The following is a 115,343-nucleotide window of genomic DNA, read 5'->3' on the forward strand; positions in this document are numbered from 1 at the left end:
ACTTGATAAAGTAACACGGTGGGCAGTGGAAAGCGGAACGCCGACGCCCCCCCCCCCCTCCCCGCCGCCCCCCCCCCCGCCCCCGCCCACCCCCCCCCCAGCCGCTTCGGCGCCGGCCCCGCCGCGGCGATGGGCGATGCCCTGGCCGCCGACCGCACGCCGATCGACAGCCTGGTCGGCAGCGACCTGTACCAACTGCTGCTCACCGAGGGCAACAGCAACGCCACCCGCAACGCGCTGCGCACCTACGCGGTCAACAGCGGGCTGTACAACAAGCTGTTCAACGACACCGACCCGGCGCTGACCAACGCGCAGCGCGAGGCGGCAGCCCTGCAGGCGCTGTACGCCGAACCGCTGTCGGCGTTCCTGCTCGGCAACACCGCCGCCGACACCGCGATCGGCACGCTGGCCAGCGCCATCCTCGGCGATGCCTCGCGCAGCGCCGACCTCAGCACCGCCGACATCGCCCGCTTCCGCAACCTCGCCGCCAATCCCACTGCCGCGGCGCTGACGCCGGCCGGCTTCAGCCAGGCGCTGTACACCATGGCCGCCAACGGCAACGGCGCGCGGCGCATGGACCAGGACGCGCGCGGCGTCGGCATGGCGGTGACCTACAAGAACGGCGGCTTCAGCGCTGACCTGGGCAGCACGCCGGTCGGCTTCCCCGAGCGCCGCATCGTCGGCGGCGTCGGCTATCGCGGCCAGGCCGGCGACAACCTCACCTATTCGGGTGAGGTGTTCCGGCGCGCGGTCAGCGACAGCCTGCTGTCCTTCGGCGGCGTCGACGACGGCCGCACCGGGCTCGGCTGGGGTGGCGTGACCAGCAACGGCCTGCGCCTGTCGGCCACCCTCGACAACGGCCTGCTCGGCGGCTACGCCAGCGCCAGCGCCGACCGCCTGGTCGGCCGCAACGTCGCCAGCAACGACCACCGCCAGGTCGACCTCGGTGTATACGTGCACGCACTGGACACCGAGAACCAGTCGCTGACCGCCGGCCTCAACCTGACCGCGATGCAGTACGACAAGAACCTGGGCGGCTACACCTACGGCCAGGGCGGCTATTTCAGCCCGCAGGACTACGTGGACCTGGGCTTCCCGGTGCACTGGAGCGGGCGCACCGCCGGGCGCACGGTCAACTGGAGCGTGGACGCCAGCGTCGGCGTGCAGCATTTCCGCAGCGACGACAGCCCGTACTTTCCGACCAGCGCGCAGATGCAGCAGGCCGCCTACGATGCCGCCTCTCTGGCCGCGCTGCTGGGGCTGACCGACCGCTACGTCGCGCCGGTCTACGCCGGGCAGAGCAAGACCGGCATGTCCTACAACATCGCCGGCGCGGCCGAATGGCAGATCGCCCCGCAACTGTTCCTGGGCGGCCGCCTGCTGCTCAACAACGCCCGTGACTACACCCAGTTCAGCACCAACCTCTACGTGCGCTTCGTGCTCGACCGGCTCGGCGCCGGCCTCGGTCGCCGCCCGCAGGTGCTGGCTTCGCCGTACGTGCCGGAGTAGGGCGCGCGCCGCGCAGAGACCGGCGCAGGCGTCAACTGTCGTACAGCCGCGACAAGCAACGCCGAAACCCGACTGACACCCTCCGTCGTCGGGACTGAAGTCCCTCCCACAAGGATGCCCAGCGCATCCCTGCGGGAGCGACGTCAGGCGGGCGTCACGTGTGCACATCCATCTCGGCGAATGGCCCGCGGCGCTGCGGAACCACGCGTGACGGAACGCGCGATGCATTGGCTGGGTGCACTGTGGGAGGGACTTCAGTCCCGACGCATTGCGCCATCGGCAAGCGCGCCACGTCGCGCGTCGCGGCTGCATGACAGTTCACGCCTGCAGAATTTGGCCGGCGCTTCGCCGCAACACGGGGATTGCACCGCGGCGGGTCCGAGTTGGGGAAGGGGATGCCGCCGCTCCGCTGCACGCGCCGCCGGCACGGCGGATAATCGTGGCCATCCCCGCACAGGAGTCCGCCATGATCCGCGACATCATCCGCATGGGCGACCCGCGTCTGCTGCGCCAGGCGTCGCCGGTCACCGACTTCGACAGCGCGCAACTGCACGCGCTGGTGGCCGACATGTTCGAGACCATGGATGCCGCGCGCGGCGTCGGCCTGGCCGCGCCGCAGATCGCGGTGGACCTGCAGTTGATGGTGTTCGGCTTCGAGCGCAGCGCGCGCTATCCGGACGCGCCGCCGGTGCCGCGCACCGCCCTGGCCAACGTGGAGATCGAGCCGCTGTCCGACGAGCTGGAGGACGGATGGGAAGGCTGCCTGTCCATTCCCGGGCTGCGCGCGGTGATCCCCCGCTACCGGCACATCCGCTACCGCGGCGTGCTGCCCGACGGCACCCCACTGCAACGCGACGCCGAGGGCTTCCACGCGCGCGTGGTGCAGCACGAGCACGACCACCTGATCGGCCGGCTGTATCCCTCGCGCATCCGCGACTTCGACAAGTTCGGCTTCGAGGACGTGCTGTCCTACGACTTGTAGGGCCGGCCTCGACATCGTGCTGTGTGTTTTCGTAGGAGCGGCTTCGGCCGCGTCCGGGCGTTCCCGGTCACGCCCGGTCGCGGCCGAAGCCGCTCCTACGACAGCGCCGATCACAGGCGATGCCCAAAACGCGCACGGCCCGCGCGAGGCGGGCCGTGGCGGGTGCTGCGAGAAACGCGCTGCGGCTTACTTCAGCGCCTTGAAGCGCAGGCGCTTGGGGCCGGCGTCGTCGCCCATGCGGCGCTTCTTGTCTTCCTCGTACTCGCGGTAGTTGCCCTGGAAGAACTCCACGTGCGAGTCGCCCTCGAAGGCGAGGATGTGGGTGGCGATGCGGTCCAGGAACCAGCGATCGTGCGAGATCACGAAGGTGTTGCCCGGGAACTCCAGCAGCGCGTCTTCCAGCGCGCGCAGGGTTTCGATGTCCAGGTCGTTGGACGGTTCGTCGAGCAGCAGCACGTTGCCGCCCTGCAGCAGGGTCTTGGCCATATGCAGGCGGCCGCGCTCGCCGCCGGACAGCGAGCCGACCATCTTCTGCTGGTCCTGGCCCTTGAAGTTGAAGCGGCCGATGTAGGCGCGCGACTGGATCTCCACACCGTTGATGTTGAGGATGTCCAGGCCGCCGGAAATCTCCTGGAACACGTTGTGGTTGCCTTCCAGCTTGTCGCGGCTCTGGTCCACGTACGACAGCTGCACGGTCGGCCCGACCACGATCTCGCCCGAATCCGGCTTCTCCTGCCCGGTGATCATCTTGAACAGGGTCGACTTGCCGGCGCCGTTGGGGCCGATGATGCCGACGATGGCGCCCGGCGGGATGATCATCGACAGGTTGTCGATCAGCAGGCGGTCGCCGAACTTCTTGGAGACGTTCTTGAACTCCATCACCGAGTTGCCCAGGCGCTCGCCCGGCGGGATGAAGATTTCGTTGGTCTCGTTGCGCTTCTGGTAATCGACCGACTGCAGTTCGTCCAGGCGCGCCAGACGTGCCTTGCCCTTGGAACGGCCGCCCTTGGCGTTCTGCCGGGCCCACTCAAGTTCCTTCTGGATGGCCTTCTGCCGCGCCTTCTCCTGGTTCTCTTCCTGCTTCAGGCGCTCGTCCTTCTGCATCAGCCATTCGGTGTAGTTGCCCTTCCACGGAATGCCGCGGCCGCGGTCCAGTTCCAGGATCCACTCGGCGGCGTTGTCGAGGAAGTAGCGATCGTGGGTGACCGCGACCACGGTGCCGGTGTAGCGCGCCAGGAACTGCTCCAGCCATTCCACCGACTCGGCGTCGAGGTGGTTGGTCGGTTCGTCGAGCAGCAGCATGTCCGGCTTCTGCAGCAGCAGCCGGCACAGCGCCACGCGGCGCTTCTCGCCGCCGGACAGGTTGGCGATCTTGGCGTCCCACGGCGGCAGCCGCAGCGCATCGGCGGCCACGTCGAGCTGGTTCTCCAGGGTGTGCGCGTCGCCGGCGGCCAGGATCGCCTCCAGGCGCTCCTGTTCCTTGGCCAGTGCGTCGAAGTCGGCGCCTTCCTCGGCATAGGCGCCGTACACCGCTTCCAGCGCGGCCTGCGCCTGCAGCACTTCGCCCACGCCTTCCTCGACCGACTCGCGCACGGTCTTGTTCGGATCCAGTTCCGGCTCCTGCGCCAGGTAGCCGACCTTGGTGCCGGGCTGCGGACGCGCCTCGCCTTCGAAATCGGTGTCCACGCCGGCCATGATCTTCAGCACGGTGGACTTGCCGGCGCCGTTGAGGCCGAGCAGGCCGATCTTGGCGCCGGGGAAGAAGGACAGCGAGATGTCCTTGATGATCTGGCGCTTGGGCGGCACGGTCTTACTGACCCGGTTCATGGTGTAGATGTATTGCGACATGGCAGCTCCAAAGGCGCAGGGCGCCCGCCGGCCGGCAGCCGGAGGGCGTCGAAAGGGATGACGGATTATAGCCGGACGGCCGCCGGCAATCGTTGCCGTGGTTGCGCCAGCACACGCGCTGGCGGTGCTGCGCAGGCTATTCGGCGATCGGCGGCAGTGCCGCGGTCGATGCCGTCGACGATGCGCCGGCGCGGCGCTGCCGGCGCAGGTAGAACAGCGCGCAGAGCACCAGCAGCAGCATCGCCAGCCACTCGCTGTGCAGCGCCGCCTGCATCGCGGCCAGGCTGCCGCCGCCGTGGGCGTGCGCATAGATCGCGCCCAGTGCCGCCGGCCCCAGGCCCATGGCCGCCTGCAGGATGGTGGAGAGCATGGCGCTGCCGGCGCCGGCATGCTCGGTGGGCACCTGCGACAGGCCGATGCGGTAGAAGCTGGCCACGATCCAGGCCTGGCCGGCGCCGATCAGCGCCGTCGCCGGCGCCAGGTTGCCCGCGCCCGGATGCGGCCACACCGCGTGCAGCGTCCAGCCCAGCGCCAGCAGGCCCAGCATCTGCACCATGCAGCCCAGCAACAGCGTCGGCAGCGGGCCGCAGCGCGTCGCCACGCGGGCGCTGACCAGCGCGGAGGCGAAGTAGGCCGCCCCCAGCACGATGAAGGCATTGCCCGACTGCAGCGGCGACAGACCGGCGCCGGTCTGCAGGGTCAGCGCCAGCACGAACATGAAGCCGCTCCAGCAGGTGAAGAACACCCCGCCCACCAGCAGCGCGAAGCGCACGCTGGGCAGCCGCAGCAGGGCCGGCGGCAGCAGCGGCGTGCGCCCGCGGCGTTCCTGCCACAGTTCGACCCGGGCCAGCGCCGCCAGCAGCGGCAGGCACGCGGCCAGCACCGCCAGGCACGCCGGCGGCCAGTGCAGGGAAGGGCCCAGCGCCAACGGCAGCAGCAGGCAGGCCAGGAACAGCCCCAGCAGCCCGGCGCCGGCCAGGTCGGGCGGCATCCGCCGTGCCGCGCGGGTCTCCGGCACCGCGCGCAGGCACGCCAGCGCCAGCAGGCAGAACGGCAGGTTGATCAGGAACACGCTGCGCCAGCCGGAGCCGCCGATGTTGGCGCTGACCAGCGATCCGCCCAGCACCTGGCCGATGACGAAGGCGATGCCGCCCAGCGAGCCGTACAGCGCCAACGCCCGGGCGTGCGCCTTGCCGTGCAGGCTGACGTGGATGGTGGCGAGGATCTGCGGCACCGCCAGCGCCGCCCCCAGGCCCTGCAGGATGCGGCCGGCCAGCAGCGCTCCCACCGAACCGGCGACGCCGCACAGCAACGAGGCCAGGCCGAACAGCAGCACGCCGGCGCCGAACACGCGGCGCCGGCCGAGGTTGTCGCCGAGCCGGCCGCCCGCCGCCAGGCCCACCGCGAAGGCGACGCCGTAGACGGCCACGATCAGTTCCAGTTGAGTCGCCGACGCATGCAGCGTGTGCGTGATCGAGCCGAGCGCGACGTTGAGGATGGAGAAGTCGATCAGCGGCAGCATCTGCCCGATCAGCAGGATGCCCAGGCCGCGGTGGCTCAGGGTGGGGGCGCTGGCGGACATGGCGGAAGCAGGGGAGGTGGGCGTGGTCATGGCGCGCAGTATGGGCAGTCGATAAACTGGTACAAGGACTCATTTATCCTGGTACTGACAGTGCCTCCCTGACGGTCTCGAGCGCCGTCTCAGGCGGAGCCGGACACCGTGGCGCGGCGTGCGCCGGGTCCTGGCGCCGGATCGTTCGGTGGCGGCACACAACGACGCGGAGAAGACGATGCAACTGGACCTCGCGCATTCCACCCCCACGCCGCAGCGGGTGGCCGCACCGGCCGCACCGACCGCGTCCGGCCCGGCCCTGGCCAGCGAGCGCGCCCGCGCGCTTGGCGCCTTCCTGCGTGCCCGCCGCGAGAGCCTGGATCCGGCGCGGCTGGCGCTGCCGCGCGGCGGCAGGCGCCGCACCCCGGGCCTGCGCCGCGAGGAGGTGGCCTTGCTCGCCGATGTCGGCGTCACCTGGTACACGTGGCTGGAGCAGGGGCGCCCGGTCCGCGCCTCGGCGCGCGTGCTGACCGCCATCGCCCGCGCCCTGCAGTGCTCGGAGGTGGAGACCGCGCACGTGCTGGCGCTGGCGGGGGTGGGCGAGACCGCGGCCCTGGCGCCGCCGCCGTGCGAACGCCTGACCGGCACCGCGCGCATGCTGCTCGATCAGCTCGGGCCGTGGCCGGCGATGCTGCAGACGCCGCGCTTCGACATCCTCGGCGCCAACCCGGCCTTCGAGCGGCTGATGGGCGTGACCCTGGCCGACCTGGCGGACGCCGATCGCAACTGCGTCTATCAGGCCTTCACCAATCCGCGCTGGCGCGACGCGCTGCTCGATCGCCAGGACGTGCTGCAGCACATGGTGGCGATGTTGCGCGCGGCGATGGCCGAGCACCTGGGCGAGCCGGAATGGGAGGCCTTGCTGGCGCGCTACCGTGCCGCCTCGGCGGAGTTCGATGCGCTGTGGCGGCAGCGGCGCGAGGTGCGCGGCGTGGAAAACCAGCTCAAGCGCTTCCGCCATCCGCAGGAAGGCGAACTGCGCCTGCAGCAGGTCAACTGGTGGTCGGCGCCGCGCAACGGCAACCGCCTGGTGGTCTATTTGCCAGCCGATGACACAGCGCAGGCTGCGCTGTTGCGCCTGCACGCGCAGGCCGGAAAAGCCGCTGGATGAACGCTTTCCTAGCCCGATCCGGGAAGCTGAATACGTAACCGATTCCAGCAGGAGACGGTTCAGACGAAAACGGCCTAAATGCAACTGCCACACCCCGTGACGGAGTTGCCATGAACATGAAACGCATTGCCACAATTGCCCTTTCGTCCGCGCTGGCGCTGGGTTTCATGGCGCCACCCGCCTTCGCCTGGGGGCCGGGCGGCCCGGGTCCGGGCTGGGGCCCGCCGGGTCCTCCGGGGCCGCCGCCCCCGCCGCCGGGACCGGGTCCGCGCGACCACGGCTGGTACGACCGCGGCTACCGCGACGCCGATCGCGAGCGCTACTGGCGCGACCGTGAGCGCGACCGTCGCGACGCCCGTCGCGCCTACGACCGCGGCTACCGTGACGGCTATCGCAACGGCCCCGACGTCGTCTATTACCGCCCGGGTCCGCCGCGCTGGGCGCGCGGCCAGCGCTACTACGGCCCGAACTACGTGGTCTACGACTACGACCGTTACCAGGTCCGGCGTCCGCCGTACGGCTACCGCTGGGTGCGCGACGACACCGGCAACCTGCTGCTGGTCGCCATCGCCACCGGCATCATCGCCGACCTGGTGCTCAGCGGCCGCTGAGCCCTGCTGCGGCATCGCCAGACGGCCTCCTTCGGGAGGCCGTCTGCGTTTTGGTTCGCCCTCGGCCGCGCGCGGGGCTTAAACTAGTCGTCTGCCTTCTGTCCATGCCCCCGGAGACCCGATGTTCCCGCGCGACGCCCGCATCGAAACCTACGATCCCGACCTGGCCCGCGCCATCGCCGCCGAAGCCGGCCGCCAGGAAGACCACGTCGAGCTGATCGCCAGCGAGAACTACTGCAGCCCGCTGGTCATGGAAGCGCAAGGCAGCCAGCTGACCAACAAGTACGCCGAAGGCTATCCGGGCAAGCGCTACTACGGCGGTTGCGAATTCGTCGACGTCGCCGAGCAGCTGGCCATCGACCGGGTCAAGCAATTGTTCGGCGCCGACTACGCCAACGTGCAGCCGCACAGCGGCTCGCAGGCCAACCAGGCGGTGTACTTCGCGCTGCTGCAGCCGGGCGACACCATCCTCGGCATGTCGCTGGCGCACGGCGGCCATCTGACCCACGGCGCCAAGGTCAACGCCTCCGGCAAGCTGTTCAACGCCGTGCAGTACGGCGTCAACGACCAGGGCCTGATCGACTACGACGAAGTCGAGCGCCTGGCCGTGGAGCACAAGCCGAAGATGGTGGTGGCGGGCTTCTCCGCCTACTCGCAGGTGATCGACTGGGCGCGCTTCCGCGCCATCGCCGACAAGGTCGGCGCGTACTTCTTCGTGGACATGGCGCACGTAGCCGGCCTGGTCGCCGCCGGTGTCTATCCGACCCCGCTGCCGCACGCGCACGTGGTCACCTCCACCACCCACAAGACCCTGCGCGGCCCGCGTGGCGGCATCATCGTCGCCAGTGCCGCCGGCGCCGGCGACAAGCTCGAAGACCTGTCCAAGAAGCTGCAGTCGATCGTCTTCCCCGGCATCCAGGGCGGACCGCTGATGCACGTGATCGCGGCCAAGGCGGTGGCGTTCAAGGAAGCGCTGGAGCCGGAATTCACCCGCTACCAGCAGCAGGTGGTGAAGAACGCCCAGGCCATGGCCAAGACCCTGATCGCGCGCGGCTACAAGATCGTCTCCGGCGGCACCGAGAACCACCTGATGCTGGTGGACATGATCGGCCGCGACGTCTCCGGCAAGGACGCGGAAGCGGCGCTGGGCAAGGCCCACATCACCGTCAACAAGAACTCGGTGCCCAACGACCCGCGCTCGCCGTTCGTGACCTCGGGCCTGCGCCTGGGCACCCCGGCGATCACCACCCGCGGCTACCAGGAACAGGATTGCGTCGACCTGGCCAACTGGATCGCCGACGTGCTCGACGCCCCGGCCGACGACACCGTGCTGGCGCGCGTGCGCGACGCGGTGACCGCGCAGTGCCGCAAGTATCCGGTGTATGGCTGAAAAACGGGAATGGGGAATGGAGAATCGGGAATGGTTGAAAGTGCTAGCTGGCGCCTTTGGCGTTCCCATTCCCCATTCCCGTTTCCCCACTCCCGGCACCTATATGGCTGAGGCGGGAATGGAGAATCGAGAATCGGGAATGGTCAGACGCGCTACGCTTGCGCTGTTGACGCTCCCATTCCCCATTCCCGTTTCCCCATTCCCGGCGCCCTGAATGCACTGCCCCTTCTGCCAGCACACCGATACCCGGGTGATCGATTCGCGCGTGTCCGAGGACGGCGCGACGATCCGCCGGCGTCGCGAGTGCGAGGCCTGCGGCGAGCGCTTCAGCACGCTGGAGACGATCGAACTCAAGCTGCCGACGGTGATCAAGAGCGACGGCGGGCGCGAGGCGTTCGATGCGCGCAAGCTGCGCACCAGCTTCGACCGCGCGCTGCAGAAGCGGCCGGTGGCCGAGGAACAGATCGAGGCGGCGGTGCGCGCGGTGGTGCACCAGTTGCGCATGTCCGGCGAACGCGAACTGCCCTCGATCCGGGTCGGCGAGTACGTGATGGCCGAGCTGCGCAAGCTCGACCATGTCGGCTACGTGCGCTTCGCCTCGGTGTACCGCAGCTTCCAGGACGTGGCCGATTTCCGCGAGGAGATCGAGAAGCTCGAGCGCGAGTTGCCGGTGGGCAGCGAGCAGTTGCCGCTGCTGGACCTGGTGCGCGCGGCCAAGCCGGGCGACAAGACCGGCAAGCGCTGAGCGCATGCGCATCGTCTGTCTGGCCGAGGCCGCGCAGCACATCCCCGCGTTGGCGCAGGAGCATCTGCAGGCGTTCGGCCCGCTGCTGCCGGAGTGGAACGTGGTGGAGGCCGAGGCCGACCTGCGCAGCCACCGCGACGAACGCCGCATCCCCACCAGCTGGATCGCCCTGGACGGCGAGGACTGGCTGGGGTCGGTGAGCCTGCTGCAGAACGACGACGCGCGCATCCGCCAGTTCTCGCCGTGGCTGGCGACGCTGTACGTGCGGCCGCAGGCACGCGGTGCCGGCGTCGGCGCCGCCCTGGTCGCGCACTGCGTGCAGGCCGTCGCGCGCTTCGGCGTGCAGTGGCTGTACCTGTACTGCGAGCCGGTGCTGGTGCCGTTCTACGAGCGCCTGGGCTGGCAGCGCCATGCCGACCTGCCGCTGGGGCTGCTGCAGATCGTGGTGATGCGCCGCGACGCTAGCGCCGCATCTGCATCTACATGAGCGCCGACGCCGTGCCCGGCTTCTCCGCCGACGACCATCGCTGGATGGCGCAGGCCCTGCGCCTGGCCGAACGCGGCGCCTACACCACACGACCCAACCCGATGGTCGGCTGCGTGATCGTGCGCGACGGTGTCGTGGTGGGCGAGGGATTCCACCAGCGCGCCGGCGGGCCGCACGCCGAGGTGTTCGCGCTGCGCGCCGCCGGCGAACGCGCCCGTGGCGCCACCGCCTACGTGACCCTGGAGCCGTGCGCGCACTACGGCCGCACCCCGCCGTGCGCGCTGGCGCTGATCGAGGCCGGGGTGGCGCGGGTGGTGGCGGCGATGGCCGACCCGTTCCCGCAGGTCAACGGCGGCGGCTTCGCGCTGCTGCGAGAGGCTGGCATCGCGGTGCAGGCAGGCCTGATGGACGCGCAGGCACGCGCGCTCAACCGTGGCTTCCTGTCGCGGGTGGAGCGCGGCCGGCCTTGGTTGCGGATCAAGCTCGGCGCCAGCCTGGACGGGCGCACCGCGCTGGCCAGCGGCGAGTCGAAATGGATCACCGGCGCGGCGGCGCGCCAGGACGTGCAGCACTGGCGCGCCCGCGCCGGCGCCATCCTTACCGGCGCCGGCACCGTGCTGGCCGACGACCCGGCGCTGACCGTGCGCCTGGATGCGGCGACCGAAGTGGAGCCGCCGCTGCGCGTGGTGCTGGACGCGCGACTGCGCAGCCTGGCGCAGGCCAAGGTCCGCGACGGCAGTGCGCCGACCCTGTACCTGCATGCGCCGGACTGCGTGCCGCCGGCGCTGGCTCACGCCGCGTTCGCCGCGGTGCCGCTGCACGACGGCCGCTGCGACCTGCACGCGGCGCTGCGCCTGCTCGGCGAGCGCGGCATCAACGAGGTCCAGGTCGAGGCCGGGGCGACGCTGAGCGGTGCACTGCTGCGCGCCGGCCTGGTCGACGAGGTGCTGGTGTACATGGCGCCGCTCCTATTGGGCGATACCGCGCGTCCGCTGCTGGCCGGGCTCGGCATCGAGACCATGGCGCAGCGCGTACCGCTGCAATTGCAGGACGTGCGCCAGCTCGGCGACGACCTGCGCCTGCTGCTGCGGCCGGCGATCGCCGCCAGCGCGGGGGCGGCCTCGCCCTGAGCGATCGCCGGTGATGCGCGTCGCCGCGCGCAAGGTTGCCGTGCGCACCGCGACGCTTTGTCCCACCGGTGGCGCGCTGTACCGGGCGGCCGCTGCGGCCGCGCCTGCTAGAATGCCCGAGCCGGTTCGCCGGCGACCACAAACGTCTTCAGGGCGGGGTGCGATTCCCCACCGGCGGTAGGTGCGTTCGCGCACGAGCCCGCGAGCGCTTCCCGGCGCAGGCGCGACGCGCCGAATCGGGAAAGTCAGCAGATCCGGTGCGATGCCGGGGCCGACGGTATAGTCCGGATGAAAGAAGACGGCCTTCGCGCAGCCTTGCGGCTGTGCGCGTGCCTGTTTGCCTTGTGGCGTTTTTCGCTCACCCCATTGCGAGAAACGTAGCTATGTTCACCGGAATCATCGAAGGCGTCGGCCATCTCGCCGCACGCCAGCCGCAGGGCGGCGATCTCCGCTTCACCTTCGCCACCGGCAGCCTGCCGTTCGCCGACGTGCGCCTGGGCGAGAGCATCGCGGTCAACGGCGTGTGCCTGACCGTGGTCGCCTTCGACGCGGCGGCGTTCCAGGCCGACGCCTCCACCGAGACCCTGGCGCTGACCACGCTCGGCCGCCTGGCCGAGGGCGCGACACTGAACCTGGAGCGGGCGATGCGCCCCAGCGACCGCCTCGGCGGGCACCTGGTCAGCGGCCATGTCGACGGCCTCGGCGAGGTGCTGTCGATTCACGACGATGCGCGCGCGCAGCGCTGGCGTTTCGCCGCGCCGGCATCGCTGCTGCGCTACATCGCCAAGAAGGGCTCGATCTGCGTGGACGGGGTCAGCCTCACCGTCAATGAAGTCGACGCCGAAGGCTTCGAGGTCGCGCTGATCCCGCACACCGTGGCGCACACCGCGTTCGCGCAGACCGCCGTCGGCGCGGCGGTGAACCTGGAGATCGACCTGGTCGCGCGCTACGTCGAACGCCTGTTGCAGGGCCGCCAGGACTGATCCTGGCCGCGTCCGGCCTTCTGCCTCTCCGCCACGCTGCGCCGCTGCCTGCGGCGCGCGCGGCACCTTCCGTCTTTCCGCGAGTCCCCGCATGTCGCCTTCCGTTACCCCGAGCCTGAATTTCGCCTCCGTTCCCGAGCTGCTGGAAGAACTCCGCGCCGGCCGCATGGTGGTCATCGTCGACGACGAGGACCGCGAGAACGAGGGCGACCTGATCATGGCCGCCGAGCTGGTCAAGCCCTCGGACATCAACTTCATGGTCACCCACGCGCGCGGCCTGGTGTGCCTGTCGCTGACCCGCGAGCGCTGCGCGCAGTTGGGCCTGGCGCCGATGGTCCAGCGCAACACCGCGCAGTTCCATACCAACTTCACCGTCAGCATCGAGGCCGCCGAGGGCGTCACCACCGGCATCTCCGCCTACGACCGCGCCCACACCGTGCGCACCGCGGTCAAGCCGGACGCCAAGCCGCACGACCTCAGCCAGCCCGGCCACATATTCCCGCTGATCGCCCAGCCGGGCGGGGTGCTGACCCGCGCCGGCCACACCGAGGCCGCCAGCGACCTGCCGATGCTGGCGGGGTTGGAGCCGGCCGGCGTGCTGGTGGAAGTGCTCAATCCCGACGGCAGCATGGCGCGGCGTCCGCAACTGGAGGCGTTCGCCCGCACCCACGGCCTGAAGATGGGTTCGATCGCCGACCTGATCGCCTACCGCCTGGCCACCGAGCACACCGTCGAACGCATCGACGAGCGGCCGATCGAGACCGAGTTCGGCGGCTTCACCCTGGTCACCTACCGCGACCGCATCGCCCACGACCTGCACTTCGCCCTGGTTCGCGGCACCCCGGACGCCGACACCCCGACCCTGGTGCGGGTGCAGGTGGAGAACCCGCTGGCCGACCTGCTGCACTGGCGCCGCGACGACTTCGGCGTGGCCGCCAGCGACGCCCTGCGCGCGATCGCCGCCGCCGAGCGCGGGGTGATGGTGGTGCTGTCGGCGCCGCGCGACAGCGAGGCGCTGCTGGCGCGGCTGCGCGCACAGCCGGAGGCGGCGCGCGGCAAGGACGTGGGCCAGTGGCGGCGCAACGGCGCCGGCAGCCAGATCCTGGCCGACCTGGGCCTGGGCAAGCTGCGCGTGCTCGGCACGCCGCGCCGGCAGATCGGCCTGGCCGGGTTCGGGCTGGAGGTGGTGGAGCATGTGGAGGTGGGGCCGGGATTGGGGAATCGGGATTCGGGATTGGGTAAAGCCTGATTCGGGTGCCGGATCGGCGCTGGGCGAGCGACTGTTCTCCCTCGCCCGGGCTGCGGCCTCCCTGCCTGTTAAACTCTCCCACCCCCTCAAGCTGCCACCGCCATGTCCCATTACGAAGGCGACCTCCGCACTCCCGAGTCGGCGCGTTTCGCGATCATCGCCAGCCGCTGGAACGCCCGTATCACCGACGTGCTGGTCGCCGGCGCGCGGCAGAGCCTGGCCGGCAACGGCATCGCCGATGACGCAGTGGACGTGATCCGGGTGCCGGGCGCGTGGGAGTTGCCGCTGGTCGCCGCCCGCCTGGCCGCGGCCGGCAAGCATGCCGCGATCATCGCGCTGGGTTGCGTGATCCGCGGCGACACCCGCCACTACGAACACGTCGCCGACGGCTGCGCCGAGGGCCTGCTGCGGGTGTCGCTGGACTTCCGCATCCCGGTGCTCAACGGCGTGCTCGCCGTGGAGCAGGTCGAGGACGCCGAGGCGCGCGCCGGCGGCAGCCATGGCAACAAGGGCGAGGAAGCGGCGCTGAGCGCGCTGGAGATGGTCAACCTGCTGGAGCTGCTGCCGTGAACAAACCCGCTGGCCACAAGCACCACCCCCGCCGCGACGGCGTGGATCCGGTCCTGCGTTCGCGCGCGCGCCGGCGCGCGCTGCAGGCGATCTACGCCTGGCAGATCTCCGGCGGCAACGCCCAGCACGTGATCGCGCAGTTCGCGCACGAGCAGGCGCACGAGATCGCCGACCTGGTGTACTTCGAGAACCTGGTCGAAGGCGTGCTCAAGCACCGTGCCGAACTGGACGCAGCGCTGGTCGGCTACCTCGACCGCACGGTCGAGGAAGTGGACGCGATCGAACGCGCGGTGCTGCGCCTGGCCGCCTACGAACTGCTGCACCGCATGGACGTGCCGTACCGCGTGGTGATCAACGAAGCCATCGAGACCGCCAAGCGCTTCGGCTCCGAGCACGGCCACACCTACGTCAACGGCGTCCTGGACCGCGCCGCGCTGGAATGGCGCGCGGTGGAGTCGGGGGGCTGAGGGGCTGGGAATGGGGAAAAGGGAATGGGGAATGGCAAAAGCAGATGCCGTTCTCCTTCGAGATCGCCGACGTTCCGGCTTTCGCTCCTGCTTCTAACCATTCCCGACTCCCCATTCCCGATTCCCGGCCCCACATGCCCGAATTCGATCTGATCGAGCGCCTGCGTGCGCGCAGCCGGGCGCGGGACGACCTGCCGCTGGGCATCGGTGACGATGCGGCCTTGCTGCTGCCGCCGCCGGGGGAGTTGCTGGCGATCACCACCGATACGCTCAATGCCGGGGTGCATTTCCCGGCCGAGACCGCGGCCGCCGACATCGGCTGGAAGACGCTGGCGGTGAATCTGTCCGACCTGGCAGCGATGGGCGCGCAGCCACGCTGGTGCACGCTGTCGCTGTCGCTGCCGCAGGTCGACATGGCCTGGGTCGATGCGTTCGCCGAGGGCTTCTTCGCGCTGGCCGATGCGCACGGCATCGGCCTGGCCGGCGGCGACACCACGCGCGGGCCGCTGGCCTTGTCGGTCACGGCAATCGGCAGCGTGCCGGCGACGATGGCGCTGCGCCGCGATGCCGCGCAGCCGGGCGACGAGATCTGGGTGACCGGCCAGCCGGGCGAGGCGGCCGCGGCGCTGGCGCTGTGGCAGGCCGGGCGCCTCGACGTGACCGCGCCCGCGGCCGATCCCGTGCACGAACGCCTGCGCCAGCGCCTGCTGCGGCCGACGCCGCGGGTGCAGGTGGGCCTGCGCCTGCGTGGCCTGGCGCGGGCCTGCGTGGACGTCTCCGACGGCCTGCTGGCCGACCTGGAGCACATCTGCGCGCGCAGCGGCGTCGGCGCCGAACTGGAGCTGGCCGCGCTGCCGGCGGTCGCGGCCCCGGCCGACGCGGACCCTGCGCAGGTGCACGCCTGGCAACTGGGCGGCGGCGACGATTACGAACTGTGCTTCACCGCCGACCCGGCGCAGCGCGCCGCGATCGTGCAGGCGCTGCAAGCGCTCGGGGTCACAGCGACGCCGATCGGGCGCATCGTCGCCGGCAATGGCGTCGCGGTGCGCGATGCCGACGGCCAGCAGTGGCAGCCGCCGCGAAGCGGCTACCAGCACTTTTTGAGCTGAGCCGCGCGGCCTGAGCGCGCCCCGGTCGCCGGCCACGGGGCCATCCTGTGTGGGACGCCCGCCAGCGTCGACCGCCCCCTCCATCGCCCTTCCATACCGTGCCGCACTGCGGCGTGAATATCGCCCGTACCCGGTGGTACGGTCCGCCTGCCCGGCCCCGTGTCGAGCCCTTGTCACCGTTCTGGCAGTACCGTTCCGGCAGCCGGCCATTCCGGTCCGGCGCCGCTTGGGAGGCAGTCCATGCGCATGTCCGTGTCACGTCGCATCGCTCTCGGCGCGATGTTGCTGGTGTTCTCCGCCGCCGCGGCCGCGGCCGGCTTCACCAAGCAGTACCAGAGCATTCCCAGTTTCGACGGCACCAAGCTCGGCGCGCTCGTCCTGGTGCCGCAAGGGCAGGGGCCGGGGCCGTTCCCGCTGGTGGTGATGCCGGCCAGCTGGTCGCTGCCCAACCTGGAATACGTGGGCCGCGCCAGCGAACTGGCCAACGACGGCTACGTGGTGGTCAGCTACACCTCGCGCGGCTTCTGGGATTCGCAGGGGCTGATCGACATCGCCGGGGCACCGACGGTGGAGGACGTCAGCGCAGTGATCGACTGGGCGCTGGCCAACACCCCGGCCGACGCCAAGGCGATCGGCGTCTCGGGCATCTCCTACGGCGCCGGCACCAGCCTGCTCGCCGCCGCGCGCGACCCACGCATCAAGGCGGTGGCCGCGCTCAGCGGCTGGGCCGACCTGCAGGCCTCGCTGTACGCCAACAGCACCGTGAGCCAGCAGGGTGTGGGCCTGCTGGTCGCCGCCGGTGTCGCCACCGGCCGGCCGGGTCCGGACCTGGCGCGGATCACCGCGCACGTGGCGGTGGGCGACTACGACGGCGCGGTGCAGGGCTTCCTGCCCAAGGCGGCCGAACGCGGAGTGATCAACGAGGTGCAGGCGCTCAACCGCAACGGCCCTGCGGTGCTGCTGGCCAATGCGTTCAACGACGGCCTGTTCCCGCCGAACCAGTACATCAACCTCTACAACCGGCTCAGCGTGCCCAAGCACCTGATGTTCAGCCAGGGCGACCACGCCACTGCCGAACTGCCGGGCGCGCTGGGCCTGCCGAACCAGGTGTACACCGAGGCCACCCGCTGGTTCGACCGCTACCTGAAGGGCCGCGACAACGGCGTGGACCGTGAAGCGCCGGTGCAGCTGTCGACCCTCGGCGGCACCTGGCTCAGTTATGCCGACTGGAACAGCGTACAGGCCGGCGCCACCCGCTACGGTCTGACCGGCCCCAGCGGCCTGTTGCTGCCGACCGGGTCGCTGACCAGCGGCAACAGCAGCGGCTGGAACTACCGCATCGCCACCGGCGTGCCGACCCTGGCCGATTCCGGCGTGGTGATGGTCAGTGGTCTGTTGCAGGGCCTCGGCCAGCCGGTAACCACCTCGATCCCGCTGGTCAGCCGCGCCGGTGCCGCAGTGTGGAGCGGCCCGGTGCTGTCCAGCGACAAGCGCCTGGCCGGCGCGCCCTCGCTGCGGCTGACGGTGACCCCGAGCCAGTCCAATGTGTCGCTGTTCGCCTATCTCTACAGCATGGACGGCTCGGGTTCGGCGCAATTGCTGAGCCATGTGCCGTACACCCTGCGCAACGCGACCCCGGGCACACCGGTGACGCTCGACCTGGCGCTGCAGGCGACCGCGGTCGAGATCCCGGCCGGCCGCCGCCTGGTGCTGGTGGTGGACACCACCGATCCGCGCTACACCTCGGCCAGCCGTTTCGGCGGCACCGTGAGCTTCAGCTCGCCAGCGGCGACGCCGTCGTTTTTGAGCGTGCCGTTACATTGAGGTAGTGCGGCGTTTCCCTTCTCCCATCGGGAGAAGGTGCCCCGCAGGGGCGGATGAGGGTACGGGCGCAGCCTCGTGCAGTTGGATCAGCGCAGCGCTTCGCGCGTCGGACCCTCACCCCAACCCCTCTCCCGATGGGAGAGGGGCTTTGGCTTCTCCCTTCTCCCCCCGGGAGAAGATGCCCCGCAGGGGCGGATGAGGGTACGGGCAAAGCCTCGTGCAGTTGGATCAGCGCAGCGCTTCGCTTGCCGGACCCTCACCCCAACCCCTCTCCCGGCGGGAGAGGGGCTTTGGGCTTCTCCCTTCTCCCGTCGGGAGAAGGTGCCCCGCAGGGGCGGATGAGGGTACGGGCGCAGCCTCGTACAGTTGGATCAGCGCAGCGCTTCGCGCGCCGGACCCTCACCCCAACCCCTCTCCCGATGGGAGAGGGGCTTTGGCCTCTCCCTTCTCCCACCGGGAGAAGGGGCCCCGCAGGGGCGGATGAGGGTACGGCACCACGCATTGCCACATAGCGCGCACACCACGCCAGCACAGCACACGAATTTACGCAGCTTTTATTCGAACCGGCGCGCGCTTTGCAACGAAGATATTCGGCGATTCCTATACTTTCCGCGCTGACGACGGGGATGCTTGCGTGGAATCGATGGCTGCAATCTTGAGCGTGTCGCAGGCCGCACCGATCGCCTGCAGGCGCCGCGTGCCGCAGACGCAACGGCGTGCCGGCCGCGTCAGCGTGGCGGCCATGCCATGTGCGCCGCGACGCCAAGATGGCTGCCGCAGCGCGCTGCAGCATCCGCCGCCACACGGCCGCGCGCGTTCACTGCACGCGCGTTGACGACATAGCGCCGCCGCCACCGCGGCGCTGCATTCCAACTCCCTCCCCGCGATGCGCGACCCGGCGTATCGCCTGCGATGGCGCGTGCGCGTGAGGCGGCGCGCCGTCGTTGCCCCCTCCACCCAACGAAGGACGGCTCGTTGCGAGCCGACGTCGCGATGTCCATGAAGCTCCATCCCCTGTTTCTGTCCCTGGCCGTGCTGTGCGCCAGCGATGCCGCCGCCGTGGGCCTGGCTGCGCCCGTGTCGGAGGCGATGCCGGCGTCGGAGCCCGCCCCTGTGCCGCTGGCACGCAGCGCAGATTGTTCCAATGGCTTCTTCTCGCGCCTGGCCTCGGCCTATCGCGAGGATGCGCAGCCGGCCGATCCCGATGCGCCGACGCCGGCGCGCCGGGGGCTGGCGGCGCCGTTCTCCTCGCCGCCGTTTCCTTCGGCCGAATGGCAGCTTGGTGCGGTGGACTACCCGGTCGGGGTGCCCAACGAGAATGCGCAGTATCCGGTGGAGAAGGCGCTGGCCTGCACGCGCGTGGGGCAGTGGATGCAGCGCAACCGCATCGAGCTGTACGGCTGGATCAATCCCTCGCTCAACGCCAGCACGTCCTCGCGCAGCAACTACCCGCTGTCCTACTCCACGCGGCCCAATCGCGGCGAGTTCAACCAGGCGCTGATCCGCCTGCAGCGCGTGCCGGACACGGTGCAGACCGATCATGTCGATTGGGGCTTCCACTTCGACGACCTGTACGGCTACGACTACCACTACACCACGATGAAGGGCGTCACCAGCGACCAGCTGCTGCACCACCCGCAGCCCAACAGCGCGCTCAACGGCAAGATCTACGGCAACGATCCGATGATCGCGCACGTGGACGTGTACCTGCCGTCGGTGGCGCAGGGCATGCTGGTCACGGTCGGCCGCTACCTGTCGTTGCCGGACATCGAGGCGCAGTTCTCGCCGAACAACTACCTGCTGACCCATTCGATCCTGTACACGGTCGATGCCTATACCAACATGGGCATCCTCACCACCACCAAGCTCAACGACCAGTGGACGCTGCAGCTCGGCGTGCACGGCGGCGACGATTCGGCGATCTGGGACGCGACCAGCCGCCTGAGCGCGCAGGCCTGCCTGCGCTGGGTCTCCAAGAGCAACGACGACATGCTGTATCCGTGCGTGGAGTCGTACAACAACGCCGCGCAGACCTACAACAACCTGCAGGAGTTCGTGCTGACCTGGGGCCACCGCTTCTCGCCGAAGGTGCACATGCTCACCGAGGCCTACCACATCTACGTGCGCGACCAGGCGCTGGCCACCGATCCGTCGCAGTCGCATGCGCCGACCGGCCGCCCCGGCTACGCGCTGGGCGAGGCGCCGGATTTCCCGCTGGGCCGCAGCAGCGCCGACGCCATCGTCAACTACGTCAACATCCAGCTTGGCGCGTCGGACATGCTGGCGATCCGCAACGAGTTCGTGAACGACCACGACGGCCAGCGCACCGGTTTCGCCACGCGCTACTCCAGCCACACCATCGGCCTCACCCACTGGGTGTCGCAGGACCTGGAGATCCGCCCGGAGCTGCGCTACGAGCACGCCTACGATTTCCCCGCCTACGACGGCGGGCGCCGCAACCATCAGGCGACGGCGTTGATCGACGCGATCCTGCATTACTGAGGTCGTCGCGCGCTGCCGTGAAGGCGGCGGCGCGGCGCCGGCAGACGTGGCGCACGCGCCTGCGTCGCGCGGTTTTACGCAGAATTTATGCGTGACGCGCGCCTTCGCCACGGAGAGTTTATGGCGACGGCTTCGATAATGCCGGCCTGGGCCAGAAGGCCTGTCCGACCCGGCGTGCGTGGCCATGTTGCGCTTCCCTTCTGCCTCCGTGCGCATGCCGCGTCCGGCGGTGTTCCCACACGATTGCGGCCTGCCCTGCGGCGGGCCGTCCCTTTGTTTCGGAGTTGAGACCATGAGCGGTTGGCTTTCGTTCGTTTGCGGCGTGGCGGTGATCGTCGCGGCCGGTTACCTGCTGTACGTGATCCTGCGCCCCGAAGATTTCTGAGCCGAGTGCCACTTCCATGATCGATACATTGCTTGTCTATGCGCTCGCGCTACTGCTGGGATGGCCGCTGGGCCTGTACCTGGCCAAGGTGATGCGCGGGGCGCCGATGCGCGGCGACGCGCTGTTCGGCTGGATCGAACGCCCGCTGTACCGCCTGCTCGGCACCGACCCGGCGCGCGGCATGCACTGGCGCGCCTATGCCGGCGCGTTCCTGGCCAGCAACCTGGTACTGGGCGTGCTGGTGTTCGTGCTGTTCGTGACCCAGGCCTGGCTGCCGTTCAATCCGGATGCGGTGCCCAACATGCGCTGGGACGTGGCCTTGCACACCATGGTGTCGTTCCTGACCAACACCAATCAGCAGCACTACTCGGGCCAGGCGCAGCTGTCGTACCTGTCGCAGGCGGTGGGCGTGGTCGGCCTGCAGTTCATCACCCCGATGATGGGCCTGGCGCTGGTCGCGGCGACGCTGCGCGGCCTGTTCGGTGGGCGTGGCCAGGATGCGGCGCGCAAGGCGGCCGCGAGTGGCGGCGAGACGGCGCAGGAGGTCGATCTCGGCAACTACTGGGCCGACGTGATCCGTCCCACCCTGCGCTTCCTGCTGCCGCTGTGCCTGCTGTGGACGCTGCTGCTGACCCAGCAGGGCGTGCCTTCGACGCTGGCGGCCGGTCCGGTCGCCACGCCGCTGGACGCCAGCGCCGGCCAGCAGACGCAGAAGATCCCGCTCGGCCCGGTCGCGGCGATGGTGGCGATCAAGCAGCTCGGCACCAACGGCGGCGGCTGGTACGGCCCCAACAGCGCGATGGCGCTGGAAAATCCCACGCCGTTCTCCAACCTGCTGGAGATGTTGGGCATCGTGCTGATCCCGGTGGCAGTGGCGTTCATGGTCGGCCCGTTCACCGGGCGCCGCAAGTTCACCGCGCTGGTGTTCGGCAGCATGCTGGTGATGTCGCTGGCGTCCACCGCGGTGTCGCTGTGGGCCGAAGGCCACGCGCCCGGCAGTGCTGCGCTGATGGAGGGCAAGGAGGTGCGCTTCGGCGTCGATGCCTCGGCGGCCTGGTCGTCGCTGACCACGCAGACCTCCAATGGCTCGGTCAACGCCATGCACGATTCGCTGGCGCCGCTGACCGGTGGCGTGGCGATGGTCAACATGCTGATCAACGCGATCTGGGGCGGCATCGGTTGCGGCCTGCAGCAGTTCCTGGTGTACCTGCTGCTGAGCGTGTTCCTGGCCGGCCTGATGACCGGGCGCACCCCGGAACTGTTCGGACGCAAGATCGAGGCACCGGAAGTGCGCCTGCTGGCGCTGCTGATCCTGTTGCAACCGCTGGTGCTGCTCGGCTTCACCGCGATCACCCTTGCCCTGCCGGCCTCGATCTCGGCGACCTCCAATCCCGGTTTCCACGGCATCAGCCAGGTGTTCTACGAGTACACCTCGGCGTTCGCCAACAACGGCTCCGGTTTCGAGGGGCTGGGCGACGGCATTCCGTGGTGGAACCTGAGCTGCACCGTGGTGCTGCTGCTGGGCCGCTATCCGGCGCTGATCGTGCCGCTGATCGTGGCCGCGCAACTGGCGCGCAAGCGGGTGGCGCCGGAAACCGGCGGCAGCCTGCAGGTGGAAACCCCGACCTTCGCGCTGACCCTGATCGCGGTCATCGCGATCCTGACCGTTCTGCAATTCACGCCGGCTTTGGTGTTGGGACCGATCGCCGATCACCTGACCCTGGCCGCGCACTGAGACGACGACGATGAGCACCCCGCTTCCTTCTACTTCCGTGGCTTCTTCGCCGGCGCGCCGGCCTGGGCTGTTCGATGCCGCGGCGCTGCGCGCGGCCTTGCGCGACAGCGTGCTGAAGCTGTCGCCGCGGCACCTGCTGGGCAGCCCGGTGATGGCCGTGGTGTTCGCCGGCACGCTGCTGTCGGCACTGATCACCGTGTCCGGCCAGGGCCCGGCCGGCTTCGGCTGGGCGGTGACCGCGATCCTGCTGGTCACCGTGCTGTTCGGCAACTTCGCCGAGGCGGTGGCCGAGGCCCGCGGCCGCGGCCAGGCCGCCTCGCTGCGGCGTGCGCGCAAGGACCTGGTGGCGCGCCGGGTCGCCAGTGTGCGGTTGGACGCCGAGACCAGCGTGCCCGCCGCCGAACTGCGCCCGGGCGACCTGGTGGTGGTGTCGGCCGGCGAGCTGATCCCGGCCGATGGCGAGATCGTGCACGGCCTGGCCACGATCAACGAGGCCGCGGTCACCGGCGAATCGGCGCCGGTGCTGCGCGAGGCCGGGACCGACCGCTCCGGCGTCATCGGCGGCACCAAGGTGCTGTCCGACGAGATCCTGGTGAAGGTCACCGCCGAGCCGGGCCACAGCTTCCTGGACCGGATGATCGCGCTGGTGGAAGGCGCCAACCGGCAGAAGACGCCGAACGAGATCGCGCTGACCATGCTGCTGGCGGCGATGACCCTGACCTTCCTGATCGTGGTCGCCTCGCTGCCGGCGATCGCCGGCTTCGTCGGCGTGCACGTGGATCCGCTGCTGCTGATCGCGCTGCTGGTGTGTCTGATCCCGACCACCATCGGCGGGTTGCTGCCGGCGATCGGCATCGCCGGCATGAACCGCGCGCTGTCGGCCAACGTGCTGGCCAAGTCGGGCAAGGCGGTGGAAGTGGCCGGCGACGTCGATGTGCTGCTGCTGGACAAGACCGGCACCATCACCCACGGCGATCGCCAGGCCACCGTGTTCCATGCGCTGAGCGGCGTGGACGTGGCGCAGTTGCGCGAGGCTGCGATGCTGTCGTCGCTGGCCGACCCGACCCCGGAAGGCAAGTCGATCGTGCGCCTGGCGCGCGAGCAGGGCCTGCCGCCGGCCGATCCGGCGGGCGCCGAGTTCGTCGCCTTCACCGCGCAGACCCGCATGTCCGGCGTCGACCTGCCGGCCAACGGCATGCAGCCGCCGCGGTCGATCCGCAAGGGCGCCGCCGATGCGCTGATCCGCCACGTCACCGCGCTGGGCGGGCAGGTGCCGGCGGAACTGAAGAGTCGCGTCGAGCAGGTCGCGCGCAGCGGCGCCACGCCGCTGGTGGTGGCCGAGGGCCGGCACGTACTGGGCGTGGTCGAGCTGTCGGACGTGGTCAAGCACGGCGTGCGCGAGAAGTTCGCGCGGCTGCGCGCGATGGGCGTCAAGACGGTGATGATCACCGGCGACAACCCGCTGACCGCCGCGGCCATCGCCGCCGAGGCCGGCGTCGACGACTACATCGCCGAGGCCACGCCCGAGGACAAGCTGGCGCGCATCCGCCAGGAGCAGGCCGGCGGACGCCTGGTGGCGATGGTCGGCGACGGCACCAACGACGCGCCGGCGCTGGCCCAGGCCGACGTCGGCCTGGCGATGAACTCCGGCACCCAGGCGGCCAAGGAGGCCGGCAACATGGTCGATCTGGATTCGGATCCGGCCAAGCTGCTGGCGGTGGTGGAAGTGGGCAAGCAGCAGCTGATCACCCGCGGCGCGCTGACCACCTTCTCGCTGGCCAACGACGTGTCCAAGTACTTCGCGATCCTGCCGGCGCTGTTCGCCGCCTCGATCCCGCAGATGGCCGCGCTGAACGTGATGCGCCTGTCCAGCCCGACCAACGCGGTGCTCGCCGCGCTGATCTTCAACGCGCTGGTGATCCCGGCGCTGATCCCGCTGGCGCTGCGCGGCGTGCGCTTCACCCCGTCCTCGGCGACCTCGCTGCTGCGCCGGAACATGCTGATCTACGGCGTGGGCGGCGTGCTGCTGCCGTTCGTCGGGATCAAGGCCATCGACCTGCTGCTGGTGGCGCTGGGCTGATCCCAGCGCCGATTCTCACGCTCCTTCGGAATTACCTCCATGACCGTGTCTTCCGTTTCCCTTCGCGAACCGATGCGCTGGCGCGCGGTGCTGGTGCTGCCGCTGCTGGTGCTCGCGTCCGCCGCGCTGTACTCGTTGCTGGCCACCATGCTGGCCGGCGCGCTGTTCCCCGAGCAGGCCAACGGCAGCCTGCGCAGCCACGATGGCCGCGTGGTCGGCTCGGCGCTGGTGGCGCAGCCGTTCGCCGCCGCCGGCTACTTCCTGCCGCGTCCGTCCGGCGCCAAGTACGACCCGATGTCGGCGGCCGGCAGCAACCAGGCGCGCAGCAACCCCGACCTGCGCAAGCGCCTGGATGACACCCGCCAGGCGGTGGCCGCGCGCGAGGGCATCGACCCGGCGCAGGTGCCGGACGATCTGATCACCCAGTCCGGCAGCGGCATGGACCCGGACATCAGCGTGGACGCGGCGCAACTTCAGGTGGCGCGCGTCGCCGCCGCGCGCGGCCTGCCGCCGCAGACCGTCGCCGCCCTGGTCGCCGCGCAGACCCAGCCGCGCCAGTTCGGCGTGCTCGGCGAGCCGCGGGTGAACGTGCTGGCGCTGAATCTGGCCTTGGATGCCGGGAATGGGGAAACGGGAATCGGGAATGGGAGGGAGCAAAAGCGGTAAGGCGCGCCGCGCTGTAGGCTTTGCGATTCCCCATTCCCAATTCCCCATTCCCAGCTCCAAATGCCCGACCCCCGCACCCAACAGGCCGACGCCCTGATCGGCGAACTGCAGCGCGAGCGCGGCGGGCGCCTGACCGTGTTCCTCGGCGCGGCGCCGGGGGTCGGCAAGACCTACGCGATGCTGTCGCGTGCGCGGCAGTTGCAGCAGCAGGGCAGCAACCTGGTGGTCGGCGTGGTCGAGACCCACGGCCGCGCCGAGACCGCGGCGCTGCTGGAGGGTCTCACCGTGCAGCCGCGGCGGCGGCTGGAGTACCGCGGCCGCACCCTGGACGAGATGGACCTGGATGCGCTGCTGGCGCTGCGCCCGCCGCTGGTGCTGGTGGACGAACTGGCCCATCGCAACGCGCCGGGCAGCCGCCACGAGCGGCGCTGGCAGGACGTACAGGAACTGCTCGACGCCGGCATCGACGTCTACAGCACGGTCAACATCCAGCACCTGGAAAGCCTCAACGACGTGGTCCACCGCATCACCGGCGTGCGCGTCAGCGAGACCGTGCCCGATGCGATCTTCGACCGCCTGCGCGACATCGTGCTGGTCGACCTGCCGCCACGCGAGCTGATCGAACGCCTGCAGCAGGGCAAGGTGTATCTGCCCGAGCAGGCCGGGCAGGCGCTGCAGGCCTTCTTCTCGCCGTCGAACCTGGCCGCGCTGCGCGAACTGGCGATGCAGACCGCCGCCGACCGCGTCGACAACGATCTGCGCGACGTGCAGGCCGCGCAGGGCCGCACCAGCGTCGCCCTGCGGCGCACGGTGATGGTGGCGATCGACGGGCGCGGCCAGTCCGACTACCTGGTGCGGGTGGCGCGGCGCCTGGCCGAGCGCCGCGGCGCGCCGTGGACGGTGGTCACCGTGCAGACCCAGGCGCAGCCGGATGCCGACTGGCAACTGGAGATCGACCGCGCCTTCGCGCTGGCGCGCCGGCTGGGCGGCGAGGCCGTGCTGCTGCACGGCGCCAACGTCGCCGATGCCTTGCTCGACCATGCCGCGCGCAGCGGCGTGTCCACCCTGGTGCTGGGCCGCACCCGCGAGCGCCCGCTGGCGCGCATGATCAATCGCACGCTGACCCAGCAGCTGCTGCAACGCGGCGCGCACTACGAACTGGTGATCATCAGTTCGCCGGAAGCGCGCGCGCGGGCGCGGCGGCGCTGGCGCAGCCCCGCGCACTGGCTGTCGCGCGACGACCTGCTGTTCGCCACGGTGGCCTCGGCGCTGGCGGTGGTGGTGGCGTGGATCGCCGAAAGTTGGGTCGGCATCGACGACCTGTCGATGGTGTTCATCGTCGCCGTGGTGATGGTGGCATCGAAGACGCGGATGACCGCGGCGGTGCTGGCGGCGCTGCTGAGCTTCTTCAGCTACAACTTCTTCTTCATCGAACCGCGCTTCACCTTCCAGATCGGCGCGCGCCAGGGCGTGGTCACGGTGCTGCTGTTCCTGGTCGCCGCCCTGGTCGCCGGGCGCCTGGCCTCGCGCCTGCGCATGCAGGTACTGGCGCTGCGCGCGGTCAATGCGCAGACCACCGCACTGCAGCGCCTGGGCCGCGAACTCACCAGTGCCGCCGACCTGGGGCAGGTGCTGGAGGCCGGGCGCCGCGCGCTCGCCGGCACGCTCGACGCCGAGGCCTGGCTGCGCCTGCAGCCGCTGGAGCGCGCGCATGACGGCGCCGACGACTACGCGCCGACGATGGCCGCGGTGGACCGTAGCGCCGCCGACTGGGCGCAGCGCCACGGCCAGGCCACCGGTCGCTTTACCGATACCCTGGCCGGCGCGAGCTGGTGGTTCCTGCCAGTGCGCCACGAGCGCGGCACCATCGGTGTGGTCGGGCTGCGCTTCGGTGCCGGCGTGCAGCGCCCGGGCCTGGAGCAGCAGCGCCTGGCCGAGGCGATGGTGGAGGACATCGGCCAGGCCGCGCTGCGCACGCGCTTGGTCGCCGACCTGGAGAGTGCCCGTGTCAGCGGCGAGACCGAGCGGCTGCGCTCGGCGCTGCTGTCCTCGGTCTCGCACGACCTGCGCTCGCCGCTGGCGGCGATGATCGGCGCGGCCAGCAGCCTGTCCAGCTACGGCAAGGCGATGGATGCGGACGACCGCCGCAGCCTGCTCGAGACGATCCAACTGGAAGGCGAACGCCTGGACCGCTACATCCAGAACCTGCTGGACATGACCCGGCTCGGTCACACCGGGCTGACCTTGAACCGCGACTGGATCGGCGTGGACGAACTGATCGGCTCGGCCGCGCGGCGCCTGCAGCGCTACCAGCCGCAGGTGCGCCTGGACATCGCGCTGGCCGCGGAACTGCCGACGCTGTGGGTGCACCCGGCGCTGGTCGAGCAGGCGATCTTCAATGTGCTGGAGAACGCGGCCAAGTTCTCGCCGGCGGACGCGGCGATCCGCGTCGCCGCGGGCATGGTCGAGGGCCGCCTGCGCATCGACATCAGCGACCGCGGCCCGGGCATTCCCGAGGACGAGCGCGCGCGCATCTTCGACATGTTCTACAGCGTCGAGCGCGGCGACCGCGGCCGCCATGGCACCGGCCTGGGCCTGACCATCTGCCAGGGCATGATCGGCGCGCACGGCGGCAGCGTCGAGGCGCTACCCGGCCCCGATGGCCGCGGCACCACGATCCGCATTACCCTGCCGCTCATCGAACCCGCCGCGCCGCCGTCCCGTCCCGATGCCGACTGAGTCCCACGCCGATCCGATTCCGCCGCCGCGCGTGCTGGTCATCGACGACGAGCCGCAGATCCGCCGTTTCCTCGACATCAGCCTGCGCGCGCAGGGCTACCGCGTGCTGCAGGCCGACACCGGCGCCGCCGGCCTGGCGCAACTGGCCGCGCACGGCGCCGAACTGGTGGTGCTGGACATCGGCCTGCCCGACCAGGACGGGCACAGCGTGCTGCGCGAACTGCGGCAATGGTCGTCGGTGCCGGTGATCATGCTGACCGTGCGCGCTGGCGAGGACGAGAAGGTGCAGGCGCTGGACGCCGGCGCCAACGACTACGTGACCAAGCCGTTCGGCGTGCAGGAACTGATGGCGCGCATCCGCGTGCTGCTGCGCATGCAGCCGGTGGCCGGCGAGGCCGAGCCGGTGTTCGACGATGGCCACCTGCACATCCACCTGGGCCTGCGCGAAGTGCGCCTGGACGGTGAAGCGCTGCCGCTCAGTCGCAAGGAGTACGCGCTGCTCGCCCTGCTGCTGCGACACAGCGGCCGCGTGGTGACGCAGCCGCAACTGCTGCGCGAACTGTGGGGCCCCACCCACCAGGACGACACCCACTACCTGCGCATCCTGGTCGGCAAGCTGCGGCAGAAACTCGGCGACAGCGCCGTGGCTCCGCGATACATCGCCACCGAGCCGGGCGTGGGGCTGCGCTTCATCGGCGTGCAGTGCCATGGCTAACGTAGCGTGCTCCTGCCTGATGTTGCAGGGGCTTTCGTCGGGACTCGGGACTGCAGAATGATGTCCGGAGCCAAATCACCGTCGAGCGATTCGATAACAAAGTGGTGAGTTTTTAAAGGAAAGCCGGCCTTGCCGAAGCGGCGATCCATCCGATTTTGTGGGAGGGACTTCAGTCCCTCCGACAGTGCAATCGCAAATACTCCGCACTCGGGGAAAATCCCGAGTCACCTCAACACCCCGGCAATACCTTCCCCGGATTGAGGATCCCATCCGGATCCAGCGCGCGCTTGATCGCGCGCATCGCGTCAAGGGTCGCGGCATTGAAGGCCTGGTCCATATAGTCGCGCTTGGCCACGCCGATGCCGTGTTCGCCCGAGAGGGTGCCTTCCAGCGACAGCACCAGTGCGAACAGCCGCGGCAGCGCCGCCTGCGCGCGCGCGGTTTCGGCGGCGTCGTCGGGCGCGTACATGATGTTGACGTGCAGGTTGCCGTTGCCGGCATGGCCGAAGGCCACGATCGTCAGGTCGAACTCGGCGGCCAGCGCTTCCACGCCGGCCACCAGCTCAGGGATGCGCGACACCGGCACCACCACGTCTTCGTTGATCTTGCCGGGGCGGATCGTGCGCAACGCCGGCGACAGCGCGCGGCGTGCGGCCCACAGGCGGTCGCGCGCGCTGCCGTCGGCGGCCACGTCCAGCGTCAGCAGGCCCTCGCCCTCGGCCGCCGCACCTAACGCCTGCAGCGTGTAGGGCAGGGTGTCGTGGTCGCCGTCGGCCTCGATCAGCAGCATCGCGCCGGCCTCGGGCACGTCGCTGCCATTGCGGCGCAGCAGCGCGATCGCGCTGCGGTCCATGAACTCGAGCATGGTCGGCGTGCTCGGCTGCGCCATCAGCCGCGACACCGCGGCAGCGGCCGCGGCGGCGTCGCGGTACAGCGCGCGCAGCCCAGCCTGCGCCAGCGGCCGTGGCGACAGCTTCAGCGTCGCTTCCACGATCAGCGCCAGCGTGCCTTCGCTGCCGACCAGCAGGTGGGTCAGGTCGTAGCCGGTGGCGTCCTTGGTGTAGGCGCCGCCACAGCGGATCAGCTCGCCGCTGCCGGTCACCGCGACCAGGCCGAGCACGTTGTCGCGGGTGGCGCCGTACTTCACCGCGCGCGGTCCGCCGGCATTGGTGGACAGGTTGCCGCCGACGCTGCAGATCTCCGCACTGGACGGGTCCGGCGGCCAGAACAGCCCGTGCGGCGCCAGCGCCTGCTGCAGGTCGCCGTTGAGCACGCCGGGTTCGACCACCGCGCAGCGGTCGGCCGGGCGCAGCTGCAGGATGCGGTTCATGCGCGCGAACGACAGCACCACGCCGCCGGCGAACGGTACCGCGGCGCCGGCGGTGCCGGTGCCGGCGCCGCGCGCTACCAGCGGCACGCGGTGCGCGCGGCAGGCGCGCACGATCGCCTGCACCTGCTCATGGGTCTGCGGCAGCGCCACCGCATCGGCCAGCGCCCAGCGCCGCGAATCGTCCTCGCCATAGCTGCGGCGGCTGTCGGCATCGGTGCGCCAGCCCTCGGTGCCGAGCAGGGCGGAAAGGGTGTCGGTGAGCGCGGTGGGCAAGGCGGTGGTCATGGCGAAGGTGGCGACGACGAAGTGGAGGGCGAGGGCGGCTGCAGCAGTTTCCAGGTGAGCACCGCCAGCGCCAGCGGCAGCCACACCCAGCGTAGTTCGGACCACAGCGTGGCCATGCCGCGCGCGCTGAAGAAACCGTTGGCGAACGGCGAGACCCGGATCGGCCGCCATGGCGCGAACCAGCGCTGTTCGCTCGACGGCCACCCCAGGGCCACGCCGAGGCCGCCGGAGGTCATCGCATCGAGCAGCGGATGCGAGGCGGTGCAGACGAACAGCCAGACGGCCGCCTGCAGCGCGCCGGCGCGCAGGGGCCGGTGCAGCAACGCGCCGAGCACGCCCAGTACCGCGGCGAACAACAGCGAGTGGCTGGCGCCGCGATGGCCGAAGGCGTCGGCGTAGGGGATGTGCAGGGCGAAGCCGAGCACGTCGGCGTCGGGCAGCATCGCCGCGACGATGCCGGCGCCGAGCAGGCGCGTGGAGATGCGCCCGCGATCGGCGGCGGCCCACAGCGCCAGCGGCACCGCGGCGTGGGTGAAGACGCTGGGCACCTCAGCAATCCTCGGCGCGGAAGGCGTCGCGCAGCCAGGTCAGCCGCGGCGGATCGCCCTCGGCCTCGACCACGTCGAAGCGGCACGGCCAGTTGGCGTACTGCGGATGCGCGGCCAGGAACAGCTGCGCCGCCAGCAGCAGGCGGCGGCGCTTGCGCAGATCGACCGAGGCCGCGCCGCCGCCGAATGCGGTGCTGCGCCGGTAGCGCACTTCGACGAACACCAGGCTTTGCGCCTGCTGCATCACCAGGTCCAGCTCGCCGCCGCGGAAGGCGACGTTGGCGGCGATCAGGCGCAGGCCGGCGCGCTCCAGTTCGGCGCGCGCCGCCGCTTCCACCGCATTGCCGCGTCGGCGCCGCTCAGTTTCCATCGGGCAGCGGGGTCGGGCGCCCGCCGCTGAAAGTGGACCAGGCCGGGGTGCGCACGATGTTGCCGAAGCCGTCCAGGTGCAGCACGCCGGTGGCGCCGCGCAGGCCGCTGTCCTTGCCGGTCGCCAGCTTCTCCAGATACGCGGTGATCTGCCAGGCGTCGTAGCCGAACGCGAACAGGCGCCCGGCCGGGCCGCGCGCGGTCGGCAGCATGTCGGCCACGCTGGTCGCCGCCGGCAGGCCGCCGACGCCGCGCACGTTCCACAGCTCGCTCGGGTAGACGATGCCGTCCAGCACCAGGTCGTCCTCGGGCTTGCCGGTGCCCAGCACCAGCTGCGAGGTCGCCACCCGGCTCTTGCCGGCGAAACCGGCCAGCGCCAGCTGCGGCGCCAGCGCGCGGGCGGTATTGCCCTTGACCGCCAGCAGCACCGAATCGGCGGCGCCGGCGTTGCGCAGCTGCGCGCCGATGTCGCCCGGGGTGTCGGCGACGCTGACGCTGCCGGCGACCTTGCCGCCGCGCTCGCTGAAGCGGTCGCGGAACGCGGCCACCGCACGGCGGCCGGTGTCGTCGTTGCTGCCGATCACCAGGGTGTTGTGGCGCTCGTGCGCCAGCAGGTACTCGGCGGCGGCGATGCCGTCGTCTTCCGGCGCCAGCGAGAAACCGGCGCTGCCGCCGGGCGGGGCGTGGGTGCCGCGGTTCAACGCCAGCACCGGCACCGGCAACGCGTCGCGCCCGAACAGCGCGGTGACCTCGTCGCGGCCGAGCGGGCCGACCACGAAATCGGCGCCGCCGTCGACCGCCTTCTGATAGGCGGCCAGCGCCCCGGCCGGGGTGCCGGTGGTGTCGATGAAGTCGATCGCAGGACGCCGCCGGGTTTCGCCGTAGTAGCCGGCAAGCAGACCGTCGCGCACCGGCGCGGCCGCGGTGGCCAGGCTGCCGCTCAGCGGCAGCAGCACCGCCAGCTTGGCCGGCGGGCGATAGCCGTCGCGCTCGGCCGGCGGCCGCTTGCTGGTGTCGAAACCCCACTGCTCGCCGCGGTCGAACGGACGCGGCAGCGCCAGGCCGCGGCTCAGCAGCGCGCGGCCGACGAAGTTGTACAGCGGGTCGCCGGCCGGCAGCGCGGCGGCGCGCGCCTGCAGGGTGGCATCGTTGAGCGTGGCCAGCTGGCGCACGATGGCGCGCTGGTTGTCGCTGCGCGCCTGGCCGCTGAGGCCGTTGTCGGCGCGGGCGCGTTCGTCCAGCGCCGCGGTGGCGTCGCCGGTGCCTTCCAGCGCCTGCGCACGGGCCAGATGCCAGCGCGCGCGCAGGTTCTGCGGCACCGCCTGCGGATCGCTGCCCAGCGCCTGCAGCGCCTTGGCCGGCTGGCGGTCGGCCAGGGCCAGCTCGGCCTCGACCAGCGCCACCCGCACCTTGCTCAGTGGCGGCAACTGCCGCGGCTGCACCTGCGCCAGCAGGCTGCGCGCGCGGGCGGTATCGCCGGCCTCGTACCAGGCGAAGGCGGCGTCGCCCAGCAACTGGTTGCGGGCGCTGCCGGTGGCGCTGGCGGCCTGCGCCTCGAGCTGCTGCGCCGCGTCCTTCGGCTTGCCCTGGTCCAGCAGCGCCAGCGCCGCCGATTGGGCCGGCGAGGCGCTCGGCGTCACGCTGGTGGTGGCGCAGCCGGCGACGAGCAGCGCCAGCAGCGACAGGGCGGAAATCCTTGCGAATCGCTTGTTCATTTCTGGTCCATTCGGCTGGGCACGCCAGGCGCGCCGGGGAAAACCGCTACGATTCTACCCTTGACCATGGAAAGCCCGTAGATGAGCGCCCAGCCCGGAACCCTGCACGTCGTCGCCACGCCGATCGGCAACCTCGCCGACCTGACGCCGCGCGCCCAGGAGACCCTGCGCTCGGTGGCGGCGATCTGCGCCGAGGACACCCGCCGCAGCGGCCAGCTGCTGGCCCACTTCGGCATCGAGCGGCCGTTGCTGGCGCTGCACGAACACAACGAAGAGGCGCTGTCGCAGCGCATCGTCGCGCGCCTGCTGGAGGGGCAGTCGCTGGCCCTGGTCAGCGACGCCGGCACCCCGCTGGTCAGCGACCCCGGCTACCGCCTGGTGCGCGCCGCACGCGCGGCCGGGGTCCGGGTCAGCCCGGTGCCCGGCGCCTGCGCGGCGATCGCCGCGCTCAGCGTGGCCGGCCTGCCCAGCGACCGCTTCGCCTTCGAAGGCTTCCTACCGGCCAAGGCCTCGGCGCGCCGTGAGCGCCTGGCGCGGCTCGCCGGCGAGCCGCGCACCCTGGTGTTCTACGAAGCCTCGCACCGCATTGCCGAGTCCCTGGCCGACTGCCGCGCCGCCTTCGGCGATGCCCGCCCGGCAGTCATGGCGCGCGAATTGACCAAATTGTTCGAGACCGTGCTCGACGGCACCCTGGCCGACCTGCACGCGCGGGTCGAGGCCGACGACAACCAGCGCAAGGGCGAGTTCGTGCTGATGGTGCAGGGCGCCGGCGACGACGCCGACGCGCAGCTGGCCGAAGGCCGCCGTGTCTACGCCAAGCTCAGCGAACACCTGCCGCCGTCCACCGCCGCCAAGCTGGCCGCCGAACTGACCGGTGCGTCGCGCAAGGCGTTGTACGGCGGTTGAGGGGGGCGATAACGCCCTGCGGCAATGCGATCGCCGGCCAGTCGTCTATGGCGACTGCGTTCTCAGGCGACTTTCGAATAATCAAACCCTGCCTGTTCGGCCTCCCATCCCAGCATCGCCAAGCCAATGCTCTTGGGGACGGGCTTTTCGCCGCTGCGGTAGTAGGCGAGCATGCGCCGGCTCAAGCCCAATGCTTCGGCGGCTGAATCCAACGTCATGTCGTGGCGATGCATCCAGGCGATGATCTGCTGGTGGGAATAGTCACCGGCTTGCTCGATCGCGAGTGCGCGCAGGTTGTCGCTGGCGAGCGCTAACTCGTCGTTGCCGTCGAAGATGACGCCGCGCTGCCATTCGTCGAGCGAGACCTTATGGAAAACGTGTGGCAGCCGTGCCTTTTTCAGGGAAGGATGCGAGGCCAAGACCTCGCTGAGGTCGACGGTGCAAGTGAAGCCGTCGGCAAAGGTCAGTGCAAGTTCGCGCGCCGCGACAGCCTTCACCTTGGTAATGACGAATTGAGGTTGGTTCATGGATTCAATTCCTGCCATCGGGCGATGAGGGTGGCTTTGTTCGCCGCGGCCCATTCAAGCGCGGCGCTCAATTCGCGTCGGCTCAGGCGGCCGAACAGAACTGCCAGGGTGTCGATGACGATCAGCGCTTCCCGACCATCTCGGGTACGCACATGGAAGTGAGGCGGCAGATGGTCGGCCGCATACATCGTGACAACGCTGTTGGCGAAACGGACGATCGTCGGCATGTGCGGAACATAGTGCAATGATTGCACTTTCGCAACAAGGGTCCTGTTCGTAGCGGGTCGGAGGCCAGGGGGGGGTGGGGGGCGCCCCATGAACGCCTGGCGCTCCGCGCCCTCAGTGAAGGTTTGGAGTTTTCGGCGTTCTGAAAAAAGTGGCGGAGCCGGCCGATAAGCCGGGTTCTGTCGTGGACAGTCATTCTTCTAGGCGCACCGTCACCGGTACGCTCAAGCAACCTACCCGGACCCGACGCGGGCCGCGCCATGAGGTCCCTATTTGGTCTTGCTCCAGGTGGGGTTTGCCGTGCCGGTCCGTTACCGGACTCGCGGTGCGCTCTTACCGCACCATTTCACCCTTACCGGCCTGCTTGCGCAGACGTAGGCGGTATCTTTCTGTTGCACTAGTCCGTCGGCTCGCGCCGCCCAGGCGTTACCTGGCACCTTGCCCTATGGAGCCCGGACTTTCCTCGGCATCCCGCCGCACCGAAATGCGATTGGATGACGCGACTGTCTGGCCGGCTCCGCCGCGGGCATTGTCGCATGTTAAGACGGGACCTGGGATTCGGATTTTCCGCGAGTGCAGGTTTCGATTGCACTGTGGGAGGGACTTCAGTCCCGACGGGCTCTACCGGTAAAGCCCGTCGGGACTGAAGTCCCTCCCACAAAAATCGCCGCTCTAGGTCGCTGGCAGCAAGTTCGCGCCTGACCCCATGCTTCCCGAATCCCGAATCCCGAATCCAGGGTCACGAGTCCCGGTTCTCCAGCCGCGTCTCCCCCAGGATCACCCCGTCCGGGCCGAACCGGCGCTCATGGATCCAGCCGTGCCCGGCGGCGTCCACCGCGACGATGGTGCTGGCGCGGGTGCCGTAGTCGTGGCCGCGGATGAAGGCCGGCGACAGCCGCCGTTCCAGGTCCGGGCCGACCCCGGTGTCGGGTAGGTCGGCCGGGTCGGCCAGGGTCTCGTCGGTCAGCGCCCGCCACAGCGGCGCCAGGTCGTCGTCGCCGGCGGCGATCCAGGCGGTCACGGCCGCGCGCAGGCGCAGGGTCTTGGGCCAGGGCGCGTCCAGTGCGCCGTTGGACATGCCGTGCACGCCGGATTCCAGGGCGCTGCGGCCGGGCGGGTGGTTGCCCACGTAGGCGGCGCCGGCGGCATCGGCCAGCAGCAGGTTGAACGGCGGGTAGGCGTCGGCGCGCGCGGCCAGCGCGTCGGCGAAGGCGGCGGCCGGCTGTTCGCCGGTCAGGTAGTCGGCGATCAGGGCGCCGCGCGAGGCGCCGGACATCGAGGCCAGCGGGTCGCGCACGTTGGTGACCACGGCGCAGCGGCCGGCGGCGTCCAGCCCCACCCAGGTGCCGCCGGAGCGCAGGTCGCGCCCAGCCAGCAGGCGCTGCGCCGGGGCCGGCCAGCGCTGCAGCGGCGCGGTCGGGCGGGCGTGGAATTCGTCGCGGTTGCCGACCAGCAGCAAGCGCCATCGCGGGTGCGCAGCGTGCGCGAGAACGACCAGACACATGCCCGGCAGTGTGCGCGCTTGCGCAACGCGGCGCGAGCCTGGGCGCCATGTCGACGGCCGGTGACGACCGCCTTAACGCCGCGTACACAGGCCTGAATTTCCGTTCAATCTCAAAATTTGAGACGAAACAGTAACTTGTGGATAAGCCTTGAACAAGTCTCTAAAGATCGTTGCAAACCATTGATCCCGCTAGCGATTTACCGCTCGCAAAGTTGTTGACAACCCGTTGCGCGCTGCTAAGGTGGGCACTTGAGGGGAAACCGGGTTTTTTGTGGTTTTTCGTGGTTCAATGACCGCCCAGGCGGATTCGGAAAGGTGCAGGCGTCGTGTTTCAGGGCGAGACCGCAATCACTGTGGACGACAAGGGGCGTATGGCGGTTCCCACCGCGTACCGCGACCTCGTCGCGCGCGTGAGCGGCAATCGGCTGGTGCTGACCTACAACCCGTTCGAGGCCGGCTGCCTGTGGCTGTATGCGGAGAAGGAGTGGGAGCGGGTCCGTGACGACGTCATGGCCAAGCCCAACACCCAGCGCGTGGTGCGGGTCCTGCAGCAAAAGCTGGTGGGTTCGTCGGCCGCGCTGGAGCTGGACGCCAACGCCCGCATCACCATTCCGCCGAGCCATCGCGCCGCGGTGGGCATTGAAAAGCGCGCCGTGCTGTTGGGCATGGGCGACAAGTTCGAACTGTGGAGCGAGCAGGCTCATCGCGCACTGATCCAGCAGACGTTGTCTGACGAGGATCTGGGCGATGGATTGCTCGATCTGAAGTTGTGAGTCGGGGTGTCCGGATGCGCGGACAGGCGCAGGCCGGTCACCTCCCGGTGTCGCAACCATCGGCGGCGCATCTGCCGGTGTTGTTCGCGCAGGTCCTGGACGGGCTGCAGGTGATCGAAAACGGAACCTATCTGGATGGCACGTTCGGGCGTGGCGGACACGCGCGCGGGGTGCTGCACAAACTCGGCCCAGGAGGCCGGCTGCTGGTGATGGACAAGGACCCCGAGGCGATCGCCGAAGCCGAACATGCGTTCGGCGGCGACGCGCGCGTGTCCATCTATCGCGGCAGCTTCGCCGAGCTGGGCCACTGGGACGCTGCCGTTGCCCTGGACGGAGTGCTGTTCGACCTGGGCGTGTCCTCGCCGCAGCTGGACGTGGCCGAACGCGGCTTCTCCTTCGGCAAGGACGGCCCGCTGGACATGCGCATGGACCCGGACGCCGGCGAGAGCGCGGCGCAGTGGCTGGCGCGCGCCGAGGAGCGCGAGATCGCCGACGTGCTGTGGACCTACGGCGAAGAGCGGCAGAGCCGGCGCATCGCCCGCGCCATCGTCGCCCGCCGCGAGAAGCAGCCGCTGACCCGCACCGCCGAACTGGCCGAGCTGATCGCCAGCGTGATGCCGCGCGGCGACAGCAAGACCCACCCGGCCACCCGCAGCTTCCAGGCCATCCGCATCCACATCAACCGCGAACTGGCCGATCTGGAAACCGGCCTGGACGCGGCGCTGGCCCGGCTCAAGCCCGGCGGCCGCCTGGCGGTGATCAGCTTCCACTCGCTGGAAGACCGCATCGTCAAGCAGTTCATGCAGCGCCACGCCAAGGCCCCGCCGAGCAACCGCCGCCTGCCCGAGGCCACGACCTTCGTGCCGACCCTGCGCCTGCACGGCGGCGCGATCAAGGCCGACGCCGACGAACTGGCGGTGAACCCGCGCGCGCGCAGCGCGGTGTTGCGAGTGGCGGAGAAGCTGGGAATCGGGAGTCGGGAATCGGGAATCGGTAAAGGCGAAAGCAAGAGCGCGCTTCCCGGGACGGAAGGTTTCCGTGTGCGGTCGACCGGCTCTTCCCCATTCCCCATTCCCGTTTCCCCATTCCCGCCGGCGCATGGCGCGCTCCACAGGAGCGCGTCATGAGCCGGCTGCTGCTGATCGTGCTGCTCGCCTGCACCATCGCCTCGGCGATCGGGGTGGTGTACATGCGCCATCGCCATCGCCAGTTGTTCGTGGAGCTGTCGCGGCTGGAGCACAACCGCGACGAGCTGAACATCGAGTTCGGCCGGCTGCAGCTGGAGCAGGCGACCTGGGCGGAGAGCAATCGCGTCGACCAGGTCGCGCGCGAGCGGCTGGGGATGAAGTTCCCCGAGACCGGCGACATCGTGGTGGTGCGTCCGTGAACAAGAGCGGCCGCAATCGCCCCCGCAGCAACTTCAACCTGCGCGGCCGCCTGGTGCTGGTCGGCGCGGCGCTGGGCCTGTGCTCGGTGACCCTGATCGGCCGCGCGGCCTACGTGCAGCTGATCAACAGCGACTTCTACCAGCGCCAGGGCGAAGCGCGCTACCTGCGCGAACTGCCGATCGCCACCTCGCGCGGCATGATCACCGACCGCAACGGCGAGCCGTTGGCGGTGTCCACGCCGGTGGAGTCGATCTGGGTCAATCCGCAGGAACTGCTGCGCAGCCCGGACCGCATCCCGCAGCTGGCGCAGGCGCTGGAACTGCCGGTCGACGAACTCACCGCCAAGCTCTCGCAGAAGGCGGACAAGGAGTTCATGTACCTCAAGCGCCGGATCAATCCGGACAAGGCGCATGCGGTGGTCGCGCTGGGCATCCCCGGCGTGTTCTCGCAGCGCGAATTCCGCCGCTTCTACCCGCAGGGCGAAGCGATGGCGCACGTGCTGGGCTTCACCAACATCGACGACCGCGGCCAGGAAGGACTGGAGCTGGCGTTCGATTCCTGGTTGCGCGGCAAGCCGGGCGCCAAGCGGGTGATCCGCGACCGCAAGGGCGCGATCGTCGAGAGCATCGACCTGGTCAAGCCGGCGCAGCCGGGCAAGGACCTGACCCTGAGCATCGACCGCCGCATCCAGTTCCTGGCCTACAAGGAACTGCGCAACGCGCTGGTCGAGAACAAGGCCGCCGGCGGCTCGATCGTGATCATGGACGTGGCCACCGGCGAGATCCTGGCCATGGTCAACCTGCCGACCTACAACCCCAACGCGGTCAACGGGGTCAACCCGGACGTGCGCCGCAACCGCGCGGTCACCGACTTGGTCGAGCCGGGCTCGACGATGAAGCCGCTGACCATCTCCACCGCGCTCAAGGCCGGGGTGGTGACCAAGGACACGCTGATCGACACCAACCCCGGCTACATGTCGGTGGGCCGCTTCACGATCAAGGACGTGCCGCGCAACAACGGCGTGCTGACCGTGACCGGGGTGATCACCCGCAGCTCCAACATCGGCGCGGCCAAGATCGCGGCCAAGCTGCCGGACCAGACCTTCTACGACCAGGTCCACAGCTACGGCTACGGCAGCTCCCCGCACAGCGGCTTCCCCGGCGAATCGGCCGGCGTGTTCCCGTCGCCGGCGCGCTGGAGCGGCTCCTCCAAGACCACCATGTCCTACGGCTACGGCCTGTCGGTGACGCCGCTGCAGATCGCCCGCGCCTACTGCGCGCTGGGCAACGGCGGGCGCCTGGTGACCCCGACTTTCGTCAAGGGCCAGCACGAGGACAGCAAGCAGGTGCTGGACCCGGCGATCTCCAAGGAAGTGGTGGCGATGATGGAGACCGTGGTCACCCAGGGCGGCGCCAAGGGCGCGGCGATCCTGGGCTACCACGTCGCCGGCAAGACCGGCACTGCGCGCAAGGCCGGCCCCGGCGGCTACGAGCGCGGCCACTACAACGCGCTGTTCGCGGGCCTGGTGCCGGCGAGCAACCCGCGCTTCGCCACGGTCATCGTGATCAACGACCCGCAGGGCGCCAAGTACTACGGCGGCCTGGTCTCGGCGCCGGTGTTCCACAACGTGATGGAAGGCGCGCTGCGGCTGATGGACGTGCCGCCGGACGACATCCAGTCGTGGCTGGCCGCGCAGGCCGCCGGCAAGAGCGGCCACGCGCCGCCGCCGGCGCCGGTGGAGCCGGATCCGGCGACCGTGCCCGACGCCGCCGCCGAAGTCGATGCCGCGCTGCCCAGCGCGCGCGCCGTGGCGCCGCCGGCGCCGGCCGCGTTGCCGGCCCCGCTGCAGGAGACCCGCCAGTGACCCGCGCGATGTCGCTGTCGCAACTGCTGCCGGGTGTGGCGCTGGCGCACGACGTGCAGGTGTCCGGGCTGGTCATGGACAGCCGCGCGGTGCGCCCGGGCGATGCCTTCGTGGCGATCGCCGGGTTCGGCGCGCACGGCCTGGGCTTCGTCGAACAGGCGCGCGCCAACGGCGCGGTCGCGGTGCTGTACGACCCGCCGGCCCCGGCCGAGCTGCCGGCGCCGGCCGACGCGATCGCGGTGCCGGGCCTGCGCGCGCGCATGGGCGCGATGGCCGACCAGTTCCACGGCCATCCGTCGCAGACCATGACCATGGTCGGGGTCACCGGCACCAACGGCAAGACCTCCACCGTGCAACTGCTGGCGCAGGCCTGGCACCTGCTGGGCACGCGCAGCGGCAGCATCGGCACGCTCGGCGCCGGCCTGTACGGGCAGGTGCAGCCGACCGGCTTCACCACGCCGCTGGTGCTGCCGCTGCACGCGCTGCTGGCGCAGCTGCGCGACGCCGGCGCGCAGGCGGTGGCGATGGAAGTCAGCTCGCACGCGCTCGACCAGGGCCGCGTGGACGCGGTGCATTTCGACGTGGCGGTGTTCACCAATCTCACCCGCGACCATCTCGACTACCACGGCGACATGGCCAGTTACGGCGCGGCCAAGGCGCGCCTGTTCGCCACGCCGGGGCTGAAGTCGGCGGTGGTCAACCTGGACGATGCGTTCGGCCGCGAACTGCTGGGCACGCTGGATCCGGCGCTGCGCCGCATCGCGGTCAGCTCGCGCGGCCAGGACGGCGCGCAGGTGCGCGCCGAGGCGCTGCGCCTGGACGCGCGCGGCATCGGTTTCACCCTGGCGATCGGCGAGGAGCGGCATCCGCTGCAGTCGCCGTTGCTGGGCCGTTTCAACGTCGACAACCTGCTGGCCGTGGCCGGCGCGCTGCACGCGCTGGACGTGGCGCCGGTGCGCATCGCCGCCATCCTGGCGCAGCTGCAGCCGATCCGCGGGCGCATGAACCGGCTCGGCGGCGATGGTGCGCAGCCGCTGGTGGTGGTCGACTACGCGCATACGCCCGACGCGCTGGAACAGGCGCTGCAGAGCCTGCGCGCGCACGCGCAGGGCCGCATTACCTGCGTGTTCGGCTGCGGCGGCGAGCGCGACACCGGCAAGCGCCCGCAGATGGCGGCGATCGCGCAGCGCCTGGCCGAGCGCGTGGTGGTCACCGACGACAACCCGCGTGGCGAGGACGGCGACCGTATCGTCGCTGACATCCTGGCCGGCTTCGACGGCATGCAGGCGGTGCAGGTGCAGCGCGACCGCGCGCAGGCGATCGCCATGGCGGTCGCCGACGCCGGCGCCGAGGACATCGTGCTGATCGCCGGCAAGGGCCACGAGCCGTACCAGGAGATCGCCGGCGTGCGCCATCCGTTCGACGACACTGAGGTCGCCGCGCAGGCCCTGCGCGCGCATGCGGCGGAGGCGGCCCGATGAAGCGCCTGCCGTTGTCGATGATCGCGCACTGGGCCGGCGTCGAGCTGCACGGCGACGACGTGGCGATCGATGCGATCAGTCACGACACCCGCAGCCTGGCCGCCGGCAGCCTGTACGTGGCGCTGCGCGGCGAGCGTTTCGATGGTCACGCCTTCGTCGCCGACGCCGCAACGCGCGGCGCCAGCGCGCTGCTGGTGGAGCGCGTGCAGCCGCAGATCGAACTGCCGCAGATCGTCGTCGCCGACACCCAGCTGGCGCTGGCGCGGATCGCCGCCGGCATGCAGCGCGGCCGCGCCACCCGCGTGGCCGCGATCACCGGCAGCAACGGCAAGACCAGTGTCAAGGCGCTGCTGCTGGCGATCCTGCAGCATGCCTGCCGCATCGACGGCGGCAGCGTCTACGCCAACCCCGGCAACCGCAACAACGAGATCGGCCTGCCGCTGGCGGTGATCGAGGCGCCGGACGACGCCGACTACGCGATCTACGAGATGGGCGCCGGCAAGCCGGGCGACATCGCCTATCTCACCGACATTGCGCCGCCGCAGGTGTCGCTGGTCAACAACATCGCCGCTGCGCACCTGGAGCGCATGGGCAGCCTGCTCGGCGTGGCGCAGACCAAGGGCGCGATCTACACCGCGCTGCCGGCCGACGGCACCGCGGTGATCAATGCCGACGACGCCTTCGGCCTGTGGTTCGAGCAGCGCCTGGCGAGCGGCGAGGCGCGGCCGCAGGTGCTGCGCTTCGGCCTGCAGCCGGGCGCCGAGGTCGGTGCCGCGCAGGTCCGCATGGCCGCCGACCGCACCCAGTTCGTGCTGACCACCCCGCGCGGCGACGTCGAGGCGACGCTGCCGTTGCCGGGCCGGCACAACCTGCAGAACGCCCTGGCCGCCGCCGCGCTGGCGCTGGCGCTGGACGTGGCGCCGGCGCGTATCGCCGCCGGCCTGGCGCAGGTGCAGCCGGTGCCGGGCCGGCAGATCACCCACACGCTGCCCAACGGCGCGGTGCTGATCGACGACAGCTACAACGCCAACCCCGGCTCGCTGGCTGCGGCGATCGACGCCCTGGCCGCGGCCGGCGGCGAGCGCTGGCTGGTGCTGGGCGACATGCGCGAACTCGGCGCCGGCGCCGAGGCGCTGCATGCCAGCGGCGGGCGCCGCGCGCGCGATGCCGGGCTGACCCGGCTGTACGCGCTCGGCCCGCTCAGCGCCCACGCCGCGCAGGCGTTCGGCGAGAACGGCCGCGTCTTCGACAGCCATGCGGCGCTGATCGAGGCGCTGCAGCGCGATCTGGCTGCGGTGGCCGGGAATCGGGAATCGGGAGCCGGGAATCGGCAAGAGCAGGATCAAGAGCAGGAAGTGAAGCAGATGCATGAGAACACCGGCGCGCCGTCCGATGGCGCGCTCCCACGGGTCCCGGGTCCCGGGTCCCGGGTCCCGGCCACGCTCCTGATCAAGGGCTCGCGCGGTAGCGCCATGGACACCGTGGTGCGTGCGCTGCTGAACCAGGCACAGGAGGCGCCGCATGCTGCTTGAACTCGCCCGCTGGCTGCAGCAGCTCGAAAGCATGTTCGGGCTGTTCGGCTATCTGACCTTCCGCGGCATCCTCGCGGCGCTGACCTCGCTGTTCCTGTCGCTGTGGCTGGGCCCGGCGGTGATCCGCAAGCTGGCGCAGTTCAAGGGCGGCCAGCCGATCCGCCAGGACGGCCCGCAGACCCACTTCTCCAAGGCCGGCACCCCGACCATGGGCGGCTCGCTGATCCTGCTCACCGTGCTGCTGTCGGTGCTCCTGTGGGGCGACCTGCGCAACCGCTACGTGTGGCTGGTGCTGGCGGTGATGCTGGCGTTCGGCGTGATCGGCTGGTACGACGACTGGATCAAGATCGTGCGCCGCGACCCGAACGGGCTGAAGTCGCGCTGGAAGTACCTGCTGCAGTCGATCTTCGGCCTGGCCGCGGGCCTGTTCCTGTACTACACCGCCGACGTGCCGGCGGCGATCACCTTCTACATCCCGATGTTCAAGTCGATCGCGCTGCCGCTGGCCGGGATCAGTTTCGTCGCCATCGCCTATTTCTGGATCGTCGGCTTCTCCAACGCGGTCAACCTGACCGACGGCCTGGACGGCCTGGCGATCATGCCGACGGTGCTGGTGGCCTGCGCGCTGGGCGTGTTCGCCTATGCCTCGGGCAACGCGGTGTTCTCGGCCTACCTGAAGATCCCAACCATTCCCGGCGCCGGCGAGCTGATCATCATCTGCGCGGCGATCGCCGGCGCGGGCCTGGGCTTCCTGTGGTTTAACACCTACCCGGCGATGGTGTTCATGGGCGACATCGGCGCGCTGGCGCTGGGCGCGGTGCTGGGCACCATCGCGGTGATCGTGCGCCAGGAACTGGTGCTGGTGATCATGGGCGGCGTGTTCGTCATCGAGACGCTGTCGGTGATGATCCAGGTCGCCTCGTTCAAGCTCACCGGCAAGCGCGTGTTCCGCATGGCGCCGATCCACCACCACTTCGAGCTGAAGGGCTGGCCGGAGCCGCGGGTGATCGTGCGCTTCTGGATCATTTCGGTGGTGCTGGTGCTGGTCGGCCTGGCCACGTTGAAGGTGCGCTGATGAACGACCCCGCCCGCCAAGCGACCCGCCTGGAGGCCATCGGTGGCCGCTACGACCCGTGGCTGCTCGGCGCCGCGGTGGCGCTGGCGTCGCTGGGCGTGGTCATGGTCGGCTCCAGCTCGATCGAGCTGACCACCAGCCCGTTCTACTACCTGAGCCGTCACCTGCTGTTCCTGGCCGGCGGTGTCGGCCTGGCGATCTGGGCGATGCGCACCGAGCTGAAGAACATCGAGCAGTACAACCAGTTGCTGCTGCTGGCCTGCTTCGGCCTGCTGCTGGTGGTGTTCGTGCCCGGGCTGGGCAGCACCGTCAACGGCGCGCGGCGCTGGATCAACCTGGGCATCTCGCGTTTCCAGACCGTGGAAGCGGTGAAGGTGCTGTACATCGTGTGGCTGTCCAGCTACCTGGTGCGCTTCCGCGACGAGGTCAACGCGACCTGGCCGGCGATGCTCAAGCCGCTGGGCGTGGCGGTGGCGCTGGTCGGCCTGCTGCTGCTGCAGCCGGACTTCGGTTCCTCCACGCTGCTGCTGGCGATCACCGCCGGCATGCTGGTGCTGGGCGGGGTGAATCTGCCGCGCATGTCGATGCCGATCGTGATCGGCCTGCCGGTGTTCGCCTTCATCGCGATCCTCGAGCCGTACCGCCTGCGCCGCATCACCTCCTTCCTCGATCCGTGGGCCGACCAGCTCGGCTCCGGCTACCAGCTGTCCAACGCGCTGATGGCGGTGGGCCGCGGCGAACTGTTCGGGGTCGGCCTGGGCGGTTCGGTGCAGAAGCTCAACTACCTGCCGGAAGCGCACACCGACTTCATTTTCTCGGTCATCGCCGAGGAACTGGGCTTCGTCGGCGTGTGCCTGATCATTTCCCTGTACGCGCTGCTGGTCGGCCGCGCGTTCTGGCTGGGCATGCGCTGCGTGGAAATGAAGCGCCACTTCTCCGGCTACATCGCCTTCGGCATCGGCCTGTGGATCAGCCTGCAGAGCTTCGTCTCGGTCGGCGTGAACCTGGGCATCCTGCCGACCAAGGGCCTGACCCTGCCGCTGATCTCCGCCGGTGGTTCCAGCGTGCTGATGACTTGCGTGGCGATGGGCCTGCTGCTGCGCGTGTCCTACGAACTCAACCGCGCCGAGCGCCAGGTGGCGCTGGTGCGCAGCGACGCGGCGATGCCGGTCAAGCAGACCGTGGACAACGCCGAGGACTTGCGCGCCGCGCGCGAGGCCAGCGCCAGCGCGGTCGCCGCGGCGATCCAGGGCGGCACCCCGGGGCGCGGCACCAGCCGCATGCAGCCGCGCGTGGAACCCACCTTCGGGAGGCTCGGATGAGCGCGGTGCAGGGCGATCGTCCGGTGATGATCCTCGCCGGCGGCACCGGCGGGCACATCTTCCCCGCGCTGGCCGTGGCCAAGGTGCTGCGCGCGCGCGGCGTGCCGGTGGTGTGGCTGGGCGCGGCCGGGCGCATGGAAACGCGGCTGGTGCCGGAACACGGCATCGAGCTGGACACCATCGAGATCGGTGGGCTGCGCGGCAAGGGCGTTCTGGCCCTGTTCGGTGCGCCGGTGCGGGTGATGCGCGCCGTGCGCGCCGCCGGCTTCGTGCTGCGCCGGCGTGCGCCGCGCGCGGTGATCAGCTTCGGCGGCTTCGCGGCCGGCCCCGGCGGCCTGGCCGCGCGCCTGCTCAAGCTGCCGCTGCTGGTGCACGAACAGAACCGCGCGCCGGGCCTGACCAACAAGGTGCTGGCGCGGGTCGCACGGCGCGTGCTGACCGGCTTCCCCGGCAGCTTCGCCACGCGCGAGGAAGCGGTGGGCAACCCGGTGCGCGCCGAGATCGCCGCGCTGGCGCCGCCGGCGCAGCGCCTGACTGCGCGCCACGGCGCGCCGCGGCTGCTGGTGCTGGGCGGCAGCCAGGGCGCGCGCGTGCTCAACCAGGCGTTGCCGCAGGCGCTGGCCGCGCTCGGCACGGCCGTAGAAGTGCGCCATCAGTGCGGCGAAGCGCTGCGCGAGGAAGCCGCGCGCGCCTACGCCGACGCCGGCGTCGCGGCCAGCGTCGAAGCCTTCATCGGCGACATGGCCGCCGCCTACGCCTGGGCCGACCTGGTGGTGTGCCGCGCCGGCGCCTCGACCCTGGCCGAACTGTGCGCGGTCGGCATCGGCAGCGTGCTGGTGCCGTTCGCCGCCGCCGTCGACGACCACCAGACCCGCAACGCCGAATACCTGGTCGAGCGCGGCGCCGCCGTGCTGCTGAAGCAGGACGACGCCCTGGCCGGCCGCCTGCAGCGCGTGCTGCGCGACCTGCTGGCGCAGCCCGCGCAGCGCCTGGCCATGGCCGAGGCCGCGCGCCAGCTGGCCAAGCCGGATGCGGCCGAGCGGATTGCGGACATTGTGTTGGAAGAAGCCGGGAATGGAGAACCGGGAATGGGGAATGGGTACAAGCACAATCAAGGGCAGAATCACGCAGTGACACACGCAGACACGAACACGCGACAGGCACGGATCGCTGCCGCTGCCGCGCTTCTTCCAATTCCCGATTCCCGTTTCCCCATTCCCGCCTCCGCAGGAGGCCAGCAATGATCCGCCGTCTCCACGACACCGGCGATCTGGTCCGCGCGTTCCCGCGCGTGCACTTCGTCGGCATCGGCGGCACCGGCATGAGCGGCATCGCCGAGGTCATGCTGACCCTGGGCTATGAGGTCTCCGGTTCGGACAACGCCGACAATGCGGCGACCCGACGCCTGGTCAAGCTCGGCGCGCGGGTGATGCGCGGGCACTCGGCGGCCAACGTGCTCGGTACCGACTGCGTGGTGGTGTCCAGCGCGATCCGCGAGGACAACCCGGAACTGATGGAGGCGCGCAGCCAGCGCATTCCGATCATGCCGCGCGCGGCGATGCTGGCCGAACTGATGCGCTTCCGCCGCGGCATCGCGGTGGCCGGCACCCACGGCAAGACCACCACCACCAGCCTGGCCGCGGCGGTGCTCAGCGAAGGCGGGCTGGACCCGACCTTCGTGATCGGCGGGCAGCTGCTCGCCGCCGGCGCCAACGCCAAGCTCGGCGGCGGCCAGTGGCTGGTGGCCGAGGCCGACGAGAGCGACGGCAGCTTCCTGCGCCTGAACCCGTTGATCTCGGTCATCACCAACATCGATGCCGATCACCTGGAGAACTACGGCAACGACTTCGCCCGGGTCCAGGCGGCATTCGCCGAGTTCCTGCAGCGCCTGCCGTTCTACGGCCTGGCGGTGCTGTGCATCGACGATCCGGAAGTGGCCGCGCTGGCGGCGAAGACCCCGCGCCATGTGATGAGCTACGGGCTCAGCGAGAACGCCGACGTGCGCGCCGAGGACGTGGTGCAGGATGGTCCACGCATGCGCTTCACCCTGCGCCTGCCGGAAGGCAGCAGCATCCCGGTGACCCTGGCGCTGCCGGGCCGGCACAACGTGCTCAACGCGCTGGCCGCCGCCGCCATCGGCTGGCAGCTGGGCGTGGCGCCGGAGGCGATCGCCAGCGCGCTGCAGAGCTTCGCCGGCATCGGCCGCCGCTTCAACGACCTGGGCGAAGTGACCACCGCCGGCGGCGCGCGCGTGCGCGTGGTCGACGACTACGGTCACCACCCGCGCGAGCTGGCCGCGGTGTTCGCCGCCGCCCGCGGCGGCTGGCCGGACAAGCGCCTGGTGGTCGCGTTCCAGCCGCATCGCTACAGCCGCACCCGCGACCAGTTCGACGCCTTCGCCGCGGTGCTGTCGGAAGTGGACGCGCTGGTGCTCAGCGAGGTCTACCCGGCCGGCGAGGCGCCGATCCCGGGCGCAGACGCGCGCTCGCTGGCGCGCGCGATCCGCGCGCGCGGCCGCAGCGAACCGGTGGTGGTCGGCCAGGTCGGCGAACTCGACAGCGTGCTGCCGGACGTGCTGCAGGACGGCGACCTGCTGCTGATGATGGGCGCGGGCGACATCGGTTACGTGGCCCAGCACATCGCCCAGCACGGCTTCGCCGGCGGAGCCGACGCATGAGCGCGCAGACCCTGCCGCCGCCGCGCGTCACCGACCCGGCCGCGTTCGGCCGCGTCGCCGTGCTGCTCGGCGGCACGTCCAGCGAACGCGAGGTGTCGCTGAACTCCGGCGCCAACGTGCTCGAGGCGCTGCGCAGCCGTGGCGTCGACGCGCAGCCGGTGGACGGCATTCCCGCCTTGCTCGAGCGCATCCGCGCCGGCGAAGTCGATCGCGTGTTCAACATCCTGCACGGCGGCGACGGCGAGAACGGCGTGCTGCAGGGCCTGCTGCGCGCGCTGCAGGTGCCGTTCACCGGCCCCGACGTGCTCGGTAGCGCGCTGACCCTGGACAAGATCCGCACCAAGCAGGTGTGGATCGCCGCCGGCCTGCCGACCCCGGGCTTCGCCCGCATCGACGCCCAGGCCGACCTGGCCGCGGCCGCCGCCGCGCTGGGCTACCCGCTGTTCGTCAAGCCCGCCTGCGAAGGCTCCAGCGTCGGCGTGTTCCGCGTGCTGTCCGAGGCCGACCTGGCGCCGGTGCGCGCCTTCGCCGCCGAGTACCGCGGCGAACTGCTGATGGAGCAGATGGTGCAGGGCGAGGAGTACACCGTCGGCATCCTCGGCGACGTCGCGCTGCCGTCGATCCGCATTGTCCCGGCCGGCGACTGGTACGACTACCACGCAAAGTACATCGCCGAGGACACCCAGTATCTGTGCCCGGGCATGCAGGGCGAGGACGAGACCGAGATCCGCCAGCTCGCGCTGCAGGCCTTCGCCGCGGCCGGCTGCAGCGGCTGGGGCCGCGTGGACGTGATGCGCGACCGCGTGCGCGGCCTGCAACTGATCGAGGTCAACACCGCCCCGGGCATGACCAGCCATTCGCTGGTGCCCAAGGCCGCGGCGCAGCTGGGCGTGGATTTCGCCGGCCTGTGCTGGCGCATCCTGGAGCAGACGCTGTGACGCCGGGAATCGGAAATCGGGAATCGGGAATGGGCAAGAGCGGTGCCGCGTGCGCGGCCGCTTGTGCCTTCCCCATTCCCCATTCCCGATTCCCCATTCCCGCGCACCCGAAGGTGCGCGCATGAACGCCTCCCTGCGCATCCTCGCCTGGCTGCTGGCGCTGGCCCTGGTCGCGCTGCCGATCGTGGCCGTGCTCAACGGCTGGGTCGGGGCCGAGCGCTGGCCGCTGAGCCGGCTGCAGGTGAGCGGCGATTTCAAGCGCGTGTCCGCCGAGCAGTTGCGCCAGGTGGTGCTGCCGTATGCGCGCCGTGGTTTCTTCGCGGTGCGTCTGCAGGATGCGCAGGACGCGATCGAGCGCCTGCCGTGGGTGGAGAGCGCGCGCGTGCGCAAGCGCTGGCCGGACGTGCTGGAAGTGCGCGTCGTCGAACACCGCCCGTTCGCGCGCTGGGGTGCGGACCGCATGCTGTCCGAGCAGGGCCGCATCTTCGCCCTGCCCAACGAACTGCGCGACGTGGCGCTGCCGCATCTGGCCGGCCCGGACGCCAAGGCCGCCGACGTGGTCGCGCTGTACAACACCTCGCGCGCACTGTTCGCGCCGGTGGGTTTGCCGGTGCAGGGCGTGGCCCTGGACGCGCGCGGCAGCTGGTCGCTGGCGCTGGGCAACGGCGTGCAGGTGGTGGTCGGCCGCGACGACGCGCGCGCCCGCCTGGAGCGCTTCGCCCGGGTGCTGCCGCAATTGCTGCAGCCGGGCCAGCCGCCGCTGGCGCGCGCCGATCTGCGCTACACCAACGGATTCACCGTGGCATGGGTACCCGAGAGCAAAGAGCCGAGTAAGGAGCCGGGCAAGGAGAAGAAGCCCGCGGCGCCGGCCCAGCCCGCGCGGCACGCGGCACTGGCCGACCCTCCATCCCATCGCGAGAGCCCGCTCTTCTCCCTTCCCCATTCCCGATTCTCTATTCCCGGCTCCAAGACATGAACCGCAAAGGCGACAAATCCCTCATCGTTGGACTGGACATCGGCACCTCCAAGGTCGTCGCGCTGGTCGGCGAATACTCGCCCGGCAACCCGATCGAGGTGATCGGCATCGGTTCGCACGAATCGCGCGGGCTCAAGCGCGGCGTGGTGGTGGACATCGAATCCACCGTGCAGTCGATCCAGCGCGCGATCGAGGAAGCCGAGCTGATGGCCGGCTGCGAGATCCGCTCGGTGTACGCGTCGATCTCCGGCAATCACGTGCAGTGCAAGAACTCGCCGGGCATCGTGCCGATCCGCGACGGCGAGGTGACCTGGAACGACCTGGACCGCGTGCTGGAAGCGGCCAAGGCGGTGGCGATCCCGGCCGACCAGCGCATCCTCCACGCGATCCCGCGCGAGTACGTGCTGGACGATTCGCAGGAAGGCATCCGCAACCCGGTCGGCATGACCGGCGTGCGCCTGGAAGTGCACGCGCACCTGGTGGTGTGCGCGCAGTCGGCCGCGGCCAACATCAGCAAGTGCGTGCAGCGCTGCGGCCTGCAGGTGGACGATCTGATCCTGTCCTCGCTGGCGTCCTCGGTGGCGGTGCTGACCGCCGACGAGCGCGAGCTGGGCGTGGTGCTGGTGGACATGGGCGCCGGCACCACCGACCTGGCGGTGTTCGTGCAGGGCGCGATCTGCCACACCGCCTCGCTGCCGATCGCCGGCGACCACGTCACCAACGACATCGCGCACATGCTGCGCACGCCGACCCCGGAAGCCGAGCAGATCAAGGTGCGCTACGCCTGCGCGCTGGCGCAGCTGGCCACCGCGGAAGAAAGCATCCAGGTGCCCAGCGTCGGCGACCGCCCGCCGCGGCGCATGCCGCGCCATTCGCTGGCGCAGGCGGTGCAGGGCCGCTACGAGGAAATCTTCGAGATGGTGCAGGCGGAACTGCGCCGCTCCGGCTTCGAGGAACTGGTGCGCGCCGGCATGGTGCTGACCGGCGGCGCCTCGAAGATGGAAGGCGTGGTCGAACTGGCCGAGGAAATGGTGCAGATGCCGGTGCGCGTGGGCATTCCCCAGCACGTCACCGGCCTGGGCGAAGTCGTCGGCAACCCGGTCCACGCCACCGGCGTGGGCCTGCTGCTGATGGGCAGCCAGATCGAACACCCGCGCCGCCCGTCGCTGCCGACCGGCCGCGCCGGCAGCTTGTTCAAGAAATTGAAGAACTGGTATCGCGGCGAGTTTTGAGAGCCGGGAATGGTGAATCGGGAATTGGGAATGGGTAAGAGCAAAAGCAAAGGCAAAGGCAAAGGCAAAGGCAGTGCTGCGGTGAGATCGGTGGAGAGCGGTGAGAGAAGGTAGATAGGCGTGGTTTTTTTGCAATTCCGCTGAGGAAAAGGTCCCGGGCTGGAGACGCGCTGTTGCGAGTCCCCACTCCCGATTCCCCATTCCCAGCTTCCAAACAACAACACTCGCCGAAATGCGGGTGTCGGGACAGCGAACGGAGCGATCCGATTCCCCATTCCCGATTCCCCATTCACGGCTCAAAGAGGAAACGGACATGGCGCATTTCGAACTGATTGAAAAGATGGCACCCAATGCAGTGATCAAGGTGGTCGGCGTGGGCGGCGGCGGCGGCAACGCGGTCGCGCACATGGTCAGCAGCAGCGTGGACGGCGTGGAGTTCATCACCGCCAACACCGACTCGCAGGCGATCAAGAACTGCGGCGCCAAGCTGCAGCTGCAGCTCGGCACCAACGTCACCAAGGGCCTGGGCGCGGGCGCGAACCCGGAAGTCGGCCGCCAGGCCGCGCTGGAAGACCGCGAGCGCATCATGGACGCGCTGCAGGGCGCGGACATGGTGTTCATCACCGCCGGCATGGGCGGCGGCACCGGCACCGGCGCCGCGCCGGTGGTGGCGCAGCTGGCCAAGGAAATGGGCATCCTGACCGTGGCCGTGGTCACCAAGCCGTTCCCGTTCGAAGGCCGCCGCCGCATGCAGGTGGCGCTGAAGGGCATCGAGGAACTGAGCCAGCACTGCGACTCGCTGATCACCATTCCGAATGAAAAGCTGATCACCGTGCTCGGCCGCAACGCCACCATGATCCAGGCGTTCCGCGCCGCCAACGACGTGCTGCAGGGCGCGGTGCAGGGCATCGCCGACCTGATCGTGCGTCCGGGCCTGATCAACGTCGACTTCGCCGACGTGCGCACCGTGATGTCGGAAATGGGCCTGGCGATGATGGGCACCGGCTCGGCCCGCGGCGACGACCGCGCGCAGGCCGCCGCCGAAGCGGCGATCCAGAACCCGCTGCTGGACGACGTCAACCTGGCCGGCGCCAACGGCATCCTGGTCAACATCACCGCCGGCCCGGACTTCACCATGGCCGAGTTTGACGAGATCGGCCGCACCATCGAAGGCTTCTCCTCCGAGGACGCCACCGTGGTGGTCGGCACCGTGCTGGATCCGGACATGCAGGACGAAGTGCGCGTGACCGTGGTCGCCACCGGCCTGAACCGTGCGGTGTCGCGCCAGTCGCAGCGTCCGGAGCAGCGTGCGCCGATCAAGCTGGTGCGCAACGCCACCACCGGCCAGCCGGAGTTCGGCGACTTCGAGCACGGCGGCGACGCCGTGTCCAAGGCGGTCGGCGGTGCGATGGGCCTGGGCCTGCGTCGTCCGAGCGGCGAGTCGATGAGCACCGCGGCGTCCGCCCCGGCGCCGGCCGCGGCCGACCTGCCGAGCGACTACCTGGACATCCCGGCGTTCCTGCGCCGTCAGGCCGACTGAGGTCTGCATCATCGGCCGGCGCGCGCGCCGGCCCGCAACACCGCCGTCCGGGAGCGCCTCCCTGGCCGGCGCGCCGTGTCCCTTGCTGCCGGGTCCCCGCGACCCGGCAGGTTTTTGCGACCGCGACGCCGGAACGGGCCAGCGTTGCACCGATGGGATGCTGTGACCGCTTTGTTAAAATTTAGCTAAACGCGTGATATTCTCGTTGTCTGTTCAGTTCCCGTGCGAACAGACGTTCCCAGACTGTCTGCCATGACCCAGCAACGCACCCTCAAGAACACGATCCGCGCCACCGGCGTGGGCCTGCACAGCGGCGACAAGGTCTACATGACCCTGCGCCCCGCACCGGCCGACCACGGCATCGTGTTCCGACGCGTGGACCTGGATCCGGCGGTGGACGTGCCGGCCGATGCCGAGCTGGTCACCGAGACCACGCTGTGCACCGGCCTGAGCCGCGGCCAGGCCAAGATCCAGACGGTGGAGCACCTGATGTCGGCGATGGCCGGCCTCGGCGTGGACAACGCCATCGTCGAACTGTCCTCGGCCGAACTGCCGATCATGGACGGCTCGGCCGGTCCGTTCGTGTTCCTGCTGCAGTCGGCGGGCATCGTCGAGCAGGACAAGGCCAAGCGCTTCATCCGCATCAAGCGCGAGGTCGAAGTGCGCGACGGCGACAAGATCGCCCGTTTCGTGCCCTACGACGGCGGCTACAAGCTCGGTTTCACCATCCAGTTCGACCACCCGATGATCCCGGCCAAGCAGTCGCGCCAGGAGATCGAGTTCTCGACGATGGCCTACATCAAGGAAATCTCCCGCGCGCGCACCTTCGGCTTCATGCGCGACCTGGAGTACATGCGCGAGCGCAACCTCGGCCTCGGCGGTTCGATGGACAACGCCATCGTGCTCGACGAGTTCCGCGTGCTCAACGACGACGGCCTGCGCTACGCCGACGAGTTCGTGCGCCACAAGATCCTCGATGCGATCGGCGACCTGTACCTCGCCGGCGGTGCCATCCTCGGCGCCTACGAGGGCTACAAGTCCGGTCACGCACTGAACAACAAGCTGGTCCGTGCCCTGCTCGCCGAACAGGCGGCCTGGGAGTGGGTCAGCTTCGAATCCGCCGCGCAGCAGGCGCCGGTGGCTTACGGGGCGGCGGCTTACGCCTGAACCGTTCAACCCGGTGACGGCCGGGTGGGTATCACGGAATCGGCAATCGGCCGTTCCTTCTTCTCCCCTTAACGCCGATTTAACGAATCGGTAACGACCTCGCGCCCGACGCCCGCTAGGATGCGTCGGTCGCGGCGTGCGTGTCTACGTACGTCGACGGCCACGGTCGGAGCCCGTGGTCGCATCGGGCGTCGCGGAGACGACGTCCTGCAGGGAAGCCAGGGCCTCGCGCAACCCCTTGTGCGTGGCCGCAGAAACCGGAGCCGGCGTGCTTCTTGCCTGCTGCATTGGGGAATGCGCGGGTGCAGTCGCAGTCTTGACGGTCACTTTGGTGGCTTTCAGCCCGAGGGAACGGGCCGCAGCAAGGATGTCGGCCTCGGCCAGCCTGACCCGGGCGTGCCAGACCGGAGACTCAACGAGAAAAACGAGCTGTTCGCCGTTCACATTGGCCAACCGGCAACGGGGCGCCAGGTTCGGCGGCAGATGGGGGCGTAACTGCCGGTCCAGCGCGTCGAGCCACAGGGCGCGGCGCAACGGGTCGCCCGCCTTGTCCGCCAGTGCGGCGTCCAGCGCCGGCTGCGGCGTGGCGGTATGGCCTTCGCCGGACTTTCGCTTAGACATGAAAACTCATATGACGTTCAAGAAGATCGTAATCCGTTCCAGTGAAAAGGGGGTCAAGACGTTGCCGTGGCGATTGCGCGAATTCGCCGATCGTCGCCCCCTCGCCGCGCTCGGTGCGGTGCTCGGCCTCGGCATGGTACTCGGCATCGGCGTCAGCGCCGCAGCCGGATGGGGTGGTTCGGCGCAGATGCGCGCCAAGCTCGAGCGGCAGGACCAGGAACTGGCGCAGGTGCGCCGCGACGCGCAGACCCAGGTCAACGCCCTGGCGGCGCGGCTGGGCGAACTGCAGGCGCAGGCGACCCGGCTCAACGCGCTCGGCGATCGCCTGACCCGCATGGGCAAGCTGCAGGACGGCGAGTTCGATTTCGACCAGCCGGTCGGCGTCGGTGGCGGCGACGACGAACCCAGCCACGACATGCCCGCGCAGCATCTCGGCAAGGAACTGGACGGGCTGCAGCAGCAGTTCGCCACCTCCGGCCAGCAGCTGTCGGTGCTGGAATCGCTGCTGTTCGACCACCAGCTGGACCAGAACGCGGTGCCTTCGCGGATGCCGATCCGCAACAGCTACATCACCTCGGCCTTCGGCGGCCGCGCCGATCCGTTCGGCCGCGGCACCGGCAATCACAAGGGCATCGACTTCCACGCCAACGTCGGCGATCCGGTGCTGGCGGTGGCCGACGGCGTGGTCAGCTACGCCGGCGTGCGCGGCGGCTACGGCAACGTGGTCGAGGTCGACCACGGCAATGGCTATGTCACCCGTTACGCGCACAATTCGCGGCTGTCGGTGAAGGTCGGCGACCTGGTGCGGGTCGGCCAGGAAGTGGCCAAGGCCGGCTCCACCGGCCGTTCCACCGGCGCCCACGTGCATTTCGAGGTCTGGAAGGACGGGGTGGTGGTGAACCCGGCCAAGTTCCTCGGCGATGGCGCCATTCCGGTGGGCCGCCGCGGCCGTGGCTGAGCCGCGCGGGGGCTGGCGTGCCGGCGCTTGAATCGCCGGGCGCCGCCCCAAGCTACAATGTGCTTTGCCATCGACAGGGCGCCTCGCGCCCTGTTTCGTTTGCGGTCCGTCGATTCCCTGGGGATCGGGCCGTCGAGGCGTTCCTTTCCAACCGGTTCCTTCAATGATCAACAGTCTGCTTACTCGCGTTTTCGGTAGCCGCAACGAGCGCCAACTGCGCCAGCTCCACCGTATCGTCGCCAAGATCAATGCGCTGGAGCCGGAGATGGAGCAGCTCTCCGACGAGCAGCTGCAGGCCAAGACCCCGGAACTGCGTGGGCGCATCGCCGGCGGCGAGACCCTGGACAAGGTGCTGCCGGAAGCGTTCGCGGTGTGCCGCGAGGCCAGCCGACGCGTGCTGGGCATGCGCCACTACGACGTGCAGTTGATCGGCGGCATGGTCCTGCACCTGGGCAAGATCGCGGAAATGCGCACCGGCGAGGGCAAGACCCTGGTCGCGACGCTGCCGGTGTACCTCAACGCGCTTGAAGACAAGGGCGTGCACGTGGTCACCGTCAACGACTACCTGGCGCGCCGCGACGCCGCGCAGATGGGCAAGCTGTACAACTGGCTGGGCCTGAGCGTGGGCGTGGTGTACCCGGGCATGCCGCACAGCGACAAGCACGCCGCCTACGCCGCCGACATCACCTACGGCACCAACAACGAATTCGGCTTCGACTACCTGCGCGACAACATGGCGCTGTCCAAGGCCGACCGCTTCCAGCGCGGCCTCAACTACGCCATCGTCGACGAGGTCGACTCGATCCTGATCGACGAAGCGCGTACCCCGCTGATCATCTCCGGCCCGGCCGACGAGTCGCCGGAGCTGTACATCCGCGTCAACCGCATCGTGCCGCAGCTGGTCAAGCAGGAGTCGGAAGAGGGCGAGGGCGACTTCTGGGTCGACGAGAAGGGCAAGCAGGTGCACCTGTCCGAAGCGGGCATGGAGCACGCCGAAGAACTGCTGCGCGCCGCCGGCATCCTCACCGACGAGGAAGACCGCCTGTACGGCGCGCAGAACCTGAGCGTGGTCCACCACCTCAACGCGGCGCTGCGCGCACACGCGATCTACCAGCGCGACGTCGATTACATCGTGCGCGACGGCGAGGTGGTGATCGTCGACGAGTTCACCGGCCGCACCCTGCCGGGCCGCCGTTGGTCCGACGGCCTGCACCAGGCGGTGGAGGCGAAGGAAGGCGTGCCGGTGCAGCGCGAGAACCAGACGCTGGCCAGCATCACCTTCCAGAACCTGTTCCGCATGTACAAGAAGCTGTCCGGCATGACCGGTACGGCCGATACCGAAGCCTACGAGTTCCAGAGCATCTACGGCCTGGAAGTGGTGGTGATCCCGACCAACCGCCCGACCATCCGCAAGGACTGGCCGGACCAGGTGTTCCTCAACCGCCAGGGCAAGTTCAACGCGGTGCTGGCCGACATCGAGGACTGCGCCAAGCGCGGCCAGCCGGTGCTGGTCGGCACCACCTCGATCGAGACCTCGGAGATGCTGTCCGAGCACCTGCGCAAGGCGGGCGTGAAGCACGAAGTGCTCAACGCCAAGCAGCACGAGCGCGAAGCGCAGATCGTCGCCAACGCCGGCCAGCCGGGCGCGGTGACCATCGCCACCAACATGGCCGGCCGCGGTACCGACATCGTGCTCGGCGGCTCGCTGGAAGCCGAACTGCACGCGCTGGGCGAGGAGCTTGATGACGCGACGCGCGCGCGTCTGAAGGCGGCCTGGCAGGAGCGCCACGACGCGGTCAAGGCCGCCGGCGGCCTGCACATCATCGGCACCGAGCGCCACGAGTCGCGGCGTATCGACAACCAGCTGCGCGGCCGTTCCGGCCGCCAGGGCGACCCGGGTTCCTCGCGGTTCTACCTGTCGCTGGAAGACAACCTGATGCGCATCTTCGCCTCCGACTGGGTGCAGAAGGCGATGCGCATGATGGGCATGAAGGAAGACGACGTCATCGAGGACAAGCTGGTCAGCCGGCAGATCGAGAAGGCACAGCGCAAGGTCGAGGCGCACAACTTCGACATCCGCAAGAACCTGCTCGACTTCGACGACGTCAACAACGACCAGCGCAAGGTGATCTACGCCCAGCGCGACGAACTGCTGGACGCCGAGTCGGTCAAGGAGAACGTCGACGGCATCCGCGACGACGTGATCTACGACATCGTCTCGCGCTTCGTGCCGCCGAACTCGGTGGACGACCAGTGGGACCTGCCGGGCCTGGAAGCCACGCTGGCCAACGAACTCGGCCTGTCGCTGTCGATCACCGACCTGGTCAAGCGCCACGAGGAACTGGACGCGGACGGTATCGTCGAGAAGGTGCGCGAGGAAGTGGACCGCCATTTCCGCGAGAAGGAATCGGCGATCGGCGGCGAGACCATGCGCGCGCTGGAGAAGCACGTGATGCTGACCGTGCTCGACCAGAGCTGGAAGGAGCATCTGGCGCGCATGGACTACCTGCGCCAGGGCATCCACCTGCGCGGCTACGCGCAGAAGCAGCCCAAGCAGGAATACAAGAAGGAAGCGTTCGAGCTGTTCTCGGAGATGCTGGAGCACGCCAAGCGCGAAGTGGTGACCCTGCTGGCGCGGGTGCGCATCCGCAGCGAGGAGGAAGTGGCCGCGCTCGAAGCGCAGGAGCGCCAGCAGGTGGAGGCGCAGTTGCGCCAGGCCCAGTTCCAGCACCAGGATGCCGGCGGTTACGGCGCCGACGAGGAAGCCGAGCAGGTGCAGCGCGGCGAGGCGGGTGCGCCGACCGTGGCGCAGGTGACCCGCGAAGCGCCGAAGGTCGGTCGCAACGATCCGTGCCCCTGCGGCAGTGGCAAGAAGTACAAGCACTGCCACGGCCAGCTGAGCTGAGCCTGGCGTTGCGCGGAGCGCTGCGCAATCGCGTGGCGGCTCCGCATTCGGCGTCGCACGCTGTGGGTGCCGGGGCGCCAGCCATGACACCCCCACGCCGGCTCGTGCACTCCCTTCGGTGAAGGAGTGAGCGACGGATGCAGGTGTCGGATCGATCACACGTTTGCGAATAGCCCCGCCTTGCGCGGGGCATTCTGTTTTTGGGAAGGGCTTGGAGCGATGCGCTTGCCGACGTGGCGTATCGTGCGTGCGGCGCGTAGGCTGGCCGATGTCGCCATTGCCTCTGTAGGCCTGCCGTGGAGCCTTCGCCCAGCCTGGAACTGAAGGTCTTCGTGCCGGCGCAGGATCTCGCGCTGTCGGCGCGGTTCTATGCCGACGTAGGCTTCGCGCCCGAGCCGCTCGGCGACGGCCTGATCTGCTTCCGCCATGGCGACCGTTGCGCGTTCCTGCTGCAGGATTTCTACCACGCGGGGCTGGCGCGCAACCTCGTGCTGCATCTGTGGGTGGAGGACGCCGATGCCTGGTGGCGGCGGCTGCATGCAGCCGACCTGGCGGGCCGTTACGGCGCGCGCCTGGGCGAGCCCGGGGACCGTCCCTGGGGCATGCGCGACTTCACCCTGCACGACCCCGGTGGCGTGCTGTGGCGGATCGGCCACAGCCTGGGCGCCTGAGCGGGCGGCGGTGGTGGAAGTGCGGCAATCACCGCCATGCGCGCCGCCGCAGCGCGTTGCGCGTCGCGCGCCGGGCAGCGTTGCAGGCGGACCAGCGCCCCCTCACGGCCATTTCCGATGACGCTCTGGCGTTGCTGCGGTAGCGCCTGCCATCAGTGGCGCGCCGCCAAAAAGGCCATCGCCTGGGGACTGCCTGGCTGCGTGGGCGTCGCTGCCCTCCACAGCCGATCGGCGCCAATGTGACCCTGGTTGATTGCGCTGGCGCTGCCGGAAACGGCAAGCTTGGGCCATGTCCGAACCGCTCAGATCCATTCATGTCGTCGCCGGCGTCATCACCGATGCGCGCGGCCGTATCCTGCTGACCCGTCGTACCGAGGGCCGCGACCTCGCCGGGCTGTGGGAATTCCCTGGCGGCAAGCGCGAACCCGGCGAGACCTCGGAGCAGGCGTTGGTGCGCGAGTTGCAGGAGGAACTGGGCATCGAGGCCGTCGTCGGCGAGTGGCTGATGGAAGTGCCGCAACGCTACCCGGACAAGCGGCTGCGCCTGGAAGTGCGCCAGGTGGCGGCGTGGAAGGGCACGCCGCGCGGCCGCGAGGGCCAGGCGCTGACCTGGGTGAGCGCCGACAAGCTGGGTCGCTACGCGATGCCGCCGGCCGACCAGCCGGTGGTGGCGATGCTGCGCCAGCCCGCCTGCTACCTGGTGACGCCGGAGCCGGCCGAGCCGGGTCCCTGGTTGGCGGCGCTGGAGCGCGCGCTGGACGCCGGCGTGCGCCGCGTGCAGTTGCGTGCGCGCAGCCTGCCGGCCGAGCAGTGGGCGCCGCTGGCGCGGACCGCGGCGACGCTGTGCGCGACGCGTGGCGCGCAGGTGCTGCTCAACCGCGACGTGGCGCTGGCACAGGAACTGGGTGTCGGCGTGCACCTGGGCGCGGAGCAGTTGCCGCAGTGGCAGGCGCGCCCGTTGCCGGCCGGGCAGGCCGTGGCGGCGTCCTGTCATACCGTCGAAGAATTGCAGGCGGCGCAGCGCATCGGCTGCGATTTCGCGGTGGTCGGGCCGCTGGCCCCCACCGCCAGCCACCCAGGCGCCGCGCCGCTGGGCTGGGAGGCGTTCGAGCGCCTGCGCGAGCAGGTCGCCCTGCCGATCTATCCGATCGGCGGCCTGGCGTCGACGCACGTCGCCGAGGCGCGCCGCCATGGCGGCCAGGGCATCGCCGCGATCCGCGGGCTGTGGCCGCTGGCGGCCGATGTGGCGTGAGTGGGGCGGCAGCAACCGCTCCCCTGGTCAACTGTCATGCAGCCGCGAAACGCGAAGTGGCGTGCTTCCGATGGCGCAATGCGTCGGGACTGAAGTCCCTCCCACAGTGATCCTCCAACGAGGCCGGTGCCGCTCCTGCTCGAGAGTAGGGTGGTGCGTACGGGATGCCGCTGTTGCGATTCCCCAATCCCCATTCCCGAATCCCGGCTCCTCAGAAGAGGTGGCGTGCTTTCCGATGGCGCAATGCGTCGGGACTGAAGTCCCTCCCACAGTGATCCTCCAACTAGGCCGGTGCGCTCCTGCGCGAGAGTAGGGTGGCGCGTACGGGATGCCGTTGTTGCGATTCCCCAATCCCCATTCCCCATTCCCGGCTCCTCAGAAACTGATCCAGAAGCAGTCGTACTGCCGGCGCAGGTCCAGCACGGTGGAGGCGGGGGTGATGCTGCCGGCGAGGGTCTGCTGCAGACGCAGGCCGGTCGGATGCGGGCGCGATGGTGCCTCGCCACCGTCGGCATCCGCCGCGGCCGACGTGGCCGTTGTCGCGGACGCGGCTGTCGACGACGTACCGGCTGCGGGAGCGGTCGTCCCGCCGGTCTCCGGCAACACCGGCACGATCGCCACCAAGGGGCGGCGCACGATCGCCTCCAGACGGTCGAAGATGCGCTGCGCGCCGTCGTCGGAGACGCCGTTCCACCAGTACAGTGCCGATAGCCGGTTGACGTCGCGGGCGTCCACGGCACTGCGGATCTGCTGGACCAGCACGCTGAGCCGGCGCACGCACTGCGGCGGCGCCAGGCCGCGAGCGGCGCTGCCGACATTGCCGGGCGCCGCCGGTGGCGGTAGCCGGTCGATCGCGCCGACGTCCTCGCAGCGCCGATCGCTGAACACGGTGGTGCCGTCGGGCCCGCTGCACCGGTTCACCCGCTGCGCCATGGCAGGCGGGGCGAACACGCATAGGCACAGGAGCAGCAATATCGGCGGAAGGGCGCGCATCGGCGCAGCGTAGCCGCAGCCGGTGTGACCGCGGAGCGAATGCCTTACGAGCGCTGGGATTCGGGATTGGAGATTGGGGATTCGCCAAAGCGAGGCGGCGCGCCGCTGTTACCAATCTCTAATCCCGAATCCCCAATCCCAGCGTTCGGCCAGCGGCCGCGACACTCAGCCGGCGGCGACGTCGCCGCGCAGACGTGCCAGGACGTTGGTGGTGGGCTTGGCCAGGTTGAGCGTATAGAAATGCAGCCCGGGCGCGCCGCCGTCGACCAGGCGTTGGCACAAGGTGGCGACCACGTCGGCACCGAACTCGCGAATGGCCTCGGCATCGTCGCCGTAGGCCTGCATGCGCTTGCCGATCCAGCGCGGGATTTCCGCGCCGCACTGCTCGGAGAAACGCCGCAGCTGGCTGAAGTTGGAGATCGGCATGATGCCGGGCACGATTGGGATCTGCACGCCGAGCTTGCGGACCGCGTCGACGAAGTGGAAGTAGGCGTCGGCGTTGTAGAAGTATTGGGTGATGGCGGCATCGGCGCCGGCATCGACCTTGGCCTTGAAGTGGCGCAGGTCGCTGAGCGCGTCGTGGGCCTGCGGATGCGTCTCCGGATACGCGCCCACTTCCAGATGGAAGGCGTCGCCGTGCTCGGCGCGGATGAAGGCGATCAGGTCGGCGGCATAGCGCAGGTCGCCGGGGTGGCCCATGCCCGACGGCAGGTCGCCACGCAGCGCGACCAGGCGGCGGCAGCCGATGGCGCGGTACAGCTTGAGCAACTCGCGGATCTCCTCGCGGCTGCCGCCCACGCAGGACAGATGCGGCGCGGCCTCGAAACGGTGGTGCTGCTTGAGGTGACGCACGGTCTCGGAGGTGTAGCTCAGGGTCGAGCCGCCGGCACCGAAGGTGCAGGACACGTACTCCGGCGCGTAGGCCTTCAGCCGCGCGGCGGTGCGGTCGAGCTGCGCGCGCTGTTCGTCGGTCTTGGGCGGATAGAACTCGAAGCTGATGGCGGTCATGGGCGCAACGCAGCGGGCGGTGTGGCGAGTATATCTCTTCATCCGGATGGATGTGCAATAGGTCGCGGCCGCGCGATCGCCGCGGCGCCCGGGGGCGGCGACGCGCTCCCCGCGCGGCGCGCCGGTGGGCGCGCCGCGTCCGCTCTCAGGCTCAGCGCTTCCACATCCGCGCCTGCCGCGGCGGCAGGCTGAAGGTGTAGCTGCCGCTGGAAATACGCACCACGCTGCCGGAACCCAGCGCATCGGTGTAGTCGACGTTCCAGCGCAATACGCTGCCGTTCATCGGTACCGCGGCGGTGACGGTATTGCCGCACTTGTTGATGCCGACGATGCCCAGGTCGCCGCGGCGGAACAGCAGGTAGCAGGCGCCGTGCGCCAGCACCTGCATGTCGCGGCCCTGTGCGGCGTTGTGGAAGCCGACCATGCGCTTGAGGTCGTCGCGCTGGTAGGCGTTGACCCAGCGGTTGTCGCCGCTCTCGTTGTTGTCCGAGTACACCATCGGCACGCCGCCGTCGCGGCCGAGCAGGTAGGCGTAGGCCAGGGTCTCGTCGACCGGGTCCATGATCGCGTAGCGGAAGCCGGCGTTGTTGGGGATGTCGTGGGTGATGGCGAAAGTCACCGCGCGCGCACCGGGCAGCGCCTGGCCGTAGGCGCCCGGATCCACCAGCAGGTCCATGCTGCCGCCGTAGGCGAAGGCGTTGCGCACCGAGTTGAACAGCGGGAAGTCGTAGGCGGCGTGCGGGGTGGCCTGCAGGTACGGTGCCAGAAACTGGTCGTAGTCGGAGTTGCCGCTGCCGCCGCCGGTGATCACCTCGCCGAACACCATCACCCCGGAGCGCACCTGCGCATCGAGCACCTTGTTCAAATGGTCGAAGGTCATGTGCTTGGCCGCGTCGATGCGGAAGCCGGTCACGCCCAGCGCCTTCAGCGCCAGCAGGTAGTTGCGCTGCTGCTGCACCACCCAGTCGTTGCCGACCAGATCCGGCAGGCCGGGATCGTTGCCGCCGCCGCAGATGCGGTAGGTGCGCACCTGGTAGGGATCGTTGTAGTTGGTGATGCACTGCGCCGGGCCGAAATCGTTGGCGCTGAGGAAATTCTGCGAGAGGTCGCCGAACAGTCGCAGCGACGCATAGCGCTGCGGATTGGCGGCGTACTGGCCGAGCACCGCGCTGCCAGGGTAGTTCAGGTCCGAGCGCGTGGCCGCTTCGTTGGCCATGTGGTTGAGCACCACGTCGGCATAGGTCTCCACGCCCACCGCCTTCAGCGCCTGCACCATGCTGGCGAAGGCGTCGGTGTCGCCGAGCGGGTTGTCGATCAGGCGCATGTCCTGCGGCTGGTAGCGCGCCCACCAGGCGTCGCCCTGCGAGCGGTAGGCCGGCGCCACCAGCACCTTGCGGTAGCCGGCGGCGGCGATCTGCGCGGCACGCGCTTCCACGGTGGCGTAGGGCCAGTTGAAGGCATGCAGGATGACGTCGGCCTGGGCGCTGGCGGTGGCCAGGAGCAGCAGCAGGCCGACCAGCAGGCTGCGCCAGCGGTGCAGGCGCAGCAGACGATTTGCAGCGGATGGGACGCGCATCGTTCGATCTCCTCGGTGCGTGGGCGCAGGCAGGACGCCTGCAGGACAGGGACATGACGTCGCCGCGGGGCTGGCGTGCGGCCGGAGGATGCTAAGCGCGCATCGCGGCGCAACATGCGGGCGCTACATACGTATTCATGGCGACAGCGTACGAAAGCGGGATCGGCATCCGCTTCCGCTCGGGAGCGCCGTGCGCGCTCCATTCATGGCACATGCCGCATCGCGGCCCATGCGCTTTGCTACAGTCGCCGCCCTCACCTGTCGACGCGGAGCCGCACCATGACCAGCGCAGCCTTCTATCCGATCGGAACCCCCGGCGTGCCTTGGGGCGCGGCCGAGAAGGCGGCCTGGCTGGCGGGTCAGCCGCGCCGGCGCAGCTACCAGGACGAGGTGGTCGCTGTCATCGAAGGCCTGCGCGGGCAGTGGGAGGTGGTCGCGTACGGGGAACTGGCATACGCGCAGGAGCGCTATCCGCTGCTGGCCTTGCGCAGCCGCAACTGGGACGACGCCTTGCCGTGCATGCTGGTTACCGGCGGCGTGCATGGTTACGAGACCAGCGGCGTGCACGGCGCGCTGCAGTTCGCCCAGCAGCATGCCGAGGACTACACCGGCCGCGCCAACCTGCTGGTGGCGCCGTGCGTGAGCCCGTGGGCGTACGAGCGCATCCATCGCTGGAACGCCGATGCGCTGGATCCCAACCGTTCGTTCCGCGCCGACAGCCCGGCGCAGGAATCGGCCGCGCTGCTGCGCCTGGTCGCGCCGCTGCGCGATCGGGTGCGCATGCACATCGACCTGCACGAGACCACCGACAGCGACGAGTCCGAATTCCGGCCGGCGCTGGCCGCGCGCGATGGCATCGCCTACGCGCCGGGCGGCATTCCCGACGGTTTCTACCTGGTCGGCGACAGCGAGAACCCGCAGCCCGCGTTCCAGCAGGCGGTGCTGGCCGCAGTCGCGCAGGTCACCCATATCGCGCCGGCCGACGCCGCCGGCGAACTCATCGGCACGCCGCTGGCGGCGCCGGGGGTCATCAACTACCCGGTGAAGCGGCTGGGTCTGTGTGCAGGCATCACCGACGCGCGCTACACCACGACTACCGAGGTGTATCCGGACAGCGCCAGCGCCACGCCGCAGCAGTGCAACGCCGCGCAGGTGGCGGCGGTACGCGCGGCGATCGACTACGCCTTGGCGCATCCGTAGTCGCCAGGTGGATGCACGATTTGCAGGACACCTGTCACGCAGCTGCGACGAGCGACGCCCGCTGGATACCCAACCTTGCACGGCGTCGGGACTGAAGTCCTTCCCACAGTGCGCCCAGTCGAGGTATCGCAAGTTCCGCTGAGCGCTGTTCCGCATGGCCTTGCGCCACCGGCTGCGACGGCGGCAGCGGTGGGCACCGACCCTGCCGCGCGCTACGCTTGTGGGCCCTCGTTTGCCATGCACCCCATGTCCATCGTCCTCACGCCGTTTGCCCGCACGCGTCTGTTCCCGCGCGATGGCCGCCGCAATGCGATCCAGGACTGCACGCCCGAGCAGTTCGAGCAGCACCTCAACGCGCATACGCCGCTGCAGGTGCTGGACGGCTACGCACCGTTCTGCAAGTTGCACGTGCACCGCAACTGGACCTCGACGCGCTGCCTGACCGTGCCGATCACCGACGCCAACCGGCGCCTGCTGCGTTCGGGCTACGAGGCGCGCAGCCGTGAAGAGCTGCCGGTCCTGGTGCGCTGGTTCGAAGGGGTCGAGCCGCCGGTGGCCGAGTACCTGCTGCCGATCCTCTACAGCCGCGAACAGCTCGCACACGAGGGCGCGCCGATCGAGGCGGACTGGGGCGTGGTCGGTTGCCTGTATACCGCCGAGCCGCAGGAGATCCCGATGGCGCCGATCACCATGCTGCGCAATGCGCTGGGCGTGGAGGAGGGCGGCTCGGGCGTGCCGCTGGATCGCGACGCCTATCGGCGCAGCGTGGCGTTCTGGGAGCACAACGCCAACTGGCGGCCGTAAGCGCGGCCAGGCGCGGTCCGCGCGCAGTGACCTCGCCGGGCACGCATCGCGGTGCATGCGGCGCACGTTACCGCGCGCAGGCGTGATCGCTCCGGACGCGGTCACGCATTCGCGCAGCCGTCTTCACGCATCCCTGCATGTTGCCGCCGCCGGCCCGCCGTGCTGCATCCGTGCACGCGCTTGTGCACTGGCGCATAAGTGCTGAACAGAACTGCGCGCTGCCGCGCGTTCTCGCCGCGACGCCCTGTCCGTTCATCGGCATGACGCGCAACGACTATCAAGTTTGCGGACGGCGGGACGATAGCGAGAGGGTGGGTCGCCATGCAGCGGCGCCAGGACGCAATGTCCGGCAGCGCATCGTGGCCCGGTGGGGAAGGCGCCTCGGGCAGGTCATCGGCAGCGGACACGGCGCACTCGTGCCGCGCGCCGTGGCGGGCTGCCGCGTGGGGGCGTTCCCCGCGACCGTATTCCCTCCCCCCCTTGCCAAGGAAGTCGTCATGTCCACTCCGTCGCCGCAGCGCCGTCGCGGTAGCGTCGCCAAACGCCTGATGCTCGGTACCGGCCTGCTTGCGCTGGCCTGCTTCGGCCTGACCGCCATGATCATCTACTGGCGCAGCAGCGATGCGTTGCTGTCGACCTCGCGCACCAGCATCGAGAACCTGGCGCAAGTGGAGGCGCAGCGGGTGTCGCGCGAAATCGGCGTGGCCTTCGACGCCAGCGACGCGCTGGCCAACAGCTTCCGCGTGCAGCACGCCGCCGGTCTGTCGCGCGCCACCGCCACCGCGGTGCTGCGCAGCCAGCTCGACGCGCATCCGCAGTGGCTGGGCATCAGCACCATGTGGGAGCCGGACGCGTTCGACGGCAACGACAAGGCCTTCGTCGGCACCGAGGGCCATGACGCCACCGGCCGCTACATGACCTGGTGGTCGCGGCAGAACGGCAAGCTGGTGCGCGAGGCGCTGCGCGACTACGAGAAGCCGGGCGACGGCGACTGGTACCTGCTGGCGCGCAACACGCACAAGCCGGTGGTGATCGAGCCCTACTACTATCCGGTGGCCGGCAAGGACACGCTGATGACCACGCTGGCCACGCCGATCCTGGAGAACGGCCGCTTCCTGGGCGTGGTCACCGTCGACTTCACCCTCGATACCCTGCAGCAGCGCATCGCCGCGCTGCGGCCGATGGGCGAGGGCCATGCCAGCCTGCTGTCGCCGTTGGGCATGGTGATGGCCAGCCGCGATCCGCAGCAGGTCGGCAAGACCCGCAGCGATGCCTGGTCCAAGGACATGCTGGCGCGCGTGGCCAAGGGCCAGGTGGTGTTCGACCATCGCCGCACCGACGGCGAGGATGCGTTGAACGTGTTCGTGCCGCTGAAGATCGGCGATGCGCCGCAGACATTCGCGCTTGGCGTCTCGGTGCCGTACGCGCTGGTCATGGCCAAGGCGCGTGCACTGTTGTGGACCATCGTCGCGGTCGGCCTGCTCTCGGCGTTGTTGCTGAGCGGCGCGCTGTACCTGCTGCTGCGCCGGCAGGTGCTCGACCCGCTGGCCGAGGCCGTGCGGGTGTCTTCGGCAGTCGCCGCCGGGCGCCTGGACAGCCAGGTCCGGCATCGCCGCGACGACGAGCTCGGCCAGTTGCTGGATGCGATGGGCAGCATGCAGACGCAGTTGCAGGCGGTGATGCAGGCGCAGGCGGAGATGGCGCAGCGCCACGACGCCGGCGAGATGAGCTACCGGATGGACGCCGAACGTTTCCCCGGCGAGTACGGACGCATGGTCCATGGCACCAACGCGCTGGTGGCCGCGCACGTGGACGTGCAGCGGCGCCTGGTCGAGGTGATGTCGCAGTACGCGATCGGCAACATGCAGGTGGACATGGAGCCGCTGCCGGGCGAGAAGGCCGCGATCACCGAGGCGATGCGCACCACCAAGCGCAGCCTGCAGGCGATCAACCAGGCCATCACCGAACTGGCGCAGGCCGCGGCTTCCGGCGATTTCTCCCGGCGTGGCGACGCCGAGCGCTTCCAGTACGACTTCCGCGGCATGGTGGTCGGGCTGAACCGGCTGATGGAGTTGACCGAAGGCAACCTCTCGGCCTTGTCGGCGCTGTTGCGTGCCGTGGCCCAGGGCGACCTCACCGCGCGCATGCACGGCGAATTCCACGGCGTATTCGCGCAGATGCGCGACGATGCCAATGCCACGGTAGAACAGCTGACCGGCATCGTCGGCCGCATCCAGCAGGCCACCACCGCGATCAACTCCGCCGCCAGCGAGATCGCCGCCGGCAACGACGACCTGTCGCGTCGCACCGAGCAGCAGGCGGCCAATCTGGAAGAAACCGCGGCCTCGATGGAGGAGCTGACCTCGACGGTGAAGCAGAACGCCGAGCATGCGCACCAGGCCAATCGCCTGGCGCAGGACACCGCGGGCGTGGCCTCGCGTGGCGGCGCGGTGGTCGAGCAGGTGGTGGACACCATGTCCGGCATCGCCGAAGCATCGAAGAAGATGGCCGAGATCATCGGCGTGATCGACGGCATCGCCTTCCAGACCAACATCCTGGCGCTCAACGCCGCGGTGGAGGCGGCGCGCGCCGGCGAGCAGGGCCGCGGTTTCGCGGTGGTGGCCAGCGAGGTGCGCGCGCTGGCGCAGCGCTCGGCGACCGCGGCGCACGAGATCAAGGGCCTGATCGACGCCTCGGTCGGCAAGATCGACGATGGCACCGCACTGGTCAACGGCGCTGGCGACACCATGCGCGAGGTCGTGGCCAGCGTGCGCCGGGTCACCGACATCATGAGCGAGATCGCCGCCGCCTCGCAGGAGCAGAGCGCCGGTATCGAACAGGTGAGCAAGACCATCGTGCAGATGGACGAAGCCACCCAACAGAATGCCGCGCTGGTCGAGGAGGCCACGGCGGCGGCGCGGGCGATGGAGGATCAGGCCGAGGAACTGCAGCGCGCGGTGGCGCTGTTCAAGCTCGCGGCACCTTCGTCGGGCGGCCTGGCCGCGGCGGGCCGGGCGCGGCTGGAGCTGGTGTCGTGAGCGCCATGCGCAGCGCAGCGCTGCTGCTGGCGCTGGGCGTCGCCGCACCGGCCTGGGCCGGGACCGCCAGCGCCAATCTGGCGGCGACCTCGAACTACGTCTCGCGCGGATTCGAGCAGAGCTGGGGGCGGCCGGTGCTGCAGGGCGGGCTGGACGTGGCCGCGGACAGCGGCTGGTATGCCGGCACCTGGGCGTCCGGGGTGAGCCCGTACTTCATCGAAGGCGGGCACGTGGAGTGGGACGTGTATGCCGGCTACGCGGCCAGCCATGGCGACTGGGGCTGGCGCGCCGGCGTCTACCACTACGCCTACCCCGGCGCGCACATGAGCGCCAGCGGCACGCGCTACGACTATGGCGAGGCCATCGTCGCCGGGCACTGGCGCACGCTGGAACTGTCCTACGCCAGCACCTGGACGCGCGACTACTTCGGCTACAACAGCGCCACGCTGGGCGTCGGCCAGGGCCGGCACTCGCGCGGCTCCGGTTATCTGGCGCTGGACGCCACGCTGCCGCTGGCGCCGGACTGGCAGGCCAGCGTGCACGCCGGCCACCAGCATGTGCGCAACTTCGCCGACTACGGCTGGACCGACGCGCGCGTGGGCCTGAGCCGCACCTGGCGCGGCACCGAGTTCGGCCTGAGCTACGCACGGGCCTGGAACAGCGCTGGCGTCTATCGCCGCTACACCACCGGCGTGGCGGACGGCGAGGGCCGGGTGCACGTCTCCAATCCGATCGACGGCGCCTGGTCGTTCTCGATCAAGCGCAACTTCTCGCTGTAGGCGGACGCGCGCTCAGTCGTCGGCGGGCGCTGCGAACGCCTCCACGGCGAGCCGGTCCAGGTAGGCGCGCAGGCGTTGCTCGCGTTGCGCCGGGTCGCTGGGCAGCGGGCGCGCTTGCGTGCCGCCGCTGCTGCGCGCATGCACGCGTGGATACGGCTGTGCCGGCACCGGCACGCCCAGGAAGGCGCACAGCGGCTCCCAGCCCGTCTGCGCGTCGGTGTCGAGCACCAGCAGGCGCTGCGCCGGCACGCTGGCGATGACCGCCTGGTTCCAACGGCGGAAATAGTCGGTCATGAAGCCGCGATCGTCGATGCGCGTGGCGAAGTCGCGGCGCAGGAACTGGCTCAGCCGCAGGCCCTCGGCGCCGAACAGGGCCGGCACGCTGCCGTCGCTGGCGAAGATGGTGCTGCGCACCGACTCGAACCAGGCATCGGCATCGCGCACGGTCAGGATCACCTTGGCCTGCGGATAGCGTGCGGCCAGCTCGCGCCAGAAGCAGCAGCCGGGATAGTCGACGGTGGCGGTATAGCCGGCGAACAGCGTGTCCCAGTCCGCCTGCCCGTCGATCGCCGCATTCCACAGCGGCAAGGCCTGGCGCAGGTGCGCGGCCAGTTCCATGGCGTGATAGCAGCGGCCCAGGCCCAGATGTTCCAGCGCCAGCTTCAGCGACAGGGTGCCGGTGCGGCCGAGGCCGGCGCCGATGACGCGCAGGCTCATGCTGCCGCCCCGGCACCCTGTGCCAGCCATTGCGCAGCCTCGCGGCCCAGCTCGGCCTGCGCGCGCGCCTCGTACTCGGCGGCGACGGCCGCCGGCAACAGCGCGCGCCAGCGGCCACTACGGCCCTGGTTGAAGAAGGCCTTGCCGCCCTCGCGCCACAGCCCGGCGCCCTGCGGCACGTAGCGCGCGGCGTGCTGGCGCATGTAGTCGAACCGGCAGTGCGCCAGGATGGTCTCCCAGGCCGCCTCGCGCACCGGGATCTCCAGGAACGCGGCGATGCGCCGCACTTGCCCGGGCAGATCCTGCAGCAGGTCGGCGTAGTGCACCAGCAGCACGTTCGGCTGCGCGCGCTGCTGCCACCAGCTGCGCACGCCTTCCCAGAACGGCCAGAACGGTGCGCCGTCGTGGGCCAGCCAATGCGCCACGTAGGCATCCACCGGCAGGCTCGGCGGCGGCACCACGCGCAGCTTGCCCGGTTCGGCCGCCCCGGCATCCAGCCGCGCCTGCGCATCCTGGCTGACCGCACACTGGTGGTCGTACAGGCTCAGCGCGATGTCGCGACCGTCGCGGCCGATGTACAGGTATTTGGCGCGATCGCTGACCACCAGCGCATCGGCGGGCAGATGCGTCTTGATGAAGCGCCGGTGGGTCTGCGCCTGCAGCAGCGCGAGCTTGCTCGTGCGGTCCGGGTACACACCGTCCAGCCACGGCGAGATCGCCGACACGTCGACGTCCGCCGCGCCCTCGAACAGCAACTGCGCGACGATCTGCTGCAGCCAGGTGGTGCCGGCCTTGGCGTAGCTGGCGATGACGATGTCGCCGTCGCGAAACTCCAGCTCGTTCCACGCGGCGGAATCGAAAAAGCGGTTGGAGTATTCCCGGGTCTTGGCGAAGGCAGTGGAATCAGCCATGCGGGGTTTCCGGTGTGCGGGGGAAGGGCGCCGTCGCGGGCGACTGGCGGGACAGGGTTGTCGTGCGCGGGCGCAAGGCGATGCGGACATCGAGTGGACGCAGCACCAGCGCCGGATACGGTCGCGGCCGCGCATCCGTCGCCAGGTGCAGCGTGCGCTCGCGCAACAGGCCGGCCACGACCACGGTCATCTGCACCAGCGCCAACTGGCTGCCGATGCAACTGCGCGGACCGCCGCCGAACGGAAAGTAGGTGTAGCGCGCCGGTGTCTGCGCCGGGTCCAGCCAGCGCGCCGGCAGGAAGCGGTCCGGCGCGGAGAAGTGACGCGGATCGCGCTGCACCACCCACTGGCTGACGATCAGCTGGGTACCGCGCGGCACCGCGAAGCCGCCCAGCGTGGTGTCGCGTTGCGCGATGCGCGCGGTCATCCATGCCGGCGGATACAGGCGCATGGCCTCCTTCACGCAGGCGCGCGTCAGCGGCAGGCGTTCGACGAGCGCATCGGCGCAGGGCGTGGTGGATGCGCCGTCGATACCGGGCAGGGCATCGGCTTCCTCCGCCACGGCCTGCGCGATCGATGGATGTTGCGCCAGCAGCAACAGCGTCCAGGTCAGGCCGGCCGCCATCGGCTCCAGCGCCGACATCAGCATCGCCGCCGCTTCGTCGCGGCACCAGTCGTCGTCGGCCTGCGGAGCGTCGCGTCGCAGCAGCTCCAGCACCGAGGCGTCTGCGCCATTGGAACGTGGAGACGTCAGGATCTGCGTCAGCGCGGTGTCCAGTGCGCCGCGTGCGGCACGCAGGCGGCGCTTGCCGGCACTCGGCCACCAGGCCGGCGCCGCGGACGGCGTACGCGTCTGCTGCAGGATCGCATCGACCATCGGCAGCATCCGCAGCAGCGCCGGCGCGTGCGCCGCATCGCCGAGCAGGAAGCCGGCGCCCAGTTGCGCGCAGAGCGCAGTCATGCTCAGGCGCAAGTCGTGCACGTTGTCGATGTCGTCGCGCGAGCGCAGCAGAACCTGTGTGGCGGCGGCCGCCTTTGCGGCGTAGTCGCGCACCAGGCTGGCGCGGAACGCGGGCTGCAGCGCCTGGCGCTTGCGCCGCCAGGCCTCGCCCTCGCTGTTCATCACCGATGCCGGAAATGCAGCGCGCCGCGCACGCGGATCCGGATCGGATTTGGCGTAGAGGCTGCCGTCGTCGCCGAGCACCTTGGCGATCGCGGTTGGTGCTGCGAGCAGATAGGTGCGCTCGGCGATCCGCACCACGTCGCCATGCGTGCGTGCGCAGTGTTGCAGGAAGTCGAGGGGATCGGTGGCGAAAGCCTGCCGGTTGCCGAACGCCCAGTGCCCGCGCGGGCCTGGCGGGCGCGGGTGCGGATCGGTCACGTGCAGATCCGCACGAATAGCCGTGTCGGCGGGTCACACCGCGACGCAGGAGGGGACATGGAGCCGATGGCGAACGGGCGTGCGGCCGTGCGAAGCGGAGAGCGCTGGGGAGAGGGGGCGGGTCGCCCCCTCTCGCACGGTCATGCCACGCGACGGTGGCGGGGGAGGTTAGTAGGTGTAGATGTAGCCGAGCTTGCGGCCACCGAGGCTCTGCACCCAACGCGACAGCGAATCAAAAAGGCGTTTCATGGCGATACTCCTGATTGAGCGGGGGATCTGTTGCGATTGTCGCGCCTGCCTCAGCGTGGCAGGCGCGGGAAAAGCATCCTCGCTTGGATGCGGCGGCGCAAGCAAAAGACTGAAGCGCGGCCAACTGCAATGCGCATGTCATCTGCAGTTTTGTGGCGTGTGTCGCACGCTATTGCAGCGCATCGCCGCGCCTGCCATGCAGGGTGCCGTCCTGCATGTGTGGCCACTGCGTCGCCATCGCTGCGTGCTATGGTCGCGCCACTTCGGCAACGAGTGGCTGCGGATGCCCGTGACCCACGAGTACGATCGCCTGGCCGCGATCTACGACCGTTTCTACGATCGCTGGCCTGCCGCCGTCACCCAGCAGTGCGTCGGTGTCCTCGCCGAGCTGGCCGCGGGCCGTGCGGCGCTGGAACTGGGCATCGGCACTGGCCGCATTGGCTTGCCGCTCGCGCACTGCGATGTGCCGGTCACCGGTATCGACAATTCTCCTGCGATGCTCGAGGCCTTGCGTGCCAAGCCCGGCAGCGAACGCCTGCACCTGGTCTGCGCCGATTTCGCCGACATGCCGGTATGCGGGCCGTTCGGCCTGATCTACGCGGTGGCGGCATTCGGGTATCTGCTGACGCAGGCCGAGCAGCTGCGTTGCATGGTCAACGCGGCGCGCTGCCTGGTGCCCGACGGCCGCTTGCTGATCCAGAGCGCGGTACCGGGTGCGGAGGTGTTCGAAAGCGGCGGCAAGGTCAGCCAGGTGCTGGACGTGCCGGATACCGAGGGCGATGGCGCGGCAGTGATGCTGGTGTGCTCGCAGCCCGATCCGCTGCAGCAGCGCATCGACCAGCGCGTGGTGGTACTGGGCGAATCCGGCACGCGCATCTTCAGCGAGCGCCGCCGCTACGTGTGGCCATCGGAGCTGGACCTGATGGCGCAGATCGCCGGCCTGCGCCTGGAGGCGCGCTGGAGCGACTGGGCACGCACGCCGTATCACGGGCGCAGCCGGATCCAGATCTCGGTGTATGCGCCGGCCAATGAGCGCACGGCCTGAGAGATTCGCGCCGTCGCAAGCGCTGGACGACGATTCCCGGTCTGCGGGCGGCGGCGTCGGAAGCAGCTGGACCTTATCGCATTCGGCGCCTGCGGCCATGCCGCTGCCGTACTAGCTATCCCCTTGGTGTATAGGCCAATCGCGCCTGCAGCCGCGCGCATCGTGTCTGGTCTGGTCGACGCCGTGCTACGACCCGGCACGGGCGCTTGGCTTCGCGATCGCCAGTTTGCGGCGGGGAACACTCAGCAGGTCATCCTCGGTTGCGAAGTGCCGCGCTAGCCCGCGCCATGGGAGGCAGTGACAGCAAATCAGGCAAGCAACGCATCGACCAGATCAGCGTGGGCACCGGCCCCGGTTTCATGCATCGCGTGCATAGCCTGCTTCGCGTTGTGCGCGGATCGCTAGGACAAAGACGGTATCCAGCGCCACCACGTATCGGTAGAGGGCGATATATCCCTGAGCGCCTTGGCCAATCACCAGTTCACGCACATCATGGCGCGTCAGCCGGCCGATCAGCGGATTGTCCGTCAGCACGTTCGATGCGCTGACGATCTCGCTCAGACGCTCTTGGATATGCTCGGCTTCGTGTTGTTCCAGATGGCCGATGATGCGCCGTAGGTCCTCGTTGACAGAGGGCAGGAACTCGACGTGCGCCATGCTATTTCGCGAACTTGCGGGCGGCGGGAGGGGGAATGTCCTTGCCCTCAATGCGTTCCATCAGATAGCGACGCATCTCGTCCCAGGGAATGCTCTCGCCGGTTTCGAGGAATTCGCCCCAACGGCGCTCGGCCTCTGCATGGAAGTCGACGCGCCGCTCGGCCAGCTCGGCCTTCTCGGCGATGGCTTCCAGGATGAAGTTGTGCGACGTGGTGCCGGCCGCTTCCGCGGCCTTGGCGACGCGGGCCTTGAGCGCGTCCGGCAGGCGGATGGTGGTGGTGCTCATGGGGAGCTCCAGGCGATTGGTGTGGAATCAATGTAGCACAGGTGTGGTACAGACGGCCTGGCTGGACAGGCGCGTCGGCCGACTGGCCGGAAAAGGCCGCTTGCAGCAGGGACTGCGCAAGGTGACGATGTCTGCGGCTTTCGCTCCGTACGAATTTCCAGCCCCCTGTCTCCACACGCTCGCAGCGCCGGTCGCACAAAAAACGGGCGCCTCGCGGCGCCCGTTCTGGTCTGCCTGGCGATGTCCTGCCGATGACTCAGTAGCGGTAGTGCTCCGGCTTGAACGGGCCGTCGACCGGCACGCCCAGGTAGGCGGCCTGCGCGTCGGTGAGCTTGGTCAGCTTCACGCCGATCTTCTCTAGGTGCAGGCGCGCCACTTCCTCGTCCAGCTTCTTCGGCAGGCGGTACACCTGCTTCTCGTAGCTGTCCTTGTTCTGCCACAGGTCGATCTGCGCCAGGGTCTGGTTGGCGAAGCTGTTGGACATCACGAAGCTGGGGTGGCCGGTGGCGCAGCCCAGGTTGACCAGGCGGCCTTCGGCCAGCAGGAAGATCGCGTTGCCGTTGGGCAGCACGAACTTGTCCACCTGCGGCTTGATGTTGATCTTCTGCACGCCCGGCAGCTTGTACAGCGCCTCGACCTGGATCTCGTTGTCGAAGTGGCCGATGTTGCAGACGATGGCCTGGTCCTTCATCTGCGTCAGGTGCTCGATGCGGATGATGTCCTTGTTGCCGGTGGTGGTGACGTAGATGTCGGCCTGGCCGAGGGTGTCTTCGACGGTGTTGACCTCGAAGCCTTCCATCGCCGCCTGCAGCGCGCAGATCGGGTCGATCTCGGTGACGATGACGCGGGCGCCGTAGGCACGCAGGCTGTGCGCCGAGCCCTTGCCGACGTCGCCGTAGCCGCACACCACCGCGACCTTGCCGGCCAGCATCACGTCCATCGCGCGCTTGAGGCCGTCGGCCAGCGACTCGCGGCAGCCGTACAGGTTGTCGAACTTGCTCTTGGTCACCGAGTCGTTGACGTTGATCGCCGGGATCAGCAGGGTGCCGGCTTCGGCCAGCTGGTACAGGCGGTGCACGCCGGTGGTGGTCTCTTCGGAGACGCCCTTCCAGTCCTTGACCACGCGGGTCCAGTAGCCGGGGCGCTCCACCGCCACGCGCTTGAGCAGGTTCTTGATCACCTGCTCCTCGTGCGAGGAGGACGGCTCGTCGACCCACTTGGCGCCGTTCTCCAGCTCATAGCCCTTGTGGATCAGCAGGGTCACGTCGCCGCCGTCGTCCACCACCAGTTCCGGGCCGGTCTGGGTACCGTCGGGCAGGGTGAAGGTCAGCGCGTCGAGGGTGCAGTCCCAGTATTCCTCCAGGGTCTCGCCCTTCCAGGCGAACACGGGGGTGCCGGTGGCGGCGATCGCCGCGGCGGCGTGGTCCTGGGTGGAGAAGATGTTGCACGAGGCCCAGCGCACGTCTGCGCCGATGTCCTTCAGCGTCTCGATCAGCACCGCGGTCTGGATGGTCATGTGCAGCGAGCCGGTGACGCGCACGCCGGCCAGCGGCTTGGCGGCGGCGTACTGGCGGCGGATCGACATCAGGCCCGGCATCTCGTGCTCGGCGATGTCCAGTTCCTTGCGGCCCCAATCGGCCAGGGAAATGTCGGCGACCTTGTAGTCGCCCTCGGTGGAAAAGCTCTTGAGTGCAGCGTTCATCGATAAAGCTCCGGTCAATGGCGAGAAACTCGCGAAGTCCGGGCGCCGTTGTCGCTCAAGCCTCGCGCCGAGCCTGGCCGGATCTGGAGACGGAGAATCCTGTCTCGATCCGGTCGCAGCGCCCCTCGGCGCAAGGGGTAACCGATTATAGCGGCTGCCGCGTGTGGCGCTTGAACGCGGGTCAGGGCGGGCAATGGCATGCCCAAGCCCAACCATCGACAGGGGGCGGGACGCGCCGGCCCTGCTACCGTCGCTGGTTCGATCGATGCGAAGGAAAGGGGAAGAGATGAACCAGATCACAGTGCGCGGGCGCCGCCGTGTCGCCAGGCCGGTCTGCGGCCTGCTGTGCGCGGCCCTGGCCGCGGCCGGCAGCGCCGCCGCCAACGCGGCCCCGGCACCCGCGGCGGCGGCGGCCGCCGATCCTGCGGACAGCGGCTACCAACTGCCGTCGACGCCACTGCAGGCCATCGTCGATGCGCCGCGGCCGCCGCAGCTGTCGCTGAGCCCGCGGCGCGATCTGGCGGCGATGCTGCAGTTGCCGGCGTTGCCGGGCATCGCGCAGGTCGCGCAGCCGGAACTCAAGCTCGCCGGGCTGCGCATCCATCCGCGCACCCGCTCGCAGAGCCGTTTCGCCTTCGGCGACAAGCTGTGGCTGCTGCGCATCGCCGACGGCAGCGAACTGCAGATCGAGGGCCTGCCGGCGCCGCTGTCGATCGCCGGCATGGCCTGGGCGCCCGACCAGCGGCATCTGGCCTTCAACCGGGTCGACGGGCGCAGCGGCGCCAACGAACTGTGGGTGGTGGACATCGCCGCGCAGCGTGCACGGCGCGTCGCCGAGCGGCTCAACACGGTGTCCGGCGAGGGCTATGCGTGGATGCCGGACAGCCGCCAGTTGCTGGTGTTGCTGCAGCCGCAGGCGCAGGGCGCGGCGCCGCCCGCCGATGCCGTGCCGACCGGGCCGGCGGTGCAGCAGACCGCCGGCGGCGGCGCCACCGCCTTGCGCACCTACCAGGACCTGCTGAAGAACGAGGCCGACGCGCGCCAGTTCGATTATCAATTGCGCGCGCAGCCGGCGCTGGTCGACGTCGACGGGCAGGTGCAGCGCATCGCCAGTCCCGATCTGTACCTGTCGCTGGCACCGTCGCCGGACGGCCGCTACCTGCTGGCGCAGCGCCTGCAGCGGCCGTTCTCCTACCTGGTACCGGCCAGCGGCTTCCCGCGCACCATCGAGGTGCTCGATCGCGCCGGCAAGCCGGTGCACACGGTGGCGCAGCTGCCGCTGGTGGAAGGCCTGCCCACCGGCAACGATGCGGTGCGCACCGGTGTGCGCGACATCGATTGGCGCAGCGACGCGCCGGCCACCCTGGTCTGGGCCGAGGCCCAGGACGGTGGCGATCCGGCGCGCGAGGCGGCGGTGCGCGACGCGGTGCTGCTGCAGGCGGCGCCATTCACCGCGCCGCCGGTGACGCTGGCGTGCCTGCAGTCGCGCTTCGCCGGCATCGCCTGGGGCCGCGGCGACCTGGCGCTGATCGACGAGTTCTGGTGGAAGACGCGCCAGACCAGACAATGGCGCGTGGCCCCGGACAACCCCGCGCAGGCGCCGCAGCTGCTGGTGCAGCGTTCGCAGGAAGATCGCTATGCCGATCCGGGCACGCCGGTGACGGAGCGCGATGCGGCCGGCAATCCGCGCCTGTTGATCGCCGCCGACGGCCACAGCCTGTTCCTGCGCGGCGAAGGCGCCTCCCCGCAGGGCGATCGACCGTTCCTGGATCGCTACGATCTGGACACGCGGAAAAGCACGCGCCTGTTCCAGTCGCAGGCGCCGTACTACGCGGTGCCGCAGGCCTTGCTCGACACCAGTGGCCAGCGCCTGCTGATCACGCGCGAAACACCTCAGAAGCCGCGCAATTTCTACCGGCTCGACGGTGCGAACGCGGAGCCGGTGGCACTGACCCATTTCACCCATCCCACGCCGCAGTTGCGCGACGTGCACAAGGAGCAGATCCGCTACCGGCGCAAGGACGGGGTGGAGCTGACCGCGACCCTGCTGCTGCCGCCTGGCTACGACGCCAAGCGCGACGGCCCGCTGCCGATGCTGATGTGGGCCTACCCGGGCGAGTTCAAATCCGCCGACGCCGCCAGCCAGGTCACCGATTCGCCGTACCGCTTCAACGCGATCGGCTACTGGGGCCCGCAGGCGTTCCTGGCGCTGGGCTATGCGGTGCTCAACGATCCGTCGATGCCGATCGTCGGCGAGGGTGCGCGCGAACCCAACGACACCTACGTCGAGCAACTGGTCGCCGATGCGCAGGCGGCGGTGGACGAGGTGGTGCGGCGCGGCGTCGCCGACCGCAACCGCATCGCCATCGGCGGGCATTCCTACGGCGCCTTCATGACCGCCAACCTGCTCGCGCACACGCGCCTGTTCAAGGCCGGCATCGCCCGCAGCGGCGCCTACAACCGCTCGCTGACCCCGTTCGGCTTCCAGTCCGAGGAGCGCACCTACTGGCAGGCGCAGCCGGTGTACCAGGCGATGTCGCCGTTCAACTACGCCGACCGGATCAAGGATCCGCTGCTGCTGATCCACGGCGCCGAGGACAACAACTCCGGCACCTTCCCGATCCAGAGCGAGCGCATGTACGCGGCGATCAAGGGCAACGGCGGCACCGCGCGGCTGGTGATGCTGCCCAACGAGGCGCATGCCTACCGCGCGCGCGAGTCGGTGCTGCAGATGCTGGCCGAGAGCGAGCGCTGGCTGCGCACCTATCTGGGACCTGCGCCCACGCCGACGTCCATGCCGGCTGCGGCAGGCGCCACGCCGCGCTGAGCCGCGCCTGCGCCACGGCCGCACGTGCGTGCCGCCGTGGCGCAGGGCGCTGCTGTGCAGTGCAAATGGTTCGCTTTGAAACCGTCGTGCGGCCGACGGGAACGCACTCCCTTTTCGGTTAGGCTTGCGGCGCCCCCACTGCCGAGCCATGCGTTTCCCGATGAACGAGTCCCGCAGCAGCATCGTCTTCGCCACCCCCGACCTTCCCCTGCGCGACGACGTGCGCCGCCTCGGCGCCCTGGTGGGCGACCTGCTCGCCGAACAGGTCTCGGCGCAGTTCCTCGACGAGATCGAACGTATCCGCACTACCGCGATCGCGCGCCGCGAGCGCGCCGCGCCGCTGTCCTCGCTGAGCGAGCAACTCGCCGGCCGCGCACCGCGCGATGCCGAAGCGCTGGTGCGCGCCTTCAGCACGTATTTCCAGGTGGTCAACATCGCCGAGCGCGTGCACCGCATCCGTCGCCGCCGCGACTACCAGCGCAGCAGCGCCGACACGCCGCAGCCGGACGGCCTGCTCGACGCCTTGCGCCGCCTCAAGGCGCAGGGCGTCGGCATCGACGAACTGCGCGACTGGCTGCCGCGCATCGACGTGGAGCCGGTGTTCACCGCGCACCCGACCGAGGCGGTGCGGCGCGCGCTGCTGGAGAAGGAACAGTTGATGGTGGCCAGCCTGGTCGACAACCTCGACGGCCTGCGCACCCCGGGCGAGCGCGCCACCGACGCGGCGCGCTTCCGCATGGCGCTGACCGCCTCGTGGCAGACCGCCGATTCCTCGCCGGTACGTCCCACCGTGGAGGACGAGCGCGAGCATGTCGGCTTCTACCTGACCCAGGTGCTGTACCGGGTGATCCCGGTGATGTACGAGACCCTGGAGCACGCCATCGAGCAGACCTACGGGCAGGCGCTGAGCCTGCCGCGGTTGCTGCGCTTCGGCACCTGGGTCGGCGGCGACATGGACGGCAACCCCAACGTCGATGCCGCCACCATCACCGCCACCCTCGACGCGCAGCGGCGTGCGGTGCTGGAGCGCTATCTGAAGGAACTGTGGCAGCTCGCCAGCCTGCTCAGCCAGTCGACCACCCTGGTCGCGGTCAGCGCGCCGCTGCTGGAGCAACTGGAGCGTTACCGGCAACTGCTGCCGGAAGCCGCGGCGCGCTCGCGGCCGCGCCACGGCGACATGCCGTACCGCCTGCTCAACGATCTGATGCGCGCACGCCTGCAGGCGACCCTGGACGATGCGCCCGGCGCCTATGCCGCGCCGGCCGAACTGGAAAGCGATCTGCAGTTGATCCTGGACAGCCTGCAGGCCAACAAGGGCCTGCACGCCGGCTGGTTCGCGGTGCGGCGCCTGCTGTGGCGGGTGCGCAGCTTCGGCTTCCACCTGGCGCGGCTGGACGTGCGCCAGGAGTCCAGCGTGCATGCGCGCGCGGTCGCCGCCGCGCTGGACACGCTGGACTGGGACGCGCGCGCGGTGGAAGCGCGCGCAGGCCTGCTCGGCCCCTACGCCAGTGGCGAACAGGCGCTGCCGGCGGCCGACGACGAAGGCAATGCGCGGCTGGACGCGGTGTTCGCCGCGCTCGCCGATGCGCGCGCGCGGCACGGCGCCGATGCGCTGGGCAGCTACATCATCTCGATGGCGCACGACCGCGCCGACGTGCTGACCGTGCTGGCGCTGGCGCGCCGCGGCGGCCTGGTCGATGCCGACGGCGCGGTGCCGCTGGACATCGTGCCGTTGTTCGAGACCGTGGACGACCTGCGCGGCGGCACCGCGACCCTGCGCGACCTGCTGGCCGACCCGGTCTACCGCCGCCACCTGGCCGCGCGCGACGACGTGCAGATGGTGATGCTCGGCTATTCCGACAGCGGCAAGGACGGCGGCATCGCCGCCTCGCGCTGGGGCCTGCAGCGTGCGCAGGTGGAGCTGCTGCAGGCGGCGGCCGAACTGGGCATCCGCCTGACCTTCTTCCACGGCCGCGGCGGCTCGATCGTGCGCGGCGGCGGCAAGACCACGCGCGCGCTGGAGGCGGCGCCGCGCGGCAGCGTCGACGGGCGCCTGCGCGTGACCGAGCAGGGCGAGGTGATCCACCGCAAGTACGGCATCCGCGCGCTGGCGCTGCGTTCGCTCGAACAGATGACCGGCGCGGTGCTGCTGTCGAGCCTGCGCCCGCGTGCGGCCGATGCGCGCGAGGCCGGCTGGCGGCCGGTGATGGACCTGGTCGCCGAGCACAGCAGCCAGGCGTACCGCGGCTTCGTCGGCGATGCCGAGTTCATGCGCTATTTCCGCCTGGCCACGCCGATCGACGTGATCGAGCGCATGACCCTGGGCTCGCGGCCGTCGCGGCGGCTCGGCCAGGATGCGGCGCTGTCCAACCTGCGGGCGATTCCCTGGGTATTCGCCTGGAGCCAGGCGCGCGCGGTGATCCCGGGCTGGTACGGCGTGGGCAGCGGCCTGCAGGCGGCGGTGGACGCCGGCCACGAGGACGCGCTGCGCGCGATGGCCGCGGACTGGCCGTTCTTCCGCACCTTCCTCGACGACATCGCCATGGTCCTGTCCAAGGGCGACCTCAACATCGCCGAGATGTTCTCGCGCCTGTCCGGGCCGCTGCACGCGCGCTTCTTCCCGCGCATCCGCGACGAACTGGCGCTGACCAAGGGCTGGGTGAAGGCGCTGACCGGGCAGTCGTCGCTGCTGCAGCACGATCCCCGCCTGGCCTTGTCGATCCGCCTGCGCAATCCGTACATCGACCCGATCAGCGTGCTGCAGGTGGACCTGCTGCAGCGCTGGCGCGCCACCGACGGCGAAGACGAGGAATTGCTGCGGGCGCTGGTGGCCTGCGTCAATGGCGTCGCCCAGGGCGTGCAGAACACCGGCTGAGCCCAGTGCTTCCAGGGCGCCGCCGGTGGGTACCGGCGGCGGCCGACCGTGATCCGCTTGCAAGCGGACAAAATTGTCCGATAATGCCGCGCATGGAAATGCGAGCCGATACCGCCCACCGCCGCCGCCTGTTGCTGGACGCCGCCGACGAGGTGTTCTGCGCACACGGCGTGCTGGCGCCGCTGGAGTTGGTGGTGGAGCGCGCCGGCCTAGGCCGCGCCACCCTGTACCGCCATTTCGCCGACCGCACCGAACTGATGGCCGCCCTGCTGGAACGCGGCCTCGACGGCCTGGAGGGCTGCGCGCGCGAGATCGGCACGCGGCCGGACGGACTGTTCCTGCTGATGTACGACGTCGCCGAACACATCGCGATGTCGGCGCCGCTGGCCGACTACTGGCGGTCGATGCCGCGCGAGCATCCGACGATCGCCGCGGCGCATACGCGGGCGATGGCGATCCTGCTGCCGTACCTGCAGCGTGCGATCGCCGCCGGCCTGTGCCGCCCAGACCTGGGCGAGCAGGACCTGGCCCTGGCGATGGACATGCTCGGCGCCTGCCAGCGCGGCAGCGACGAGGCCGAACGCAAGGCGCTGGCGCAGCGTTGTTGCCGCCTGCTGTGCCACGCCCTGGCCACGCCCGCGGCGGCGGCCGAGTTGTGAGCGCCGACGGCGCCGCGCGTCGACGCGCCTGGCCATGGCGGCTGGCGCGCGCACTGGCGATGCTGGCGGTGCTCGGCGCCAGCCTGTGGGGCGCGCTGTTCCTGAGCTATCTGCCGCATACCGGCGCGGTGGTGCGCTACGGCTCGGCGCTGCTGTGGGCCGCCTTGGGCGGCGCGGCGCTGTGGGGCCTGAGGCATCCGCGCGAGTACCGCGTGCTGCCGCTGCTGTTCGCGGTCGGCTGCGCCGGCATGGCGGTGGGCTGGTCGGCGCTGCAGCCGCAGCAGAACCGCGACTGGGCCGACGATGTCGCGCAACTGCTGCAGCCGCAGGTGGACGGGCACGTGGTGACCCTGCACAACGTGCGCAATTTCGCCTGGCGCAGCGACCACGACTACACCCCGCGCTGGGAGACGCGCCGCTACGACCTGGAGCGGCTGGCCTCGGCGGACCTGGCGCTGTCGTACTGGATGGGGCCGGCGATCGCCCACACCCTGGTCTCGTTCGGCTTCGACGACGGCCGTCGCGTGGTGTTCTCGCTGGAGATCCGCAAGGAGCGCGGCGAGGCGTTCTCGGCGCTGGCCGGGTTCTTCCGCAATTTCGAGCAGGTGATGGTCGCCGCCGACGAACGCGACATCCTGGTGGTGCGTAGCAACGTGCGCGGCGAGGACGTCTATCTGTACCGGCTCAACCTGTCGCGTGCGCAACTGCGCCAGCTGTTCCTGGGCTACGTGGCACGGGCGCAGCAACTGCAGCGCACGCCGCGGTTCTACAACACCGCCACCAGCAACTGCACCACCATCGTGTTCGAACTGGCGCGCAAGCTCGATCCGGCGCTGCCGCTCGATGCGCGCCTGCTGCTGTCCGGCTACCTGCCGTCCTACGTCTATGCGCAGCATGGCTTCATGCCCGGCTACAGCCTGGCCACGCTGCGCACGCGCGGCCGCATCGGCGAACGCGCGCGCGCGGCTGGCGTTGGCGACGACTTCTCCACGCGCATCCGCGCCGGCATTCCCGGCGACGATCCCGCCGTCGCGCCATGATCTTGTACTCACGTCTTGCGCGGTGCGCGGGCGCCGCGCTGCTGGCTGTCGGGCTGCTGCTCGGCAGCGGCTGTGCGATGGTCAGCGTGCAGTCGCGCAGCGCTGCCGACTACATCGCCACCCAGCGCGGCGACGTGCTCAGCACCGGCAAACTCAGCGATGCCAGTCTGGAGACGTTGCGCGTGCTCGCGCTCGATCCCAAGACCTGCGAGGCCGACGTTGCGGCCTGCGCCACGCAGCTGCGCGCCCTGCAGGGGCTGGACCAGGAGCGGCGGCTGGCGACCCTGTCGGAGCTGTGGGTGCATGCGGCCAATGTGCGCACGCCGCGGCAGGCGAGGGCGCTGGACGACGCGACGCTGCAGGCCTGGCTGGAGGCGGCGCGCTACGCTTACGCCTACCTGTTCTACACCCAGCGCCCGGCCAGTGCGCGCGCCTTCGAGGACCGGCAGACCCAGGTGCGCGACTACTACAACTACGCCGTGCAGCAGGTGGTCGGCGAGCTGTTCCTGCGCTGGCGCGCCGGCAGCGCCAGCGGCGAGTTGCACGACGACGACACGCTGCGTACGGCCGGCTGGCAGGTGCGTGCGGACATGGGCAGCTTCCGCCTGCCGGGTGGCGTGGCACGGCCGGACGCGATGCTGCCGGCGTCGACGCTGCGCTTCGATGGCCTGCGCAGCACCTACCGCCGCGACGGCTTCGGCGCCGAACTGGTCGCGGAGATCGCGCCGGCCAAGGTCGGCGATCCGACCGCAGCGGCGGCCGCCAAGGCCGCGCCAAACCCGCACGCGCCCGCGTTCAGCGAGATGCCGTATGCGCCGACCACGGTGCTGCTGCGCTTCGACGGCGACAGCCTGGCGCAGGTGGTGGATACCCGCAGCGTGGTGGTCGCGCCCTACGACCCGTACCGCGACGGCGAGGTCGAGGTGCACGGCCAGCGCCTGCCGCTGGCGGCCAACTTCACTGCCGCCTACGGCCTGTGGCTGGCCCGTGCCGGCTTCGCGCGGCAGTCGCTGCGCTCCATGCTCGGCCGCGAGGATGGCATCGACCAGCCGCATCTGTACCTGATGCAGCCGTACGATCCGGACCGACGCATCATCCTGATGCTGCACGGCCTGGCCAGCAGTCCGGAGGCCTGGGTCAACGTCGCCAACGAACTGATGGGCGATGAACAACTGCGCCGCCACTACCAGATCTGGCAGGTCTACTACCCGACCAACATGCCGATCGCCTGGAACCGCGCGCAGATCGAGACGCTGCTGCAGCAGACCCTGCGCCATTTCGATCCGCAGGGGCAGGCGCCGGCCTCGCAGCACATGGTCCTGATCGGCCACAGCATGGGCGGGGTGATCGGGCGCCTGTTGGTCAGCGACTCCGGCGACACGTTGTGGAACGACCTGATCGGCGCGCGCGGCGACCGGCGCCCGCTGGATCCGCAGGCGCTGGCGCAGTTGCAGCCGCTGCTGCGCTTCGCGCCGTTGCCGGAGGTGGACCGCGCCATCTTCATCGCCGCGCCGCAACGCGGCACCACCTTCGCCGAGGGGCGCCTCGGCCGCCTGGCCGGGCGCCTGGTGCGCCTGCCGGTGACGCTGCTCGATCGCTTGAACACCTTGCTGCAGGGGATCGACGGCCCCGACGGCGCGCCGATGCGCGTGCCCAACAGCATCGACAACCTGCGCGACACCGATCCGTTCGTGCGCGCGGCGGCGGACCTGCCGATTTCGTCGGCGGTGCGCTACCACACCATCATCGCCCGCCGCGATCCGGCGGTGCCGCTGGCCGACTCCGACGACGGCTTGGTGCCGTACCGCAGCGCGCATCTGCCGGGCGCGGTCTCCGAACTGGTGATCACCTCCGGCCACAGCGTGCAGGAGACGCCGCAGGCGATCCTGGAGATCCGCCGCATCCTGCACGCGCAATTGCAGGTGGACGCCGCCGCGCCGCGGTGACGCTGCCCGTGACGGGCGGTTGTGCGCGTTCGTCGTCGAGCGCCCGCTGGGTTGCGTTGTCGCCTCATGCGCCCCACGGACTGGGCGAGGCATCGCCTGTTGGAGCGTTGGCCGCCGCGTCGACGGAAGCGGCCAGGATGTCGCGCTGCCATCGGTGGCGCAGCCGCAAGACGGCACGGCGAATGGTTTCAGTTGTGCCGAATTGCGCAGGAAAGGCGCCGAATCGTCGGTCGACGACCTGCGGTGACATCGTTGTCATCAAATTGCAGCCGCGCCTGCCAACAATGCGCGCCGCCGCGAACACGATCTCGGCCTCTCTCCCCTCCATGCCCGGCCTGCGGCCCGTTCCGTTGGCCGCGCCTACGTTCGGATTTTTCATGTCGCACTCGATCCATCTTCAGAAACGCCTGTCACTGGCGATCGCCGCCGCGTTGCTCGGTGTCGCGCCGATGGCCTTGGCCCAGGCGCAGGATGCGCAGGAGACGCAGACCACCGCGTCCGACGCCAGCGCCAAGACCCTGGACAAGATCACCGTCGCCGTCACCCGCTACAACGCCGCGGACATGCAGATGGCCGCGACCAACACGGCCAACGTGCTGTCGGCCGAAGACCTGAAGTACACCGCCGTGCACAACATCGCCGAGGCGCTGGGTCTGCTGCCCGGCGTCAACGTGGTGAACACCGGGCAGTCGTACTTCGGCGGCGTCGACGGCGCCGCGCGCGGCGAGGGCATGTTCGCCTCGGTGCGTGGCCTCAACGCCGAGTACAACGTCAACCTGATCAACGGCGTCAACGTGGCCCAGGGCCTGCCCTACAGCCGCAGCGTGCAGCTGAGCCTGCTGCCGCCGTCGGGCCTGCAGACCATCGTGTTGAACAAGACCTCCACCGCGGCGATGGACGGCGACGCGATCGGCGGCACCATCGACTACCGCACCCCCAGCGGCTTCGACTACAGCGAGGCGATGGGCGGCAGCGTCACCGCCAGCGGGCGTATGGAAAGCCGCGCGCGCGACTACGGCGACAACGGCCTGGGCAAGGGCGCGGCGGGCGAATTCCACGCCAAGTTCGGCGCCGACAACCAGTTCGGCGTGTACACCAGCGCGTACTACGACGAGCGCCACTACGTGAACAGCGAAGTGGCCAACGCCGCCGCCTCGCGTGGCGACTGGGGCAAGAAGTACTTCTCGCGCACCACGGCCAGCGGCCAGCCGGCGCCCGGCTACGATCCGCAGGACCTGCTGATGGCCACCGGCGCCAACATTGGCTATTCCGCCGGCGACACCAAGCGCTACGGCGGCAACGTGTCCTTCGACTGGCACGTCGACCCGAGCCTGCAGCTGTACGCGCGCGCAACCTACGCCTACGCCAAGACCGAGCAGAACACCGGCTACACCCAGCTGGTGCCGGCCAACGTGAGCCTGGCGCAGATCGGCACCACCGGCGTGTACCAGCCGCAGATCAACCGCGTGGCGGTGCGCTACTGGTACGAGACCAACCCGGAAGTGGCGGACCTGGCCACCTTCCAGTTCGGCGCCGACAAGCAACTGGGCAACTGGACGCTGTCGCCGAACCTGTTCTACAGCTACGGCGACAACGATCGCCCGGACCACGTGGAAATCTCCGCGCGCGTGGACCAGTACGCCTCCACCCAGTTCCCGTACGGCGGTGCCAGCACCTTCTCCGGCTACGACGGCGACGGCTTCCCCAAGCCGCTGCTGACCCCGGCGCTGCAGGCCCAGGCCAGCGACATCGGCAGCCTGTATGCGCGTCGCTACGGCCAGTTGACCAAGTCCTACAGCGGCCAGACCAAGGGCGGCGCCAAGTTCGACGTGCGCTACGACTTCGACCAGGGCGCGCTGAGCAACATCCAGTTCGGCGTGAAGTATGTCGACAGCTCCCGCGACTTCACCTCGCGCGACTGGACCAACAGCAAGTTCACCGACGGCACCCTGCTGCGCGACACCGGCCTGGTGGTCGGCCAGTACGACTCGGTGTACCCGGGCAAGTACGCATGGCCGACGGTCAAGCTCAGCAACGGCGGGCTGAAGGCGATGATCGCCCAGCATCTGACCGCGGCCAGCTTCGACACCTGCGGCAGCCTGGCGATCAACAACCAGAACTGCGCGACCATGCGTGGCGACGAGGCGGTGACCTCGGCGTATGCGATGGCCACCTTCCGCAGCGGCGACCTGGAAGTGATCCCGGGCGTGCGCTTCGAGCACACCAGCATCCGCAACACCTTCTGGACCATGCCCGAAGACGCCAACGGCAACGAACTGCCCGGCTTCTTCAGCAGCAACCACACCAGCTACGACGTGCCGCTGCCGAGCGTGTTCCTGAACTACCGCCCGGGCAACGGCAATGCGGTGTACCGCGCCTCGGTGTGGACCAGCTACACCCGGCCGGCGCTGGTGCAGCTCGGCGGCGGCGCCAACTACGACGTCTCCAGCGACGGCACCACGGTCATCACCGAGGGCAATCCGGACCTGAAGCCGATCAAGTCGCTCAACGTCGACCTGTCCGGCGAGTGGGACAACGGCCACGGCGGCCACGCGATGCTGGCCGGCTACTACAAGCGCCTGACCGACTACATCTACGAGAGCGGCTCGGATCCGGCCAACGCCGGCACCAGCACCGGCGCCGGCAATGTGCGCTACGTGCGTCCGCAGAACGGCGGCGACGGCAAGGTGCTCGGCTTCGAGGCCGCGGTGCGGCAGACCCTGCAGGGCATGCCGGCACCGCTGGACGGCTTCGGCATCGGCGCCAACGTCACCCGCCAGACCACCCGCGTCGACCTGGGCATGGACGGCTTCCACGACGAGCGCATCCAGAACGCGCCGGACCTGATGGCCAACGCCGAGCTGTTCTACGAGAAGGGCCCGCTGTCGGTGAACCTGGCCTACCACTACTCCGGCGAGTACGTCTCGGTGTACGACTACTACAACCGCGGCGCGACCTGGGACGACCTGTGGGTCAAGCCGATCACGCGCGTGGACCTGCACGTGGGCTACACCTTCAACGAGCACCTGCGCGCCGACCTGTCGGTGGCCAACCTCACCAACCGCCTGAGCTACTGGGCGCACGTGGGCCACAACAGCACCGCGATCTCCGACATCGTCGATGCCGGCCGCACCGCGCTGCTGAACGTGAAGTACACGTTCTGAAGCGGGCGCTTGCGCACGCGGGACGTCGCCACCCGCCGCACGGCCCTGTGCCGTGCGGCGGGTGGGGCGTTGTCGGCATCGCCGCGATGTTCGTCTGGCTGGCGCTGACGATCCTGCCGGGAATTGCGTGGTCGACAGAGGTGCCGGTGACGGTGCCGATCGACGGCCTGCGCCTGGACCAGGTGCAACTGCTCGGCTCGCATAACAGCTATCGGCCGGTGCCGACCGCGCAGGTGCGCCAGCGCCTGCAGGCGCACGACGCCGCCGAATGGCCGGCACTGGCCTATGGCCATCCTTCGCTGCAGGCCCAGCTCGCGCTGGGGCTGCGGCAACTCGAACTCGACGTGGCCGCCGATCCGCACGGCGGCCTGTATGCCGCACCGTATGCACGCGCGGATGCGGCGACCCGTGCCCGCATGCACGCGCCCGGCGCCAAGGTCCTGCACCAGCCGGGCCTGGACTACGCCAGCCATTGCCTGCGCTTCCGCGACTGCCTGGCGATCATCGCCACCTGGTCGCGCGCGCACCCGCGGCACACGCCGCTGGTGGTGCTGGTCAATGCGGTGGATTTCGATCCGGTGCCGGGCCTGTGGCCGCACCGTTCCGCCTTCGACGCCAAAGACCTGGACGCGCTGGACCGCGACATCGCCGAGGTGGTCGGGCGTGCGCGCCTGATCGTGCCCGACGACGTGCGCGGCGACGCGCCGAGCCTGCGCGAGGCGGTGCTGGCGCATGCCTGGCCGCGGGTGGCGCAGGCGCGCGGCCGCATGCTGTTCGTGCTCGACGGCAATCCGCGGCACGAGGCGCTGTACCGACAGGCGCATCCATCGCTGCGCGGCCGCATGATGTTCGGCTGGTACGCGCCGGACCAGCCGGAAGCGGCGGTGCTGTCGATCGAGGATCCGCTGGCAGAGGCGCCGCGGATCCGCGCGCTGGTGACGCAGGGCTTCCTGGTGCGCACCCGCGCCGATACCGATGGCCGCGAGGCGCGCGCGCACGACCGCCGCCGCGCACGGGCGGCGCTGGAGGCCGGCGCGCAATGGATCAGCACCGATTACTACGCTGGCGCCCCGGATCCGCAGCGGCTGGGCTACTGGCTCGGTATCGCCACGGGCCTGCGCTGCGACCGTGTCACGGCCGCATGCGGCACGAGCGCACCGTGAGACTTTCCATGTTGGGGACGATGATGAAAACAAGAACGCGTTGGATGCTGTGGGTCGTGCTGCTGGTGGCGGCATTGGGCGCGCAGGCGCGGCCGGCGTCGAAGCCCGCGCCCGCGCTGCAGGTGGAGAAGGTCTGGATGCTGTTCCGCCACGGCGTGCGCGCACCCTTGCCGGGCGAGGCCGCGGCCGCCGCGTTGGCGTCGCAGCCCTGGCCGGTATGGGACACGCCGCCGAGCCTGCTCACCGCGCACGGCCGCACCGCGGTGGAGCGCAGCGGCGACTACACCCGGCAATGGCTGCTGCGCGATGGCGTGCTGCCGGCGCAGGGCTGCCCCGCCGACGGCACGGTCAGCATCTACGCCAACACCGACCAGCGCACCATCGTCAGTGCGGAGCTGCTCGCCGACACCCTCGCGCCCGGCTGCCATCTGCAGGCCCGCCACCAGGCCGAGGGCAGCGACGACCCGCTGTTCCGTCCGGTGGAAGCCGGCGCGGTGGAGTTCGATGCCGCCGCCGCGGTGGCCTCGATCCAGCGCCAGACCGGCGGCCCGGGCGCGGTGCTGGCACCGTATGCGCGCGAACTGCGCACCATGCAGGAGATCCTCGGCTGCACGGAGCGCTGCGACTTCGTGCACATGCCCTCGTCGCTGACCCCGGGCGCGAACGGGCGCAGCCTGGCCCTGCACGGCCCGCTGGACCTGACCTCGGGCACGGCCGAGGTGTTCATCTTGCAATACGCAGAAGGCATGCCGCTGGACCAGGTCGGCTGGGGTCGCGCGACGCCGGCGCGCATCGCCGCGGTGTCGCGACTGCACGCCTTGCTGTTCGAGATCTACGCACGGCCGCAGTACATGGCCGCGCGCGCGGGCGCGCCGCTGGCTCACCGCCTGCTGGACACGCTGGGCGCTGACGACGCGCCGCGGCTGAGCGTGCTGGTCGCCAGCGACACCCACATCGCCGCGCTCAGCGGCCTGCTCGACCTGCACTTCCACCTGCCCGGTTTCGGCCGCGACGACGCGCCCCCCGGCGGGGCGCTGGTGGTGGAGCAGGTGCGCGACCCACGCAATGGCCAGCGCTACGTGCGTGTGCGCTACCAGGCGCAGTCGCTGGACCAGTTGCGCGCGCTGACCCCGCTGAGCCTGCGCCATCCGCCGCTGCTGCAGACCCTGCAGATTCCAGGTTGCAGCGACGCCGCGACCGGGCTGTGTCCGCTGCCGAAGTTCCAGGCGCTGCTGCAGGCCGCGCTGCAGCGCCGCGGCTGAGGCGCTCCCGCCGTGACCATCGCTGCTGCCTGGCGGACCAGGGTGAAGCACACATGCCGTGCCGCCTGTACGGCCGCCCTTGAGCGCACGCCGACGATGCGGTAGCGCGCGTGTCTGCCTGCGGGAGTCGACTGTCATGCAGCCGCGGCAAGCGCCGCCGACAGCCGACTGACACCCTCCGTCGTCGGGACTGAAGTCCCTCCCACAAGGAGGCCCAGTCCATCCTGCGGAACGACTTCCGTTGCGACGCGCGTTCCAAGCAACGCCTGTCGCGGCCGAAGCCGCTCCTGCGCGGAAGCGTTCCTGCGGCGTGGCACACCCCTGCCTGCATGGCCGTTGCCAGTGTCCGCCACTGGCCAGTTCCCACCACCCCAAACGCAGAACGGGCCGCAATGCGGCCCGTTCTTTCTTGCAAGCGCGGGCAGGCCGGCTTACTTCAGCTTGGCGTCCGCGCGCAGCGCCTCGGCGCGGTCGGTCTTCTCCCACGAGAACGCGGTGGCCTGGTGCTGGGCACCGGTGCCGTCGGTGTAGGTGAAGGCCTTCGGGGTGCGGCCGAAATGGCCGTACGAGGCGGTCTGCTGGTACATCGGGTGGATCAGGTCGAGCATTTGGATGATGCCGAACGGACGCAGGTCGAAATGCTTGCGGATCAGCTTCTCGATCTTGTCGTCGGCGATCTTGCCGGTGCCGAAGGTGGTGACCGAGATCGAGGTCGGCTCGGCCACGCCGATGGCGTAGGAGACCTGCACTTCGCAGCGGTCGGCCAGGCCGGCGGCGACCACGTTCTTGGCGACGTAGCGCGCAGCGTAGGCGGCCGAACGGTCGACCTTGGACGGATCCTTGCCGGAGAACGCGCCGCCGCCGTGGCGCGCCCAGCCGCCGTAGGTGTCGACGATGATCTTGCGCCCGGTCAGGCCGCAGTCGCCCACCGGCCCGCCGATCACGAACTTGCCGGTCGGGTTGATGTGGAACTTGGTGCCCTTGTGCAGCCACTTGGCCGGCAGCACCGGCTTGAGGATTTCCTCGCGCACGGCCTCGACCAGGTGCTTCTGCTTGATGTCCGGATCGTGCTGGGTGGACAGCACCACTGCGTCGATCGCGGTCGCCACGCCGTCTTCGTAGCGCAGGGTGACCTGGCTCTTGGCGTCCGGGCGCAGCCACGCCAGCGGCGAGTTCTTCTTCTTGCGCACCTTGGCCTGTTGTTCGACCAGGCGGTGCGACAGGTGGATGGCGGCCGGCATGAAGCTGTCGGTCTCGCGGGTGGCGTAGCCGAACATCAGGCCCTGGTCGCCAGCGCCCTGTTCTTCCGGCTTCTTGCGGTCCACGCCCTGGTTGATGTCCGGCGACTGCTTGCCGATCAGGTTGAGCACGCCGCAGGTCTCGCCGTCGAAGCCGACGTCGGAGCTGTTGTAGCCGATGTCCAGGATCACCTTGCGGGTCAGCGCTTCCAGATCGATCCAGGCGCTGGTGGTGATTTCGCCGGCGACGATCGCCACGCCGGTCTTGACCAGCGTTTCGCAGGCCACGCGCGCGCGCTTGTCCTGGGTCAGGATCGCGTCGAGCACCGCATCGGAGATCTGATCGGCGATCTTGTCCGGGTGGCCTTCGGAGACCGACTCGGAGGTGAAGAGATAGCTGGACATCGCGGCTATATCCTTGTATTCGGATGAAAAGATGGAGGCGAATGATACACGGGCGCCGGGCGGCGTGCATGCTGCCCGGGGCGGACGTTGCCCAAGGTTAACCGGTTGGCGCGCCATGGTGCGCCCGTCACCTTGCCGTAGTCAGATTGCAAGATCGGTGTCGCCGCCGCGGCCGAAGCTGTGCGCAGTCAGCAAGGGGGCTTGCCGTGCTCGCACTCGAACGCCGTCTTCAGGACCGCTACCCGCACTGGTTTGCCGGACGCCGCTCGCGGCTGGTCCGGCCATTGCTGCGCGGCCTGCAGAAATGGTCGGGACTGGACGCGCTGGACGCGTTCCTGGAGGCCAACCGCGACCTGCGCGGCTTCGCCCTGGTCCAGGCCGGTCTGGATTTCCTGCAGGCCCGCTACGTGGTCGCACCGACCGCCGCCGAGTGCATCCCGGCGCGCGGGCGCCTGCTGATCGTCGCCAACCATCCTTCCGGGGCGCTGGATGCGCTGGCGCTGCTGGACTGCGTGGGCCAGGTGCGGCGCGACGTGAAGATCGTCGCCAACGATTTCCTGTGGGCGCTGGAAGGCCTGCGCGACCTGCTGCTGCCGGTGCGCATCCTCGGCGGCGCACCGTCGCCGGCCAGCGTGCGGGCGATCGAGCAGGCGCTGGCGCAGGAGCAATGCGTGATCGTGTTCCCGGCCGGCGAGGTCTCGCGGCTGGGCTGGGGCGGCGTCGCCGACGGGCGCTGGCGCCGCGGCTTCCTGCGCTTCGCCCTGCGCACCGCCGCGCCGGTGCTGCCGGTGCGTATCCACGCGCGCAACTCGGCGCTGTTCTATGGCGCCTCGGCGCTGTTCAAGCCGGCCGGGACCGCGCTGCTGGCGCGGGAGATGTTCGCCCGCCGCGAGCGCCGCATCGCGCTCAGCCTGGGCCGCGCCCGCGCGCTGCCGCAGGACCTGCCCGAAGCCGAACTGATGCGGCGCCTGCGCAGCGAGCTGTATGCGCTCGGCCGCAGCGGCGGGCAGACCGCGCCGAACGAAGAAGCGTTGGTCGCCGCCGAGGATCCGGCGCAACTGGCCGTTGAAGTGGCCGGCCTGCGCAGCCTCGGTCATACCCTGGACGGCAAGCAGATCCGCGTCGGCCGGCTGCGCGCCGGCTCGGCGCTACTGCGCGAGATCGGCCGCCTGCGCGAGCTGACCTTCCGCGCGGTGGGCGAGGGCACCGGCCGGCGCCTGGACCTGGACGACTACGACACCTGGTACGAGCACATCGTGCTGTGGGACGGCGCCGCCACCCGCGTGGTCGGCGCGTATCGGGTCGCCCGCGGCGCGCCGGTGCTGGCCGAACGCGGCCTGGCCGGCTTCTACACCGCCGAACTGTTCCGCTACGGCGAGGGCATGCTGCCGCGTATCGCCGCGGGCATGGAACTGGGTCGCAGCTTCGTGGTGCCGGACTACTGGGGCAGCCGCAGCATCGACTACCTGTGGCAGGGCATCGGCGCCTATCTGCAGGACCATCCGCAGGTGCGCTACCTGTTCGGTGCGGTGTCGATCAGTGCCGCGTTGCCGTACGCGGCGCGCGAGCAGATCGTGGCCTACTACGCGCGCTACTACGGCGACGCCAGCGGCGAAGCCGCCTCGGCGCGGCCGTTCCCGTATCCGGAAGCGCCGCCGGCGTTCGACGAACTGGACGCCGACACCGCCTTCAAGGTGCTCAAGGGCAACCTCGACGCGCTGGGCGCGGCGGTGCCGATGCTCTACAAGCAGTACACCGATCTGTGCGAACCCGGCGGTGCGCGCTTCCTCGCCTTCGGCGTGGACCCCGCATTCAACGACGCTGTCGACGGCCTGATCGAGCTGGATCTGCAGCGCATCCGCAGCAAGAAGCGCGCGCGCTACCTCGAACGTCCCCGCAACGAAGCAGAGGTGGTGGCATGAGTCCGCTCAACAGCCTGGCACCGCGCCGCGCGGTGTTCGTCTCCGATGTGCATCTGGGCGCGCCGCATTGCCATGCGCGCGAGTTGGCCGACTTCCTCGGCGGCCTGCATTGCGACCAGCTGTACCTGGTCGGCGACATCGTCGATTTCTGGTGGATGGCGCAGCGCCGCGCGGTGTGGAGCGCGGCGCACCAGCGCGTGGTCGATGCGCTGCACGCGCTGGCCCGCGGCGGCACCGAACTGATCTACGTCCCCGGCAACCACGACCGGCCGATCCGCCGTTTCTGCGGGCTGGCGCTGCCGGCGATGCAGGTGCGCCGGCGCGCGGTGCACGCCACCGCCGACGGGCGCCGCCTGCTGGTGGTGCACGGCGACGACTACGACAGCGTGACCCAGTTCGGCGGCCTGCAGGAGAAGTTCGGCGACTGGCTCTACTACCGCATCCTCACCGGCAATCAGCTGACCAACCGCGTGCGCCGCCGCCTGGGCATGCGCTACTGGTCGCTGGCCGACTACCTGAAGCGGCAGAGCAGCGCCGCCGAGCGCTACATCGAGCGCTTCGTCACTGCCGGCCTGGACGACGCGCGCCGCCGCGGCCTGGACGGGGTGATCTGCGGCCACGTGCACCGCGCCGGCCTGTTCGAACGCGACGGCCTGGTCTACGCCAACGACGGCGACTGGGTGGAAAACCTTACCGCGCTCGCCGAAGAGGCCGACGGCACGCTGCGCCTGCTCTCGCACCGCGGCGACGTGCTGCGCGAACTGCCGCCGCGCCTGCGGCTGGTGCAGGAGAATGTCTGGCCGCGCGCGGCCTGAATCAGCCGATCGTGCCAGGCGGCGCTGCACAGCCTGGCGCGTGACTGGCAGGTCGTGCGTTCGACTGCTGCCGCGCCTGCGCGCGCCGCAGGTGTCCTTGTCGCGAATCGCCCTGGGCGTGGCACCGCCGTCCCTGCAGTGGACGGAAGCGTAGAACCCGGTGTGACCGCTATTCCACGATGACCCGTGTGTGGTGTGCATCACCACCGCGTGCGCTTGCCCGGCTTCCGTGGCATCGGGTCTACTGCGATGCGTCGGCGCGACATGCCCGGGCAGGAATCCACGTTCGCGCCCGGGCCTCACGCTGATCCATGTCGCTGCGGCGCGCGTGCGCCGCATCCCGATCAGTTCTGGAGTTGTGGAGACCGTGAAACCAGGGAAGGCGTTGTGCGGCCGGTCGCGCAGATCCAAGGGGACATGGTTCGGCTTGGGCTGGTCCGCCGTTTCTGGCGATTCCGTCCAGGCGAACGTCACCGCGCCTGGCACGCGGCCGCGGACATGCCTGCGATGGGCGTGCCTGGGCGTCCTGCTTGCGGCGAGCGCGACCGCGATTGCGCAGAACACGATCTATGGCTGCGCGGAGCCCGCGGCGCCGCGTCCGCTTCCCGATCCGCTGCTGTGCGTGCAGCAGGCGGGCGTGTCGACGCCGCACTCGGCGGGCGATGCGCGGGTCGAGGCATTGTTCGCACGTGCCAAGCAGCAACTCGATGGCGGCCGCTTCGACGCCGCCGAACAGGCGCTGGATTGCGCGCAGGCCAACCTCGGCGATGCCGGCGGCGCGCGCTTGCGCTACGAGCTCACCCGCCGCCGCGGCATTCTCGATTTTCGCCGCGAACGCCTGCCGCAGGCGCTGGCGCGCTTCGAGTGCGCGGCCACGCTGTCCCGTTCGCTGCACGATCGCATGGGCGAGGCGCGCGATCTGAACAACGTCGGTGCGGCGCTGCGCCGGCTCGGGGATTTTCGCGGCGCCCTGCGCAACCTGACGCTGAGCCTGGACATCCAGCGCGCGCGCGGCGCGGTCTCTGCGTCCGTGCTGACCAATATCGCCGACGTGTATCGCGAACTGCGCGAGTCCGACACCGCGATGCGTTACTACCGCGATGCGCTTGCCGCCAACCGCGCGCAGGGCGACGCCATCGAGGCCGCGCACGTGCAGGAAACCATGGCCGAGCTGGCGCTCGACAGCGGCGACACGCCGCAGGCGCTGGCCTGGCTGCAGGAGGCGCTTGCCGTGTACCGGGCGCAGGGCCGCCGCGTGTACGAACTGCGTGTGCACGATGGCCTGATCCGCGCGGCATTGGCGCTCGGCGACGTCGCGCAGGCGCAGCGCTGGAGTTCCAGTGCGCTGGCACTCGCCGAGGCATGGGCGCTGCCGCTGCCGTCCGCGTTGCAGTTGCAGCTGGCGCGGACCGCCCGCCTCGAAGGCAACGCGGCCGCCGCCGCGGCCCGCCTGCGCGCGGCGCTGGCGGCGGCCGCTAGCGGCGATCCGGTGCGGGTGCCGTTGCTGGAGGAGTTGGCGCGGCTGCAGGAAAGCAGTGGCGATACGGCGGCGGCCATCGCCACCCTGCGGCGCGCGAACGCGGAGGCCGCGGCGCTGGTCCGTGCGCAGCACGATCGCCAACTGGACTGGCTGCGGATCCGCTTCGACACCGCCGAAAAGCAGCGCACCATCGACGCCCTGCAAAGCGAGAACCGCCTGCGCCAGGTCCAGCTGCGCCAACGCACGTTGCTGCTGTGGCTGGCATTGGTGTCCGGCGTCGCCGCCGCGCTCGGCCTGTGGCTGTGGCTGCAGCGTCGCCGCCAGCGCGAGCGCTTGCTGCAAGCCGCACGGCAGGTCCGCCACGAGGAGCAACTGGCCCGCTATCGGCGAGAGGCGGATGCGCTGGCCGAGGATCGCAGCCTGCTGCAGACCCTGCTCGACAGCCGCGAGGACGCGCTGTGCCTGCTCGATGCCGAAGGCCAGGTCCTGGCCACCAATCGTGCCGGCCGCCTGCTGCTCGGCGGTGCGGACGACGCCGAACCGGTCGGGCAGACGGTGTTCGCCTGCGTTGCCGAAGGCGATCGCCCGGCGTTGCAGGCGGCGCTGGAGCGGATGGAGGACAGCGCCGCGCAACGCCTGGAGATCGTCGCACGGCATGGCACGCCGCTCGCCGTGACCTTCACGCCCTGGCGCGGTGGCGATGGGCTGGTCGTCCTCGGCCTGCAGGAACGCGACCGTGGCGCGGTGGCGGACACCGCGCAGGCCGAGCACACGCCAGCGGAGGCCGCCGCGCCTGCGTTGCGCGATGCCTTCCGGCGCGCGCTGGTCGACCTGATGCTGGCGGTCATCGACACCTGGGAGCGCGCCACCGCGACCGGTCGCCTGGAGTTGGCCGAGCGCAGCCGCATCTGGCGCGTGAACATCGACGACGGCCGCCTGCGTGCGCGGGCGATGGAGCGCTACCTGGCGGTCTCCAAATTGCCTAGCAACCCGCGCTGGCGGGACGTGCTGCGCTCGGCCTATTTCGTGCTCGCGCACTGCGGAGAGCTGTCGGCGGAGGCGCGCGCCGCCCTGCAGTCGAGGATCGACACGGTGCTGGCCTACACCCGCCGGGACGCGCTCGGCTGAGCAAGCCCGGCACTTCTCCTGCCGGCGATCGTCGGCTGCGCTAACCGGCGAGCGCGCCTGCATGGTGCGTCAGCGCCCGCGCTTGGCCGGGCAGACCACGCAGGCGCCCTTCAAGCCTTGCTCCATGCGGTAGGCGCTGTGGTGGTCGTGTGCCAGGAAGGTCGTCGGGCCGAGCACGATGGGCTTGGCCGAGCGCGACGGCGCCACCACCTCGCAATAGGCGGCGATGGTGTTCAGCGTATTGGTGTACGGCTCGTGGCTATCGACCACGCCGCACTTGTCCATCGTCTGCCGCAACTGCTCGCCGTCGAAATCGAATTTCACCACCACCTCCGGTTCCTGGCTCTCCTCCAGGCACCAGTCCGGCGGCAGGGTGTCGTGGGCGTGGGCGGCCAGGGGTATGGCAAGCAGCACCGCGACGAGGGCGGCATGGAAGAGGGAACGGTGGGTGGGCATCGGAACCTCGCAATGCGCAGAAGAAGAGTCCGCAGCCTACGAGCGGGGCTGCGGCCGATGCCAGCGCATCCGCGGGTATAGACCGGGAATAAATCCTCCTAAGGTATTGATTCTCCGATGGTGGCAACGCGCCGCGCTGCCGGCTCGCGCGTCCGCGGCCCGCCGTGCTTGCGCCGTGGCCCCGGCAATTCGACCCGATTCGCTCCCGTGGCGACCCGGGTTTGCCCTCGTGCCGCGGCGGCGGCCTGCCTAGCCTGAAATCGCCGGATCGCACCGAGTGCCGATGCGGCGGTGGCCATATCCCCCGGGGGCGATGCACGCAACCCCAGCCATCTCCAATCCCTTCCATATAGCGAGAGAACGCTCATCATGAAGAAGAAGCTCCTTGTCGCAACCGCCTTGCTGGCGGGCAGTGTGGTCGGCGCCCCTGCGCTGGCGGCGGAAAACCCGGTGGACCAGGCCGGCATCCAGCACAACATGTACCTGGGCTGCCTGATGGACGCCAATGCCTCGCCCGACGAAGCCCTCACCGTCGTGGTCAAGACGTGCGGTTACAACCCCGGCATGCCGCTGGAGCGGTTCATCGCCACGCAACAGCCCATCATCGATGCGGTCGATCCGACCCGGCCGATGACCGACAACCTGGCCGGGTTGCGCCAGCAGCTCAGTGCCTACGAATTCTCGTTCATCGTGCGGATGGACCAGATCATCGAGAACGCCGAGGACATGGATGCGGCGGCGGTGCAGTTCGAGGAACTCGAGAAGGAAGCCATGGCACGGCTCGATCCTGCCTCCAGGAACGGCGCGCTGGTGCTGGGCGGGCTGAGCGTGGCCAAGCATTCCAACCGCTACTGGGCCAAGGTCGCGGCAGAGCATGGCGAGACCACGGCTGGCGACGCCACCGCGAAGAAGAAGGGGCGCTTCTGGCGATGGCTGGCCGTCGTGGGTTCGGACGTGGTGGGTTTCCTGCTCACCGAAAACCCGGTCACCGCGGCCACCACCTCCAGCACCGTCTACGACATCGTGTTCTGACCGGGCTGCAGCCCGCTCCGCTTGAAGACCGCCGCATCGTGCCGTGCGCCGATGCGGCGGTGACCGCCTGCCCATGACCCATGTGGGTCCGGGCCCACTCATCCCCGTTCAATGAAGAGAATGCACATGAAGAAGCACTTTCTCGCAACCGCCGCCCTGCTGGTCGGCAGCGCCGTCGGTCTCCCCGCGCTGGCCGCGGAGAATCCCATGGACCACGCCGGCGCCCAGCACAACATGTACCTCGGTTGCCTGATGGACCTCAATCCCTCGCACGACCAGGCCCTGACGCTGCTGGTCAAGAAGTGCGGCTACGCCCCGGGCATGCCGCTGGAGCAGTTCATCGCCACACAGCAGCCGATCATCGATGGGATCGACCCGACGCGGTCGGTGACCGAAAACCTGACGGGATTTCGCCAGCGGTTCAGTGCCGAGGAATTCGCATTCGTCGTGCGGATCGACCAGATCGTCGAGAACGCCGACGACCTGGAGGCCGCCGCGGCGCAATTCGAGGAGCTGGAGCGGGACGCCCTGGCGAAGCTCGATCCCACCTCCAGGAATGGCGCGTTGATCCTGGGTGGATTGAGCGTGGCCAGGCACTCCACACGCTACTGGTCCAGGCAGGCGGCCGAAAGCGGTCAGTTCGCGGCAGAGGGCGGCACCTCGAAGAGGAAGGGACGATTCTGGAAGTGGCTGGGCGTCATCGCAGCCGACGTGATCAGCTATTTCCAATCGGAGAATCCCGGCACGGCGGCCACGTCCTCCGACGATGCGTACACCCTGTTCTTCGAGGGATTCGGATTCTGATCCAGGCGCTGCCTGGGTAGGGAAGGGCATCCTGATGGGGTGCCTTTCCGCAGAGGGAGCGACGTCAGCTCATCCGCTTTGCTGCGACTCGGTGTGGACATGCCGTTGTCGTCGCAGGAGCGGCTTCAGCCGCGACAGGCGTTAGCTGTGGCGTCTCGCCACAGCTAACGCCTGCAAATGGCCTTCCCTCGTCATCGGAGATGCCCTTGCAGTCGCAGCGGCGCTTTCGCTTGAAGCGCTTGGCAGGATCGGCATCGGGCCGAACTGCTGCCCGTGCCGCGTGTTGTACATCTGCGACAGCAGCAAACGAGCGACCGCCGCGCCACTGCCATGGCCACGCACCCATTCCTGCATCGCTGCTAGCATCGGCCGATGGATTCCCTCACCCAGATCGTGCTCGGCGGCGCCATTGCCGCCGCCATCGCCCCGGCCGCACATCGGCGCGCGGCACTGCTTGCCGGCGCCGCGCTCGGCACCCTGCCGGATCTCGATGCGCTGATCCTGCTGCCGCTGACCCGCGATCCGGTGACGCTGATGACGGTGCATCGCAGCGTCAGCCATTCGCTGTTCGTGCTGCCGTTGCTCGGCTGGCTGATCTGGTGGCTGTTCCGGCGCTTCGGCCATGGACGCGTGGCCGAAGCGCCGCACCGCTGGTTCTGGGCGATACAGCTGGCGCTGATCACCCACCCGCTGCTGGATGCGTTCACCGTCTACGGCACGCAGCTGTGGTGGCCGCTGCGGCCATCGCCGACGATGTGGTCGAGCGTGTTCATCATCGATCCCGCCTACACGCTGTGGCTGCTGCTGGCCTGCGCCATCGCCTGGTTCGCCCGCGCGCGTCGCGTGGCGCAGCAGGCGTTGCTGGTCGGACTGCTGTTGAGCAGTGTCTACCTGGGCTGGTCGCTGCTGGCCAAGCAGCTGGTCGACCGCGAGGCCGACCGCGCGCTGGCGGCGATGGGCCTGGCGCAGGCGCCGCGCTTCTCGGTGCCGATGCCGTTCAACACGCTGCTGTGGCGGGTGGTGGCGATGACCCCGAGCGGCTACGTGATCGGCGAGCGCTCGCTGGTCGCCGATCGCGGGCCGATGCGCTTCCAGGGCTATCCCTCCAACACCCAGGCGCTGGCGCAGGTGCGCGACCTGCCGGCGGTGCAGCGCCTGACGTGGTTCAACCGCGGCTTCATGCGCGCGCAGGTCAAGGACGGCGAACTGGTGCTCAGCGACCTGCGCATGGGCCTGGAACCGGACTACAACTTCAACTTCGCGGTGGCGCGACAGCAGGGCGACGGCTGGGCGGCGATACCGCCGCGGCAGCTGCAGGCGGCGTACCGGGCGCCCGTGGCACGTGGGCAGATTGGTGCAGCGCTGGCGCGGATGTGGCAACGGATCTGGACCGAGCCGGCATCGCCCGCGCCGGTGAGCGCGCAGGTGCCTACCGCGGCGCCGTAAACGCCGCTCAATACACCGTCGCGTGCGCCTGCACGAACGAATAGAAGAACACCGCATCCGGGTCGCTCTGCACCTGGGCCATTTCCCGGCGCATGCCGGCCACGGTCTCCTCATCCACCGCGCCGGCCTGCAGCAGCCGTTCGGCCGCCGACAGCAACAGTTCCTCCCAGAACCCGATCATGGTCTTGCGCCGCGCCGGCTCGCGGTTGTCCAGGTGCAGCGTCTTGATCTCGGTGCTGACGTCGCGATAGCCGCCGGCCAGCAACAGGTTGCCGAGCTTGGCACCGACGAACGGGTCGCCGCCGTGGTCGTACTGGAAGTCGTTGAACGCCATCCAGTAGCGCCACACGTTCGGCGAGTACGGATGCAGCAGGAACGAGGCGTTCATCACCTCGGTCACGTACACCGGCGACCCCGGTGCCAGCACCCGCCGCACTTCGCTGAGCACCCGCGCCGGCGACGGCACGTGCTCCAGCACCCAGCACAGGAACGCCGCATCGAAGCTGCGCGGCTGGAACGGCAGGTCGCCGGCGTCGGCCTGCTGCAGCGTGTAGCGGTCCTGGCACCAGGGCATGCGCTGCAGGTTGTCGCGCGCGGCCTGCAGTTGCGCCTCGCTCAGGTCGATGCCGGTGACGTGCAGCTCCGGGAAGCGCCGCAGCAAGACTTCGGTCTGGGCGCCGACGCCGCTGCCCACTTCCAGCAGGCGCCGCGCGCCGGTGTAGTCGATCTGGTTGAACAGGGTGGCTTCGAGCAGCCGCGCCTGTTTCAACAGGCGTGCCTGTTCGGTGTCGGAATAGCCGTGCAGATAGGTCGGGGTTTCGGGAGACGTGCCCATGGCGATGCTCCAGGGAGAAGAAGACGTCAGGCGGCGGCGGACAAGGCCGGCGGCACCCCGGCGATCAGCGCATCGAAGTACTCGGCGGTCAGCGCCAGTTGCGCTTGTGCGCTCTCGGCGCGGTTGACCACGGCGCGGAACGCGGCGTTCTCGGGTTGATCCTTGGCATACCAGCCCAGGTGCTTGCGCGCGATGCGCACGCCCTGCACCTCGCCGTAGAACGCGTGCAGTGCCTGCAGGTGGCCGAGCAGGGTGTCGCGGACGAACGCCAGCGACGGCGCCGGCCGCAGTTCGCCGGTGGCCAGGTAGTGCGCGATCTCGCCGAAGATCCACGGCCGGCCCTGCGCCGCGCGCCCGACCATCACCGCATCGGCGCCGGTCGCGGCCAGCACCTGCGCCGCCTTCTGCGGCGAATCGATGTCGCCGTTGGCGATCACCGGAATGCGCAGCATTGCCTTGATCTGGGCGATGGTCGCGTACTCGGCCTGGCCGCTGTAATGCTGGTCGCGGGTGCGCCCGTGCACCGCCAGCGCGGCGATGCCGCAGTCCTCGGCGATGCGCGCGATGACCGGGCCGTTGCGGTGGTCGCAGTCCCAGCCGGTGCGGATCTTCAGCGTCACCGGCACCGGCGAGGCCTTCACCACCGCGCCGAGGATGCGCGCCACCAGCGCTTCGTCGCGCATCAGCGCCGAGCCGGCCCAGGCGTTGCACACCTTCTTCGCCGGGCAACCCATGTTGATGTCGATCAGTTGCGCGCCGTGGTCGGCGTTGTAGCGCGCGGCCTCGGCCAGTTGCTGCGGTTCGGTGCCGGCGATCTGCACGCTCACCGGGTCCGGCTCGCCTGCGTGGTCCATGCGCTGCAGCGACTTGCGGGTCTGCCAGAAGCGCGGATCGGAGATGGTCATTTCCGACACGGCCAGGCCCGCGCCCAGCCGCTTGCACAGCAGCCGGAACGGCTTGTCGGTGACCCCGGCCATCGGTGCCAGGATCACCTTCGGTTCGATCGTGTAGGGGCCGATACGCATGCGCGTAGTGTAGCGGGGCGCATGCGCTGGCGGGCCGGGCGGCCCGCGCGGCCGTCAGCGGATCAGCTGGTACAGCTCGAAGCCGTTGTCCTTGCCGTCCAGGATCAGCAGCAGTTCGTCCGGGCCCAGCGCGACCAGGCGGCCGACGCTGTTGCCGTGCGTGCCGTCGGCGGCATGGCCGGGCGCGTAGGCCGCTTCAGGCTCGTCGTTGACCGTGCTGGCGCCGAGGAAGGCCAGCTCATGGCTGCCGGCGGACAGCGGATACAGCGTGCCGCTGCGGCGCTGCGAGCCGCTGGTCTTGCTCAGGTGGTAGCCGCAGGGATCGCGGCGGATCTCGGCCTTGAAGTAGGGATAGGCGTAGGCGAAGTGCGGGTCGACCTGGATCGAGCGCACCTTCCAGCGGCCTTCCAATGTGCCCGGCTGCTGCGGCGTCTGCGCGCGCTGCAGCAGGGTCCGCGCCAGCGCCGCGCCCTTTTCCTGCTCGGCATCGTCGTAATGCGCCGCGATCACCTGCTGCAGGCGTTCGGCGGAGACGGTCACCGCGGCGCGGTCGGCGTCGGCGGCCAGGCTGTTCCAGTCGCAGCGCGGTGCCGCGGCGGCGGACAGCGGGAGCAGCAGCGCACACAGTGCGGTGAACCGGCTGACGGAAAGGCGGGGCATCGGCAACTCCTTGTCGGATGCGTGGCCGGCGCAGCGCCGGCGCTGGTTTGTGATGGCAGGCAACGGCGACGGCCGGCACCGTCGCGCCGATCGCTCAGCCGGCCTCGGGCGTCAGCCGCGGCATCGATGCCGCCGCGCCTTCGGCCTCGGTGGATCGCGCCGCGTAGTGGTTGGCGAAGCGCACGTGGGTGGCGAACGCGGCGTTCGGCGACTGCGCCAGCGACGCCACCAGGGCGCCGTTGAAGGCATCGCCGGCACCGGTGGTGTCCACGGTATGCGCGGTTTCGGCGCCGATCCGGTAGTAGGGCTGGGTGTCGCCGAGCAGGCGCTCCTCGGGGTGCGAGATGAACGCACCGACCGCGCCCAGCGTCACCACCACGGTGCCGCCCGGCAGCAGCTTGCGGCACAGCGCGTGCAAGCTGCCGCCATCGGTGGCGGCGACGTCGTCGGCGTCCACGCGCACGCCGACATGGCGGGCGAGCAGGGCGGCGAACTCGGTTTCGTTGGGGGTCAGCACGTCGGCCAGCTTGAGCAGGCCGATGCTGGTCTGCGCGTTGGCCGGGGCGGCGTTGAGCACCGTGGTCAGGCCGGCCTCGCGGGCCAGCGCCAGGGTGCCCTCGATGGTCTCGATCGGCGATTCCAGCTGCGCCAGCAGCACCCGCGCCGAGCCCAGCAGCGGACGCTGCGCCTGCACGAAGTCCAGGCTCAGCGCGGCGTTGGCGCCGGCGCCGATGACGATGGTGTTGCGGCCGTGGCCGTCGACGTAGATGCCGCCGGTGCCGGTCGGCTCGCTGCTGGCCTCGGCGACCAGGGCGATACCGTCCTGCGCGGCCAGGCCGCGCGCCATCGCGCCGCCGGCGTCGTCGCCGAGCGCGCAGACGAAGCTGGTACGCGCGCCGGCGCGCGCCGCCGCCACCGCCTGGTTGAAGCCCTTGCCGCCGGGGCCGGTGCTGTAGCGGCCGGCGATGGTCGCCCCCGGTGCGGGCAGATTCTCGCAACGCCACACATGGTCGACATTGAACGAACCGACGACGATGACCGAACTCATAGGCATGTACTGCTTCTCGACTGGAACTGAAAAAAAGAAAGACGGGTGCGGCGGATGCCGCGGCCGGATCAGGCGAAGTGCGACAGCACCCCGGCGATGGTCGCGGTCATGAAGGTGGCGATCGAGCCGCCCAGCACCGCACGCAGGCCGAAGCGGGCCAGGTCATGGCGGCGTTCGGGGGCCAGGCCGCCGATGCCGCCGATCTGGATCGCGATCGAACTGAAGTTGGCGAAGCCGCACAGCGCGTAGGTGGCGACCAGCCGGCCTTCCGCGCTCAGGCTCACGCCCGGCACCTGGCCCTGGACGATACGCGACAGCTCGGTATACGCGACGAACTCGTTGATGACCACCTTCTGGCCGATCAGCGAACCGACCGTGGTTGCATCCGGCCACGGCGTGCCGATCACCCAGGCCACCGGCGCCAGCACGTAGCCGAAGATGGTGGACAGGTTGGTCGGGCGGCCGATCACGCTGGCCAGGCCGGTGACGTCGCCGATCCAGGTCAGCGGCGCATTGACCAGCGCGATCAGGGCGATGAACGCCAGCAGCATCGCGCCGATGTTCAGTGCCAGGCGCAGGCCGTCGCCGGCGCCGGCGGCAGCGGCGTCGATCACGTTGCTGGTGGTCTTCTCCACTTCCATCTTGACCGTGCCGCGGGTCAGCGGCGTGCCGGTTTCCGGAATCAGCAGCTTGGCCACCACCAGCGTCGCCGGCGCGGCCATGATGCTGGCCGCCAGCAGATGCTTGGCGTAGAACGCCTGCTGCGCGGGATCGCCGCCGCCGAGCATGCCCACGTAGGCCGCCAGCACGCCGCCGGCGATGTGCGCCATGCCGCCGATCATCATCGTCAGCAGTTCGGACTCGGTCATGCGCGGGATGTACGGGCGTACCGTCAGCGGCGCTTCGGTCTGGCCGATGAACACGCTGGCGCAGACGCTGGTGGTCTCGGCGCCGGACACGCGCATCACCTTGGTGATCGCCCAGGCCATCACCCGCACCACCGCCTGCATCACCCCCAGGTGGTACAGCACGCCCATCAGCGCGGAGAAGAAGATGATGGTCGGCAGCACCTGGAAGGCGAAGATGAAGCCGTAGGTCTTGGTGTCGAGCAGGCTGCCGAAGATGAAGCTGGAGCCTTCGTTGACGAAGCTCAGCACCTTCACGAACACCTGGCCGAGCCAGTCGAACACCTCACGGCCGCCCGGGACCAGCAGCACCAGCGAGGCGAACCCGATCTGCAGGACCAGGCCGGTCGCGACCAGCTTCCAGTCCACCGCGCGGCGGTTGTTGGAGAACAGCCAGGTGATCCCGATCAACACCGCCAAACCGAACAGGCCGAAGCCGATCCTTCCCAATCCCTCGACCATCTGCGTCCCCGGTCCCCGACCAAAGACGGGAAGCCTAGTGCAGGGGGTGACGGCCGGCAAGGCGAGGCGTGTTCAGTCGGGGGATTCGGGATTGGGGATTGGGGATTCGCAAGAGCGGGGCGCCTGGCTGCCGCCGGCGTGGCGGCGCCGACGGGGCCTTGCGGCAGCGCCGCTACACTGTGCGGCCGCCCCCGGCCGTGCCGCGGGTTCGCTCAGCAGGAGGAGTTGCCATGCAATACCGTCGCCTCGGTGCCACCGGGCTGCAACTGTCGGCGCTGTCGTTCGGCGCCTGGATCAACTTCGGCGGGCAGACCGGCCGCGACGAAGCGCGCAATCTGATCGCCGCCGCCTGGGACCACGGCATCAACTTCTTCGACAACGCCGAGGTCTATGCGCACGGCCGCGCCGAGCAGGTGATGGGCGACGTGATCGCCGACCTGCGGCTGCCGCGCGACGGCTTCTGCGTGTCCAGCAAGGTCTACTTCGGCGCCGTGGAATCGCCGCGCCCGACCCAGCGCGGGCTGTCGCGCAAGCACGTCACCGACGCCTGCCATGCCGCGCTCAAGCGCTTGCGGGTGGACTATCTGGATCTGTACTACTGCCACCGCCCCGATCCGGACACGCCGGTGGAGGAAACCGTGCGCGCGATGGACGCGCTGATCCGCCAGGGCAAGGTGCTGTACTGGGGCACCTCCGAGTGGCCGGCCGAGCGCATCCGCGAGGCGGCGCAGGTGGCGCGCGCGCTGGGCCTGCACGGGCCGTCGATGGAACAGCCGCAATACAACCTGCTGCACCGCGCGCGCGTGGAGCAGGAGTACGCGCCGCTGTACGCCGAACTCGGCCTGGGCACCACCATCTGGTCGCCGCTGGCCTCGGGCCTGCTGACCGGCAAGTACAACGACGGCATCGATCCGGCCTCGCGGCTGGGCCAGGAGCGCAACGCCTGGCTGCAGCAGGAAGTGATCGGGCCGCCGGCGCAGCGCCGCATCGAGCGCGCGCGCGCCTTCACCGCGCTGGCCGCGGCCGAGGGCGTGGCGCCGGCGTCGCTGGCGATCGCCTGGTGCCTGCGCAACCCGCACGTGTCCACGGTGATCCTCGGCGCCAGCCGGGTGTCGCAGCTGCTGGAGAACCTGGCCGCGCTGGACTTGGCCGCGCGCGACGACGCGGCGTGGTGGGAACGGGTCGACGCCGCGGTGCGCTGACGACGGCATGCGCTTGCGCCGCCGCAGTGCAGCGGTGGCGCGGCGGCGAAGGCGTTGATGTGTGGCGATCTTTGGAATCTTTCGTGGTCGGGGTTTCGATCGGGATTGCGAATCGAATCGGGCGAGAATGGGTCTTGATTAAGCATTGAGAATCATTATCATCTCGATGCACCCCGTGGATGGAGTTCGACCATGACCGCTCAACCCGTGCTGTTGCGTCACCCCGAGACCCTGAGCCTGCGCGAGCGCACCGTGCCGCGCGCAGTGCCGGCCGAAGAAACCATCAGCAGCCAGGCGCTGCTCAAGGGCCGCCGCGAAGTGCTGATCCAGCACGGCGACCGCGTCTATCGTCTGCGCCACACCAGCAACGACAAGCTGATCCTGACCAAGTGATGCCCTCCGGCCGCCGCGCGCGGCCGGTCTCCCCGTCCGATCTGCCGCCACCTGGCCCACGCCCTTGCGCGCCGGCCGCGGCCGCCTCGCAGTCGCGATCCTTCTCTCCCCCTCGGCCAGGCGCGGACCCCGCGCCGTGCCGGTCGAGGGTCTTCCGCGACCACCGATGCTCTCCATGTTCCGTACCGCCCCGCTCACCTGCGCGCTGTGGCTGGCCCTGGCCGCCGGCGCGCATGCCGCTCCCGTTTCTTCCTCCAACGCCGACGCCGACGCCGACGCTAGCGCCGCGTCCGCCGTCCGCGATTTCGACCGCCTGCAGGTCACCGCCACGCGCACCCAGCGCGCCATCGTCGACGTACCCGGCAGCGTCGACGTGATCGACCGCGAACAGATGGACCGCGCACTGGTCCACGACCTGAAGGATCTGCTGCGCTATACGCCCGGCGTGTCCGCCACCGGCAACAGCGGCCGCTTCAGCGGCATCTCCGGCATCCGCATCCGTGGCCTGGACGGCAACCGCGTGCTGATCCAGACCGACGGCATCCCGGTCTCGGACACCTTCAGCTTCGGCAGCTACCTCAACGCCAACCGCAACTTCGTCGACATGGACACGCTCAAGCGCGTGGAGATCGTGCGCGGTCCGGCCAGCGCGCTGTACGGTTCGGATGCGCTGGGCGGGGTGGTCGCCTACGTCACCAAGGATCCGGCCGATTATCTGGCGCCGGGCAAGGACAGCTACGTCGGCCTGAAGTTCGGCTACGAGAGCGAGTGGAAGGGGCTGTTCGCTGGCGCGCTGGTCGCCTTCGGCGGCGACCGCTGGAGCGGCATGGCCGCGGTCAGCCATCGCCAGGGCCAGGAAAGCGAAACCCAGGGCGACAACCGCAGCATCGGCGCCGCCCGCACCGCGCCCAATCCGCTCAGCAGCGACGGCCGCAGCCTGCTCAGCAAGCTGGTCTACGCGCCCAGCGCCAATCAGCGCTTCAAGCTGACCGTGGAAGGCAACGAGGACTACTCGCGCATCGATGCGCTGAGCAACGTCACCGCCAGCATCCTGTCGCAGCGCGGCCGCGACCATCAGACCCGCGCCCGCGTGTCGCTGGCACACGAGGTGGACCAGCTCGACACGCGGCTCGCCGACGACCTGCAGTGGCAGCTGTACCGCCAGGACAGCCAGAGCCTGCAACGCACCGACGAACGCCGAAGCAACGGCACGCTGCGGCACATGGAGCACGACTTCGACCAGCGCCTGTACGGGCTGCAGGCGAATCTGCACAAGCGGGTCGATCAGGGGCGCATCGTCCACGACATCAGCTACGGCATCGACCTGTCGCACACCGATACCCACGAAAAGCGCGACGGCCACACGCTGAACCTGCGCACCGGCACGATCAGCAAGACCGTGGGCATGGAAACCTTCCCGGTCCGCGACTTCCCGATCACCGAGACGCTCAAGGCCGGCGCCTACCTGCAGGACGAGATCGCGCTGGCCGACGGCCGCTTCAGCCTGACGCCGGCGCTGCGTGCCGACTACTATCGGCTGTCGCCGCAGGTCGATGCGATCTTCGCCACCGACAACCCCGGCGTGGCGGCGAAGAAGATCAGCGACCGCAACGTCTCGCCCAAGCTCGGCGCGATCTGGCGCCTGGACGATGCCTGGTCGCTGTACGCCAACTACGCGCACGGCTTCCGCGCGCCGCCCTACAACGACGTCAATATCGGCTTCACCAATCTGCTCATCGGCTACACCGCGATCGCCAATCCCGACCTGAAGCCGGAGACCAGTCGCGGCGCGGAGTTGGGCGTGCGCTACGCCGGTCCGGCGGTCTACGCCGGCTTGAGCGCGTACCGCAACGCCTATCGCGACTTCATCGAGTCCTACCGCTTCGTCGGCTTCAACGCCGACGGCCTGATGCTGTATCAATCGCGCAACGTCGACAGGGTGACCATCCGCGGCGTGGAAGCCAAGGCCGGCATCGACGTCGGCGCACTCGATGCGCGCTGGAGCGGCTGGTCGCTGCAGGCCAGCGCGGCCTATGCGCGCGGCGACAACCGCACCGACGGCACGCCGCTCAATTCGGTGGATCCGCTGCGCGGCGTGCTCGGCCTGGGTTACGACCGCAACACCTGGGGCGCGCAACTGGTCGCCACCGCGGTGGCGAAGAAGCGCCGGCCGGAACTGCCGAGCTATTACACGCCGGCCGGTTACGCGACGCTGGACCTGCTCGCACACTGGCGCTTCACCGAAGGCGCGCGGCTCGACGTTGGCGTGTTCAACCTGGCCGACCGCCGCTACATCGACTGGAACATGCTGCCCGGCGCGACCCTGGCCCGCAGCCGCGTGCTCGACCGCTACACCGGCGCCGGGCGCAACGTCTCGGTCAGCCTGGCGCTGGACTGGTAGCCCTACATGCGCATCGCTGCGCCAGCGCGTACCGGCCCGGAGCGGATCGCCGCGCCGCTGCCGCGCCCGGCGCAACTGGCCGCACTGGGCACGGTATTGTGTCTGTACCGCGCCCACACCGGCGCCGAACTGATCGGCTGGCGCCACGCCTGCAGCGTGGCCGCGCACCTGGATGTGGACAGCGACGGCGTGCTGGAGAGCCTGCGCTTCTACGATCGCCAGCAGCAGTGCTGCTGGCGCCTGTACCTGCTGCCCGACAGCGATTTCGTCGCCTGGGACATGCTGCTGTCGGCGCTGCCCGCGGCGCAGGATGCCGCCGACGGCGGCGTCGCCGAGCGGCTGTGGCGGCGCGTCGCCGGCCGCCTGCGCGGCGATGGCTGGCATGCGCGGGCGCTGCGCCTGCACGCGGCCGATGGCGTGCTGGCGGCCAGCGTCGCCGGCGTGTCGCCGCTCGGTGCCAGCATCGCCCGCCGCATCGCGCGCCTGGAGGCGGCCGAGGGCGATGTGCTGGTCGACGACTGCTGTTGCGCCCGCGCCGGACGCCCTGCGTCGCGCCCCGATCCCGAGCGGCCGTGGCCGCTGCTGCGGTTGTGAGCGGCCGCTGGCGTTTCCTCGTTTCCCATCAACCAAGACACCTCTCTCGATGATGAAAGCTCCGCCCCTGTTCTGCGCCTTGCTGCTTGCCGGCAGCCTCCCCGTCCACGCCGAGAGCGCCGACCCGGCGCGCGACCGTGCCAGCATCCTGGCGATGCAGGGCGAGTACACGGTGGCGTTCGCCTTCGACGAGACCGTGCTGCTGCAGCCCGGCTACGCGCGCGCCGCGCCAATGCGCAGCGGTGGCGACGAAGTGGTGATCGTGGTCGAGGACAGTCCGCGCAAGGTGGTGCTGCAGCATCTGCTGGTGGAGCCCAAGAGCGGCCACGTGACCAAGCACTGGCGCCAGGACTGGATCTACGAGGCGCCGCAGCGTTTCGAGTTCAGCGCCGACCAGACCTGGCAGGTGCGCCCGCTCGACGCCGCGACCACCCGTGGCGCCTGGACGCAGTGCGTGTACGAGGTCAGCGACGCGCCGCGCTACTGCGGCACCGGGCGCTGGGACTACGCCGATGGCCATCCGACCTGGACCAGCGACCTGAGCTGGCGTCCGTTGCCGCGCCGCGAGTACACCAAACGCAGCGACTACAACGCGCTGGCGGTGGTCAACCGGCACACGCTGACCCCGGCCGGTTGGACCCACGAGCAGTTCAACACCAAGGTGCTGCGCAAGCCCGATGGCAGCCAGCAGGCCATCGCCCGCGAGTTCGGCTTCAACGACTACGTCAAGACCACGAGCGTGGACTTCACCCCGGCCCGCACCTACTGGAGCGCAACCCGGGACTACTGGGCCAGGGTGCGCGCGCGTTGGGACGGCCTGCTCGGCAAGCCGCCGGGCGTGCAGCTGAAGACCAAGGCCGATGGCATGGCGATCATCGTGCCGCTGTTCGCGCAGGCCGAGGCGGTGCAACAGGGCAAGCCGGTCAGCGATGCGCAACTCGATGCGGTGTTCGCACAATGGACGGCGCCGGCGCCGGCCGCGCGCTGAGGCCAGTGCCGGCAAAACAGCCAGGGTGGGGAAGGCGGCCGGGATGGCGTCTTCCCCTTTTTCTTGCGCGTGTCGCGTTCTTTCGAGACACCTTTCCGAGGCGCGACACGCGTTGCGGCCATTGTCGCCACGGACTGCCGTCGAGCGCCGGCGGCGACAGCATCACATGTCGCGCTCCTCCAATCCCCACTCCCGATTCCCCACTCCCGGCTCCTTCACTGCTCGCGCAGTGCCAGCGCCGGCGGCGTGCGCAGGATGCGGCGGGTGCCGGACCAGCCGGCTAGCAGGCTCAGCGCCACGCCACCGAGGCCGCCGAGCAGCAGCGCCGGCCACGGCGGCGACAGCGCGAGGTCGAAGGCCTGCCTGGCCACCACCACGCCGATGATCGCCGCCGCGCCGACCGCGAGGATCGCGGCGAGCAGGCCGAGCGCGCCGAACTCCACCAGCACCGCGCCGCGCAACTGCCCGCGCCGCGCGCCCAGGGTGCGCAGCACCGCGCTGTCGTAGCGGCGCTCGCCGGCGGTGGCCTGCAAGGCAGCCAGCAACACCAGTGCGCCGGCCAGCAGGCTGAAGCCCATCACCAGTTGCACTGCCTGGGCGACGCGGTCGATGACCTCGCGCACCCGCTGCAGGATCGCGTCGATGTCCAGCAGCGACACGTTCGGATAGGCGCGGCTGAGCCCGCTCAGTTGCGCGGCCGAGGCGCGCGGCAGGTGGAAAGCGGAAATCAGGTTGTACGGCGCGTCCTGCACCGCGCCAGCGTTGAGCAGCAGGAAGAAGTTGACCCGGAACGAATCCCAGTCGGCCTTGCGCACATTGGTGACGGTGAAACTGCGCTGCTGGTCGCCGAGCAGCAGGGTGATGCGGTCGCCGAGCTTGAGCCCGTAACGCTGCGCCCAGCCTTCCTCCACCGAGGCCTCGGCGGCGGTGCTGTCGGCGGCCCAGAAGCGTCCGGACAGCAGCCGGTTGGCCGCGGGGAACTCGTGCCGCCAGGAGAAGTTGATCGGCCGGTCGCTGCCGTCGCCATCGTCCTCCGGACCCTGCTCGCGGCGCTGCGGCGGCTTGCCGTTGATCGCCACCAGCTTGCCAGTGCTGAACGGCTCGACCGCCGCATCGGCGACACCGAGCGTGCGCAAGGTGCCGAGCACCTGCTCGGCCTGATCGGGCTGGATGTTCATCAGGAAGTAGTTGGGCGTGTCCGCCGGCAGCCGGTCGCGCCACTGCCCGAGCAGGCCGGGGCCGATCACCGCCAGCAACAGCAGCGCGCACAGCGACAGCGACAGACCCACCAGTTGCACCACGCTCAGTGCGCGGCGCCGGGTCAGCGCCGCCAGGCCCAGTTTCCAAGGCCCGCGCAGCTGTCCCTGCAGTCGCCGCAGCACCGCCAGCAGCACGCCGCCGACCGCCGCGGCCAGCGCCGCCAGCAGGGTCAGGCCGCCCAGCACCCAGGCCGCCAGCACGCCGTCGCCGGTGGCGTAGACCGCCAGCACCACGGTGGCGGCCAGGGCGGCGGCGTAGACCAGCAGCGAGGTCGGCGGCAGCGCGGCGAAGCTGCGGTTGAGCACGCGCATCGGCGGGACGTCGCGCAGGCGCAGCAGCGGCGGCAGGCCGAAGCCGAGCAGCAGCAACAGGCCGATGCCGGCGCCGGCCAGGGCCGGGGTCGCCTGCGGCAGCGGCAGGCGGTCGGGAATCAGGCTGCCCAGCGCTTCGACCAGGCCGACCTGGGCCAGCATGCCCAGGCCCACGCCGAGCGCGCAGGCGGGGATCGCCAGCAGCAGCAACTGCACCGCCAGCGCACCGAGAATGTCGCGCTGGCGCGCGCCCAGGCAACGCAAGACCGCGACCTGGTCGATGCGGCGCAGGGCGAAGCGATTGGCGGCCAGCGCGGTGGCGACGCCGGCCAGCAGCACCGCCAGCAACGCGGCCAGCGCCAGGAAGCGCCCGGCGCGGTCGAAGGCGCCACGCACGCCGCGCTGGGTGTCCTCGATGCCGACCAGGCGGTAGGCCTTGGCGCGTGGCGCCAGCCATTCGCGCAGGGCGGCGATCTCGCCGGGCGCACCGGCGAACATCAGTCGATAGGAAGCGCGGCTACCGGGGCCGAGCAGGCCGGCGGCATCGACGTCGGCGCGGTTGACCAGCAGCGGCGGCGACAACTGCATCAGCTCGCCGGAGGCATCCGGTTCGGCGCGCAGCACCCGGGTCACGCGCAGCGTGCCGGCGCCGAACTCCAGCGCATCGCCGAGCTTCAGCCCCAGCGCTTCGAGCAGGCGCGGATCGGCATAGGCTTCGCCGCGCGGCGGCGGACCGGCGCGTTCGCTGCCGGCGCCGACGGTGTCGCGCGCGACCAGCAACGCGCCGCGCAGCGGGTAGCCCGCGCCCACCGCCTTGATGTTGGCCATCTGGCTGGCGTCGCCATGGAACAGCACGCTGGGGAAACTGACCATGCGCGTACTGCGCAGCCCGCGCCGCTGCGCTTCCTCGGCGAAGGCGGCGGGGATGTCCTGGCGCCCGCTGACGCCGAGATCGCCGCCGATCACCTCGGCGGCGCTGCCGGTCAGCGCCAGGGTCACCCGGTCGACCAGGGTGCCGACC

General features: G+C 70.1%; 92 protein-coding genes, 1 other RNA gene, 1 pseudogene and 2 riboswitches (1 of these 96 running past the window's edge). Of the genes and pseudogenes, 65 read left to right on the forward strand and 29 right to left on the reverse strand.

Annotated features, from left to right (window positions below):
• Positions 1-99 precede the first annotated feature (99 nt).
• Together CEK69_RS03435 and CEK69_RS03440 are read left to right on the forward strand one after the other, a co-directional pair.
• Positions 100-1,509 (forward strand): annotated as a pseudogene (locus tag CEK69_RS03435) (cellulose synthase subunit BcsC-related outer membrane protein); the annotation flags it as partial.
• Between the two features lie 466 nt (positions 1,510-1,975).
• Positions 1,976-2,491: a peptide deformylase gene (locus CEK69_RS03440; RefSeq protein WP_152243861.1), complete on the forward strand. Its 516-nt coding sequence runs from the start codon at positions 1,976-1,978 to the stop codon at positions 2,489-2,491.
• 186 nt (positions 2,492-2,677) lie between these two features.
• Here the strand turns inward: CEK69_RS03440 and ettA are convergent, their stop codons facing one another.
• Together ettA and CEK69_RS03450 are read right to left on the reverse strand one after the other, a co-directional pair.
• Positions 2,678-4,339 (reverse strand): energy-dependent translational throttle protein EttA, encoded by a 1,662-nt coding sequence (ettA, locus tag CEK69_RS03445; RefSeq protein ID WP_152243863.1) that lies wholly within the window; start codon positions 4,337-4,339, stop codon positions 2,678-2,680.
• 136 nt (positions 4,340-4,475) lie between these two features.
• Entirely contained in the window at positions 4,476-5,921 is a 1,446-nt protein-coding gene (locus tag CEK69_RS03450) for an MFS transporter (protein ID WP_152243865.1), read from the reverse strand.
• 208 nt (positions 5,922-6,129) lie between these two features.
• Between CEK69_RS03450 and CEK69_RS03455 the strand changes: the two genes are divergently transcribed.
• The 19 genes from CEK69_RS03455 to CEK69_RS03545 all read left to right on the forward strand — a co-directional run bounded on the left by CEK69_RS03455 (position 6,130) and on the right by CEK69_RS03545 (position 28,449).
• Positions 6,130-7,062, forward strand: a complete 933-nt coding sequence (locus tag CEK69_RS03455) for a helix-turn-helix transcriptional regulator (protein ID WP_152243867.1) — start codon at positions 6,130-6,132, stop codon at positions 7,060-7,062.
• A gap of 110 nt (positions 7,063-7,172) precedes the next feature.
• The gene (locus CEK69_RS03460; protein ID WP_152243869.1) at positions 7,173-7,673 is read left to right on the forward strand and encodes an RcnB family protein; all 501 of its coding nucleotides are present in this window, start codon (positions 7,173-7,175) and stop codon (positions 7,671-7,673) included.
• A gap of 121 nt (positions 7,674-7,794) precedes the next feature.
• A complete protein-coding gene (gene glyA, locus CEK69_RS03465) occupies positions 7,795-9,063 on the forward strand; it encodes a serine hydroxymethyltransferase (RefSeq protein ID WP_150409969.1) in 1,269 nt (422 codons plus the stop codon).
• A gap of 214 nt (positions 9,064-9,277) precedes the next feature.
• Positions 9,278-9,808 carry a transcriptional regulator NrdR gene (nrdR, locus tag CEK69_RS03470; RefSeq protein WP_010340907.1) on the forward strand — a complete coding sequence of 177 codons (531 nt, stop codon included), beginning with the start codon at positions 9,278-9,280 and terminating at the stop codon, positions 9,806-9,808.
• Positions 9,809-9,812: 4 nt separating this feature from the next.
• Positions 9,813-10,295, forward strand: a complete 483-nt coding sequence (locus CEK69_RS03475; RefSeq protein WP_152243871.1) for a GNAT family N-acetyltransferase — start codon at positions 9,813-9,815, stop codon at positions 10,293-10,295.
• A complete protein-coding gene (gene ribD / locus CEK69_RS03480; protein ID WP_152243873.1) occupies positions 10,292-11,425 on the forward strand; it encodes a bifunctional diaminohydroxyphosphoribosylaminopyrimidine deaminase/5-amino-6-(5-phosphoribosylamino)uracil reductase RibD in 1,134 nt (377 codons plus the stop codon). Before CEK69_RS03475 ends, ribD begins: the two co-directional genes overlap by 4 nt.
• 140 nt (positions 11,426-11,565) lie before the next feature.
• Positions 11,566-11,729, forward strand: a riboswitch (FMN riboswitch).
• Positions 11,730-11,808: 79 nt separating this feature from the next.
• The gene (locus CEK69_RS03485; protein WP_152243875.1) at positions 11,809-12,408 is read left to right on the forward strand and encodes a riboflavin synthase; all 600 of its coding nucleotides are present in this window, start codon (positions 11,809-11,811) and stop codon (positions 12,406-12,408) included.
• A 115-nt stretch (positions 12,409-12,523) separates the two neighbouring features.
• Positions 12,524-13,657 (forward strand): 3,4-dihydroxy-2-butanone-4-phosphate synthase, encoded by a 1,134-nt coding sequence (gene ribB, locus CEK69_RS03490; protein WP_152243971.1) that lies wholly within the window; start codon positions 12,524-12,526, stop codon positions 13,655-13,657.
• Between the two features lie 102 nt (positions 13,658-13,759).
• Entirely contained in the window at positions 13,760-14,227 is a 468-nt protein-coding gene (gene ribH / locus CEK69_RS03495; protein WP_017910047.1) for a 6,7-dimethyl-8-ribityllumazine synthase, read from the forward strand.
• Positions 14,224-14,694 carry a transcription antitermination factor NusB gene (gene nusB, locus CEK69_RS03500; RefSeq protein WP_017910046.1) on the forward strand — a complete coding sequence of 157 codons (471 nt, stop codon included), beginning with the start codon at positions 14,224-14,226 and terminating at the stop codon, positions 14,692-14,694. The genes ribH and nusB overlap by 4 nt, the downstream gene beginning before the upstream one ends.
• A gap of 134 nt (positions 14,695-14,828) precedes the next feature.
• A complete protein-coding gene (gene thiL / locus CEK69_RS03505; protein ID WP_152243877.1) occupies positions 14,829-15,803 on the forward strand; it encodes a thiamine-phosphate kinase in 975 nt (324 codons plus the stop codon).
• A 252-nt stretch (positions 15,804-16,055) separates the two neighbouring features.
• Positions 16,056-17,627 (forward strand): CocE/NonD family hydrolase, encoded by a 1,572-nt coding sequence (locus tag CEK69_RS03510; protein WP_193313885.1) that lies wholly within the window; start codon positions 16,056-16,058, stop codon positions 17,625-17,627.
• Between the two features lie 993 nt (positions 17,628-18,620).
• Complete coding sequence (locus CEK69_RS03515) at positions 18,621-20,129, forward strand: outer membrane beta-barrel protein (protein WP_152243881.1); 1,509 nt, start codon at positions 18,621-18,623, stop codon at positions 20,127-20,129.
• A gap of 292 nt (positions 20,130-20,421) precedes the next feature.
• Positions 20,422-20,514, forward strand: a complete 93-nt coding sequence (locus CEK69_RS03520) for a potassium-transporting ATPase subunit F (RefSeq protein WP_010341961.1) — start codon at positions 20,422-20,424, stop codon at positions 20,512-20,514.
• A gap of 16 nt (positions 20,515-20,530) precedes the next feature.
• A complete protein-coding gene (kdpA, locus tag CEK69_RS03525; protein ID WP_152243883.1) occupies positions 20,531-22,249 on the forward strand; it encodes a potassium-transporting ATPase subunit KdpA in 1,719 nt (572 codons plus the stop codon).
• Between the two features lie 10 nt (positions 22,250-22,259).
• On the forward strand, positions 22,260-24,329 hold the full coding sequence (gene kdpB / locus CEK69_RS03530; RefSeq protein ID WP_026144370.1) for a potassium-transporting ATPase subunit KdpB: 2,070 nt from the start codon (positions 22,260-22,262) through the stop codon (positions 24,327-24,329).
• A gap of 72 nt (positions 24,330-24,401) precedes the next feature.
• On the forward strand, positions 24,402-24,995 hold the full coding sequence (gene kdpC, locus CEK69_RS03535; protein WP_226975027.1) for a potassium-transporting ATPase subunit KdpC: 594 nt from the start codon (positions 24,402-24,404) through the stop codon (positions 24,993-24,995).
• A gap of 60 nt (positions 24,996-25,055) precedes the next feature.
• On the forward strand, positions 25,056-27,734 hold the full coding sequence (locus CEK69_RS03540; RefSeq protein ID WP_152243887.1) for a sensor histidine kinase KdpD: 2,679 nt from the start codon (positions 25,056-25,058) through the stop codon (positions 27,732-27,734).
• Positions 27,724-28,449, forward strand: a complete 726-nt coding sequence (locus tag CEK69_RS03545; protein ID WP_017911970.1) for a response regulator — start codon at positions 27,724-27,726, stop codon at positions 28,447-28,449. Before CEK69_RS03540 ends, CEK69_RS03545 begins: the two co-directional genes overlap by 11 nt.
• Before the next feature lie 229 nt (positions 28,450-28,678).
• Here the strand turns inward: CEK69_RS03545 and CEK69_RS03550 are convergent, their stop codons facing one another.
• The 4 genes from CEK69_RS03550 to CEK69_RS03565 are packed head-to-tail and all read right to left on the reverse strand — an operon-like array spanning position 28,679 to position 32,696.
• On the reverse strand, positions 28,679-30,064 hold the full coding sequence (locus CEK69_RS03550) for an FAD-linked oxidase C-terminal domain-containing protein (RefSeq protein ID WP_152243889.1): 1,386 nt from the start codon (positions 30,062-30,064) through the stop codon (positions 28,679-28,681).
• Positions 30,061-30,612 carry a metal-dependent hydrolase gene (locus CEK69_RS03555; protein WP_152243891.1) on the reverse strand — a complete coding sequence of 184 codons (552 nt, stop codon included), beginning with the start codon at positions 30,610-30,612 and terminating at the stop codon, positions 30,061-30,063. Before CEK69_RS03555 ends, CEK69_RS03550 begins: the two co-directional genes overlap by 4 nt.
• Before the next feature lies 1 nt (position 30,613).
• Positions 30,614-30,982, reverse strand: coding sequence for a YraN family protein (locus CEK69_RS03560; protein ID WP_017914048.1), 369 nt, complete (start codon positions 30,980-30,982; stop codon positions 30,614-30,616).
• Positions 30,972-32,696, reverse strand: a complete 1,725-nt coding sequence (locus CEK69_RS03565; protein WP_152243893.1) for a penicillin-binding protein activator — start codon at positions 32,694-32,696, stop codon at positions 30,972-30,974. The genes CEK69_RS03560 and CEK69_RS03565 overlap by 11 nt, the downstream gene beginning before the upstream one ends.
• An 81-nt stretch (positions 32,697-32,777) precedes the next feature.
• On the opposite strand from CEK69_RS03565, the gene rsmI reads away from it, so the two are divergent.
• Entirely contained in the window at positions 32,778-33,602 is an 825-nt protein-coding gene (gene rsmI, locus CEK69_RS03570; RefSeq protein ID WP_017914495.1) for a 16S rRNA (cytidine(1402)-2'-O)-methyltransferase, read from the forward strand.
• 62 nt (positions 33,603-33,664) lie between these two features.
• Here rsmI and CEK69_RS03575 read toward each other — a convergent pair whose 3' ends face one another.
• From CEK69_RS03575 to CEK69_RS03590, 4 genes are all read right to left on the reverse strand, one after another.
• Positions 33,665-34,129, reverse strand: a complete 465-nt coding sequence (locus CEK69_RS03575; protein WP_017911117.1) for a DUF2442 domain-containing protein — start codon at positions 34,127-34,129, stop codon at positions 33,665-33,667.
• Positions 34,126-34,356: a DUF4160 domain-containing protein gene (locus tag CEK69_RS03580; RefSeq protein WP_226975024.1), complete on the reverse strand. Its 231-nt coding sequence runs from the start codon at positions 34,354-34,356 to the stop codon at positions 34,126-34,128. The genes CEK69_RS03575 and CEK69_RS03580 overlap by 4 nt, the downstream gene beginning before the upstream one ends.
• A 150-nt stretch (positions 34,357-34,506) precedes the next feature.
• Positions 34,507-34,873, reverse strand: an RNA gene (gene rnpB, locus CEK69_RS03585) — RNase P RNA component class A.
• 220 nt (positions 34,874-35,093) lie between these two features.
• Entirely contained in the window at positions 35,094-35,858 is a 765-nt protein-coding gene (locus tag CEK69_RS03590; RefSeq protein WP_152243895.1) for an NRDE family protein, read from the reverse strand.
• Between the two features lie 326 nt (positions 35,859-36,184).
• Between CEK69_RS03590 and mraZ the strand changes: the two genes are divergently transcribed.
• The 15 genes from mraZ (at position 36,185) to lpxC (ending at position 53,823) form a co-directional block, all read left to right on the forward strand.
• Positions 36,185-36,631, forward strand: coding sequence for a division/cell wall cluster transcriptional repressor MraZ (mraZ, locus tag CEK69_RS03595; RefSeq protein ID WP_026144304.1), 447 nt, complete (start codon positions 36,185-36,187; stop codon positions 36,629-36,631).
• Positions 36,632-36,645: 14 nt separating this feature from the next.
• Entirely contained in the window at positions 36,646-37,758 is a 1,113-nt protein-coding gene (gene rsmH / locus CEK69_RS03600) for a 16S rRNA (cytosine(1402)-N(4))-methyltransferase RsmH (protein WP_152243975.1), read from the forward strand.
• Positions 37,755-38,018, forward strand: a complete 264-nt coding sequence (gene ftsL, locus CEK69_RS03605) for a cell division protein FtsL (RefSeq protein ID WP_009576670.1) — start codon at positions 37,755-37,757, stop codon at positions 38,016-38,018. The genes rsmH and ftsL overlap by 4 nt, the downstream gene beginning before the upstream one ends.
• A complete protein-coding gene (locus tag CEK69_RS03610; RefSeq protein WP_043093186.1) occupies positions 38,015-39,883 on the forward strand; it encodes a penicillin-binding transpeptidase domain-containing protein in 1,869 nt (622 codons plus the stop codon). Before ftsL ends, CEK69_RS03610 begins: the two co-directional genes overlap by 4 nt.
• Complete coding sequence (locus CEK69_RS03615; RefSeq protein WP_152243897.1) at positions 39,880-41,364, forward strand: UDP-N-acetylmuramoyl-L-alanyl-D-glutamate--2,6-diaminopimelate ligase; 1,485 nt, start codon at positions 39,880-39,882, stop codon at positions 41,362-41,364. The genes CEK69_RS03610 and CEK69_RS03615 overlap by 4 nt, the downstream gene beginning before the upstream one ends.
• Complete coding sequence (murF, locus tag CEK69_RS03620) at positions 41,361-42,896, forward strand: UDP-N-acetylmuramoyl-tripeptide--D-alanyl-D-alanine ligase (RefSeq protein ID WP_152243899.1); 1,536 nt, start codon at positions 41,361-41,363, stop codon at positions 42,894-42,896. The genes CEK69_RS03615 and murF overlap by 4 nt, the downstream gene beginning before the upstream one ends.
• Complete coding sequence (gene mraY / locus CEK69_RS03625; RefSeq protein ID WP_010344435.1) at positions 42,886-43,971, forward strand: phospho-N-acetylmuramoyl-pentapeptide-transferase; 1,086 nt, start codon at positions 42,886-42,888, stop codon at positions 43,969-43,971. The genes murF and mraY overlap by 11 nt, the downstream gene beginning before the upstream one ends.
• Positions 43,971-45,293 carry a putative lipid II flippase FtsW gene (gene ftsW / locus CEK69_RS03630; protein WP_152243901.1) on the forward strand — a complete coding sequence of 441 codons (1,323 nt, stop codon included), beginning with the start codon at positions 43,971-43,973 and terminating at the stop codon, positions 45,291-45,293. The genes mraY and ftsW overlap by 1 nt, the downstream gene beginning before the upstream one ends.
• Positions 45,294-45,319: 26 nt before the next feature.
• Positions 45,320-46,537 carry an undecaprenyldiphospho-muramoylpentapeptide beta-N-acetylglucosaminyltransferase gene (murG, locus tag CEK69_RS03635; RefSeq protein WP_152243977.1) on the forward strand — a complete coding sequence of 406 codons (1,218 nt, stop codon included), beginning with the start codon at positions 45,320-45,322 and terminating at the stop codon, positions 46,535-46,537.
• Positions 46,534-47,970 (forward strand): UDP-N-acetylmuramate--L-alanine ligase, encoded by a 1,437-nt coding sequence (murC, locus tag CEK69_RS03640; protein WP_010340124.1) that lies wholly within the window; start codon positions 46,534-46,536, stop codon positions 47,968-47,970. Before murG ends, murC begins: the two co-directional genes overlap by 4 nt.
• Positions 47,967-48,908, forward strand: a complete 942-nt coding sequence (locus tag CEK69_RS03645) for a D-alanine--D-alanine ligase (protein WP_152243903.1) — start codon at positions 47,967-47,969, stop codon at positions 48,906-48,908. Before murC ends, CEK69_RS03645 begins: the two co-directional genes overlap by 4 nt.
• Positions 48,909-49,029: 121 nt before the next feature.
• A complete protein-coding gene (locus CEK69_RS03655; RefSeq protein ID WP_017912956.1) occupies positions 49,030-49,884 on the forward strand; it encodes a cell division protein FtsQ/DivIB in 855 nt (284 codons plus the stop codon).
• A complete protein-coding gene (gene ftsA, locus CEK69_RS03660; RefSeq protein WP_010340121.1) occupies positions 49,881-51,116 on the forward strand; it encodes a cell division protein FtsA in 1,236 nt (411 codons plus the stop codon). Before CEK69_RS03655 ends, ftsA begins: the two co-directional genes overlap by 4 nt.
• Before the next feature lie 313 nt (positions 51,117-51,429).
• Entirely contained in the window at positions 51,430-52,656 is a 1,227-nt protein-coding gene (gene ftsZ, locus CEK69_RS03665; RefSeq protein ID WP_017912957.1) for a cell division protein FtsZ, read from the forward strand.
• 252 nt (positions 52,657-52,908) lie between these two features.
• Positions 52,909-53,823 (forward strand): UDP-3-O-acyl-N-acetylglucosamine deacetylase, encoded by a 915-nt coding sequence (gene lpxC, locus CEK69_RS03670; protein ID WP_010340119.1) that lies wholly within the window; start codon positions 52,909-52,911, stop codon positions 53,821-53,823.
• Between the two features lie 144 nt (positions 53,824-53,967).
• On the opposite strand, the gene CEK69_RS03675 is transcribed toward lpxC, so the two are convergent.
• Positions 53,968-54,444, reverse strand: coding sequence for a DUF721 domain-containing protein (locus CEK69_RS03675; RefSeq protein WP_017909649.1), 477 nt, complete (start codon positions 54,442-54,444; stop codon positions 53,968-53,970).
• Positions 54,445-54,454: 10 nt separating this feature from the next.
• Here CEK69_RS03675 and CEK69_RS03680 point away from each other — a divergent pair, with 10 nt between their 5' ends.
• The 4 genes from CEK69_RS03680 (at position 54,455) to CEK69_RS03695 (ending at position 60,230) form a co-directional block, all read left to right on the forward strand.
• Positions 54,455-55,402: a M23 family metallopeptidase gene (locus CEK69_RS03680; RefSeq protein ID WP_152243905.1), complete on the forward strand. Its 948-nt coding sequence runs from the start codon at positions 54,455-54,457 to the stop codon at positions 55,400-55,402.
• Between the two features lie 163 nt (positions 55,403-55,565).
• Complete coding sequence (secA, locus tag CEK69_RS03685; protein ID WP_152243907.1) at positions 55,566-58,307, forward strand: preprotein translocase subunit SecA; 2,742 nt, start codon at positions 55,566-55,568, stop codon at positions 58,305-58,307.
• Positions 58,308-58,603: 296 nt separating this feature from the next.
• A complete protein-coding gene (locus tag CEK69_RS03690; RefSeq protein ID WP_148827891.1) occupies positions 58,604-58,978 on the forward strand; it encodes a VOC family protein in 375 nt (124 codons plus the stop codon).
• Positions 58,979-59,267: 289 nt separating this feature from the next.
• Positions 59,268-60,230: a Nudix family hydrolase gene (locus tag CEK69_RS03695; RefSeq protein WP_152243909.1), complete on the forward strand. Its 963-nt coding sequence runs from the start codon at positions 59,268-59,270 to the stop codon at positions 60,228-60,230.
• Positions 60,231-60,605: 375 nt separating this feature from the next.
• Here the strand turns inward: CEK69_RS03695 and CEK69_RS03700 are convergent, their stop codons facing one another.
• The 3 genes from CEK69_RS03700 to CEK69_RS03710 all read right to left on the reverse strand — a co-directional run bounded on the left by CEK69_RS03700 (position 60,606) and on the right by CEK69_RS03710 (position 63,753).
• The gene (locus tag CEK69_RS03700; RefSeq protein ID WP_026144490.1) at positions 60,606-61,223 is read right to left on the reverse strand and encodes a DUF4124 domain-containing protein; all 618 of its coding nucleotides are present in this window, start codon (positions 61,221-61,223) and stop codon (positions 60,606-60,608) included.
• A 165-nt stretch (positions 61,224-61,388) separates the two neighbouring features.
• Positions 61,389-62,231: a methylenetetrahydrofolate reductase [NAD(P)H] gene (gene metF / locus CEK69_RS03705; RefSeq protein ID WP_017909642.1), complete on the reverse strand. Its 843-nt coding sequence runs from the start codon at positions 62,229-62,231 to the stop codon at positions 61,389-61,391.
• A 151-nt stretch (positions 62,232-62,382) separates the two neighbouring features.
• Positions 62,383-63,753, reverse strand: coding sequence for an alpha-amylase family protein (locus tag CEK69_RS03710; protein WP_173003390.1), 1,371 nt, complete (start codon positions 63,751-63,753; stop codon positions 62,383-62,385).
• Positions 63,754-64,086: 333 nt separating this feature from the next.
• Here CEK69_RS03710 and CEK69_RS03715 point away from each other — a divergent pair, with 333 nt between their 5' ends.
• From CEK69_RS03715 to CEK69_RS03730, 4 genes are all read left to right on the forward strand, one after another.
• Positions 64,087-65,007, forward strand: a complete 921-nt coding sequence (locus tag CEK69_RS03715; protein ID WP_152243913.1) for a M14 family metallocarboxypeptidase — start codon at positions 64,087-64,089, stop codon at positions 65,005-65,007.
• A gap of 246 nt (positions 65,008-65,253) precedes the next feature.
• Positions 65,254-65,811, forward strand: a complete 558-nt coding sequence (locus CEK69_RS03720; RefSeq protein WP_017912964.1) for a DUF3228 family protein — start codon at positions 65,254-65,256, stop codon at positions 65,809-65,811.
• A 497-nt stretch (positions 65,812-66,308) separates the two neighbouring features.
• Positions 66,309-68,849: a methyl-accepting chemotaxis protein gene (locus CEK69_RS21440; RefSeq protein ID WP_152243915.1), complete on the forward strand. Its 2,541-nt coding sequence runs from the start codon at positions 66,309-66,311 to the stop codon at positions 68,847-68,849.
• A 5-nt stretch (positions 68,850-68,854) separates the two neighbouring features.
• Positions 68,855-69,628 (forward strand): TorF family putative porin, encoded by a 774-nt coding sequence (locus CEK69_RS03730; RefSeq protein ID WP_226975028.1) that lies wholly within the window; start codon positions 68,855-68,857, stop codon positions 69,626-69,628.
• Between the two features lie 12 nt (positions 69,629-69,640).
• On the opposite strand, the gene CEK69_RS03735 is transcribed toward CEK69_RS03730, so the two are convergent.
• From CEK69_RS03735 to CEK69_RS03745, 3 genes are read right to left on the reverse strand one after another with little or no spacing between them, the layout of a single operon-like run.
• The gene (locus CEK69_RS03735) at positions 69,641-70,345 is read right to left on the reverse strand and encodes a sulfotransferase family protein (RefSeq protein ID WP_152243919.1); all 705 of its coding nucleotides are present in this window, start codon (positions 70,343-70,345) and stop codon (positions 69,641-69,643) included.
• A complete protein-coding gene (locus CEK69_RS03740; protein WP_152243921.1) occupies positions 70,342-71,256 on the reverse strand; it encodes a sulfotransferase domain-containing protein in 915 nt (304 codons plus the stop codon). The genes CEK69_RS03735 and CEK69_RS03740 overlap by 4 nt, the downstream gene beginning before the upstream one ends.
• The gene (locus CEK69_RS03745) at positions 71,249-72,637 is read right to left on the reverse strand and encodes a cytochrome P450 (RefSeq protein WP_152243923.1); all 1,389 of its coding nucleotides are present in this window, start codon (positions 72,635-72,637) and stop codon (positions 71,249-71,251) included. The genes CEK69_RS03740 and CEK69_RS03745 overlap by 8 nt, the downstream gene beginning before the upstream one ends.
• 532 nt (positions 72,638-73,169) lie before the next feature.
• On the opposite strand from CEK69_RS03745, the gene CEK69_RS03750 reads away from it, so the two are divergent.
• Positions 73,170-73,931 (forward strand): class I SAM-dependent methyltransferase, encoded by a 762-nt coding sequence (locus CEK69_RS03750; protein ID WP_152243925.1) that lies wholly within the window; start codon positions 73,170-73,172, stop codon positions 73,929-73,931.
• 357 nt (positions 73,932-74,288) lie between these two features.
• Here the strand turns inward: CEK69_RS03750 and CEK69_RS03755 are convergent, their stop codons facing one another.
• From CEK69_RS03755 to ahcY, 3 genes are all read right to left on the reverse strand, one after another.
• Entirely contained in the window at positions 74,289-74,588 is a 300-nt protein-coding gene (locus CEK69_RS03755) for a type II toxin-antitoxin system RelE/ParE family toxin (protein WP_017909631.1), read from the reverse strand.
• Position 74,589: 1 nt separating this feature from the next.
• Complete coding sequence (locus CEK69_RS03760) at positions 74,590-74,874, reverse strand: ribbon-helix-helix protein, CopG family (RefSeq protein ID WP_017909630.1); 285 nt, start codon at positions 74,872-74,874, stop codon at positions 74,590-74,592.
• 256 nt (positions 74,875-75,130) lie between these two features.
• Entirely contained in the window at positions 75,131-76,576 is a 1,446-nt protein-coding gene (gene ahcY, locus CEK69_RS03765) for an adenosylhomocysteinase (RefSeq protein WP_017915311.1), read from the reverse strand.
• Positions 76,577-76,609: 33 nt separating this feature from the next.
• Positions 76,610-76,709: riboswitch (S-adenosyl-L-homocysteine riboswitch) on the reverse strand.
• 153 nt (positions 76,710-76,862) lie between these two features.
• Here ahcY and CEK69_RS03770 point away from each other — a divergent pair.
• The 5 genes from CEK69_RS03770 (at position 76,863) to CEK69_RS03790 (ending at position 85,923) form a co-directional block, all read left to right on the forward strand.
• Positions 76,863-79,403, forward strand: a complete 2,541-nt coding sequence (locus CEK69_RS03770) for a prolyl oligopeptidase family serine peptidase (protein WP_226975025.1) — start codon at positions 76,863-76,865, stop codon at positions 79,401-79,403.
• Positions 79,404-79,563: 160 nt separating this feature from the next.
• A complete protein-coding gene (gene ppc / locus CEK69_RS03775; RefSeq protein WP_152243927.1) occupies positions 79,564-82,278 on the forward strand; it encodes a phosphoenolpyruvate carboxylase in 2,715 nt (904 codons plus the stop codon).
• Positions 82,279-82,361: 83 nt separating this feature from the next.
• Positions 82,362-82,937 carry a TetR/AcrR family transcriptional regulator gene (locus CEK69_RS03780; RefSeq protein ID WP_017909185.1) on the forward strand — a complete coding sequence of 192 codons (576 nt, stop codon included), beginning with the start codon at positions 82,362-82,364 and terminating at the stop codon, positions 82,935-82,937.
• A 59-nt stretch (positions 82,938-82,996) separates the two neighbouring features.
• Entirely contained in the window at positions 82,997-83,977 is a 981-nt protein-coding gene (locus CEK69_RS03785; RefSeq protein ID WP_226975029.1) for a DUF4105 domain-containing protein, read from the forward strand.
• On the forward strand, positions 83,974-85,923 hold the full coding sequence (locus CEK69_RS03790; protein ID WP_152243929.1) for an alpha/beta fold hydrolase: 1,950 nt from the start codon (positions 83,974-83,976) through the stop codon (positions 85,921-85,923). The genes CEK69_RS03785 and CEK69_RS03790 overlap by 4 nt, the downstream gene beginning before the upstream one ends.
• 64 nt (positions 85,924-85,987) lie before the next feature.
• Here the strand turns inward: CEK69_RS03790 and CEK69_RS03795 are convergent, their stop codons facing one another.
• On the reverse strand, positions 85,988-86,302 hold the full coding sequence (locus CEK69_RS03795; RefSeq protein WP_152243931.1) for a hypothetical protein: 315 nt from the start codon (positions 86,300-86,302) through the stop codon (positions 85,988-85,990).
• 70 nt (positions 86,303-86,372) lie between these two features.
• Between CEK69_RS03795 and CEK69_RS03800 the strand changes: the two genes are divergently transcribed.
• The 3 genes from CEK69_RS03800 (at position 86,373) to CEK69_RS03810 (ending at position 91,512) form a co-directional block, all read left to right on the forward strand.
• Positions 86,373-89,087 (forward strand): TonB-dependent receptor, encoded by a 2,715-nt coding sequence (locus tag CEK69_RS03800; protein ID WP_152243983.1) that lies wholly within the window; start codon positions 86,373-86,375, stop codon positions 89,085-89,087.
• A gap of 86 nt (positions 89,088-89,173) precedes the next feature.
• Positions 89,174-90,250, forward strand: a complete 1,077-nt coding sequence (locus CEK69_RS03805; protein ID WP_226975026.1) for a Ca2+-dependent phosphoinositide-specific phospholipase C — start codon at positions 89,174-89,176, stop codon at positions 90,248-90,250.
• Positions 90,251-90,294: 44 nt separating this feature from the next.
• The gene (locus CEK69_RS03810) at positions 90,295-91,512 is read left to right on the forward strand and encodes a histidine-type phosphatase (RefSeq protein WP_152243935.1); all 1,218 of its coding nucleotides are present in this window, start codon (positions 90,295-90,297) and stop codon (positions 91,510-91,512) included.
• A gap of 431 nt (positions 91,513-91,943) precedes the next feature.
• Here the strand turns inward: CEK69_RS03810 and metK are convergent, their stop codons facing one another.
• Positions 91,944-93,155: a methionine adenosyltransferase gene (metK, locus tag CEK69_RS03815; RefSeq protein WP_010342184.1), complete on the reverse strand. Its 1,212-nt coding sequence runs from the start codon at positions 93,153-93,155 to the stop codon at positions 91,944-91,946.
• Between the two features lie 206 nt (positions 93,156-93,361).
• Between metK and CEK69_RS03820 the strand changes: the two genes are divergently transcribed.
• From CEK69_RS03820 to CEK69_RS03830, 3 genes are all read left to right on the forward strand, one after another.
• Entirely contained in the window at positions 93,362-95,077 is a 1,716-nt protein-coding gene (locus tag CEK69_RS03820) for a GNAT family N-acyltransferase (RefSeq protein WP_193313883.1), read from the forward strand.
• Entirely contained in the window at positions 95,074-95,892 is an 819-nt protein-coding gene (locus CEK69_RS03825) for a UDP-2,3-diacylglucosamine diphosphatase (RefSeq protein ID WP_152243937.1), read from the forward strand. The genes CEK69_RS03820 and CEK69_RS03825 overlap by 4 nt, the downstream gene beginning before the upstream one ends.
• 637 nt (positions 95,893-96,529) lie before the next feature.
• Positions 96,530-98,500, forward strand: a complete 1,971-nt coding sequence (locus CEK69_RS03830; protein ID WP_193313884.1) for a tetratricopeptide repeat protein — start codon at positions 96,530-96,532, stop codon at positions 98,498-98,500.
• A 69-nt stretch (positions 98,501-98,569) separates the two neighbouring features.
• Here CEK69_RS03830 and CEK69_RS03835 read toward each other — a convergent pair whose 3' ends face one another.
• The gene (locus CEK69_RS03835) at positions 98,570-98,956 is read right to left on the reverse strand and encodes a hypothetical protein (RefSeq protein WP_152243941.1); all 387 of its coding nucleotides are present in this window, start codon (positions 98,954-98,956) and stop codon (positions 98,570-98,572) included.
• Between the two features lie 369 nt (positions 98,957-99,325).
• On the opposite strand from CEK69_RS03835, the gene CEK69_RS03840 reads away from it, so the two are divergent.
• The 3 genes from CEK69_RS03840 to CEK69_RS03850 all read left to right on the forward strand — a co-directional run bounded on the left by CEK69_RS03840 (position 99,326) and on the right by CEK69_RS03850 (position 102,238).
• On the forward strand, positions 99,326-99,988 hold the full coding sequence (locus CEK69_RS03840; protein WP_152243943.1) for a hypothetical protein: 663 nt from the start codon (positions 99,326-99,328) through the stop codon (positions 99,986-99,988).
• A 126-nt stretch (positions 99,989-100,114) separates the two neighbouring features.
• The gene (locus CEK69_RS03845) at positions 100,115-100,792 is read left to right on the forward strand and encodes a hypothetical protein (protein WP_152243945.1); all 678 of its coding nucleotides are present in this window, start codon (positions 100,115-100,117) and stop codon (positions 100,790-100,792) included.
• Positions 100,793-101,164: 372 nt separating this feature from the next.
• Complete coding sequence (locus tag CEK69_RS03850; RefSeq protein WP_152243947.1) at positions 101,165-102,238, forward strand: metal-dependent hydrolase; 1,074 nt, start codon at positions 101,165-101,167, stop codon at positions 102,236-102,238.
• A 7-nt stretch (positions 102,239-102,245) separates the two neighbouring features.
• Here the strand turns inward: CEK69_RS03850 and CEK69_RS03855 are convergent, their stop codons facing one another.
• The 5 genes from CEK69_RS03855 to CEK69_RS03875 form a co-directional block, all read right to left on the reverse strand.
• Positions 102,246-103,073, reverse strand: coding sequence for a class I SAM-dependent methyltransferase (locus tag CEK69_RS03855; protein WP_152180365.1), 828 nt, complete (start codon positions 103,071-103,073; stop codon positions 102,246-102,248).
• 26 nt (positions 103,074-103,099) lie between these two features.
• Positions 103,100-104,098: a tRNA dihydrouridine synthase DusB gene (dusB, locus tag CEK69_RS03860; protein ID WP_152243949.1), complete on the reverse strand. Its 999-nt coding sequence runs from the start codon at positions 104,096-104,098 to the stop codon at positions 103,100-103,102.
• Between the two features lie 54 nt (positions 104,099-104,152).
• On the reverse strand, positions 104,153-104,758 hold the full coding sequence (locus tag CEK69_RS03865; protein WP_152243951.1) for a DUF4893 domain-containing protein: 606 nt from the start codon (positions 104,756-104,758) through the stop codon (positions 104,153-104,155).
• Between the two features lie 94 nt (positions 104,759-104,852).
• Positions 104,853-105,806, reverse strand: a complete 954-nt coding sequence (locus tag CEK69_RS03870) for a ribokinase (RefSeq protein WP_017907558.1) — start codon at positions 105,804-105,806, stop codon at positions 104,853-104,855.
• Between the two features lie 68 nt (positions 105,807-105,874).
• Positions 105,875-107,173, reverse strand: coding sequence for a nucleoside transporter C-terminal domain-containing protein (locus tag CEK69_RS03875; protein WP_017911618.1), 1,299 nt, complete (start codon positions 107,171-107,173; stop codon positions 105,875-105,877).
• A gap of 230 nt (positions 107,174-107,403) precedes the next feature.
• Between CEK69_RS03875 and CEK69_RS03880 the strand changes: the two genes are divergently transcribed.
• From CEK69_RS03880 to CEK69_RS03900, 5 genes are all read left to right on the forward strand, one after another.
• The gene (locus CEK69_RS03880) at positions 107,404-108,375 is read left to right on the forward strand and encodes an aldo/keto reductase (protein ID WP_152243953.1); all 972 of its coding nucleotides are present in this window, start codon (positions 107,404-107,406) and stop codon (positions 108,373-108,375) included.
• Between the two features lie 192 nt (positions 108,376-108,567).
• On the forward strand, positions 108,568-108,768 hold the full coding sequence (locus tag CEK69_RS03885; protein ID WP_017907561.1) for a hemin uptake protein HemP: 201 nt from the start codon (positions 108,568-108,570) through the stop codon (positions 108,766-108,768).
• Between the two features lie 175 nt (positions 108,769-108,943).
• Entirely contained in the window at positions 108,944-111,169 is a 2,226-nt protein-coding gene (locus CEK69_RS03890; RefSeq protein WP_152243955.1) for a TonB-dependent hemoglobin/transferrin/lactoferrin family receptor, read from the forward strand.
• 6 nt (positions 111,170-111,175) lie between these two features.
• On the forward strand, positions 111,176-111,763 hold the full coding sequence (locus tag CEK69_RS03895) for a Hemin transport protein (protein WP_152243957.1): 588 nt from the start codon (positions 111,176-111,178) through the stop codon (positions 111,761-111,763).
• 49 nt (positions 111,764-111,812) lie between these two features.
• Entirely contained in the window at positions 111,813-112,751 is a 939-nt protein-coding gene (locus tag CEK69_RS03900) for a DUF6607 family protein (RefSeq protein WP_152243959.1), read from the forward strand.
• Between the two features lie 215 nt (positions 112,752-112,966).
• Here CEK69_RS03900 and CEK69_RS03905 read toward each other — a convergent pair whose 3' ends face one another.
• On the reverse strand, positions 112,967-115,343 hold the 3' portion of the coding sequence (locus tag CEK69_RS03905; RefSeq protein ID WP_152243961.1) for an FtsX-like permease family protein. 107 nt of this gene lie beyond the right edge of the window; 2,377 of the gene's 2,484 nt are visible here — the last part of the coding sequence; its start codon lies beyond the right edge, outside the window; its stop codon occupies positions 112,967-112,969.

The organism is Xanthomonas sp. LMG 12462 (genome assembly GCF_009192885.1).
GTDB classification, from domain to species: Bacteria; Pseudomonadota; Gammaproteobacteria; order Xanthomonadales; family Xanthomonadaceae; genus Xanthomonas_A; species Xanthomonas_A sontii.

Bases quoted from the DNA above. Each gene is read 5' to 3' on its own strand.
- CEK69_RS03750 (WP_152243925.1), top strand. From the start codon at position 73,170: ATGCCCGTGACCCACGAGTACGATCGCCTGGCCGCGATCTACGACCGT.
- glyA (WP_150409969.1), top strand. From the start codon at position 7,795: ATGTTCCCGCGCGACGCCCGCATCGAAACCTACGATCCCGACCTGGCC.
- rsmH (WP_152243975.1), top strand. From the start codon at position 36,646: ATGCGCGGACAGGCGCAGGCCGGTCACCTCCCGGTGTCGCAACCATCG.
- CEK69_RS03655 (WP_017912956.1), top strand. From the start codon at position 49,030: ATGAACGCCTCCCTGCGCATCCTCGCCTGGCTGCTGGCGCTGGCCCTG.
- CEK69_RS03565 (WP_152243893.1), bottom strand. From the start codon at position 32,696: ATGAACAAGCGATTCGCAAGGATTTCCGCCCTGTCGCTGCTGGCGCTG.
- ribH (WP_017910047.1), top strand. From the start codon at position 13,760: ATGTCCCATTACGAAGGCGACCTCCGCACTCCCGAGTCGGCGCGTTTC.
- CEK69_RS03850 (WP_152243947.1), top strand. From the start codon at position 101,165: ATGGATTCCCTCACCCAGATCGTGCTCGGCGGCGCCATTGCCGCCGCC.
- CEK69_RS03475 (WP_152243871.1), top strand. From the start codon at position 9,813: ATGCGCATCGTCTGTCTGGCCGAGGCCGCGCAGCACATCCCCGCGTTG.
- CEK69_RS21440 (WP_152243915.1), top strand. From the start codon at position 66,309: ATGTCCACTCCGTCGCCGCAGCGCCGTCGCGGTAGCGTCGCCAAACGC.
- CEK69_RS03810 (WP_152243935.1), top strand. From the start codon at position 90,295: ATGCTGTGGGTCGTGCTGCTGGTGGCGGCATTGGGCGCGCAGGCGCGG.
- CEK69_RS03730 (WP_226975028.1), top strand. From the start codon at position 68,855: ATGCGCAGCGCAGCGCTGCTGCTGGCGCTGGGCGTCGCCGCACCGGCC.
- CEK69_RS03545 (WP_017911970.1), top strand. From the start codon at position 27,724: ATGCCGACTGAGTCCCACGCCGATCCGATTCCGCCGCCGCGCGTGCTG.
- CEK69_RS03540 (WP_152243887.1), top strand. From the start codon at position 25,056: ATGCCCGACCCCCGCACCCAACAGGCCGACGCCCTGATCGGCGAACTG.
- CEK69_RS03550 (WP_152243889.1), bottom strand. From the start codon at position 30,064: ATGACCACCGCCTTGCCCACCGCGCTCACCGACACCCTTTCCGCCCTG.
- CEK69_RS03455 (WP_152243867.1), top strand. From the start codon at position 6,130: ATGCAACTGGACCTCGCGCATTCCACCCCCACGCCGCAGCGGGTGGCC.
- murC (WP_010340124.1), top strand. From the start codon at position 46,534: ATGATCCGCCGTCTCCACGACACCGGCGATCTGGTCCGCGCGTTCCCG.
- dusB (WP_152243949.1), bottom strand. From the start codon at position 104,098: ATGCGTATCGGCCCCTACACGATCGAACCGAAGGTGATCCTGGCACCG.
- CEK69_RS03440 (WP_152243861.1), top strand. From the start codon at position 1,976: ATGATCCGCGACATCATCCGCATGGGCGACCCGCGTCTGCTGCGCCAG.
- CEK69_RS03800 (WP_152243983.1), top strand. From the start codon at position 86,373: ATGGCCTTGGCCCAGGCGCAGGATGCGCAGGAGACGCAGACCACCGCG.
- thiL (WP_152243877.1), top strand. From the start codon at position 14,829: ATGCCCGAATTCGATCTGATCGAGCGCCTGCGTGCGCGCAGCCGGGCG.
- CEK69_RS03805 (WP_226975026.1), top strand. From the start codon at position 89,174: ATGTTCGTCTGGCTGGCGCTGACGATCCTGCCGGGAATTGCGTGGTCG.
- metK (WP_010342184.1), bottom strand. From the start codon at position 93,155: ATGTCCAGCTATCTCTTCACCTCCGAGTCGGTCTCCGAAGGCCACCCG.
- CEK69_RS03795 (WP_152243931.1), bottom strand. From the start codon at position 86,302: ATGAAAAATCCGAACGTAGGCGCGGCCAACGGAACGGGCCGCAGGCCG.
- ahcY (WP_017915311.1), bottom strand. From the start codon at position 76,576: ATGAACGCTGCACTCAAGAGCTTTTCCACCGAGGGCGACTACAAGGTC.
- lpxC (WP_010340119.1), top strand. From the start codon at position 52,909: ATGACCCAGCAACGCACCCTCAAGAACACGATCCGCGCCACCGGCGTG.
- CEK69_RS03580 (WP_226975024.1), bottom strand. From the start codon at position 34,356: ATGCCGACGATCGTCCGTTTCGCCAACAGCGTTGTCACGATGTATGCG.
- CEK69_RS03835 (WP_152243941.1), bottom strand. From the start codon at position 98,956: ATGCCCACCCACCGTTCCCTCTTCCATGCCGCCCTCGTCGCGGTGCTG.
- CEK69_RS03680 (WP_152243905.1), top strand. From the start codon at position 54,455: ATGACGTTCAAGAAGATCGTAATCCGTTCCAGTGAAAAGGGGGTCAAG.
- ppc (WP_152243927.1), top strand. From the start codon at position 79,564: ATGAACGAGTCCCGCAGCAGCATCGTCTTCGCCACCCCCGACCTTCCC.
- ribD (WP_152243873.1), top strand. From the start codon at position 10,292: ATGAGCGCCGACGCCGTGCCCGGCTTCTCCGCCGACGACCATCGCTGG.
- CEK69_RS03770 (WP_226975025.1), top strand. From the start codon at position 76,863: ATGAACCAGATCACAGTGCGCGGGCGCCGCCGTGTCGCCAGGCCGGTC.
- nrdR (WP_010340907.1), top strand. From the start codon at position 9,278: ATGCACTGCCCCTTCTGCCAGCACACCGATACCCGGGTGATCGATTCG.
- CEK69_RS03575 (WP_017911117.1), bottom strand. From the start codon at position 34,129: ATGAACCAACCTCAATTCGTCATTACCAAGGTGAAGGCTGTCGCGGCG.
- CEK69_RS03460 (WP_152243869.1), top strand. From the start codon at position 7,173: ATGAACATGAAACGCATTGCCACAATTGCCCTTTCGTCCGCGCTGGCG.
- kdpA (WP_152243883.1), top strand. From the start codon at position 20,531: ATGATCGATACATTGCTTGTCTATGCGCTCGCGCTACTGCTGGGATGG.
- CEK69_RS03845 (WP_152243945.1), top strand. From the start codon at position 100,115: ATGAAGAAGCACTTTCTCGCAACCGCCGCCCTGCTGGTCGGCAGCGCC.
- CEK69_RS03895 (WP_152243957.1), top strand. From the start codon at position 111,176: ATGCGCATCGCTGCGCCAGCGCGTACCGGCCCGGAGCGGATCGCCGCG.
- CEK69_RS03880 (WP_152243953.1), top strand. From the start codon at position 107,404: ATGCAATACCGTCGCCTCGGTGCCACCGGGCTGCAACTGTCGGCGCTG.
- CEK69_RS03900 (WP_152243959.1), top strand. From the start codon at position 111,813: ATGATGAAAGCTCCGCCCCTGTTCTGCGCCTTGCTGCTTGCCGGCAGC.
- ftsZ (WP_017912957.1), top strand. From the start codon at position 51,430: ATGGCGCATTTCGAACTGATTGAAAAGATGGCACCCAATGCAGTGATC.
- CEK69_RS03560 (WP_017914048.1), bottom strand. From the start codon at position 30,982: ATGGAAACTGAGCGGCGCCGACGCGGCAATGCGGTGGAAGCGGCGGCG.
- CEK69_RS03520 (WP_010341961.1), top strand. From the start codon at position 20,422: ATGAGCGGTTGGCTTTCGTTCGTTTGCGGCGTGGCGGTGATCGTCGCG.
- CEK69_RS03485 (WP_152243875.1), top strand. From the start codon at position 11,809: ATGTTCACCGGAATCATCGAAGGCGTCGGCCATCTCGCCGCACGCCAG.
- mraY (WP_010344435.1), top strand. From the start codon at position 42,886: ATGCTGCTTGAACTCGCCCGCTGGCTGCAGCAGCTCGAAAGCATGTTC.
- CEK69_RS03675 (WP_017909649.1), bottom strand. From the start codon at position 54,444: ATGTCTAAGCGAAAGTCCGGCGAAGGCCATACCGCCACGCCGCAGCCG.
- CEK69_RS03755 (WP_017909631.1), bottom strand. From the start codon at position 74,588: ATGGCGCACGTCGAGTTCCTGCCCTCTGTCAACGAGGACCTACGGCGC.
- CEK69_RS03700 (WP_026144490.1), bottom strand. From the start codon at position 61,223: ATGCGCGCCCTTCCGCCGATATTGCTGCTCCTGTGCCTATGCGTGTTC.
- CEK69_RS03825 (WP_152243937.1), top strand. From the start codon at position 95,074: ATGAGTCCGCTCAACAGCCTGGCACCGCGCCGCGCGGTGTTCGTCTCC.
- CEK69_RS03785 (WP_226975029.1), top strand. From the start codon at position 82,997: ATGCTGGCGGTGCTCGGCGCCAGCCTGTGGGGCGCGCTGTTCCTGAGC.
- ettA (WP_152243863.1), bottom strand. From the start codon at position 4,339: ATGTCGCAATACATCTACACCATGAACCGGGTCAGTAAGACCGTGCCG.
- CEK69_RS03645 (WP_152243903.1), top strand. From the start codon at position 47,967: ATGAGCGCGCAGACCCTGCCGCCGCCGCGCGTCACCGACCCGGCCGCG.
- CEK69_RS03590 (WP_152243895.1), bottom strand. From the start codon at position 35,858: ATGTGTCTGGTCGTTCTCGCGCACGCTGCGCACCCGCGATGGCGCTTG.
- ftsL (WP_009576670.1), top strand. From the start codon at position 37,755: ATGAGCCGGCTGCTGCTGATCGTGCTGCTCGCCTGCACCATCGCCTCG.
- CEK69_RS03715 (WP_152243913.1), top strand. From the start codon at position 64,087: ATGACCAGCGCAGCCTTCTATCCGATCGGAACCCCCGGCGTGCCTTGG.
- ftsW (WP_152243901.1), top strand. From the start codon at position 43,971: ATGAACGACCCCGCCCGCCAAGCGACCCGCCTGGAGGCCATCGGTGGC.
- secA (WP_152243907.1), top strand. From the start codon at position 55,566: ATGATCAACAGTCTGCTTACTCGCGTTTTCGGTAGCCGCAACGAGCGC.
- ftsA (WP_010340121.1), top strand. From the start codon at position 49,881: ATGAACCGCAAAGGCGACAAATCCCTCATCGTTGGACTGGACATCGGC.
- CEK69_RS03865 (WP_152243951.1), bottom strand. From the start codon at position 104,758: ATGCCCCGCCTTTCCGTCAGCCGGTTCACCGCACTGTGTGCGCTGCTG.
- CEK69_RS03890 (WP_152243955.1), top strand. From the start codon at position 108,944: ATGTTCCGTACCGCCCCGCTCACCTGCGCGCTGTGGCTGGCCCTGGCC.
- CEK69_RS03885 (WP_017907561.1), top strand. From the start codon at position 108,568: ATGACCGCTCAACCCGTGCTGTTGCGTCACCCCGAGACCCTGAGCCTG.
- murG (WP_152243977.1), top strand. From the start codon at position 45,320: ATGATCCTCGCCGGCGGCACCGGCGGGCACATCTTCCCCGCGCTGGCC.
- kdpB (WP_026144370.1), top strand. From the start codon at position 22,260: ATGAGCACCCCGCTTCCTTCTACTTCCGTGGCTTCTTCGCCGGCGCGC.
- rsmI (WP_017914495.1), top strand. From the start codon at position 32,778: ATGAGCGCCCAGCCCGGAACCCTGCACGTCGTCGCCACGCCGATCGGC.
- CEK69_RS03695 (WP_152243909.1), top strand. From the start codon at position 59,268: ATGTCCGAACCGCTCAGATCCATTCATGTCGTCGCCGGCGTCATCACC.
- CEK69_RS03875 (WP_017911618.1), bottom strand. From the start codon at position 107,173: ATGGTCGAGGGATTGGGAAGGATCGGCTTCGGCCTGTTCGGTTTGGCG.
- metF (WP_017909642.1), bottom strand. From the start codon at position 62,231: ATGACCGCCATCAGCTTCGAGTTCTATCCGCCCAAGACCGACGAACAG.
- CEK69_RS03740 (WP_152243921.1), bottom strand. From the start codon at position 71,256: ATGGCTGATTCCACTGCCTTCGCCAAGACCCGGGAATACTCCAACCGC.
- kdpC (WP_226975027.1), top strand. From the start codon at position 24,402: ATGCGCTGGCGCGCGGTGCTGGTGCTGCCGCTGCTGGTGCTCGCGTCC.
- CEK69_RS03840 (WP_152243943.1), top strand. From the start codon at position 99,326: ATGAAGAAGAAGCTCCTTGTCGCAACCGCCTTGCTGGCGGGCAGTGTG.
- CEK69_RS03855 (WP_152180365.1), bottom strand. From the start codon at position 103,073: ATGGGCACGTCTCCCGAAACCCCGACCTATCTGCACGGCTATTCCGAC.
- murF (WP_152243899.1), top strand. From the start codon at position 41,361: ATGAAGCGCCTGCCGTTGTCGATGATCGCGCACTGGGCCGGCGTCGAG.
- CEK69_RS03720 (WP_017912964.1), top strand. From the start codon at position 65,254: ATGTCCATCGTCCTCACGCCGTTTGCCCGCACGCGTCTGTTCCCGCGC.
- CEK69_RS03735 (WP_152243919.1), bottom strand. From the start codon at position 70,345: ATGAGCCTGCGCGTCATCGGCGCCGGCCTCGGCCGCACCGGCACCCTG.
- CEK69_RS03515 (WP_152243881.1), top strand. From the start codon at position 18,621: ATGTCCATGAAGCTCCATCCCCTGTTTCTGTCCCTGGCCGTGCTGTGC.
- CEK69_RS03790 (WP_152243929.1), top strand. From the start codon at position 83,974: ATGATCTTGTACTCACGTCTTGCGCGGTGCGCGGGCGCCGCGCTGCTG.
- CEK69_RS03760 (WP_017909630.1), bottom strand. From the start codon at position 74,874: ATGAGCACCACCACCATCCGCCTGCCGGACGCGCTCAAGGCCCGCGTC.
- CEK69_RS03780 (WP_017909185.1), top strand. From the start codon at position 82,362: ATGCCGCGCATGGAAATGCGAGCCGATACCGCCCACCGCCGCCGCCTG.
- CEK69_RS03450 (WP_152243865.1), bottom strand. From the start codon at position 5,921: ATGTCCGCCAGCGCCCCCACCCTGAGCCACCGCGGCCTGGGCATCCTG.
- CEK69_RS03870 (WP_017907558.1), bottom strand. From the start codon at position 105,806: ATGAGTTCGGTCATCGTCGTCGGTTCGTTCAATGTCGACCATGTGTGG.